Source organism: Flavobacterium sp. 38 (assembly GCF_057799715.1).
In genome coordinates this window covers 287,966-384,372 of the sequence record NZ_JBYNWZ010000005.1, presented here as the reverse complement: position 1 = coordinate 384,372, position 96,407 = coordinate 287,966, and the positions used below count along the sequence as shown (strand labels likewise).

At 34.6% G+C, this 96,407-nt stretch carries 96 protein-coding genes (1 of these 96 cut by a window edge); 59 read left to right on the top strand and 37 right to left on the bottom strand.

Annotation, left to right across the window (positions count from 1 at the left end; genetic code table 11):
* Positions 1-288: 288 nt before the first annotated feature.
* Positions 289-666: a heavy-metal-associated domain-containing protein gene (locus tag AC3E9W_RS15405; protein ID WP_488769032.1), complete on the bottom strand. Its 378-nt coding sequence runs from the start codon at positions 664-666 to the stop codon at positions 289-291.
* A gap of 102 nt (positions 667-768) precedes the next feature.
* On the opposite strand from AC3E9W_RS15405, the gene AC3E9W_RS15400 reads away from it, so the two are divergent.
* Positions 769-1,635: a DMT family transporter gene (locus AC3E9W_RS15400; RefSeq protein ID WP_488769031.1), complete on the top strand. Its 867-nt coding sequence runs from the start codon at positions 769-771 to the stop codon at positions 1,633-1,635.
* Positions 1,636-1,759: 124 nt separating this feature from the next.
* Here AC3E9W_RS15400 and AC3E9W_RS15395 read toward each other — a convergent pair whose 3' ends face one another.
* Positions 1,760-3,808 (bottom strand): M16 family metallopeptidase, encoded by a 2,049-nt coding sequence (locus AC3E9W_RS15395; RefSeq protein ID WP_488769030.1) that lies wholly within the window; start codon positions 3,806-3,808, stop codon positions 1,760-1,762.
* 12 nt (positions 3,809-3,820) lie between these two features.
* Positions 3,821-5,143, bottom strand: coding sequence for a M16 family metallopeptidase (locus AC3E9W_RS15390; RefSeq protein WP_488769029.1), 1,323 nt, complete (start codon positions 5,141-5,143; stop codon positions 3,821-3,823).
* Between the two features lie 272 nt (positions 5,144-5,415).
* Between AC3E9W_RS15390 and rplU the strand changes: the two genes are divergently transcribed.
* Positions 5,416-5,853: a 50S ribosomal protein L21 gene (rplU, locus tag AC3E9W_RS15385; RefSeq protein WP_488769028.1), complete on the top strand. Its 438-nt coding sequence runs from the start codon at positions 5,416-5,418 to the stop codon at positions 5,851-5,853.
* Positions 5,854-5,877: 24 nt separating this feature from the next.
* On the top strand, positions 5,878-6,138 hold the full coding sequence (rpmA, locus tag AC3E9W_RS15380) for a 50S ribosomal protein L27 (RefSeq protein WP_012023622.1): 261 nt from the start codon (positions 5,878-5,880) through the stop codon (positions 6,136-6,138).
* Positions 6,139-6,402: 264 nt separating this feature from the next.
* Here rpmA and AC3E9W_RS15375 read toward each other — a convergent pair whose 3' ends face one another.
* The gene (locus AC3E9W_RS15375; RefSeq protein WP_488769027.1) at positions 6,403-9,159 is read right to left on the bottom strand and encodes an AsmA family protein; all 2,757 of its coding nucleotides are present in this window, start codon (positions 9,157-9,159) and stop codon (positions 6,403-6,405) included.
* A 50-nt stretch (positions 9,160-9,209) separates the two neighbouring features.
* On the bottom strand, positions 9,210-9,791 hold the full coding sequence (locus AC3E9W_RS15370; RefSeq protein ID WP_132990767.1) for a MiaE family protein: 582 nt from the start codon (positions 9,789-9,791) through the stop codon (positions 9,210-9,212).
* Between the two features lie 113 nt (positions 9,792-9,904).
* Between AC3E9W_RS15370 and AC3E9W_RS15365 the strand changes: the two genes are divergently transcribed.
* Complete coding sequence (locus tag AC3E9W_RS15365; RefSeq protein WP_488769034.1) at positions 9,905-11,149, top strand: glycosyltransferase; 1,245 nt, start codon at positions 9,905-9,907, stop codon at positions 11,147-11,149.
* Here AC3E9W_RS15365 and AC3E9W_RS15360 read toward each other — a convergent pair.
* The 8 genes from AC3E9W_RS15360 to porU all read right to left on the bottom strand — a co-directional run bounded on the left by AC3E9W_RS15360 (position 11,146) and on the right by porU (position 23,568).
* Positions 11,146-12,024, bottom strand: a complete 879-nt coding sequence (locus tag AC3E9W_RS15360) for a helix-turn-helix domain-containing protein (protein WP_488769026.1) — start codon at positions 12,022-12,024, stop codon at positions 11,146-11,148. The genes AC3E9W_RS15365 and AC3E9W_RS15360 overlap by 4 nt on opposite strands.
* Positions 12,025-12,113: 89 nt before the next feature.
* Positions 12,114-12,644, bottom strand: coding sequence for a carboxymuconolactone decarboxylase family protein (locus AC3E9W_RS15355; RefSeq protein WP_125722183.1), 531 nt, complete (start codon positions 12,642-12,644; stop codon positions 12,114-12,116).
* Between the two features lie 513 nt (positions 12,645-13,157).
* Positions 13,158-15,005, bottom strand: a complete 1,848-nt coding sequence (locus AC3E9W_RS15350) for a hydrolase/aminopeptidase (RefSeq protein ID WP_488769025.1) — start codon at positions 15,003-15,005, stop codon at positions 13,158-13,160.
* A 111-nt stretch (positions 15,006-15,116) separates the two neighbouring features.
* Positions 15,117-16,760 carry a dihydrolipoamide acetyltransferase family protein gene (locus tag AC3E9W_RS15345; protein ID WP_488769024.1) on the bottom strand — a complete coding sequence of 548 codons (1,644 nt, stop codon included), beginning with the start codon at positions 16,758-16,760 and terminating at the stop codon, positions 15,117-15,119.
* A gap of 5 nt (positions 16,761-16,765) precedes the next feature.
* Positions 16,766-17,764 carry a pyruvate dehydrogenase (acetyl-transferring) E1 component subunit alpha gene (pdhA, locus tag AC3E9W_RS15340; RefSeq protein ID WP_306155854.1) on the bottom strand — a complete coding sequence of 333 codons (999 nt, stop codon included), beginning with the start codon at positions 17,762-17,764 and terminating at the stop codon, positions 16,766-16,768.
* A gap of 159 nt (positions 17,765-17,923) precedes the next feature.
* The gene (cdd, locus tag AC3E9W_RS15335; protein ID WP_488769023.1) at positions 17,924-18,406 is read right to left on the bottom strand and encodes a cytidine deaminase; all 483 of its coding nucleotides are present in this window, start codon (positions 18,404-18,406) and stop codon (positions 17,924-17,926) included.
* Positions 18,407-18,485: 79 nt separating this feature from the next.
* Positions 18,486-19,691 (bottom strand): type IX secretion system outer membrane channel protein PorV, encoded by a 1,206-nt coding sequence (gene porV, locus AC3E9W_RS15330; RefSeq protein ID WP_488769022.1) that lies wholly within the window; start codon positions 19,689-19,691, stop codon positions 18,486-18,488.
* A 40-nt stretch (positions 19,692-19,731) separates the two neighbouring features.
* Positions 19,732-23,568, bottom strand: coding sequence for a type IX secretion system sortase PorU (porU, locus tag AC3E9W_RS15325; protein WP_488769021.1), 3,837 nt, complete (start codon positions 23,566-23,568; stop codon positions 19,732-19,734).
* Between the two features lie 212 nt (positions 23,569-23,780).
* On the opposite strand from porU, the gene gldJ reads away from it, so the two are divergent.
* Together gldJ and AC3E9W_RS15315 are read left to right on the top strand one after the other, a co-directional pair.
* Entirely contained in the window at positions 23,781-25,466 is a 1,686-nt protein-coding gene (gldJ, locus tag AC3E9W_RS15320) for a gliding motility lipoprotein GldJ (RefSeq protein WP_306155935.1), read from the top strand.
* A 106-nt stretch (positions 25,467-25,572) separates the two neighbouring features.
* Positions 25,573-26,859 carry a UDP-N-acetylmuramoyl-tripeptide--D-alanyl-D-alanine ligase gene (locus tag AC3E9W_RS15315; RefSeq protein ID WP_488769020.1) on the top strand — a complete coding sequence of 429 codons (1,287 nt, stop codon included), beginning with the start codon at positions 25,573-25,575 and terminating at the stop codon, positions 26,857-26,859.
* A 40-nt stretch (positions 26,860-26,899) separates the two neighbouring features.
* On the opposite strand, the gene AC3E9W_RS15310 is transcribed toward AC3E9W_RS15315, so the two are convergent.
* Positions 26,900-29,779, bottom strand: a complete 2,880-nt coding sequence (locus AC3E9W_RS15310; protein WP_488769019.1) for a triple tyrosine motif-containing protein — start codon at positions 29,777-29,779, stop codon at positions 26,900-26,902.
* A gap of 344 nt (positions 29,780-30,123) precedes the next feature.
* Between AC3E9W_RS15310 and AC3E9W_RS15305 the strand changes: the two genes are divergently transcribed.
* The 13 genes from AC3E9W_RS15305 to AC3E9W_RS15245 all read left to right on the top strand — a co-directional run bounded on the left by AC3E9W_RS15305 (position 30,124) and on the right by AC3E9W_RS15245 (position 52,931).
* Positions 30,124-33,351 carry a SusC/RagA family TonB-linked outer membrane protein gene (locus AC3E9W_RS15305; RefSeq protein WP_488769017.1) on the top strand — a complete coding sequence of 1,076 codons (3,228 nt, stop codon included), beginning with the start codon at positions 30,124-30,126 and terminating at the stop codon, positions 33,349-33,351.
* A 16-nt stretch (positions 33,352-33,367) separates the two neighbouring features.
* The gene (locus AC3E9W_RS15300; protein WP_488769015.1) at positions 33,368-35,080 is read left to right on the top strand and encodes a RagB/SusD family nutrient uptake outer membrane protein; all 1,713 of its coding nucleotides are present in this window, start codon (positions 33,368-33,370) and stop codon (positions 35,078-35,080) included.
* A 28-nt stretch (positions 35,081-35,108) separates the two neighbouring features.
* The gene (locus AC3E9W_RS15295; protein ID WP_488769014.1) at positions 35,109-35,903 is read left to right on the top strand and encodes a hypothetical protein; all 795 of its coding nucleotides are present in this window, start codon (positions 35,109-35,111) and stop codon (positions 35,901-35,903) included.
* Between the two features lie 1,013 nt (positions 35,904-36,916).
* A complete protein-coding gene (locus tag AC3E9W_RS15290; RefSeq protein WP_488769013.1) occupies positions 36,917-40,027 on the top strand; it encodes a SusC/RagA family TonB-linked outer membrane protein in 3,111 nt (1,036 codons plus the stop codon).
* 15 nt (positions 40,028-40,042) lie between these two features.
* Positions 40,043-41,551 carry a RagB/SusD family nutrient uptake outer membrane protein gene (locus AC3E9W_RS15285; protein WP_306155864.1) on the top strand — a complete coding sequence of 503 codons (1,509 nt, stop codon included), beginning with the start codon at positions 40,043-40,045 and terminating at the stop codon, positions 41,549-41,551.
* A gap of 30 nt (positions 41,552-41,581) precedes the next feature.
* On the top strand, positions 41,582-42,457 hold the full coding sequence (locus AC3E9W_RS15280; RefSeq protein ID WP_306155865.1) for a hypothetical protein: 876 nt from the start codon (positions 41,582-41,584) through the stop codon (positions 42,455-42,457).
* A gap of 149 nt (positions 42,458-42,606) precedes the next feature.
* Positions 42,607-44,061 carry a glycoside hydrolase family 30 protein gene (locus AC3E9W_RS15275; protein ID WP_488769012.1) on the top strand — a complete coding sequence of 485 codons (1,455 nt, stop codon included), beginning with the start codon at positions 42,607-42,609 and terminating at the stop codon, positions 44,059-44,061.
* A 92-nt stretch (positions 44,062-44,153) separates the two neighbouring features.
* Complete coding sequence (locus tag AC3E9W_RS15270) at positions 44,154-45,584, top strand: glycoside hydrolase family 30 protein (protein WP_488769010.1); 1,431 nt, start codon at positions 44,154-44,156, stop codon at positions 45,582-45,584.
* 28 nt (positions 45,585-45,612) lie between these two features.
* A complete protein-coding gene (locus AC3E9W_RS15265; RefSeq protein WP_488769009.1) occupies positions 45,613-47,085 on the top strand; it encodes a glycoside hydrolase family 30 protein in 1,473 nt (490 codons plus the stop codon).
* Positions 47,086-47,210: 125 nt separating this feature from the next.
* Entirely contained in the window at positions 47,211-48,284 is a 1,074-nt protein-coding gene (locus AC3E9W_RS15260) for a glycoside hydrolase family 16 protein (RefSeq protein ID WP_488769008.1), read from the top strand.
* Between the two features lie 141 nt (positions 48,285-48,425).
* Positions 48,426-49,265 carry an endonuclease/exonuclease/phosphatase family protein gene (locus AC3E9W_RS15255; RefSeq protein WP_488769007.1) on the top strand — a complete coding sequence of 280 codons (840 nt, stop codon included), beginning with the start codon at positions 48,426-48,428 and terminating at the stop codon, positions 49,263-49,265.
* A gap of 1 nt (position 49,266) precedes the next feature.
* Positions 49,267-50,691 carry a glycoside hydrolase family 30 protein gene (locus tag AC3E9W_RS15250; RefSeq protein ID WP_488769006.1) on the top strand — a complete coding sequence of 475 codons (1,425 nt, stop codon included), beginning with the start codon at positions 49,267-49,269 and terminating at the stop codon, positions 50,689-50,691.
* A gap of 11 nt (positions 50,692-50,702) precedes the next feature.
* Complete coding sequence (locus AC3E9W_RS15245; protein WP_488769005.1) at positions 50,703-52,931, top strand: glycoside hydrolase family 3 N-terminal domain-containing protein; 2,229 nt, start codon at positions 50,703-50,705, stop codon at positions 52,929-52,931.
* Positions 52,932-53,025: 94 nt separating this feature from the next.
* On the opposite strand, the gene AC3E9W_RS15240 is transcribed toward AC3E9W_RS15245, so the two are convergent.
* Complete coding sequence (locus tag AC3E9W_RS15240; RefSeq protein WP_488769004.1) at positions 53,026-53,283, bottom strand: hypothetical protein; 258 nt, start codon at positions 53,281-53,283, stop codon at positions 53,026-53,028.
* 272 nt (positions 53,284-53,555) lie between these two features.
* On the opposite strand from AC3E9W_RS15240, the gene AC3E9W_RS15235 reads away from it, so the two are divergent.
* Both AC3E9W_RS15235 and AC3E9W_RS15230 read left to right on the top strand, forming a co-directional pair.
* Positions 53,556-54,311, top strand: a complete 756-nt coding sequence (locus tag AC3E9W_RS15235) for an NUDIX hydrolase (protein ID WP_306155874.1) — start codon at positions 53,556-53,558, stop codon at positions 54,309-54,311.
* A 30-nt stretch (positions 54,312-54,341) separates the two neighbouring features.
* A complete protein-coding gene (locus AC3E9W_RS15230; protein ID WP_488769003.1) occupies positions 54,342-54,662 on the top strand; it encodes an MmcQ/YjbR family DNA-binding protein in 321 nt (106 codons plus the stop codon).
* A 100-nt stretch (positions 54,663-54,762) separates the two neighbouring features.
* On the opposite strand, the gene AC3E9W_RS15225 is transcribed toward AC3E9W_RS15230, so the two are convergent.
* The 13 genes from AC3E9W_RS15225 to AC3E9W_RS15165 all read right to left on the bottom strand — a co-directional run bounded on the left by AC3E9W_RS15225 (position 54,763) and on the right by AC3E9W_RS15165 (position 64,194).
* Positions 54,763-55,371 carry an alpha-ketoglutarate-dependent dioxygenase AlkB family protein gene (locus AC3E9W_RS15225; protein WP_488769002.1) on the bottom strand — a complete coding sequence of 203 codons (609 nt, stop codon included), beginning with the start codon at positions 55,369-55,371 and terminating at the stop codon, positions 54,763-54,765.
* The gene (locus AC3E9W_RS15220; RefSeq protein ID WP_488769001.1) at positions 55,358-55,603 is read right to left on the bottom strand and encodes an Ada metal-binding domain-containing protein; all 246 of its coding nucleotides are present in this window, start codon (positions 55,601-55,603) and stop codon (positions 55,358-55,360) included. The genes AC3E9W_RS15225 and AC3E9W_RS15220 overlap by 14 nt, the downstream gene beginning before the upstream one ends.
* Before the next feature lie 152 nt (positions 55,604-55,755).
* A complete protein-coding gene (locus AC3E9W_RS15215) occupies positions 55,756-56,460 on the bottom strand; it encodes a 2OG-Fe(II) oxygenase (RefSeq protein WP_488769000.1) in 705 nt (234 codons plus the stop codon).
* A complete protein-coding gene (locus tag AC3E9W_RS15210; protein ID WP_488768999.1) occupies positions 56,457-57,212 on the bottom strand; it encodes an SDR family oxidoreductase in 756 nt (251 codons plus the stop codon). The genes AC3E9W_RS15215 and AC3E9W_RS15210 overlap by 4 nt, the downstream gene beginning before the upstream one ends.
* A gap of 214 nt (positions 57,213-57,426) precedes the next feature.
* Positions 57,427-58,269 (bottom strand): bifunctional helix-turn-helix domain-containing protein/methylated-DNA--[protein]-cysteine S-methyltransferase, encoded by an 843-nt coding sequence (locus AC3E9W_RS15205; RefSeq protein WP_488768998.1) that lies wholly within the window; start codon positions 58,267-58,269, stop codon positions 57,427-57,429.
* A gap of 163 nt (positions 58,270-58,432) precedes the next feature.
* Entirely contained in the window at positions 58,433-58,897 is a 465-nt protein-coding gene (locus AC3E9W_RS15200) for a GNAT family N-acetyltransferase (RefSeq protein ID WP_488768997.1), read from the bottom strand.
* A gap of 24 nt (positions 58,898-58,921) precedes the next feature.
* Positions 58,922-59,881, bottom strand: a complete 960-nt coding sequence (locus AC3E9W_RS15195; RefSeq protein WP_456890726.1) for a Fic family protein — start codon at positions 59,879-59,881, stop codon at positions 58,922-58,924.
* Positions 59,882-59,979: 98 nt separating this feature from the next.
* Positions 59,980-60,312 (bottom strand): DMT family transporter, encoded by a 333-nt coding sequence (locus AC3E9W_RS15190; RefSeq protein ID WP_488768996.1) that lies wholly within the window; start codon positions 60,310-60,312, stop codon positions 59,980-59,982.
* 39 nt (positions 60,313-60,351) lie between these two features.
* On the bottom strand, positions 60,352-61,431 hold the full coding sequence (locus AC3E9W_RS15185; RefSeq protein ID WP_488768995.1) for a WG repeat-containing protein: 1,080 nt from the start codon (positions 61,429-61,431) through the stop codon (positions 60,352-60,354).
* Positions 61,432-61,441: 10 nt separating this feature from the next.
* Complete coding sequence (locus AC3E9W_RS15180) at positions 61,442-61,726, bottom strand: hypothetical protein (RefSeq protein WP_488768994.1); 285 nt, start codon at positions 61,724-61,726, stop codon at positions 61,442-61,444.
* A 31-nt stretch (positions 61,727-61,757) separates the two neighbouring features.
* A complete protein-coding gene (locus AC3E9W_RS15175) occupies positions 61,758-62,096 on the bottom strand; it encodes a hypothetical protein (protein ID WP_488768993.1) in 339 nt (112 codons plus the stop codon).
* Positions 62,097-62,114: 18 nt separating this feature from the next.
* Entirely contained in the window at positions 62,115-62,705 is a 591-nt protein-coding gene (locus tag AC3E9W_RS15170) for a hypothetical protein (RefSeq protein ID WP_488768992.1), read from the bottom strand.
* A 670-nt stretch (positions 62,706-63,375) separates the two neighbouring features.
* Positions 63,376-64,194 (bottom strand): XRE family transcriptional regulator, encoded by an 819-nt coding sequence (locus AC3E9W_RS15165; RefSeq protein WP_488768991.1) that lies wholly within the window; start codon positions 64,192-64,194, stop codon positions 63,376-63,378.
* Positions 64,195-64,250: 56 nt separating this feature from the next.
* Here AC3E9W_RS15165 and AC3E9W_RS15160 point away from each other — a divergent pair, with 56 nt between their 5' ends.
* From AC3E9W_RS15160 to AC3E9W_RS15085, 16 genes are all read left to right on the top strand, one after another.
* The gene (locus tag AC3E9W_RS15160) at positions 64,251-64,484 is read left to right on the top strand and encodes a hypothetical protein (protein ID WP_488768990.1); all 234 of its coding nucleotides are present in this window, start codon (positions 64,251-64,253) and stop codon (positions 64,482-64,484) included.
* A gap of 12 nt (positions 64,485-64,496) precedes the next feature.
* Positions 64,497-66,443 (top strand): hypothetical protein, encoded by a 1,947-nt coding sequence (locus AC3E9W_RS15155; RefSeq protein ID WP_488768989.1) that lies wholly within the window; start codon positions 64,497-64,499, stop codon positions 66,441-66,443.
* A gap of 43 nt (positions 66,444-66,486) precedes the next feature.
* Complete coding sequence (locus AC3E9W_RS15150) at positions 66,487-67,332, top strand: AAA family ATPase (protein ID WP_488768988.1); 846 nt, start codon at positions 66,487-66,489, stop codon at positions 67,330-67,332.
* Positions 67,332-67,775: a helix-turn-helix domain-containing protein gene (locus AC3E9W_RS15145; protein WP_488768987.1), complete on the top strand. Its 444-nt coding sequence runs from the start codon at positions 67,332-67,334 to the stop codon at positions 67,773-67,775. The genes AC3E9W_RS15150 and AC3E9W_RS15145 overlap by 1 nt, the downstream gene beginning before the upstream one ends.
* Complete coding sequence (locus AC3E9W_RS15140; protein ID WP_488768986.1) at positions 67,756-68,394, top strand: hypothetical protein; 639 nt, start codon at positions 67,756-67,758, stop codon at positions 68,392-68,394. Before AC3E9W_RS15145 ends, AC3E9W_RS15140 begins: the two co-directional genes overlap by 20 nt.
* Positions 68,395-68,415: 21 nt before the next feature.
* Entirely contained in the window at positions 68,416-68,817 is a 402-nt protein-coding gene (locus tag AC3E9W_RS15135) for a hypothetical protein (protein WP_488768984.1), read from the top strand.
* 2 nt (positions 68,818-68,819) lie between these two features.
* A complete protein-coding gene (locus AC3E9W_RS15130) occupies positions 68,820-68,960 on the top strand; it encodes a hypothetical protein (protein WP_488768982.1) in 141 nt (46 codons plus the stop codon).
* Positions 68,957-69,286: a hypothetical protein gene (locus AC3E9W_RS15125; protein ID WP_488768981.1), complete on the top strand. Its 330-nt coding sequence runs from the start codon at positions 68,957-68,959 to the stop codon at positions 69,284-69,286. The genes AC3E9W_RS15130 and AC3E9W_RS15125 overlap by 4 nt, the downstream gene beginning before the upstream one ends.
* A 15-nt stretch (positions 69,287-69,301) precedes the next feature.
* Positions 69,302-69,997 (top strand): DUF3164 family protein, encoded by a 696-nt coding sequence (locus AC3E9W_RS15120; protein ID WP_488768980.1) that lies wholly within the window; start codon positions 69,302-69,304, stop codon positions 69,995-69,997.
* Positions 69,998-70,123: 126 nt separating this feature from the next.
* Positions 70,124-70,474 carry a hypothetical protein gene (locus AC3E9W_RS15115; protein ID WP_488768979.1) on the top strand — a complete coding sequence of 117 codons (351 nt, stop codon included), beginning with the start codon at positions 70,124-70,126 and terminating at the stop codon, positions 70,472-70,474.
* A gap of 1 nt (position 70,475) precedes the next feature.
* Positions 70,476-70,850, top strand: coding sequence for a hypothetical protein (locus AC3E9W_RS15110; protein ID WP_488768978.1), 375 nt, complete (start codon positions 70,476-70,478; stop codon positions 70,848-70,850).
* On the top strand, positions 70,847-71,179 hold the full coding sequence (locus AC3E9W_RS15105) for a hypothetical protein (protein WP_488768977.1): 333 nt from the start codon (positions 70,847-70,849) through the stop codon (positions 71,177-71,179). The genes AC3E9W_RS15110 and AC3E9W_RS15105 overlap by 4 nt, the downstream gene beginning before the upstream one ends.
* Positions 71,180-71,315: 136 nt before the next feature.
* Positions 71,316-71,750, top strand: a complete 435-nt coding sequence (locus AC3E9W_RS15100; protein WP_488768976.1) for a hypothetical protein — start codon at positions 71,316-71,318, stop codon at positions 71,748-71,750.
* 209 nt (positions 71,751-71,959) lie between these two features.
* The gene (locus AC3E9W_RS15095; RefSeq protein ID WP_488768975.1) at positions 71,960-72,733 is read left to right on the top strand and encodes a hypothetical protein; all 774 of its coding nucleotides are present in this window, start codon (positions 71,960-71,962) and stop codon (positions 72,731-72,733) included.
* A 118-nt stretch (positions 72,734-72,851) separates the two neighbouring features.
* On the top strand, positions 72,852-73,337 hold the full coding sequence (locus AC3E9W_RS15090) for a hypothetical protein (protein ID WP_488768974.1): 486 nt from the start codon (positions 72,852-72,854) through the stop codon (positions 73,335-73,337).
* Between the two features lie 82 nt (positions 73,338-73,419).
* Entirely contained in the window at positions 73,420-73,653 is a 234-nt protein-coding gene (locus tag AC3E9W_RS15085) for a hypothetical protein (protein ID WP_294958726.1), read from the top strand.
* Here the strand turns inward: AC3E9W_RS15085 and AC3E9W_RS15080 are convergent.
* Genes AC3E9W_RS15080 through AC3E9W_RS15045 form a run of 8 tightly spaced genes read right to left on the bottom strand, consistent with a single transcriptional unit; the run spans position 73,650 to position 79,463 of the window.
* The gene (locus AC3E9W_RS15080) at positions 73,650-74,396 is read right to left on the bottom strand and encodes a phage head morphogenesis protein (protein ID WP_488768973.1); all 747 of its coding nucleotides are present in this window, start codon (positions 74,394-74,396) and stop codon (positions 73,650-73,652) included. The two genes, AC3E9W_RS15085 and AC3E9W_RS15080, sit on opposite strands and share 4 nt — an antisense overlap.
* A gap of 59 nt (positions 74,397-74,455) precedes the next feature.
* Positions 74,456-75,724 carry a phage portal protein family protein gene (locus tag AC3E9W_RS15075; RefSeq protein WP_488768972.1) on the bottom strand — a complete coding sequence of 423 codons (1,269 nt, stop codon included), beginning with the start codon at positions 75,722-75,724 and terminating at the stop codon, positions 74,456-74,458.
* Between the two features lies 1 nt (position 75,725).
* Complete coding sequence (locus AC3E9W_RS15070) at positions 75,726-76,226, bottom strand: phage morphogenesis protein (protein ID WP_294958718.1); 501 nt, start codon at positions 76,224-76,226, stop codon at positions 75,726-75,728.
* Positions 76,216-76,647, bottom strand: coding sequence for a phage protein Gp36 family protein (locus tag AC3E9W_RS15065; protein ID WP_488768971.1), 432 nt, complete (start codon positions 76,645-76,647; stop codon positions 76,216-76,218). Before AC3E9W_RS15065 ends, AC3E9W_RS15070 begins: the two co-directional genes overlap by 11 nt.
* 1 nt (position 76,648) lies before the next feature.
* The gene (locus AC3E9W_RS15060; RefSeq protein WP_488768970.1) at positions 76,649-77,125 is read right to left on the bottom strand and encodes a hypothetical protein; all 477 of its coding nucleotides are present in this window, start codon (positions 77,123-77,125) and stop codon (positions 76,649-76,651) included.
* The gene (locus AC3E9W_RS15055) at positions 77,122-78,711 is read right to left on the bottom strand and encodes a hypothetical protein (RefSeq protein WP_488768969.1); all 1,590 of its coding nucleotides are present in this window, start codon (positions 78,709-78,711) and stop codon (positions 77,122-77,124) included. Before AC3E9W_RS15055 ends, AC3E9W_RS15060 begins: the two co-directional genes overlap by 4 nt.
* Positions 78,704-79,192, bottom strand: a complete 489-nt coding sequence (locus AC3E9W_RS15050; RefSeq protein WP_488768968.1) for a terminase gpP N-terminus-related DNA-binding protein — start codon at positions 79,190-79,192, stop codon at positions 78,704-78,706. The genes AC3E9W_RS15055 and AC3E9W_RS15050 overlap by 8 nt, the downstream gene beginning before the upstream one ends.
* Complete coding sequence (locus tag AC3E9W_RS15045; protein WP_294958703.1) at positions 79,176-79,463, bottom strand: oxidase; 288 nt, start codon at positions 79,461-79,463, stop codon at positions 79,176-79,178. Before AC3E9W_RS15045 ends, AC3E9W_RS15050 begins: the two co-directional genes overlap by 17 nt.
* Positions 79,464-79,638: 175 nt before the next feature.
* Between AC3E9W_RS15045 and AC3E9W_RS15040 the strand changes: the two genes are divergently transcribed.
* From AC3E9W_RS15040 to AC3E9W_RS14935, 22 genes are all read left to right on the top strand, one after another.
* Positions 79,639-80,634 carry an HK97 family phage prohead protease gene (locus AC3E9W_RS15040; RefSeq protein WP_488768967.1) on the top strand — a complete coding sequence of 332 codons (996 nt, stop codon included), beginning with the start codon at positions 79,639-79,641 and terminating at the stop codon, positions 80,632-80,634.
* A gap of 29 nt (positions 80,635-80,663) precedes the next feature.
* Complete coding sequence (locus AC3E9W_RS15035) at positions 80,664-81,503, top strand: hypothetical protein (RefSeq protein WP_488768966.1); 840 nt, start codon at positions 80,664-80,666, stop codon at positions 81,501-81,503.
* Between the two features lie 3 nt (positions 81,504-81,506).
* Positions 81,507-81,824, top strand: coding sequence for a hypothetical protein (locus AC3E9W_RS15030; protein WP_488768965.1), 318 nt, complete (start codon positions 81,507-81,509; stop codon positions 81,822-81,824).
* A 1-nt stretch (position 81,825) separates the two neighbouring features.
* A complete protein-coding gene (locus AC3E9W_RS15025; RefSeq protein ID WP_488768964.1) occupies positions 81,826-82,239 on the top strand; it encodes an N-acetylmuramoyl-L-alanine amidase in 414 nt (137 codons plus the stop codon).
* On the top strand, positions 82,232-82,732 hold the full coding sequence (locus AC3E9W_RS15020; protein WP_488768963.1) for a hypothetical protein: 501 nt from the start codon (positions 82,232-82,234) through the stop codon (positions 82,730-82,732). The genes AC3E9W_RS15025 and AC3E9W_RS15020 overlap by 8 nt, the downstream gene beginning before the upstream one ends.
* A 3-nt stretch (positions 82,733-82,735) precedes the next feature.
* Complete coding sequence (locus tag AC3E9W_RS15015) at positions 82,736-83,911, top strand: DUF2586 family protein (protein ID WP_488768962.1); 1,176 nt, start codon at positions 82,736-82,738, stop codon at positions 83,909-83,911.
* Entirely contained in the window at positions 83,911-84,330 is a 420-nt protein-coding gene (locus AC3E9W_RS15010; RefSeq protein WP_488768961.1) for a hypothetical protein, read from the top strand. Before AC3E9W_RS15015 ends, AC3E9W_RS15010 begins: the two co-directional genes overlap by 1 nt.
* Positions 84,331-84,407: 77 nt before the next feature.
* Positions 84,408-84,986, top strand: a complete 579-nt coding sequence (locus AC3E9W_RS15005) for a hypothetical protein (RefSeq protein ID WP_488768960.1) — start codon at positions 84,408-84,410, stop codon at positions 84,984-84,986.
* A gap of 222 nt (positions 84,987-85,208) precedes the next feature.
* Complete coding sequence (locus AC3E9W_RS15000) at positions 85,209-87,041, top strand: tape measure protein (RefSeq protein ID WP_488768958.1); 1,833 nt, start codon at positions 85,209-85,211, stop codon at positions 87,039-87,041.
* Positions 87,041-87,640: a DUF6046 domain-containing protein gene (locus tag AC3E9W_RS14995; protein WP_488768956.1), complete on the top strand. Its 600-nt coding sequence runs from the start codon at positions 87,041-87,043 to the stop codon at positions 87,638-87,640. The genes AC3E9W_RS15000 and AC3E9W_RS14995 overlap by 1 nt, the downstream gene beginning before the upstream one ends.
* The gene (locus tag AC3E9W_RS14990; RefSeq protein WP_488768954.1) at positions 87,640-88,605 is read left to right on the top strand and encodes a late control protein; all 966 of its coding nucleotides are present in this window, start codon (positions 87,640-87,642) and stop codon (positions 88,603-88,605) included. Before AC3E9W_RS14995 ends, AC3E9W_RS14990 begins: the two co-directional genes overlap by 1 nt.
* A complete protein-coding gene (locus AC3E9W_RS14985) occupies positions 88,605-89,108 on the top strand; it encodes a hypothetical protein (RefSeq protein ID WP_488768952.1) in 504 nt (167 codons plus the stop codon). Before AC3E9W_RS14990 ends, AC3E9W_RS14985 begins: the two co-directional genes overlap by 1 nt.
* Positions 89,109-89,495, top strand: coding sequence for a hypothetical protein (locus tag AC3E9W_RS14980; RefSeq protein ID WP_488768950.1), 387 nt, complete (start codon positions 89,109-89,111; stop codon positions 89,493-89,495). It begins immediately after the preceding gene.
* Positions 89,473-89,763 (top strand): hypothetical protein, encoded by a 291-nt coding sequence (locus AC3E9W_RS14975; RefSeq protein WP_488768949.1) that lies wholly within the window; start codon positions 89,473-89,475, stop codon positions 89,761-89,763. Before AC3E9W_RS14980 ends, AC3E9W_RS14975 begins: the two co-directional genes overlap by 23 nt.
* Before the next feature lies 1 nt (position 89,764).
* Entirely contained in the window at positions 89,765-90,604 is an 840-nt protein-coding gene (locus AC3E9W_RS14970; protein ID WP_488768948.1) for a nucleotidyltransferase, read from the top strand.
* Complete coding sequence (locus AC3E9W_RS14965) at positions 90,579-91,058, top strand: hypothetical protein (RefSeq protein WP_488768947.1); 480 nt, start codon at positions 90,579-90,581, stop codon at positions 91,056-91,058. Before AC3E9W_RS14970 ends, AC3E9W_RS14965 begins: the two co-directional genes overlap by 26 nt.
* On the top strand, positions 91,055-91,873 hold the full coding sequence (locus AC3E9W_RS14960; RefSeq protein ID WP_488768946.1) for a phage baseplate protein: 819 nt from the start codon (positions 91,055-91,057) through the stop codon (positions 91,871-91,873). Before AC3E9W_RS14965 ends, AC3E9W_RS14960 begins: the two co-directional genes overlap by 4 nt.
* The gene (locus tag AC3E9W_RS14955) at positions 91,873-92,229 is read left to right on the top strand and encodes a hypothetical protein (RefSeq protein ID WP_488768945.1); all 357 of its coding nucleotides are present in this window, start codon (positions 91,873-91,875) and stop codon (positions 92,227-92,229) included. Before AC3E9W_RS14960 ends, AC3E9W_RS14955 begins: the two co-directional genes overlap by 1 nt.
* 12 nt (positions 92,230-92,241) lie before the next feature.
* A complete protein-coding gene (locus tag AC3E9W_RS14950) occupies positions 92,242-92,451 on the top strand; it encodes a hypothetical protein (RefSeq protein WP_488768944.1) in 210 nt (69 codons plus the stop codon).
* 3 nt (positions 92,452-92,454) lie between these two features.
* A complete protein-coding gene (locus AC3E9W_RS14945) occupies positions 92,455-94,200 on the top strand; it encodes a hypothetical protein (RefSeq protein ID WP_488768943.1) in 1,746 nt (581 codons plus the stop codon).
* A 209-nt stretch (positions 94,201-94,409) separates the two neighbouring features.
* Positions 94,410-95,237, top strand: coding sequence for a DNA adenine methylase (locus AC3E9W_RS14940; RefSeq protein WP_488768942.1), 828 nt, complete (start codon positions 94,410-94,412; stop codon positions 95,235-95,237).
* Positions 95,238-95,308: 71 nt separating this feature from the next.
* Entirely contained in the window at positions 95,309-95,704 is a 396-nt protein-coding gene (locus AC3E9W_RS14935) for a hypothetical protein (protein WP_488768941.1), read from the top strand.
* Between the two features lie 262 nt (positions 95,705-95,966).
* Here AC3E9W_RS14935 and AC3E9W_RS14930 read toward each other — a convergent pair whose 3' ends face one another.
* Positions 95,967-96,407 carry the 3' portion of a patatin-like phospholipase family protein gene (locus AC3E9W_RS14930; protein ID WP_488768940.1) on the bottom strand. The gene runs 1,878 nt beyond the window's last position, so the window shows 441 of its 2,319 coding nt (coding positions 1,879-2,319); its start codon lies off the right edge, out of view — the gene reads right to left on this strand; the stop codon is at positions 95,967-95,969.

Sequence of the window (96,407 nt, the reverse complement as noted above, 5' to 3'; positions counted from 1 at the left end):
GCATCGGCAATCTTACACCAAATCAAGTGCATAAATATAATTTAAAGACAGAAAAATTATGGAAGAATTATTACGTAAAAAATCCTATCATTGTAAACCTATAATAGGACTAAAACTCAACTGTAAATCTATTTTAGGATTAAGTATAAATATGTAAACTTTTTTCAGGACGAGACACCCACGCTGGCGCGAGCGTCCCGCTCGTGCACCCAAGCAGTTTCTCAACAAATATATACTAAAAAAGGTGTTCAAATTTGAACACCTTTTTTAGTAATTGAATTTTTGAATTTAAGACTTAAAATTCGAAACCTTATAAGTCTTTCCATCTCCAGTTTCTTGAACCACTTTTGTTAAAGATTCTGGATTTTGAATTGTTTTATCAAAACTTACAGTTGCTGTTTTTTTATCAAAATCAACAGTTGCTTTGTCAACTCCGTCCAAATTTGCTAATTCTTCTTCGATTGTTTTAGCGCATCCTACCGCACAAGTCATTCCATCAATTGTGAAACTTGCAGTTTGTAAATTTTCTGCTGCAATTGGTTTATGTTCTTTTGGAGCAGTTTTTTCTGCATTTACAACTTGAAGACTTTTATCTTCTTCTTTTTTACAGCCAACAAATACTAAACCAGCGATTGTTGCAGCGATTAAGATTTTTGAAATTTTCATTATATATAAATTTTAAATTGCGAATTAGGTTGTTTGCAAAATTAATAAAAAGAGAATGCTCAGTTCGTAAAATAATTACAAATTTGCAGTAAATAACAATTTATGGACACAAAACAGTTAAAGTGGATTTACTTAGCGATTCTTTCTCTTATCTGGGGAAGTTCTTTTATTTTAATAAAAAAGGGGTTAATCGGACTGACTGCTATTCAAGTTGGTTCGTTCCGAATTATTTTTGCCGCGCTGTTTTTGTTGATTTTTGGTTTTAATAGTTTGAAAAAAATCTCTCGCCGCCAGTGGAAGTATGTTGCTATAACTTCTCTCTTCGGAACTTTTATGCCAGCTTACCTTTTTGCGATTGCAGAAACTCAGGTAAGTAGTTCAATTGTGGCGATTTTAAACTCGTTAACGCCTTTAAATACTTTAGTTTTGGGAATTATAGCTTTTGGAATTCAGTTTCAAAGGCGACAAGTTTTAGGCGTTTTTGTTGGGCTTGTAGGCTGTCTGCTTTTGGTTTTAAGCGGAGATTCTTCAAGCGGAACGCAAAATTATCTTTATGTTGTATTGGTTGTAATTGCGACGCTTAGTTATGCAATCAACGTAAATCTGATTAAGAAATATCTTCACGACTTAAATTCGGTTAGCATTACAACAGGAAATTTTGCCGTTTTATTTTTGCCAGCTTTAATTATTCTGAGCACAACCGATATCGGCCAGAAAATACATTTTGCAGAAACACAGCATTCTATACTTTTTGTAATGATCTTAGGGGTTTTAGGAACAGGAATAGCTAATATTCTTTTCTTTAAACTGATTCAGATATCGTCGCCAGTTTTCGCAACATCAGTAACTTATCTGATTCCAATTGTAGCATTCTTCTGGGGATTGTTAGATAATGAATTTTTGACTCCGATTCAGTCAGTTGGTGCTTTTGTTATTTTAATCGGAGTTTATTTATCGGCGAAGAAGTAAGACTTGGGCTTCGACTCCGCTCAGCCTGACAAAACTTAGCGAAAAAAAAAGCTTTGTCAAAGTTTTAAAATTTGACAAAGCTGATAAAAATCTTAGAGGCTTAGCGACTTAGTGGTTTTGTATCTTATAGGAAATCTTTCTCAGAAACTCCTTCGTTTATTTTGATGTCAGACATTTTGATGTCCAATTCGAAACCAACATTCTGAACTAAATTAAAAGGAACTTTTACGCCTTTTACTTCTTTATAGTCGTTGAAATTTGTGATTTGTTCTACCGATTTTCCGCCTTGTTCGCGAACTTTAGATTCAGCCGTTTTTAAGCCCGATTTCACATCATAATAATATTTTGTTTTACCGTCTTTAATTACATAAGCGTCATTTCCGTTGATTGGTTCAATTCCTTCAACTTTTAGGTCGGTTCTTTTTACAAGCTGTAATTCTTCAAAAGGCGCGGCATTTGCTTTCATTTCGGCCAAATCTTCACCTTCAAGATTTTTACGCTGTCCTTGCTGTTCAACGTAGGCGCCTTTTTCATTAACCACTTGTTTCATTAAATTCATAGTTCCCATTGAAAGCGAAACCATCATTTTTCCTTTTGAATCTAATTTAGAAGTAAAAGTCAGTGGAGTAGGAGCTTGCGGAACAGTTGTCGAACCATTCATGTACAATGTTTTTACTGCAGTAACTGCTTTTTCACCACCGATAGCATTAATGTAGTTTTCAAAAACTGTTTTTGCTGAAATATCTTTTGGAGCCTCTTTTTTAGCTGCCGGTTTTTCAACTGGATTTCCGTATTTGTCAAAATAATTGATCGGAATTTGTAATTTTTCTAAACCAGAAATCACATCAGACCCTTTACCAATAATTACAATACGCATGTTGTCTAATAAGAAATATTTGTTGGCAACGCGGTAAATGTCGTCTGCTGTAACATTATTAATAGTCTGAATGTATTTTTCGTAGAAATCAGCAGGAAGTTTTTCTGTTTCGATGTTTAAGGCGTAACGCGCAACAGCTTGCGGTTTTTCAACCTGCATTACAAATCTTCCGATATAGCCCGCTTTTACGTTTCTTAAAACTTCTGGATCAACTCTTTCTGTTCTAATTCTTTTGATTTCTTTTACAAATTGAACAACGGCACTGTCTGTTACGGTATTTCTAACTGCCGATGAAGCTTTGAATTTAGTAACATATTTTCCGCTTCCGATGCTTGAATTCGCGCCATACGTCCAAGCGTGCTGTTCGCGTAAATTCATGTTTAAATAACTGTTGAAATCGCCTCCCAAAATTTGATTTGCAATAACTGCAGGGAAAAAATCTGGATCGCTCATTCTTAAATTTACAGTATTTACCAATGAAATTTCAGATTGAACTGCGTTTGGAACATCAACAAAATCGATCTGTAAATTAGAAACATTTACTGGACTTGGATAAGTGTTTTTTGGAGCGGCCTGTTTTTTCCATCCGCCGAATAATTTCTCAACAGCCGTTTTTATTTCTTTAAATTTAATATCGCCAATAACAACCAGATAAGCATTTTCTGGAACGAAATAAGTATTGTAATTGTTTTGAACGTCTGCTAGAGTAACATTTTTTACAGTTTCTTCAGAAAGATATTCGCCATTCGGATGGTTTTTTCCAAAAGCTAAAACATCTACCACTCGGTTAGAAATTGCTGGAACGCTTTTTTCGTCCGCTTTAAGACCTTCTAAAAGTTTTGCTTTTTCTTTATCAAATTCTGTTTGAGTAAAATTTGGCTGTAAAGCACCTTCTGCCAAAAGTTCTAAAACGCGTCCTGAATATTTAGATAATGAACTCGCGTAAGCACCTTGAGAAGTAAAATTGATATTAGCTCCATAGAAATCAATTTCTTCATTAAAAGCTTCTTTTGTTGTTTTTTTAGTTCCGTTTCCGATTAAGCTGCTAGTCAATTCGTCAACTCCTTTTTTATTGCCTTCAGTAAATGGCGCATTGTCTAGTGTAAGCGTAAAGCTAACTCTAGGCAATTTATGGTTTTCAACAACTAAAACCTTCATTCCGTTTGCTAAAACAAAAGTCTGCGGTTTTTTGATATTGACTACTGGGGCATTTCCTGGTTTGGGTTGTGGACGATCTTGTGCTTGCATAATTCCAGTTAGGAAAAAAAGGATTAAAAAAGGATATATTTTTTTCATGATTCGATATTCTTAGTTTTGAGATTTAGGAGTAGGAATATAATCTAAAATCAATCGCTGATTTGGATTTAAATATTTCTTGGCAACTTCTCTAATTTCTTCTCTTGTTATAGAATGGTAGATGTCGATTTCGGTATTAATCAAATTAATATCGCCGTACAATAAATAATACGATGCAAGATTTTCTGCAATTCCTTCTACGCTCGAGTTGGCATTTACATAATTGTTATCGAATTTGTTTTGTAATTTCTGGTAATCTTTTTCAGAAATAAGATCGGTTTGTATTTTTACAATTTCCTCATCCATTTCTTTTAAAATATCAGCAGTAGTGTTTGGAGCCATTGGAAGTCCGTAAAGAATGTACATTCCGTAATCTTCTTGACTAAATCCTACCGCGCCAATTTGTAACGCCATTTTTTTGTCGTCAACTATTTTTTTGTAAAGTTTAGAGCTTTTTCCGTCACTTAAATAAGACGAAATCAAATCTAAAACCCTTGCGTCTCTAGTTTTCATCGAAGGTGTTCTGTACGAAGCTACAATCATCGGAATCTGAATGTTCGGATCTTCGTAAGTCGCTTTAATCGTCTGAGTGATCGGATCTTCTGTATAAGTCTGTTTTTTAACTTCTTCACCTCTTGGAATTGGTCCAAAATATTTCTGAATCCATTCTTTTGTTTTTGTTTTTTCAAAATCTCCCGCAACTACCAAAACAGCGTTGTTTGGAGTATAGAATTTTTTATTGAAAGCTTGAAATTCTTCTAACGTTGCAGCATCCAAATCTTTCATAGAACCAATCGTAGTCCATCTGTAAGGATGATTTTTGAACATGTTCTTTTTAACCTCTGGAAGAATATTTCCGTAAGGCTGATTGTCGTAACGCATTCTTTTTTCTTCTTTTACGACTTCGTTCTGAGTGTCAACTCCAATTTTATTAATAATAGGATGCATCAATCTTTCAGATTCCATCCATAAACCAAGTTCTAAACTGTTAGAAGGAAAAACTTCATAATAATAAGTACGGTCGTCAGATGTGTTGGCGTTGTTTACTCCGCCATTTGCGGTAACGATTTTCATCCATTCACCGCGTTTTATATTTTGAGTTCCTTCAAATAATAAATGTTCAAAGAAGTGTGCAAATCCAGTTCGGTCTGGACGTTCATCTTTTGACCCAACATGATACATTACCGAAGTAATCACAACTGGAGCAGAAGGATCATTGTGTAAAATGACATGCAATCCATTGTCTAAATCGTATTCTTCAAAAGCTACTTTTTGGGCATGAGCCACTCCGCCAAGCATTAATGCAGCACTTAACATCATTATTGATTTTTTCATAAAGATTAATAATTTTAAAATATCAACAAGAGTAGGTCGACAAGAGTTGATTTTGGTTACATCAAAAATAGTTTTTTTAATTATGAATTGCAGATTTGTTTTCAAATAAATGAAATTTTAACAATCTTTTACTTTAAAATAGTTTTGTTTATCGTGCGAAACTGCTTGAAAAACAAGGTTTTTTTGACTGAAAATATTTTTGCTTTTATAGATTGCACAGTAAATTATTAATTGTATATTTGCAACCTTAAAAATCAATAAATCAATTTGGTATGTATGCAATCGTAGAGATAGCAGGGCAACAATTTAAAGTAAGCAAAGACTTAAAGGTTTATGTTCACCGTTTAGCTAACGAAGAAGGTTCAAAAATTTCTTTTGACAAAGTTCTTTTATTAGACGATAACGGAAATGTAACTTTAGGCGCCCCAGCTATAGAAGGTGCTTCAGTAGAAGCTAAAGTGTTACAACACTTAAAAGGTGATAAAGTTATCGTTTTCAAAAAGAAAAGAAGAAAAGGATACAAAAAAAGAAATGGTCACAGACAATATCTTACACAGATTGTAATTGAAGGTATTACTGCAGCAGGAGGAACTAAAAAAGCAGCAGCTAAAAAAGCGGTTGTAGCAGAAGAAGCAGCTACTGAAGAAGTAGAAGCTCCAAAAGCAAAAAAAGCAGCTCCAAAAGCTAAAAAAGAAGCTACTAAAGAATAATAACAATATTTAAACTCATACGTCATGGCTCACAAGAAAGGTGTCGGTAGTTCGAAGAATGGTAGAGAATCAGAATCAAAACGTCTAGGCGTTAAGATTTATGGTGGACAAGCTGCTATTGCTGGGAACATCATCGTTAGACAAAGAGGTTCAAAACACAATCCAGGTGAAAATGTTTACATCAGTAAAGATCACACACTACACGCAAGAGTAGCTGGAGTTGTTAAGTTCCAAAAGAAAAGAGATAACAAATCTTATGTATCTATTATCCCATTCGAGGCATAATAATCCATAGATTACTTTTTATAAAAAACCCGTTCAGAAATGATCGGGTTTTTTGTTTTTTGGTCATTGCGAGGAACGAAGCAATCTCACGTGTTAAATTTAATTAGTGATTATTGTTAGTGTGGTTGCTTCGTTCCTCGCAATGACAAAGAGTGTGAATATAATGGTCTAAAAAAAACCTTTGTCAAAGTTTTAAACTTTAACAAAGGTTGATGTGGTATTATTATTTGGATTTTGGAATTTGGAATTTGGAATTTTTCAATTCTATTCCTCAGTATCTTTTGTTTCTTCCAAATCTTCCGTTTTTCTTCCCACTTTAACTTTAGGATTATCCTGCGTTCCTGTAACAGTTAACGGAATTCCGAAAATACCGAAAGGAGGCAATCCTAAGCGCATTTTTAGGTTCAGTCTGCCGTCTAGACTTGATGTTCCTTCAATTCTTGGCCTGAAGCCCGCAAACTTAAATTTAAAGCGCTCTACCGTTACGATATTATTTTTAACGGTGGTTTTAATGTCTACTTTCGAAAGATCCGGATTTTTCATCGACTCCGAATTGGTCTGTTTGCTTACTGCATTAAACATTTTTAAACCGCGAACTTTTACATCTTTTACAGAAAGTGTTCCACCGCCTGAAAGTGAAGGATAAACAGGATCCATGTTTTTGTTTAAACGGCCTTTTAACTGATAGTCTAAAGAAACAATTCCTTGTGCTTTTTCTGCAGCGCTTGCCATTTTTCTGAAAACTTCAATCTCGTTATATGCTTTTTTGATATCAAAATCGGTGGCTTTTATCGCATAATCAAAGTTGGCTTTTTGCGGCGTTACGGCTTGATAGTTGGCGTTCATAGAAACTTGGCATCCAATTAAATTGAAACCAGTATTCTGCATCGTCAATTTACCATTTTTCATTGTTAAATGCCCAGTTGCATTTTGAAGGTTTAATTTATCAAAATTTACTTTTTGAGCATTTGCAATTAATTGTAAATTTAGATTGCTTGGAATAATAATTACTCCAGTTTGTGCATTTTCAGATTGTTTTGTTTCTGTAGCAGAAGTCTGTTTTACAGATGCATTTGGATCGACTTGTGACATGAATTCATCAACATTGATATATCGCGAAGTCACTTTAAAAGAACCTTTTAAAATACCTGTATTGGTGCTTACATAATTAAAAACATTTTGTAAATAACCATTCATTTTAAAATCGGACTGGCCGTAAGCTGCTAAGAAGTTATTGAACGACATCTTATCCTGATTGATTTTAAAAATCCCTTCTTTGATAATAAATTTCTTCGGAAGATATTCAGACGCAATTCCGATGTTTCTTAGTTCAAGCGTTCCTTTGTTGTTTAATTTGCTGTAATTTCCTTTTTCAGCATCGCTTTGTTTGCCTTTCAAAGATAAATCGGCTTTTACAAATCCATCCAAATCAAGACCTTTTTGAGAGAAGACTTTGTAAATTCTGCTCACATCCAATTCGCCTTTGGCTTTTATATCATAATTCAAATCGTCAAAATTGCTTAAATCGGCTTGAACAAATACCGGTTTTCCTTCAAAAGTAAATTGCGTCGGATGTAAGTTTACTTTCAAATCTTCGAAAGTTCCTTTTTGGTTTTCGATTTTCGATTTAATCGTAATGTTTGTAATTGGATTTGGGTAATAAGGTGTTTTTAAATAGCCATTATCCAAATTAATGGTTCCGTTTGTAACAGGGAAACGTTTGCTCTTTTGATCAAATACTCCGTTTGCTTTTACATCACCAACTAGATTTCCTTTCAATTCAATATCAGGAATTCCGAGCGCTTTAGTTAGTTTTTCAAGATCGATTTTGGCTTTAAAATCGGCATTAATATCGGGCGTATTTATTCCTTTAACCAAGAACTTAGATTTTAAATAATCCTGATTAATGTTTAAAGATAGATTTTTAGCATCAACAATAACTAAATCTGGATTTAAAGACGGAACCGTTGTTTTGATGTCTAAATTTAAGTTTGAAACAGGAAATGCGCTTTTGCTATAATTGACAAACCCATCATTTATTTTAACATCCAAATCCAAATCTGGAGCAATATTTTCTGAGGTAATATATTTTCCTTTTAAAGTCAGCAGAAGGCTGGTATTTCCCTGCAATTCTGTTTTAGAAAGCCAAGTAATATACTTTGGAGGAAAAGCGGTGAATACATCGTAGAGTTTGCTATTATCAGATTTAATAACAAAATCCATGTTATAGCCGTCCTTTAAAATGTCAAATTTTCCTTTGAAATCTACTAAAAGCTGATTGATTTTTAGGTTGTTTTGCTGGAAAAAGAAAGAAAGCGAGTTGATGTTGACTTTTGTAATCAAATCGGCGTCAATCTTTTTATTCATTAAATACGGTTCATCTTCGTAAACAATATTTAATTTTTCGATTTTTGCTTTCGAATACAAATCAAAAACAGCTTTGTTTAAATCTCCTTTTCCTAAATAATTAAATCCGTACGCGTCAAAATGAACTTTTGTAGATTTGTCATCGTAAATAATTTTACTGTTCAAAATCTCAATTCGTTCCAGTTTTAGAGCAGTGTCAGAACTATCTTTAGCTTTAGAAGCTTGTTCCTGAGATTTATAGATATTATAATTGGCTTCGCCATTCGGATTCACTTTTACGTTTATAAAAGAATCCGATAAATAAATCTGATCAATTTTTACCGATTTGCTAAAAATAAGACTTGCAACATTTATCCCAAAAGAAACCTCTTTTGCAGTAATGAATTTTTCGTTTGTGTACGGAGCCGATCCATTGAGACTTAAGTCGTCTAAAGTTAAAGTCAGAGAAGGAAAATGGCGGAAGAATGAAACCGAAACATCAGAATAGTTCAATTCTGCGCTCAACCTTTCATTGGCTGTTTTCTTTATTTGGTCTTTAATCTGATCCTCAAAAACGATAGGCGTTAAAAATAATAATCCTAAAATAACCGCGAAAGTTATTCCGAAATACTTCGTAATTTTAAAAACGATTGATCTGGATTTACTCTTCTGCATAGCGAATTGTGGTATTTAAATGTAAAATAAAGTCAAAAAAAGAGCTCAAATTATCCATGAACAGTTTCATTTTTACCATAATTGGTAATAATAGAACCTTCATATTCGATCCATTCCTTCCAGCGTTTGTCGATGTCAATGTTGTCTTGGTATTTTCTGGCAAATCCTAAAAAAGTGGTATAATGACCAGCTTCAGAAATCATTAAATCACGATAGAATTTGGCTAATTCTTCATCTTTAATATTTTCAGAAAGCACTTTAAAACGCTCACAGCTTCGAGCTTCGATCATGGCAGAAAACAATAATCTATCGCAAAGCGCGTCTCTGCGGCTTCCGTCTTTTTTCATGAATTTAAAAAGTTCATTTACATAATGATCTTTTCTTTCGCGTCCTAGAGTAAGTCCGCGCTGTTTGATTATGTTGTGAACCATCTGAAAATGCTCCAGTTCTTCTCTGGCAATTTCCAGCATTTCAGTTACTAATTCTTCTATTTCAGAATTATACGTCACGATGCTAATGGCGTTTGAAGCTGCTTTTTGTTCGCACCATGCGTGATCAGTTAAAATTTCCTCGATATTTGACTCGACGATATTTACCCAGCGAGGGTCTGTAGCTAATTTTAATCCCAACATAATTTCTAAGAATTTAGTTTTGCAAAATTAGTGTTTTTTTACAACCGAAAGTCAGGAAAAATGGTGCAAAAACGTTCAAAAATGTATTATTTTGTAAAATGAAACCAATTAAAATGGAACAGTCCAAAAAACTTTTAATTATTGGCTTTGTCTGGCCAGAGCCAAAGTCTTCTGCAGCAGGCGGTAGAATGATGCAATTGATTTCGATTTTCGCAGCAAACGGATTCGAAATTACTTTTGCCAGCGCCGCGCAGGACAGTGATTTTATGGTGGATTTGTCTGAATTTGGAGTTTCGAAAAAAAATATCGAACTCAATTCTTCTTCTTTTGATGATTTTGTTTCAGAATTGAATCCAGATGTTGTCTTGTTTGATCGTTTCATGATTGAAGAACAATTTGGATGGCGTGTGATTGAAAAATGCCCAAGAGCAATCCGAATTTTAGATACCGAAGATTTGCATTGTTTAAGAACCGCAAGGCAAAAAGCTTTCAAAGAAAATAGAACTTTTGAATTGGTTGATTTGCTTTCTGAAGAAGTGGCAAAACGAGAAATCGCTAGTATTTTAAGATGTGATTTGTCTCTGATTATTTCTGATTTTGAAATGAATATTTTAAAAGATGTTTTCAAAATTAACGAAGACTTACTTTTCTATCTTCCGTTTTTGACTGATGAAATGAAGGAAGAAAACCTTCTGCAGCTACCTTCTTTTGAAAATCGTAAGAATTTTGTTTTCATTGGAAATTTTCTTCATGAACCGAATTGGAATACGGTTCAATATTTAAAAGAAGCGATTTGGCCTTTCATAAAAAAAGATTTTCCTGAAGCCATTTTGGAAGTTTACGGAGCTTATCCTTCGCAAAAAGTACTGCAATTGCATCAGCCTAAAAATGGTTTTTATATCATGGGAAGGGCAGAAAATGCCAATGAAATTGTGAAAAAATCTAGAATTGTTTTGGCGCCAATTCGTTTTGGAGCAGGTTTAAAAGGCAAATTGTTAGAAGCCATGCAATGCGGAACGCCAAGTGTCACAACTTCTATTGGTTCTGAAGCCATGCATGCCGATTTGCCTTGGAATGGTTTTATTGAAGACAATCCAGCGGAATTTGCTAAAAAAGCAATTCAGCTTTATCAAGATGAAAATCTTTGGAAACAATCTCAAAAAAACGGAATCGAAATCATTAATAAATGTTATCAAAAAAGCGCTTATTCAGAGCAATTGGTTTCATTAGTAAGTTCACTTTCGATAGATTCAGAAAACCATCGTCTTCATAACTTTATGGGCAATTTGTTGCAGCATCATGCCTACAAAAGCACCATGTACATGTCGAAATGGATAGAAGCTAAGAATAAAAATTAAGTGTCCATTTTTCCAAAGCCTACTGTTTCACGATAGATTTGCGGAGAAACATCGGCATTGGTTTTAAAGAAACGGCTAAAATAATGTTCATCGTCGTAACCCAATTCGTAGGCAATCTCTTTTACAGTTTTATTGGTCAGATACAATTCTCTTTTGGCTTCAATAATAATTCTTTCCGAAATCAAATCGGTAAGCGTTTTGTTGAAATAATTCTTGGCCAATTTCGCCAACGCTTTTGGAGAAATATTCAATAGATCGGCATAATTTCCAGCAGAATGTTTGGTTTTGAAATTCAGTTCGATCGCGTCCTTTAGATTTTGAAGTATAAAAGGCTCTTTCGTATCCGGAATCGATTCCATTTCTTCCAATTGCTCTGTTTTTAATCTTGAAGCTGTAATTAAAAAAATCTTTAAATACGAAATAAGCAATTCATATTGCGCCAATTCTGCGTTTTGAATCTCTGCTTTCATTTGGTCGATAACCATATTAAAAGTCAGTGCAGTTTGTTCTGTAACTTTTACGTATGGAGGCTGATAAATATTGTTGAATAAAACGCCGTTGCACGAAACTTCTTTTTGATGCATATGAATACAGTAAAAATCAGGATGAAAATGAATTGCAATTCCCTCAATTGGTTCATTCACGCAAAGCATAAACGGCTGATAAGGAGAAAAGGCGAGAAGTGAGTTTTCTTCAAAATGATGTTCTGCAAAATCGGCTTTTACTTTGCCTTTTCCTTTCGTAACCCAAATTAGAGAGTAATAATTATTTCGCTGTAAATAATCAAAATGGCTGTTGTCGTCAAAAGAAAGAATCTTGAAAGCCAAATTCCCATTTTGCGGATTTATTAAAGTAGAAACATTCTGTGAACTCATAATCTATTCATTTTTGGAAATATAAAGATAGCTATGAAATAAACTCATAGCTATCTTTATACATTGTTTTTTGTTATTGAAAGATTGGTTTATACTGTTGGAAAATCAATTTCAGTATTTGCAAGATTGTTGAAGTAGTTGGTCAAAACATTCAAAGCTGTATGTGCTACAGTTTCGGCAATTTCAGCATCAGATACGCCTGCATTTTTCGCTTTGTTTACATCTTCGTCATTTACCAAACCGTTTTTGCTGATTAAGGTTTTAGCCAATTGCAAAATCGCCTCTGTTTTAGCATCTGTAGAATTTCCTGTTCTTGCAGCGTGTAAAACTGCTGGATCAGCTTTTACCAATTTTTCACCGATAAAAGTGTGAGCTGCTAAACAGTAATCGCAAGAGTTGCTTTCTGAAACTGCCAAAGCAATTAATTCACCTGTTTTAGCGCTTAATTTTCCGTGGCTCAAAGCGCCGCTTAAACCTAAATAGCCTTCCAAAACTGCTGGAGAATTCCCCATTGTTCTCATCATGTTCGGAACAACGCCTAATTTTGCTTGTACAGCGTTGAATAAATCTTTAGTTTTTCCTGTTACTTCTTCTGGGTTTAATGCTGTTAATCGTGTCATTTTATTTAAATTTTAATTGTTATAATTTGTTGTTGTCTTTTGACATTACAAAGGTGCGACGATTACAGATTTTAGAACATGGAGGATTTACGCTATGTGATGGACAATTTTCCCTCGCTTTATTTTCAGGAGCTAATCCAGCTTTCCGTTTCATCCCGATAGCTATCGGGACACTCAAAAGCCTGATTTTTCTAAACCATAAAACGAGCTTCCGTTGGTCGCTGTTTTCTGGCAAGAAAAATCAGGCTTTCGAGCTCCGGGCTTTCCACTTCAATCTGGGCTAGGGGATTGGTTTTCATAAGAACTTATTTCGTTTGTTTTGTCATCTTTAGTCAAGTTTTTTTCGTCTAGTTTGTCATCCCGAGGAACGAGGGATCTTCGCAAGTAGCTCTACAAAGATTGTCGATTCTGGTTGTGGAGTTTCTCGCGGAGATCCCTCGTTCCTCGGGATGACAAATATTAGGCATAAAAAAAGAGGCGAAAAGCCTCTTTTAAAATTATATTTAAGAAAAATTATTTCAAAATACCTTCAACAGCCTGAATAGTCGTAGCATGATAACCCGATTTTGCTTTTTCAAAAACCTGTTTCGCCCAAACTTTTCCTTCAGGGGTTTTTACCATTTCTTTGTAAAGCATCATCACAGAACCCGTTCTGCTGATTCCGATTAAGAATTGTTCGATTGCAGGATAAGCAGGTTTGTATTGGTGAATTAATGCCTGAACGAACCATTGGCGTTTGATAATGAAATTGCCGCCTTGTGTAAAGTTGAATTCTTTGTCAATCGCTTCCATTTCTGTTGCTGTAATATCAGCTGGCAAATGGTCTATAAAGTGTTGTTTTTCTGCAGTAGTTGTGATTTTTTTGCTTAATCCAGCAACGCCAGTTTCTCTCCAGCTTTTTTGAATAGCATCAATAGCATCAAAATCGGCAGAACTAACAGGAAGTATGTTTGACGGAATTCCCGGTTTGTAAATCCAGTCTTCCAATTTGATTTTATCTGCTAAAGTTTTGTCGCCTTTGATCAAATTTTCATTCAAATATTTTACAAAATCTTCAGTTGTGATCGACTTGAATGCATGAGAATCAAAATAATTCTTAATAAACGGATCAAATTTCTCGCGTCCAACGGCATTTTCAATAACTCTTAAAAAAGCATAACCTTTCACATAAGGAATCTGGCTGATTCCATCATCAGGATTTCTATTCGTAAGGCTTACTTTTAATCTTGTATCTGGATTGGTTTCGCCATATTCTGCAACATTATCTGTTAATTCTTTATTTGTGATAACGTTTTGCATTTCAAATTCTTTCTTGCCGAAAATTGCTTCTCCAATTCGATGTTCAACGTAAGTGGTAAAACCTTCGTTTAGCCAAATATCATCCCAAGTAGCATTGGTAACTAAGTTTCCGCTCCAGCTATGACCTAATTCGTGTGCTAATAAGCTTGTTAGCGAACGATCTCCAGCAATTACGCCTGGAGTTAAGAAAGTCAAGTTTGGATTTTCCATTCCGCCATAAGGGAAACTTGGCGGTAAAACCAAAACATCATAACGTCCCCATCTGTATGGGCCGTATAATTTTTCAGCAGCATCAACCATTTTTCCAAGTTCAGCAAATTCGTAAGCTGATTTTTTTAGCATTGAAGGTTCTGCATAAACTCCAGTTCTTTTGTCAATTGCTTGAAATTCGATATCTCCAACCGCAATTGCCATTAAATAAGATGGGATTGCTTTGTCTTGTTTGAAAGTATAAACTCCAGTATCGTTTTTCTTCTGCGGATTTACAGCGCTCATCACAGCCAATAAATCTTTAGGAACTGTAACTTTTGCATTATAAGTAAAACGAATTCCTGGTGAATCCTGACACGGAATCCAAGTTCTTGACCAAACGCTTTCTCCTTGAGAGAATAAAAAAGGTTTCTTTTTGTCTGCAGTTTGTTCAGGTTTTAGCCATTGTAAAGCTACAGCATCTTTAGTCGTATTGTAGTAAATGTTTACTTTGGTTGTATTGGGTTCAATCGTGATATGAAGGGGTTTTCCGTGAAATTCGGTGGCTGCACCAAGTTCAAATTTCGTTTCTTTTTCTTCGTCTCCTAAAGTTACTTTAGTGATTTCTAAAGTGTTTTCGTCAAAGATAATTTCGTTTCCTTTGCTTTTGTTGTCAATCGTCCAAGATGCTTTTCCTGAAATCGTCTGTGTGTCAAAATCCACTTTTATGTCCAAATCAAGATGTTTTACAACAGCTAAATCAGGTTTTGAATAGCTGTGTTCATCTACAACGGCTGTGGTTTTTTCTGTGTTTTCTTTTTTCTGGCAGGCAATTGCTGTCAGAAATAAAGTGACAAGAATTAGTTTCTTCATTTTATGAGGTTTTGAATTTGAGGATGAAAATTAAACAAAAAATCCCGTCCCGAAAAACTTCGGGACGGGATTTAATTATAACCTTCGACTTCGCTCAGGTTGACAAATAAATTATGCCAACATTGTAACTGGGCTTTCGATGTATTGTTTTAATGTTTGTAAGAACTGAGCTCCAGTTGCACCGTCGATAGTTCTGTGGTCGCAAGCTAATGATAACATCATGGTGTTTCCAACTACAATCTGACCGTTTTTAACAACAGGTTTCTCAACAATTGCACCAACAGAAAGGATTGCAGAGTTTGGCTGATTAATGATTGAATTAAATTCAGTAATACCAAACATACCAAGGTTAGAAACTGTAAATGTGCTTCCTTCCATTTCTTGTGGTCCCAATTTCTTGTTTTTAGCTCTTCCAGCAAGATCTCTTACGCTTCCGCCAATTTGAGATAAACTCATAGCATCTGTAAATTTCAATACAGGAACTACTAATCCGTCTTCAACAGCAACAGCAACACCAATATTTACGTGGTGGTTGATGATAATAGCATCTTCTTTCCAAGTAGAGTTAATTTTTGGGTGTTTTTTCAATGCTAAAGCACAAGCTTTAATTACCATATCGTTGAAAGATACTTTTGTATCTGGAACGCTATTGATAGCAGCTCTAGCTTGCATTGCTTCGTCCATGCTTACCTCGATTACTAAGTTGTAGTGAGGAGCAGTGAATAATGACTCAGAAAGACGTTTTGCAATAATTTTACGCATTTGAGAGTTTTTGATCTCTTCTGTGTAAACTTCTCCAGCAGGAACAAATACTTTTGGAGCAGCAGCTTTTTCTTCCGCTTTTGCAGCAGGTGCAGAAGCGTTAGATGCAGGTGCAGCTTGAGCAGATGGAGTAAAGTTCTCGATATCGCTTTTTACGATACGTCCGTTTTCTCCAGAACCTTTAACTTGAGATAATTGAATTCCTTTGTCAGAAGCAATTTTTTTAGCTAATGGAGAAGCTAAAATTCTTCCGTTTGAAGTTTCAGCAGCAGCTTCTGGCGCTTTTTCAGCAGCAGGAGCAGCTTTTGTTTCTTCAGCAGCAGGAGCACTTGCAGGTGCAGCACCTCCGGCAGAGAAATTGTCAGCAATTCCAGAAATGTCAGTTCCTGCAGGTCCGATGATCGCTAATAAGCTGTCAACAGGAGCAGTATTTCCTTCTTGAATTCCGATGTATAATAATGTACCAGCATTGAAAGACTCAAACTCCATAGTAGCTTTGTCTGTTTCAATTTCTGCCAAGATATCACCTTCAGCAACAGTATCACCAACTTTTTTCAACCAGCTAGCTACCGTTCCTTCTGTCATTGTATCACTCAAACGAGGCATAGTTACTACTATAACTCCTTTTGGTAATTCAGTTGCTGCTTTTGCAGGAGCAACAGTTTCTGTTTTTGCTTCAGCAGCAGGAGCATCCGCTTTTGGAGCTTCGGCAGCAGGAGCATCACCACCAGCTAAAAGAGCAGAAATATCTTCTCCTTCGTTACCAATGATAGCTAATAATGAATCAACTGGAGCAGTTTCTCCAGCCTGAATTCCGATATGTAAAAGAGTTCCTTCGTTAAAAGATTCGAACTCCATTGTTGCTTTGTCTGTTTCAATTTCTGCTAAGATATCGCCTTCGCTTACTTTATCGCCTACTTTTTTAAGCCAAGTCGCTACCGTTCCTTCCGTCATTGTATCGCTCAAACGAGGCATTGTTACTTTAATTGCCATAATTCTTATAATTTATGAGGTGTAAATGGATAGTCTTCTTGTGCGTATACTACGTCGTATAATTGTTGTAAGTCTGGGTATGGAGATTCTTCAGCGAATTTTTGACATTCTTCTACTAAATCTTTAACTCTTTGGTCAATTACTTCAATTTCTGCTTCAGTAGCATATTTTTGATCTAAGATTACGTCTAAAACTTGAGTAATCGGGTCGATTTTTTTGTACTCTTCAACCTCTTCTTTAGAACGGTATAATTGTGCATCAGACATAGAGTGTCCTCTGTAACGGTACGTTTTCATTTCAAGGAAAGTTGGCCCGTCTCCGCGACGTGCTCTTTCGATAGCTTCGTGCATTGCTTCAGCAACTTTTACAGGATTCATTCCGTCTACAGGTCCGCAAGGCATTTCGTAACCTAAACCTAATTTCCAGATGTCAGTGTGGTTTGCAGTTCTTTCTACAGAAGTTCCCATTGCATAACCGTTGTTCTCAACGATAAATACAACTGGAAGTTTCCATAACATAGCCATGTTGAAAGCTTCGTGTAAAGAACCTTGTCTTGCAGCTCCATCACCAAAGTAGGTCATGGTAACACCGCCAGTGTTGAAATATTTATCTGCGAAAGCAATACCAGCTCCCACAGGAATTTGAGCACCTACGATACCGTGTCCTCCGTAAAAACCATGCTCTTTAGAGAAAATGTGCATAGAACCTCCCATACCTTTAGAAGTTCCTGTTGCTTTTCCTAAAAGCTCTGCCATTACGTTTCTAGGATCAACTCCCATACCAATTGGCTGAACGTGGTTTCTGTAAGCAGTAATCATTTTATCTTTGGTCAAATCCATAGCGTGCAGAGCACCTGCTAATACAGCTTCCTGACCATTATATAAGTGTAGAAAACCTCTAACTTTTTGTTGGATGTATAACGCTGCAAGTTTGTCTTCAAACTTTCTCCAAAGTAGCATGTCTTCATACCACTTTAAATATACCTCTTTTGTAACTTCTTTCATCTGAATTCTTTCTTTTGCTAAAGTTGTTTGTGTTATCGATTATTGTGCCTGTAACGCAAAATAGTTTCCTCCCACAAATTTGCGCCCGAAAGGTCGGGATGCAAAAATAAGACATTACATTTAAGAACTAAAATTTAAACGCTACTTTTTGGCTTTTTTTTACAAGAACTTTTTATCAAACATTAAAGGGAGTAAATTTTTTAGGGATGCTGATTTATAAACTTCACCTATTTCGCCCATAAAATAGATTTCTATAGGGGTATCTTGTTTTATCTCGTATTCTGCTATTGATTGTCGGCAAGATCCACACGGTGGAATAGGAGCGGTAGTTTGGTTGGTGTCTGAAGCTGCTGTAATAGCCATTTTTAAGATTTTTGCTTCAGGATAGCTGCTTCCGGCATAAAAAATGGCTGTTCTTTCGGCGCAAAGTCCTGACGGATAAGCGGCATTTTCTTGATTAGAACCTAAGATAACTTTTCCGTTGTCTAAAAGTAAAGCGGCGCCCACTTTAAACTTAGAATAGGGTGCGTAAGCTTTTTTTCTAATTTTGACAGCCTGATTCATTAAATCTTGAATATCGGCTGGAAGTTCATTTAAATTATCAAATATTGTAAATGAAGAGGTTATATTGATTTCTTTCATCTGTTTTTAAGGGAAAAAAAATCCAAATTCCTAAAATGCAGGAATTTGGATTGAATTATTTTATTTTGATTTTTTCTCTTTAATAAGTTTCGTATTTGTCTCCAAAGTTAAACGTTAAAGAGAAACGAAGTGTATTTTCTAAAGGATTTTTTATTTTAGATGCTGAGAATAAGTACGAAACATCAATTTTCATAATGTTGTATTTAAATCCTGCTCCTAAAGAGAAAAATTGTTTAGCACCTTTTTCTGGACTTTCATGGTAATAGCCTAATCGCATTGCAAAAGCATCTTGATACATATATTCTGCCGCAACGCTATAGGTAACCTCTTTAATTTCTTCGCTGAAACCTCCTGGAGCATCTCCAAAAGATTTGAAAACGCCTTCGAACCATCCAATGTCATTGTAGTTTCTGTAGCCAATCTCAGTAGCTTCTTGCTGAGAAATATCTTCCGGATCATCAAAATCTCCATCGCCATTTGCATCAACAGCTGTTCCGATTCCTGGAGGGGTTGGAACTAAAAGTTTAGTAAGCTCTGCGCTTAAAGTAAGTTTGTTATAATCGTCAAAGATAAAATCAAATCCTCCTCCTAATCTTAAATTAGCAGGCAAGAAGTTTGAACTTACATCGTCATTATCATAACTGATTTTTGGTCCAAGATTCTGAAGGTTGACTCCAGCTCTCCATCTACCGTTGAAATCTTGGTAAGCAATTTCTTCTGATTGATAAAAAGCGGCTACATCAACTGCAAAAGAACTCGCAGAAGTAGCATCAACTTCTTCTGAAGCAACTTTTAGATTTGAATTGATAAAACGTCCAGCAACGGCCATCGAGAATTTCTCGCTTAATTTTAGAGAATAAGATCCGTCTAAGGCAAACTCATTCGGATTTACTTCTCTTACAGCTTCATTCGGATCTCCTGTGTATCTTAATTCAATTCCTCCAAAACCAAAATAACGAAAACTTCCTGCAAAAGCACTTTTTTCGTTGATTTTGTTGTAATACGTAATCTGGCCTAATGAAATATCATTGGCAAGATCTGTTAAATAAGGAGTGTAACTGATAGAAAGACCTTGCGCATCTTCAGAAAATGCATATTTCGCAGGGTTCCATTGTTGTGAGAAAACGTCTGCAGAAGTGGCGACACCTTGGTCTGCCAAACCTGCTGCTCTAGCATCAGCAGCGACTAATAAAAAAGGTACTCCAGTAACAATAGGTCTTGATTCCTGTGCCTTTGAATTGTAAATGCTAAAAATACAAATTAATAAAAGTGATAGTTTTTTCATTTATGGGACTTGTGTTTTGGTGGTGCAAATATATATAATATTATAGGATGACAAGCTTTTCGTATTTTTCTGCTTTTTTATTTGTTAAATTCGATTTTACAGTCAGTTTGTAAATATACACTCCTTTTCCGATTCTATCACCAAAATCGTCTCTTCCGTCCCATGTTATTTCTCGTGATAAAAATCCTTCTGTTGTAACGGTTTGGTTTTTTGTCCAGACAACTTTACCTGTAATGGTCATTACCTGTACCTGAACATCTAATGGCTCGTATGGTCTGTTGTGCGAAAACCAAAATTGTGTATAAGTAGAAAAAGGATTTGGATAATTAAGAACGTGCGATAATGTCAAGGAATCGTCTCCTACAACTGTAAATTGAATTTCGCTCGTAACGGGATTGTTGTAAACATCCCAAGCGGTAAAACTTATGGTATGCAGTCCAGGAGCTAAATTTCTGAATGGAAAACGTAAATTTCCGTTGGTGTAATCGTCCAATTTTGTCTGATAATAATCATTCAAAATATAAGGATTGCTCACGTCTCCGTCCAAAATAGCGACAATATCATGTCCGATTCCGCTTGCTGTATTAATTCCGTTTTCATCTTCTAAAAAGGCCAAAAGAAAAGGCGATTCATTTGTGATTCCTCCCGATACAAAAGTTTCATCGTTCATATATAACTTCACTTTTGGACTTATATTGTCCTGAGGTGCATTTTCGTTAATTCCTCCAATTTTAATGACGTTATTGTAGCCTGTTTGATTTTCTAAAGATTCATTTTTCTTCGAATAAAAACTAATTCGACCATTGTCAACAGGAATTCTAATATCTCTTGGTACGACAAAACTAAATTCAAATTGACCGTTAGTAACAGAGGCGTTTCCTCTAAAAATGGTTTCTCCAAGAGTTTTAAATTGCATTGGAGGGCTAAAACCATCGTTATTTAAAGTCGTGTTTGTAATTAATTTATCGAAAATAGCTGTGGCTAATTCTCCATTATAATTGCTTAAAAGCGTATTGTTTTCGTCTGTGATTTCTCCAGAAATTTTAATTTTAGATAACGATTTTAAGTCAGGAATTGCTTGCGAAATCACAATATCGTTTACTTTCGTTAAATTAATTCGAGGTTTTGCAATGGCAAGCATTAAAGCAGGATCGCCTATATAAAAGACCACATTGCTGGCAGAACTCGGATTTTCGTTTTTGGATATTCTTAAAGATTCTGCAATCGTATTGTATTGATTCGAGCCGTAAGAAAGAAGGTTTTTGCTGAGCGTTTTATTAAAGTCTTCGGCATTGGTCTGGCCTATTTCGCGAACGGTCGTCAGCATCGAAATAGCGCCTCCTTTCGGATTCCAGAAAACATATTCGCCCGCAGTTGGTCTTGTAGGATCATCAAAACGGGAGAACTCGCAGGTAATCGTAATAAATAAAGGATATTTGTATTGATTGGTAAGATTTTGTCCGTCTGATTTCTCCCAAATTCTTTCGCTGGCTAATCCGTCTTCACCGCCATGTCCTAAATAATTGAATATTAGGGCGCCTTTTTCAAAAGCATTAAAAAAGTCTGTTCTTGCTTTCGGGTAACGTGATCCGCCCGCTGAAGCTTCTTGTGTGTAAGCGTCTAAAAATATTTTATCGATATTAAAAAAAGGTTTTTCAGTTGCAATTTGATCTGCAAGCGCATTTTGGTTGGCTTGTAAAGTCTGATCACCGGCTTTATCTGAATCATCACTAATTAAAACCATATTATTTCTCCAGTTCCCGTATGATTTGGCGTCGTAATACTCGAGAACTTTATTGACCATTTCTTGCGCTTGCGCGTTGTCTGAAACGAGCATTCTTCCTATCGCGATATCAATTCCAGCAAGAGACGGAATAATTACGCCTTCGTTAGCGTCCATTAATCCATAAAAGTCATCAGAAGGAAATGAAGCTTCGCCAACCGTATTACTAATTAGGGATTGATATATAGGTACAATGTTCGTGTTGTTTGAAATTCGGTCTTTATAATCAAACGAAGCGTCTCCAAATAAGTTGACATAACGGACTCTTCTTTCTGAAGAAGAAGCGTTATCGTAAATATATTTAATGCAATTTCTAATAGCTGCAATATCTTGTTTGCCAGAAGAAAATTCCTGATAGATATTTTCTAAAGCAATAACTTTTGTGTTTAAATTGGAGTTTGTTCTATGGAAACTCGCTAATCTTTCAGCTTGTGATACTAAAGATTTTGGAGTTACGATGATATAATCTATATCTTGAAAAGCATTTTGATTGTTTCTAAAAAGCGTTCCTTTTAAATTTTGATTGGCAATTTTTGACTGATTTTCTTTTTGCGGAGCATAATAGTCAGAAGGATCAATGGCTATATATTTTCTGATTTCTCCTAAATTGGCTTTAAAGCTAAAAGAAGCCTGATTTGCATTTTCTATTTTAGATACATTATATAGGTCTGTAACGTCCCAGATTTGAGATATTGCCGAAGCATTTCCGAATGTATAATTGACGATTCCTGCTGTAGAACCAGCAGCGTTGTATTGAAAATGAAATTGTTTGCCTGTTCCTAAAAGCCTTCGTTTGGCAGTCAGATTAATGTAATCTAAAAAGCCTTTTGATCCAGGAACACCATTATTATTATAAGTAAGTTTTATTTTGATATTGTCTGTTCCGGTAAATTGTGCATTTGATGGTAATTTACCTGTAGTATATTTAGTGTCGGAATTGGCTATTAAAGGCGAAAAATTTATAGACCCCGTATTTTGCCCGTTTGCTGCTATTGCAAAAGAGGTAGTGGTTAAAGATGCCGATGCGGCGCTTACTTCTATTTTTACTGGAACCGTGGCGTCAAGATTTGGGAAACTAAATGAGAATTCCTGTTCCTGATTAATATCAAATGCTTCGCCGACCCATTGGCGACCAAGGTGCGCAATGTTGGTTTGGTCAATTTCATGATATTGATAGTCATCAAACGTGTTTAGCTCCAAAGTGCTAATTCCTGTAGGCTGGTTTAAGTTTTGAATTCTCTTTCCGTCACCGCCAGAAGCAGTTATATAATAATAGGACTTGGTGTCGTATAAGTTTATGTTGGTCTGGCTTTCTGAATTCCAAGTATCGGTTCCTTCAGCATAAAAAAGAATGTAATCTTCATTATTGAAAACACCATCATTTTCGCCTGAGATTTGTATCGCATTTTCTGTTAAATCATCAGGATAATAAGTGTTATTGGCCAGAGGAATCATTCTTCCGCCATTTCCATAAATCTTTATTCTCCTCGGATCAGTTTTAGAAGGATCGAATCCTAAACTTTGTAAAAAAGATCGATCAATTCTGTAAACACCTGATTTCTGGATGTAAAATCGGTACCATTCTCCTGAAGCTAAAACAGAATTTGAAATGGCTGTCGATTTTTGAAAGGAAGAAGCGCTGGCAGATCGCGCAGTTGCATTACTGATAAAGTAAGAAAAAGATTTTATGCGTTTGTAGCTGTTTCCTTCTTTAATTATTGGAGACAACGAAAGAAAAGTATACTTTATATCTCTTGCGTTGGTGATAATTACAGTCTCATTTGGTTTTTCTGAGATGTTTTCAAGTGTTAAATCTCCTAAATCTGCTCTAGTGATTGACTCGTAAATGATATTGCTGATTTGCACAGAGCTGCCGCTTGAGACGTTCTGTTGGTTCAAATTTTGGAGGAATGTTATGCTTTTTTTTGTAGTGTCGAAGCGAAAACTGCTTCCTGAGAAGTATGGAATTATGATTTTATTTTCGCCAAAATTTACCTCTTTTTTATTCTGCCAATCTATCGTTATAGCCCCATTTATCTGGGAAAACGAAAGAATTGGAATTAGAAAAAGAGAGATAAGTATTACTTGTTTCATAGGTTTAAAAAGCGAAATTTACTTAAAAAATAATTAGTAAGTAAAAATATAGTATTTCATGTTACAGTAAATAATAAAAAGTATATTTTTGCGTTCGTAACTAAAGGTTATTTTCTGGAAAAAACAGCTAAATAAAATTATTAGAACAGATGTTGCCAATTAAATGTTAATTATTATATTGCAGCACCTAAATTTATCACCTAAGAATGAGTATGAAAGTAAACAAAATTGTAGTCTTGCAGTTAATGATGTCAATGGTATTGATGTTGGGCACGGCTAGTTGTAGCAAAAAATCGAGTTCCTCTCACGCTTCTAGAGCTACTGGCTGGGATGTAGATAGTCAGAATGGAACTGCTGCCAGAAATGCAGGAAAAAAACAACAGGCTGGTCCTGGTTTGGTTTTTGTTGAAGGAGGTACGTTTACTATGGGTAAAGTACAGGATGATGTTATGCACGATTGGAATAACACACCAACTCAACAACACGTTCAATCATTCTATATGGATGAAACCGAAGTTACGAACGGTATGTACTTAGAATACCTAGAGTGGTTAAAGAAAGTTTTTCCACCGACAGAAGAAAATTACAAGAATATTTACGAAGGAGCATCTCCTGATACCTTAGTATGGAGAAATCGTTTAGGTTATAACGAAACGATGACTAATAACTATTTAAGACACCCATCTTATGCTAACTATCCTGTAGTTGGTGTTAACTGGATTCAAGCAGTTGAATTTAGCAAATGGAGAACAGACCGTGTAAACGAGGCTGTTTTAGAAAAAAATGGATATCTTAAAAAAGGTGCTAAAACTAATGATGTAAGTGCTGAAAGTTTATTTAATACTGAAGCTTATGTTGCTTCTCCATCTACTACTTATGGTGGAAACGAAGAATTGGTATTAAAGAAAAACCCTAACGGAAGAAAACCTAGAGCTGGTAAAGACGGTGTAGTTCCTGAAGAGAAAAACGTTTATGCTCAACGTTCTTCTGGTGTTATTTTACCAGAATACAGACTTCCTACTGAAGCTGAATGGGAATATGCAGCAGCTGCTGATGTTGGACAAAGAGAATACAATATCTACAAAGGACAAAAGAAATACCCTTGGTCTGGAGATTATACACGTTCTAACAAACGTAAAAATAAAGGTGACCAATTGGCTAACTTTAAACAAGGAAACGGTGATTACGGTGGAATTGCAGGTTGGTCAGATGATGGAGCTGATATTACGAATGAAGTAAAAAGTTATGCACCAAACGATTTCGGTCTTTATGATATGGCAGGAAACGTTGCAGAATGGGTAGCTGACGTTTACAGACCTATTATTGATAACGAAGCAAATGATTTCAACTACTACAGAGGTAACCAATATGCTAAAAACAAAATTGGTAAAGATGGTAAGTTAGAAATTGTAACGGCTGCTAATATTAAATATGATACTTTAAGTAACGGTAAAGTTATTGCAAGAAACCTTCCAGGAGAAATTGCTCAAGTGCCAGTTGACGAACAAGAAACATATTTAAGAACAAATTTCAGTACAAGCGACAATATCAACTACAGAGATGGTGATAAACAATCTTCAAGATATTTTGACTTCGGAGATTCTGAATCAGGATCAAAAGCAGATCAAGCTATGTACAATTCTCCTAAGCACAACATCACTACTGATAGTTTAGGAAAAATGATCAGAAAGTATGATAACTCTAGTAAACGTACAACTTTAATCGACGATAAAGTAAGAGTTTACAAAGGAGGTTCTTGGAGAGATAGAGCTTATTGGTTAGATCCAGCTCAAAGAAGATACTTCCCTCAAGATATGGCAACTGATTACATTGGTTTCAGATGTGCAATGTCTAGAGTAGGTTCTAAAGCAGAAAAAAGAAAATCTCCTAGAAACTAAATTCTAGAAATTCAATAAAAAAAATTCCAAATTCCAACTGAATTACTCAGCTTTTGGAATTTGGAATTTTTTTATTGCTTATTTTTAATGTAAATAATTTTTATAAATGAATATTCAAGACATTCATAGCTTGTTTTTACAGTGTAGTTCTCTTTCTATAGATACAAGAAAAATCGAAAAGAATTCGATGTTTTTTGCCATTAAAGGAGAGAATTTTGATGCTAATACATTTGCTAAAGAAGCGCTGGATTTAGGGGCTTTATTTGTTGTTATTGACAATGAATCTTTTTTTATTGATGAAAGGACTATTCTAGTAGAAAACAGTCTGCAGACGCTTCAGGAATTGGCAAAGTTTCATCGCAGTTATTTGGCTCTTCCAATCGTTGCTTTGACGGGCAGTAACGGAAAAACGACAACAAAAGAATTAATCAATGTTGTGCTTTCAAAAAAGTTTAAAACAAAAGCTACAATCGGCAACTTAAATAACCATATTGGCGTGCCTTTGACACTGCTTTCTTTTACAAAAGAAACAGAAATCGGAATTGTTGAAATGGGAGCGAATCACCAGAAAGAAATCGAATTTTTGTGCGAAATAGCGCAGCCAGATTTTGGATATATAACCAATTTTGGGAAAGCACATTTGGAAGGTTTTGGTGGAGTTGAAGGTGTAATTGCAGGAAAGAGTGAGATGTACAAATATCTTGCTGCAAACCAGAAAACTGTTTTCGTAAATTTGGAAGATCCTATCCAGATTGAGAAATCAAAAGGGATTAAATCATTTACTTTCGGAGTCAAAAAAGAAAGTGCAGATTTAAATATCCAGAATATTACAGCAAATCCGTTTGTTGCTATTAATTATAATGATTTTGCCATTGAATCACATTTAATTGGACTTTACAACGCTAATAACATAAATGCGGCTGTGTCAATTGGAAAATACTTTGAAGTCAAAGAAAGTGATATAAAGAGCGCTATTGAGAATTATATTCCGGCAAACAATAGATCTCAAATGATGCAAAAAGGTTCTAATGAAATCATTTTAGACGCTTATAATGCCAATCCGAGCAGTATGGCGGTAGCGATTACCAATTTTCTGCAATTGGAAAAGAAAAATAAAATTATGATTCTTGGAGATATGTTCGAATTAGGAGACGAAAGCCTTTACGAGCACAAAGTTATTGTCAATTCTTTGGTAGCTCAAGATCAGGCATTGTGTTTCTTAATTGGAAAATCATTTTATGCAAATCTTGTGTCAAATGAAAATGTAAAGTTTTTCGAAACCTTTGATGAATTTGCATCATTCTTAAAAACGTTCCAATTTGATTCTAATATGATATTGATAAAAGGTTCGCGAGGCATGGCCTTAGAGCGAACTTTAGATTATATTTTATAAAAAGAACAAAGCCATTCGACGCGTCGAATGGCTTTTGTTTTTAAATGCTCATTAGAAAACCTATTAGGTTTTCTTTTTTGTTTAACCCTAGTTTCTTTCTCAAACGGTAACGGGCCAATTCCACTCCGCCTGTTGAAATATTCATGATTTCGGCGATTTCCTTTGTCGACATATTCATTAATAAATAAGTCGATAAATCTAATTCTCGAGGAGATATTGTCGGATATTGCCCTTTTAAGCGCTTTAAAAACTCAAAATGCACATTTTTAATGTGTTTTTCTAAGTCTTTCCAACTTTTGTCGGTATTTACTTCTTTTACAATACTTTTATGCAATTTGCTAAACTCAGATTTAGTGGTTTCATCCAATATTGCAGTATCAATATCTTTCAATTTATGAATGATTCCGTTTAAAACTTTATTCTTTTTAACAACCTGCAATGAGTTGTTTACTAGCTCTTTATCTTTTGCTAAGATTTTAATCTGAAGTTTGTCGTTTTTCAGTTTTTCAATTTCTTTTTCCAAATCATGCTGTTCATGCCTGATTTTAGATTCTTTCTCCAGATATAATCTTCTTTGTTCGATGGTTTCATAATATCTGTTTTTTCTAATTTTCAGCTTAATTCTAACTGAAATTAAATAAGCGCCAAGTAATATGAGCATCAAATAAAACAAATAGGCCAAAAAGTGTCTGTACCATGGCGGCGATACGGTGAATTCAACTTCGGTAATATTCGATTCGATGCCATAGCTGTTTCGGGCTTTTAATTTCATTACATAATTGCCTTCTCTCAAATTGGTGTATTCTTTTATGGCTGTAGACGACCATCCGCGCCAATTTTCTTCAAAAGGCTCCAATTTATAGGAATACATTACATTATCCTGATTTTCGTAAGTTGGCGATGCAAAGGTAAATTTTACACGATTGTATTTGTATGGTATGCTGTACGAGTCCAGTTTGTTGGCTAGATTGCCTGTTAAAATAGTATCTCCAGGATTCGAAAAGCTTTCAATAAAAGCTTTTGGCTTTGTCATAAAAGTATTTGGAATGGTTGAGTTATAATGCGCCAAACGATCTGTTAATCCTATAAAAATGTTTTGAGGATCTATCGCGTTTACAGAGATATAATTGTTTACCAAATTTCCGGTCAAGTTCGAGAATATTGCCTGTTTTTTGGTAAAAGTCCCATTTTTGTTTTTTACTAATACGCCAAGAGATTCATTAAATGCATACCATAAGTTTCCTGTCGGATCTTCGATTAAGGTGTTTATAGTTGGAATTCCGTTAAATAGATTTGTTATTTTCTTATCCTCAAAAAAGGCTTCCTGTTCTACAGAATATCTGTAAAAATGATTTTTTACTTGAAAATAAACTTTCCCATTGATGTTTTGAAGACTATTTATTCCTTTGTATTTTTCGGATATGTTGACGTGTTTTTTGATAAAATCAAATCTTTGCAAATCTTCAGATAATTTTACCTGATATAAGAAAGGATTTTTCTTTAGCCATAAGTAATTAGCGTCTATTTCTACAGAAAAATTATTAGTCGTTTCATCAAATCCTTTTACCTGATGCAGATAATCATATCCTGAAGATGATCGTTTAAAAACTGAAAATCCGTTATAGCTTTCACCAATTATGTAATTTTCGTGGTCGGGTATTTTTTTAAATCCGAAATATCCTTTGTTGTCTAGTATTTTTGATACTCTGTTGTTTTCAATAATTAATGCCCCACTGTTACTGGCGCATATTAGCACATTGTTTAAGACTTGAATATTCCAAACTTGAGAAATCGTTCCTTCAACTCTTGTAAACGGACTGTCTTTAAAAGAACCTCCCCAAGGGTGATAAAATAGCCCTTGATTTGTTGCAACATAAAGATTTCCGTTGTGAGTGGTAGAGGCGTATACTGTTCCTATATTGTAACTGTAATCAAAATATGAAAAAGGCGAATTTTCATTTATAAAAGTGATTCCGTTATCAAGTCCTAGCCAGATATTGCTTTTATTGTCAACAAAGGAAGCTAAAATGGTGTTGTTTTGAATACCTTTTTGACGGTTTAAATGCTGGATTATTTTTCCGTTTAAATCACAGATAATGGCTCCGTCTAATACCGAATTGAGTATTATAAACTTATTTTTGATAATTGATCCCCCCAGCGAAGTGTTTTTCTTAATGAATTCATTAGCCTCTGTTGCCCAAGGTTTGATAACTCCGTTTTCTGAAACAAAAAGCCCTTTTTCTAAAGTTGCATATAATAATTTGTTGTTGGACAATGGGAAAAGAGACCATATTTCCTTATCGTTAAAAACAGTAGTGCCTTTTATTGCTGTAAGTTTTCTGTTTTTATATTCAAGAACTCCTAAGGTTTTATCTTGAAAATAAAGGCGGTTGTTAACCAAAAATGAAAATTGAAATTTGTGAGGAGCGGTTAGCGTTGTAACTTTTTCATTTTTTAGAAAAAAGACCTTGCTGAATGATTGAAAGATAACCTCTCCATTGAAAATGTGAATTCTCCAGATTAAATTAATGTTTTCTTTGTCTATTGGGCTTAAAAGATTGTAAAGGGAATAGTATTTTAAAATTCCCTTTTCGTCATATTTGAAATACCCAAATTCATTATTTCCTCCAACAAATATTCTTCCTAAAGCATCAATTTTTAAGCTTCTAATCTCCGATTTGTTGGGTAAGGAGTATTTATGCCAGTTTGAACCGTCAAATTGAATCAAACCGCTGTTGTTAGCAAAGTAGATATTGCCATTTTTATCCTGATCAATACTCCAGTTTTGAGTTCCACCTTTGTATTCAGATCTCTTATAATTTTTTATATCTGGAATTCCAATATTTTTTACTTGTGAAAAACCTTCTATTTGTAAGAATAACAATAAAATTAATGGTATAGATCTAACTATGGATTTCATAAAATTTTAAATATATTTTTATTATAAATGCGTTATTTTGACTTTATATTGTTGATTTTTTAATCGTTATAAAACTTATTTTTTGAATTTTTTTAAAATTATAACGTAATAGTTCTTATTATGCGAATGTAATATACGTTTTTTTTAATTAACATTTTTATAACAAAATTTTCTAAAAGTTAAATATCATTAAATCAATTAATTAAAAAATAAATGTTGTGGTTTTGTAGTGTGTTAAGATTTAGTTTGAAGTGTTTTTGTAAAGAATTTTAATCTCAGATTATTGAAATTTAACATTATCATTGCATTAAATTACTAATTAATTAACCAAAATTTTTAGAAAAATGAAATTGACAAAATTATTTATTTTTTGTGTTTCGTCTTTACTGTTTTCTGTAGTCGCATTTGCTCAGGATGTGACCATAAACGGAATCATTAATGACGACAGTGGATTACCCGTCCCAGGCGCGACGGTTTTAGTAAAGGGGACCAATAAAGCAACTGCATCTGACTTTGATGGGAAATTTCAGATTAGTGCACCTTCTAATGGAACTTTAGTAATCAGTTTCGTTGGTTTTGAAACTGTAAATGAGGTAATAGGAGGAAGAACCAAGCTTACTATTGCTCTTAAAGCAGTATCTCAAAGTTTAAATGAAGTTGTAGTTATCGGTTACGGTACACAAAAGAAAGCTTTGATAACAGGTGCTTCTTCAAATTTCAAGGGAGAAACTTTACAGGAGTTAAACACTGGATCTGCAATGGAAGCTCTTCAAGGTATTGCACCGGGTATTAGTATTACAAGAAACAGTGGTGCACCAGGTGCAGGTACTAAAGTTACTATTCGTGGACTTGGTACAGTTGGGAACTCTAATCCCTTGTATATTGTTGACGGTGTTACAGTTGGAAATATTGACTATTTAAGTCCATCAGACATTGAGTCTCTTGATGTTTTGAAAGATGCGGCTTCTGCGGCTATCTACGGTTCTAGAGCTGCAAATGGTGTAGTTTTGGTTACTACAGTAAAAGGTCGTAAAGGAAAACCGGCTAGAATTAGTTATGATTCATTTTTTGGTATTCAAAATATTTACAAAAATCTTGATCCTTTAAATGCGCAAGAGTACATGTATATCATGGATGAGGCACGTGTTAATGACGGACTTGCTCCAAATGATTGGAAAGCTATGTTGACAAACAATAGTTGGTTGGAAACAAATTACCCAGGTGCTGGACTTCAGTATGGTAATGAAATTTGGAACAACCTTCAAAATGGCTGGAAAGGTACAAACTGGATTGATGAAATGTCTAAAAAGAATGCTCCTGTTGTAAACCATGCGCTTAATATTACAGGAGGAAGTGAAGATATTACATATTCGTTAGGTCTTTCTTACTATGATCAAGATGGTATTATTGGAGGTAATCTTGTAGATGCTGGATTTAAAAGATTGACTGCAAGAATAAACACTCAAATGGTGCTGAAAAAGAATGAAAGTCACAGCATTATTACTGTTGGGGAGAATGTAACTTTTACAAGCTCTCAAAATAGAGGAGTTTCAAATGGAAATATCTATGGAAATGATTTGCATAATGCTTTAACTCAAAATCCATTACAGCCTGCATATTGGGAGCCAGGTATTGCAAGAAATATAAGCGAATTTGGTTTTTCACCAACGTTAGATGGCTTGTCTACTAATCAAACAAATCCTTTAGCGGTATTATATTACAGAAGTAATTACAGCTATCCTAAAGATTATAAAATTGCAGGAAACGTTTTTGTAGAGATTGAGCCTCTTTCTAATTTGAGATTTAAATCGGTTTTTGGTATAGATTCTTGGTTTGGACAAGGCAGATCTATGAACCCTGTTTATCATTTAGGAGTGTTATATAATGATGCAGTTGATGGCGCTTCACAGAATTCTTATTTTGGAGCTAATTCTACTTGGACCAATACACTTTCTTATCAGAAACAATTTGGAAATCACAATGTGAATGCTGTTATCGGAGTTGAACAGATCAAAAATGTGGTTAACAATGAGTTGAGCGGTTCTAGAAATGGACTTTTATATCCTGGAGACCCAAGATATGCTTATTTAAATAATACTAAAAGCCCTACTTCAATATCAGATATTACTGCGGCTGGATATGATTCTGCTGCTGGTGGAGGAGGTATTATGTCATATTTTGCTAGAGCACAGTATGATTATAAAGAAAAATACCTACTTTCTGCAGTTATACGTCGAGATGGTTCTTCTAATTTTGGCAACGGTTATAAATATGGTAATTTCCCTTCAGTATCTGCAGGTTGGGTTATTACAAAAGAAGATTTTATGGCCAACACTTCAAAAGTTCTTAATTTCTTAAAGCTAAGAGCAAGCTGGGGACAAAATGGAAATCAAGCTATTGATCCTTTTTACTACTCTTCTACTATTGCTTATGCTTTTCCTGGATACTTTTTTGGAGATACAAAACCTGTTTCGGGACCTACATCATATCCTGCGAGAGTACCGAATCCAGTTGTTAGCTGGGAAACATCAGAACAGTTAGACTTAGGATTGGATGCAAGTTTATTTGATTCAAGATTGGGTATTACATTCGATTGGTATAACAAAACTACAAGAGACTGGTTGGTAGAAGCTAAACCTCCAGGAACTTCTGGTGCAGCACCTCCTTACATCAATGGTGGAGATATTGAAAACAAAGGTTTTGAAATTTCTGTAAGCTGGAAAGATAAAATCGGTGACTTTAAATATGGACTGACTCTAAGTGGAGCAGCAAACAAAAACAAAGTTACAAAAGTAGCAAATGCTGACGGTATAATTCATGGGCCAAGCCATGTATTATCTCAAGGAACTTCTGAAATATCAAGAGCACAAATTGGTTACCCAATTGGTTATTTCTATGGATTTAAAACTGCGGGAATTTTACAAAATCAGCAGGAAGTAGATGCTTATGTAGGACCTGAAGGATTGCCATATTTTGCAGATCAGCGCCCTGGAGACGTTCGTTTTGTAGATTTAAATAATGATGGTAAGATTGATGAGAAAGACAAAACAATGCTAGGGGATCCAAATCCAGACTTTCAGTTAGGTATTCAATTAAATCTTGAGTATAAAAATATTTATTTGAACACTACAATGGCTGGAAAATACGGAATGCAGATCATGCAGTCTTACAGATCGTTTTCTGATATGCCAAAACAAAACTATACATCAGACGTCTTTAATCGTTGGCACGGTGAAGGTACTTCAAACAAAATGCCACGTCTAAGCTCAGTTTCTAATAGAAATACAAACGAAATATCTGATATCTACATGCAAAATGCTGATTATTTAAGAATCAATAATTTAACTGTAGGTTATAATTTTAATGAAATATTGAAAGATGTTAAGTTTATAAGTAATCTGAAATTTTATGTTGCAGTAAATAACTTATACACATTTACTAAATATGATGGTATGGATCCTGATGTTCGTTGGGGAGGAGACAGTGAAAACTTTCAGTGGGCTTCAGGAATTGACTTAGGTTTATATCCGCAATCGAGAACAGTAATGTTTGGATTTAGTGCAGATTTTTAATATTAATACAATCAAAATGAAAAAACTTAAATATATCATAGCAGTTTCAGTAATTTTTATCGCAACTAGTTGTGATGACTATCTGGATCAGGATAATCTTGGAGAGAAAGATGTTAATTCGTATTACAAGTCTCCTACAGATATTGAAGAAGCGATGTCAGGTGTTTATAATGCTATTTACACAGTCGGAATTCATAGTGAAGAGCAAGTTGCTGCTAACTTGATGGATAATATGATGCTTGGCGGTGGAGGTCCAGACGATAAAACAGCAAAATGGGTTGATAATTTTGAAGACCCAGTTGAAGATACCTATCATGATATGTGGAAACAATCGTACAATGGTATTTCGAGAGCTAACGCTATTATAGAAGCAGTTCCAAATGCAGATTTTTCCCAGTATTTTAAAACTGTTGCTGAGGCAGAGGATTTTAAAAAGCAAGCATTAGGGGAAGCTTTATTTATGAGAGCATTCTTTTATTTCAGACTAGCTAAATTTTTTGGTGGAGTACCGCTTATTATGACTTACGACGCTGATAGATATGTAGCAAGATCAACGTATACGGAAACTTTTGCCGTTATAGCTTCTGACTTAAAAGCGGCAATTGAAACCATGCCGGCTACACCTTTTACCAGTATTCCAACAGCAAGATACGGACATGCTAACAAATGGGTTGCTGAAGCGTACTTGGGACGTGTATTCTTATTTTACACGGGCTATATGACCAATATTGAAAAACAGGCAACTTCAGACCTGCCTCTTGTTGGCGGCGGTACTATAACAGCTACACAAGTAGCAACTTATTTGGATGACTGTATTAATAATAGTGGACATAAATTAGCATCTGACTTTAGAAATCTTTGGCCTTATTCTTATGTAAATAAAAGTGCAGGAACAAATGTATTGCCTTGGGCGGCTACAGAAGGACTTGCATGGGTTGGACAAGATGGTGCTACGCCAACTTTTGGAACAGGAAATTTAGAAACAATGTTTGTACAAAGATTTTCTTTTGGAGATTGGAATTGGAGTAATGGTACTGGTAATATCTATACTAATAGACTTGCTTTGTTTAACTCTTTACGTGGTAATTCTTTAGTGCCGTTTGGAGAAGGATGGGGCTGGTGTACAGTAAATCCAAAATTATATGCTGGATGGTCTGATTTAGATCCTAGAAAAAAAGGATCCATATTAGAAGTTGGAAAAGCAGAACAGGGAACAGCTGGCTATGCAAAAGACAAAGGAGACCATGAAACGGGGTATTTTAATAAAAAATATACTTCATTACAGCATAACGATGGTACAGGTACTAATAAAGGTATGTTTGTTCAAATGTACGCTTGGAATAATGCAGACATGCAGTTAATGCATGCTCAAGATTTTATTTTGATGCGTTTTGCCGATGTATTGTTAATGCATTCTGAAATTACAAAAACAGCAACAGGAATGAACTTAGTAAGAGCAAGAGCAAAATTAGATCCTGTTGGATATTCACTTGAGGCAATTAAGGAGGAGCGTTTACATGAACTTGCTTTTGAAGCATTGCACTGGTTCGATCTAATTCGTTGGGGTGATGTTGAGACTGCTTTTGGTGATGTAATCCAAGTTAGAAATTCTGGTGTTGATGCTAATTATAGTGTAAAATACAGAACTGAAACTAAAGGTTTAGTTCCAATTCCGGAAACAGAAATGAGAATCTTAAATGGAGTTTATACTCAAAATCCGGGTTGGTAATATTTAATAACCATTAATAATTAGAAAGATGAAAATTAATAATATAAAATATTTACTAATTGCTGCCCTAATGCTGGTCATTTCAGCATGCGACCCAATTGTAGATGAAAAGCATTTAGAAAATTCTACAGATGTAGCTGGAGTTGAATTAGTAGCTACACAAACTCCTCCAGGAGGGAATAAAATAACTTTAAGTATGAATACACCTGGAGTTACAGGTTATTGGAACTATAATTTAGGAAAAGCACTTACAAATGAAGTAACCGTTGTTTATCCGATTCCTGGTAAATCGACTTTTACATTTGTCGGAACTTTAGGAGGTGAGTTTTTTAGTAAAACAATAGATGTGCAGGTTGATAGATTGGACACTCCATTAGAACAAGACTGGTATGATTTAGTTAGCACTAATACTTCAGCAGGTAAAACTTGGGTTTTTGATGGTGTTGGCGGAGATGAAAAATTCTGGTGGTTTATGTCTCCTCCAGATAATCCAGACAGTGCAATGTCGGCTTGGTGGAATGCTGGAGGTACTTGTTGTCCGCCGTTAGATGTTGCTGGTAGAATGCACTTTGATTTAAATGGGGGAGCAAATTATACCCATTATCAGACAGCTACTGCGGCAGCAGAAAAAGGAAGTTTTGTTTTGGATATTGCTAATAAAAAACTATTTATTTCTAATTCAAAAATTCTAGGATACGAGGCAGGAAATGCAGCTAATGAGTATAACATTGTGACACTTACAGAGGATAAATTAGTGCTTTACGTACCAAGAAGTTTAAAAGATCCTGGAACAGGTTGGACATTTGTGTACAAACCTCAATAATATTTTGTGTTAGTTATTTCGAAAAAGGAAGACTAAAAAATTCCTTTTTCGAATTCAAACATTTTTATGCTTCCATTCTTAGAGAAGTGTATTTTAAGATTTAAACTATGGTTAGTTTAAGTTAAGTTTATTGCCTGGGTAGCCCATAATTTCGATTATGGGCTATTTTTTTTGCTTTATCTTATTTCCTAGAATCTTATTTCATTTGCATTGTCTTAAACTAATATTAAGAGGATTCTTAACCAATAATTGCTTCGGTTACTCCATTTGCGGGTCATAATCAATAAATAGTGTGTTGTGTTTCCATTTGTGGCCGTATGAGAGCTTGAGAAGAGACAAAAGAGGGTTATTTAGCTTCTTTTTCAGTCCTTTAACGCCTTCTTTTACTAGCTAAAGAACTCTTTCTGCAGATAAATTCAAAAAAGCCTGTAATCAACGCAAAATTCAAGACTTAAATTTGATCAAAAAAGGACTGTTTTGCAAAAATGCTCTTAAAATGGCGTTTTTTGATTTTTTAGAACGTTATTTTTTCAAAATACTACTCTTTTAAGCGATTAAAAAGAAAGTAAATTCTTGCTATATTTTCAAAAATAAGTTTTTTCTTTCAATAAAAATTATTGTCAATAATGTAAAAAAAGTAGGGTAAAAATATGATATTCTTTATTTTTTTGACTTTATAAAAAAAGATGGTTTTTCATTTGTAATTCTTTATATAGTAGCTATTTACGATTGCCGATAGGTACTATCACGTTGTAGTTTTAACAACTTTTAGCAATTATTTCTTCAAAAAATAATGTGTAGTGTTATTTTTTAAAATTAACTTTTCTTTAGTACTATTTTTTTATTTCATAAATATCTAAATATCAAATCATTATATTTTTTTTGATGTGTTTTTATAATATTATTTTTTTGTTTTTGATGTGTTTTTGTAATGAATTTTAGATATGAAAAGTAAAATTTTAGTTTTAGTATTGCATCAAATTACTAATTAATTAACCAAAATTTTTAGAAAAATGAAATTAACAAAATTACTTGTTTTTTGTATTTCATCTTTGTTATTCTCGGTTATAGCTGTGGCTCAGGATGTCACAGTAAATGGAATGATTAAAGATGAAACTGGTATGCCTGTTCCAGGTGCGACAATTTTATTAAAAGGTACTACAAAATCTACTGCCTCAGACTTTGACGGTAAATTCCAGATGCAGGTACCTTCAAACGGATCATTAATGATTACTTTTATTGGTTACTCGACAGTAACAGAAGCGGTAAACGGAAGAACAAAGATTAATATTCAATTAAAGCCAGAATCACAATCTTTAAATGAGGTTGTAGTGGTTGGATACGGTACTCAAAAGAAATCTGTTGTAACAGGTGCAATTTCTAGTGTAAAAGCAGCCGATCTTGAAAAAGTGCCAAACGGACGTGTTGAACAGACTTTACAAGGTAGAGTAGCAGGGGTTTCTGTTGCAGCTACTTCTGGACAGCCTGGTGCAGCTTCAAAAGTTCGTGTTAGAGGTATCACTACTTTTAGAGAAGGTGGAAATGATCCTTTATGGGTTGTTGATGGTATTGCTGTAGATGCAAATGCTATTGGTTTTATTAATCAATCTGATATCGAATCTATCGAGGTGCTTAAAGATGCTGCTTCTGCTGCAATCTACGGTACTCGTGCGGCTACAGGGGTAATTTTAGTAACTACTAAAAAAGGAAAATCTGGTAAAATTTCTGTAAACTATAACGGTTTTGCAGGTATTTCGGCTCCAGCTAAAAGATTAGATATGTTGAATGCTACTCAGTATGCAACTTTAATGAATGAAAAATCTTTAAACGATGGTGGTGCTATTAAATATGCAAATCCTTCATCATTTGGAAAAGGTACAGATTGGCAGGATGCAATCTTCAATGATTCTGCTTTCAGATACACACATGAATTAAGTATTAGCGGTGGTGGTGAAAAATCTACTTTCTATGCTTCTTTCGGAATTCAAGATCAGGAAGGTATCGTTGTTACAGATATTTCTAACTATACAAAGAAAAACTTCCGATTAAACTCTACGCACAAAATCTCTGATTACTTTACTTTCGGACAAACTTTTGGATATACACACCAAAAATCAAAAGGAATTGGAAATGTGAACAGTGAGTTTGGTGGACCTTTAAGTTCTGCAATCAACTTAGATCCGCTTACTCCGCTTGTGGTAACTGATCCAGCTGTAGCTAATACGGGTTTTTATACAAACCCAAACGTTGTTAGAGATGCAAACGGTAATCCTTATGGAATTTCTTCTTTAGTACAACAAGAGATGACAAACCCACTAGGATATATCCAAACAAGATTAGGAGGTTACAACTGGTCAGATGATTTTGTTGGAAACGCTTATTTAGAGGCTAACATTACAAGCCATTTAAAATTAAGAACTACACTTGGTGGTAAATTAGCATATTGGGGAGATGAAATGTTTACTCCAACTTTCTACTTAAACCCAAACATGAAAGCTGATAGAAATAATTACAGCCAGAACAATAACAAATCATTAGCTTGGACATTGGAGAATACTTTAAGCTATGCTAATAAATTTGGAGATCATAACGTAAGTGTTTTAGCAGGACAAGGTGCTTATGTTGAAAACATTGGTGGTACTATCGGAGTAACAATGTACGGATTGCCAATTACAAGTTACAAAGACGCTTCTTTCAACTTTGACATTCCACAATCAGACAGAGTTAACAGAGCAAGTGATTTTACAGAGCACAAATTATCTTCATTGTTCTTACGTGCTAACTACGATTACATGGAGAAATACCTTTTCACAGGAATTGTTCGTCGTGATGGATCAACTCGTTTTGGTGAAAACAAAAAATGGGGAGTTTTCCCGTCATTCTCTTTAGGATGGGTACTTTCAAAAGAAGGTTTTTGGAAAGATAACAATGTAGTGAATACTTTAAAACTACGTGGAGGTTACGGAGTTGTAGGTAACGATAACATCGATGATTTTAAATATAGAGCTTTAGTAGTTGGGGGTTACAATTATGCAGTTGGAACTTCAGGAGATATTACAACAGGATACGGAAACTCTACGCTTCCGAATGCTAACTTAGGATGGGAAGAGACATCTCAAACTACTGTTGGTCTTGATGCAAAATTATTTAATGATTTTTCTCTTACTCTTGATTACTACAAAAAAACAACAAAAGGAATCTTAAGAAACATTGTAATTCCTGGATATGTTGGAGTAGTTGATGCGCCTTCTGCAAACATTGCAGATATGGATAACAGCGGTTTTGAGGTTGAATTAGGTTATAAGAAAAGACTTGGAGAATTTAACTTAGGTGTTAATGCAAACATGGCTTACTTGAAAAACGAAATTACTTATGTAGGATCATCTACAAACTTCATCGTTGGAGATGCTACTTTCCAATCTATGGGACCTGTAACAAGAACACAAGTTGGACATTCATTTAATGAATTCTACGGATTTAAAACAGCTGGAATTTTCCAAAACGAAGCTGAAGTTGCAGCATACAAAAACACAAACGGAGGTTTAATTCAGCCAAATGCTAGACCTGGAGATTTCCGTTGGGTAGATTCAAATGGTGACGGATCTATTACTGATGACGATAAGCAATTCTTAGGAACAAACGTGCCTAAATATACTTTTGGTTTTACAGTAAACTTAGATTACAAAAACTTTGACTTTATGGCCTTTACTCAAGGAGCTGCGGGAAGCAAAATTTTCCAAGGTTTAAGAAGACTAGATGTATTGAATGCAAACTACCAGACTAAAGCTTTAGAGCGTTGGGTTGGAGAAGGAACTTCAAACGATTACCCAAGATTGACAAATAACGATCCAAATAAAAACTACACTAACATGTCTGATTTTTATCTTGAAGATGGAAATTACCTACGTTTAAAAGTAGTAACTCTTGGATACACAATGCCAACTAATTTATCTTCTAAAATTGGTGCAGATAAAGTTCGTTTTTACCTAACAGGAGAAAACTTAATCACTTTTACAAAATATACTGGATTTGATCCAGAAATTGGAGGCCAAGTTTATGGTGTAGACAAAGGAGTTTATCCACAAGCAAGATCTATTTTGTTTGGAGCTAACGTTCAATTTTAATAAAATTAAAGAATCATGAAAACGATAAAATTTAAATATATATATGTAGCTGTAGCAATGGCACTTTTAGGATCTTGTTCTGAAGATTTTGTGACCATTGATCCAGAAGGAAAATTTGATACAAGTACCTACTTTTCTAATGAACAGCAATGTTATGCGGCTTTAGTTGGAGTTTACGATCCGATGAGAAAAAACACCGGAGGTTTTGAAAACTGGGTAGCCATGATGAATGCTGGTTCAGACGATTTTTATGCTGGTGGAGGTAGTTCTACAGACGGAACTGGAATTCAAAATTTCTCTACGCACTCACTTTCTTCAATTACAATTCCGGGAAGTTATTGGAACGATCACTATCAAGGTATTTCTAGAGCAAATATTTTGTTGTCTAAATTGCCTGCTGCTTCAATGAATGATGCAGTTAGAAACAGATTTGCAGCAGAAGCTAAAACATTACGTGCGCTTTACTATTTTAACTTAGTAAGAATGTTCAAAAACATTGCATTAGTTTTAGAACCGTTAACAACAGAAACAATCTATACTCCTGAGCAAGTTGCGCCAGAAGTGATTTATGCTCAAATAGAAAAAGATTTAACTGAAGCTATTGCAGTTTTACCAAATACGGTTGTTGCAAAAACTGAAGCTGGAAGATTTAACAAAGGGGCTGCTCAAGCACTTTTAGGAAAAGTATATTTGTTTGAAGGTAAAAAACCTGAGGCAGCAGCTGTTTTAGCAGAAGTAAACGGAACTCCAGGAGCGACAAACCAATACGGTAATAAATTACTGGATAACTTTAGCGATTTATGGGTTACATCAAACAAATTCAACGCAGAGTCATTAATTGAAGTATCTCACAGTAGCGCTGGTAACTCAGATTGGACATTCTGGGGTAATGGTAGAGACGAAGGAAACTCATTAAACATTATGGTTGGACCTAGAGGATATTCTAGACCAGAGGGTTCTGATGCACCAAATCTTCCTGCAGGATGGGCTTTCAACGTTGCTACTCAAAAATTATACGATGCAATGCAAGGTGATCCACGTAAAGATGCTACAATTCTTGATTTAAAAGCATTAAAAGCAGCGGGTAAAGCAGATTATATTCCAGCTTACCAAGATACTGGGTATTTCTTAAACAAATATCTTCCAAGACAGTCAGATGTTAGTACAGGAGGAGGTAACTCAGAGTTGAACTACAAACAAAATTCTTATGTAATCAGACTTGCAGATACTTACTTAATGGAAGCAGAAGCTTTAGGATCTGGCGCAAGAGCACAAGCATTACTTGATGCAGTTAGAAAAAGAGCTGGATTGGGTTCAGTTCCTGTAACATTAGCTGCTATCAAGCATGAAAGAAGAATGGAATTAGCGGGTGAAGGACACAGATTCTTCGATTTAGTAAGATGGGGAGATGCATCAGCTGCATTATCTGATAGAGGTTTTGATGCTGGAACAGATGAGATTTTACCAATTCCGTACACAGAACTTAACGGTACTAAATTGAAACAAAATCCTAATTACCAATAGTATTTTACTAATTAACCAAAACAAAAAGAAATGAACCTAAATATATATTTTAGAAAAAGTGTATACCTAATGCTAGCTTTAGCATTAGGAACACTAAATAGCTGTAGCGAAGAAGTTAATGAAAACCCGCTTGTAGCTGAAAATGTTGATGCTTCGTTTACAATAACTCCTGTTGCGGGAGCTATGAATACGTATCTTCTAACAGCACAGCCTGTTGGAGTTATCTCTTCAAAATGGGATACAGGAGACGGTGCTAGTCCGGGAAAAATGAATCAAGTGATTTCTTTACCAGATGCAGGAACGTATACTGTTACGCATACCGCTATTGGAGCTGGTGCAGCAATGGGAACTTCTTCTCAGCAGATTATTGTGGCACAAACAGATCCTGCAAAAGGAAACTTAGTTCAAGGAGGAAAATTTGAAACACCTGCCGATATAGCAAAATGGACAAATTTAAAATTAAGTCCATCAGGCGCTGCGTTTTGGTCTTTTGCTAATAATAGCGCTACGATTCATTTACCAGGAGGAGGTGCTCAAGAAGGTATTTACCAAGCTATTGAAGTTGTAAAAGATAGAGAATATACTATCGATATGACAATTTCTTGTCCTAGCGGTTTAAATGAAACTTGGTTTGAAGTCTTCGCAGGGAAAACTGTACCAACATCAGGTGTTGAATATAATGATAATGTAGTTATGGGTATAAGCACTTGGGATGGTTGCGGAACATCTAAATTTTCAGGAAGATTATCTGGAATTGGATGCAAGAAAAATAAAGTTACTGGTGACATTTCTAACGTAGTTAAATTCTCTGAAAGCGGAACAATTTACCTTGTAATTAGATCTGGAAGTAATAAAACAGGAAATGAGCCAATTACTATTACAAAAGTTGAATTCAGAGGAAAATAAAAAGTTAAGTTAAGTTTAAGTTTAAGTTTGGTTGTAAATAGCCCATAATCATTATGAGTATGGGCTATTTTTTAAATCCTCAAAAGGGTAGAACTCGATTTTTTGATTTCTTCTAAACTTCAATTTGAAACCATAATAATTGAAAGCGAATGAAAAAAAATAGCCTAAAAATTATATGCCTTTTGTTTTCTGCTGCTGCTTTTGCACAACAGCCAAAAACAAAAAAAGAGTTTACAACCAACGGAAAAAAAATAACCGTTTATACTACAGCAGAGAACTCTAAGTTACGATTAACCACTACAGATAACCTGACATTTTCTGTAGCAAAACAGCCTCTAGAAATTGAAAGTTCTATTTTTGTAGAACCAGCCAAAAGGTTTCAGACTTTTATGGGAATCGGAGGCGCGATTACAGATGCGAGTGCCGAAATATTTGCTACGCTTTCAAAAGAAAAACAAGCAGAATTTTTAAATGCTTACTACGATCAGCAAAAAGGTATAGGCTATTCTTTGCTAAGAACAACGATTCAAAGTTCTGATTTTAGCAGTGGAACCTATTCTTATATCGAAGAAGGAGATAAAGATTTGAAGACTTTTTCTATTGATCACGACAGAAAATATCGTATTCCTTTAATTAAACAAGCCATTCAGAAAGCAGGAGGAAAGCTTACAACTTATGTAGCACCTTGGTCGCCAAACGCTTTTATGAAAAGCAATAAAAATGTATTAAAAGGAGGAACTCTTCTTCCTGAATACTACCAGACTTGGGCAAACTTTTACGTAAAATTTATTAAAGCTTATGAAAAAGAAGGCATTCCAATTTGGGGAACTTCGACTCAAAACGAACCGATGGCGGTACAGACTTGGGAATCTTGTATTTATACCGCTGAAGCAGAAAGAGATTTTATCAAAAATTATCTTGGGCCAACCTTAAAAAAAGAAAATCTAGGCGATAAAAAAATTGTCGTTTGGGATCATAACCGTGATTTAATGAATTATCGTGCCAACGTAATTTACTCAGATCCTGAAGCATCAAAATATGTTTGGGGAATGGGATTTCACTGGTACGAAACTTGGTCTGGCGGTGCGCCGATGTTTGATAATGTTGGAAAAGTAAATGAAGCTTATCCAGACAAAAAACTGATGTTTACTGAAGGCTGTATCGAAAAATTTGATGCTTCTAAATACCAATTTTGGGGAAATGCAGAACGTTACGGAATGAATATGATTCATGATTTTAATAATGGAACGGTTGCTTGGACAGACTGGAATATTCTTTTAGACCAGAACGGAGGCCCAAATCATGTTGGAAATTTCTGTTTTGCGCCAATCCATGCAGATACTACGACAGGAGAGTTAATTTACACTCCATCGTATTATTATATTGGGCACTTCTCAAAATTCATCCGTTTAAATGCTGTTCGAGTTAGTACAGCTGCAAGCAAAAGCGCTTTATTAAGCACTTCTTTTTTAAATGCTGACGGAACTATGGCAACAATTGTCATGAACCAATCGGCAAATGATCTTACATACAATTTAATTATTGGTGATAAAAAGGCAGAAGTAAAAATTCCGCCACATGCTATACAAACGCTTGTTTATTAATATTTTGTAGTAAAGAAATGAAGAGGACTAATTTGAATCGTTCCTATTAGTCTTCTCTTTTTCTTTTAAATTCAAAAACTATTTTTTAAGAGATGAATGTTCAAACTAAAATATTTATATCAGCCTTTATAATCTGCATACAGTTCAATTGCTTCTCTCAGCAAAAAACTAAAATAAAGGTATTTACTACTGCCGAAAACACAAATAAGAAATTGTCATTATCGAATGATTTAATTTCAAACAACACACAAAAAACACCAACGGTTTCTATTATTGTAGATGCTGAAAAAACAGACCAGACCTTTCTTGGAATTGGAGGTGCCATTACAGATGCAAGTGCAGAAGTTTTTGCAAAATTATCTCCAAAAAAGCAGAAGGAATTTCTAAATGCTTATTACGACAAAAAAAATGGCATTGGTTATTCTTTAGCTAGAACAAACATTCACAGTTGCGATTTCAGCAGTGACAGTTATACTTATATTGCTGAAGGAGACAAGGAGCTGAAAACTTTTAATATAGATCACGATCGAAAATATAGAATTCCTTTAATCAAAAAAGCAATTGAAACAGCCGGCGGGAAACTAACTTTATTTGTCAGCCCATGGAGTCCCCCAGCTTTTATGAAAGACAATAATGACATTTTGCACGGCGGCGTTTTATTGCCTGAATTTGCTCCGGCTTGGGCATTGTATTATGCTAAATTTATTAAAGAATACGAAAAAGAAGGAATCCCAATCTGGGGATTAACGGTTCAAAACGAGCCAATGGCCAGACAAAGTTGGGAATCTTGTATTTATACTCCAGAAGCAGAAAGAGATTTTCTTAAAAATCATCTGGGGCCAACTTTAGAAAAAGAAGGATTGGGTTCTAAAAACGTTATTATTTGGGATCACAATCGAGGAGATATGCTAACCAAAAGAGCCAATCTCGTTTTCTCAGATCCTGAAGTTTCTAAATATGCATGGGGAATTGGATTTCACTGGTATGAAACTTGGAACGGAGGCCCGCCGCAGTTTGAATCTGTAGCAGAAGTTCACAAAGCTTTTCCAAATAAAAACCTCATTTTTACAGAAGGCTGCATTGAAAAATTTGATGCTTCAAAATATCAGTTTTGGGGAAATGCAGAACGTTACGGAATCAATATGATTAATGATTTTAATAACGGAACTGTAGCCTGGACAGACTGGAATATTCTTCTAGATCAAAAAGGAGGTCCTAATCATGTTGGAAATTTCTGTTTTGCACCCATTCATGCCGATACCACAAAAGATGAATTAATCTATACGCCAATGTACTATTACATTGGACATTTCTCAAAATTCATTAGACCAAATGCAAAAAGAGTGCTTGAAACGACAAGTGACAAATCATTAGTAAGTACTTCTTTTAAAAACTCTGACGGACAATTGATTACAATCGTAATGAATCAATCTGAAAAAGAAATTGTGTATTCTTTAGAAAATAAAAAAGAAAAATCGACAATCACAATTCCTGCGCATGCTATACAGACAATTGTGTACTAATTGTCAACTAACTAAATAACCACAAAAGATGAAATTTAATTTTAAAAATACCATAAAAGCATTTTTCTTCATGGCCGCCGTTTTGGCTCAAGTAAAATGTTCTTCTTCAAGTGATCCAGTAGAAAACCCGCCTGTCGATCCGCCAGTGGTAAATCCGCCAGTTGTTGTGACCAACGATGTAGATTTCTGGCTGACAAAAGGCAATCAAAGCGTTTTATTGGCAAAACAAGCAGGAGTATTAGGATTTGGCACCACAGCAAATGCGTATGCCAATATCGAAGTTAATGCAGCTCAAAAATATCAGACTATTGACGGTTTTGGATATACTTTGACAGGAGGAAGTGTAGACGTTATAAATCAGTTAAACCCAGCAAAAAGAACCGCACTTTTACAGGAATTGTTTGGTTCTGGTGAAAATGCAATTGGAGTAAGTTATATCAGAATCAGTATTGGAGCATCAGATTTAAATGCCGCACCTTTTACTTATAATGATCTTGCGGCAGGAGAAACAGATTTAAATCTTGATAAATTTAGTTTAGAAAAAGACAAAAATCTTATTGCTATGCTAAAAGAAATTCTAGCAATTAATCCGAAAATTTTAATCTTGGGAACACCTTGGTCTGCACCGATTTGGATGAAAGATGGTGCTAGTTTTAAAGGAGGCAAACTGAAAACAGAATATTATGATGTTTACGCTAAATATTTTGTAAAATACATTCAGCAGATGAAAGCTGAGGGAATTACAATAGACGCAGTAACTCCTCAAAACGAACCTTTGCATGACGGAAATAATCCAAGTATGTATATGTCTGCAGCAGATCAGGCAAACTTTATTAAAAAGAGTTTAGGGCCTGCATTTAAAGCAGCAAACCTAAACGTGAAAATTATCGCATACGATCACAATTGTGATAACCCAAATTATCCAAAAGCAATTTTGGCAGATGCAGAAGCTTTTCCATTTGTAGACGGATCGGCTTTTCATTTATACGCAGGAGATATCAGTGCATTGACAAACGTTTATAATTCGTATCCAACTAAAAACGTATATTTTACAGAACAGTGGACTTCTTCTGACGGTAGTTTTGATGGCGATTTGAAATGGCATCTTCGAAATATAATTATCGGATCGATGAGAAACTACAGTAAAAATGCATTAGAATGGAACGTAGCCAATAATCAAAATTTTGGACCGCATACAGATGGTGGCTGTAACATGTGTAAAGGTGCCATAACCATAACTTCAAGTGATAGTTTTCAGCGTAATGTTGCGTATTATATTATAGCTCACGCTTCAAAATTTGTTCCGATGGGATCAACTCGTATTGAAAGTAATTCGGGCGGAAGCTTGCAAAATGTTGCTTTTATTACGCCTTCAGGCTCGAAAGTATTGATTGTTGAAAATGATGGTGCTGCAACAGAAACTTTCAATATTAAATTTAACGGAAAATGGGTAACAACTTCGCTGGAAGCGGGATCAGTTGGAACTTATACTTGGAAATAAAATAGATTCTAAAAATAGTAGTTTCCTTCAATTTTAGACTTTGTTATTAACAAAACAAAAAAGTAGAAGAAATAATATTTATATTGAAAGTCAATTTATTAACTAAACCATTAAATAATAAAAAGATGAAAATAATCAATCTCATAAATAGAGCGGGAGTATTTACTTTAATCCTGCTGTTTGTGTTTCAATCGTGCAGCAGCAATAATGATTCGACTGAAGATCCTGTGGTGGTAGCACCCGATAAAATTTCTGTTCAAGTTGATGTAGTGGGCAAAACGGCCGAAATGCCAAATGGTGATGGAAGCGGAAAAATTAGTTTAAAAATAGAAGCTGCCAATGCAAAGTCTTATAAAATTGTGGTGAACAATGAAACAAAAGAGATTACAGCCAACACTTTTGCTTATGAATTTACTGAGCCAGGAACAAAATCTTATACGATTGATGTTACAGCATTTAACGGCATAAAATATATACATACTACAGCAACAGTAAACATTTTTGTCGCTAGAAAATTAATCTGGTCAGACGAGTTTAATACAGATGGAGCACCAGACTCTTCAAAATGGGGTTACGATTTAGGAACTGGAAACGGCTTTGGAAATAACGAATTGCAATACTATACTAACAGAACAGAAAACGTTAGAATTGATAACGGGACTTTAAAAATCACAGCAATTAGAGAAGATTATCAAGGAAGCAAATACACTTCAACAAGAATGCTGACAAAAGGTAAATTTTCGTTCAAATACGGAAGAGCTGAAGTTCGTGCAAAATTGCCTGTAGGCGGCGGAACTTGGCCTGCTTTCTGGCTTTTAGGAGATAATATCGATACGGTGCCTTGGCCTGCTTGCGGAGAAATTGATATTTTAGAATCGGTTGGGAATAATCCAGATGTAATTCATTCTTCTCTTCATTCTCCGGGACGTTCTGGAAATACACCTGATACTAAAACTATAAAAATTGCAAACACAGCAACAGAATTTCATATTTATGCGGCAGAATGGAGCGCAGAAAGTATCAAATTTTTTGTAGACGATACTTTATTCTATACGTTCAAAAATTCAAGCACAACTCCTTTCAACGAAAAATTCTTCGTCATTCTGAATTTTGCGATGGGAGGAAATTTTGGAGGTGCAGTAGATCCAAACTTTAAAAGTGCAACTTATGAAGTTGACTACGTAAGAGTTTATAATTAAAACCTGTTTTATCAGCGTTCTAATTTTATACACTTTCTTGATATTATTATACAAATAAGACATAATTAACATATTTTTTAAGTTAATATTTTTCTCCAAAGCCTCGGAAAACCTAGCTTTACGGGATTAAAATTTTTTAACATGAAAAAGATAAAAAACCTTGTTTTTGCAGTAATGCTGCTTTTAACCGTGAACTCATTTTATGGTCAAAATTTAAAAATTATGACTTACAATGTTCGTCTCGATGTTGCATCAGACGGAGAAAATGCTTGGCCAAACCGAAAAGACTATTTTAATGCTCAAATCGGTTTTTACAGTCCAGACATATTTGGAGTTCAGGAAGCGACACCAAATCAAGTAATAGATATTGCAAACGCACAGACCAATTATAACAAATTTGGAGTAGGAAGAGAAGAAGGAGGCTTAGGAGAAGCTTGTACGATTTATTACAAAAAAGATCGTTTCAAGGTAGAACAATCCAATACTTTCTGGCTGTCAGAAACTCCAAATGTAGTTTCAAGAGGTTGGGATGCGGCATGCAACAGAGTTTGTACTTATGGACTTTTTAAAGATTTAAAAACTAAAAAAACATTCTGGGTTTTCAATTTGCATTTGGATCACATGGGTGAAGAAGCAAGAGTGAAAGGCGTACAGCTTGTTCTTTCTAAAATGAAAGAACTGAACACTAAAAATTATCCTGCTTTTTTAATGGGAGATTTTAATTCAGAACCAAGTACATCGCAAATTGGCGAAATCAAAAAAGTGATGAACGATACTAGAGACGTTTCAAAAGAAAAGCCTTTCGGACCTTCAGGAACTTTCAACGATTTCAAACATAATGAACCCGTAACCTTATTATTAGACTACATTTTTATTTCAAAAAATAGTGGTTTAACCGTTAAAAAACACGCAGTGCTAAGTGATTCTAAAGATTTAAAATATCCGTCAGATCATTTGCCTGTCTTAATAGAAATAGATTAAAATGGAAAACATCAACAAAAAACTTCAAATTCTAGTTTTGCTGCCCTTAATTGCAATGCAGTTCAACTGTGGATCTTCAACAAATGCTGTAAAAAATACTGGAAAAGTTTCTTCTTGGATTACGACCACAGATGAAACGTCAAAACTTAAAAAACAAACCGATTTGACTTTCGCTTCAGAAACAAATTCAAATCCAACAATTGAAGTAAATCCAGCAGAGAAATTTCAAACCATAGAAGGTTTCGGATTTTCGTTAACAGGAGGAAGCGCTCAGGCTATTAAAAAATTGGATAAACCAAAAAGAGAAGCTTTACTTCAGGAATTATTCTCAAGAAAAGACGACGCAATTGGTTTAAGTTATTTAAGATTAAGTATTGGAGCATCAGATTTGAATGAAAAAGTTTTTTCGTATGATGATATGCCAGAAGGGCAAACCGATTTAGAACTAAAACATTTTAATTTAGGACCAGATTTAGAAGATGTAATTCCGGTTTTAAAAGAGATTTTAGCTATAAATCCTAAAATAAAAATAATGGGTTCTCCGTGGTCGCCTCCAGTTTGGATGAAAGACAACGGAAGTTCAAAAGGTGGAAGTTTACAGCCAAAATATTATGAAGTATACGCGCAGTATTTTGTGAAATACATTCAAGCAATGAAATCGCACGGAATTGTTATTGATGCGATTACGCCTCAAAATGAGCCACTGCATCCAGGAAACAATCCGAGTTTATTGATGTTGGCAGAGCAGCAGGCAGATTTTATTGGCAACAATTTAGGTCCCGCTTTCGCGAAAGCAGGAATCAAAACCAAAATTATTGTTTACGATCACAACTGCAACAAACCAGAATATCCTTTAACGATTTTAAAAGATCCGAAAGCAAATCCGTTTGTAACAGGATCGGCTTTTCACTTGTACGAAGGAGATATTAGCGCTTTAACAACGGTTCATAATGCATTTCCGAATAAAGATTTGTATTTTACCGAACAATATACAGGATCTGGAGCTAATTTTGAAAACGATCTAAAATGGAGCGTAAAAAATGTAGTAATCGGTTCGATGAGAAACTGGAGTAAAAATGCACTTTCTTGGGGATTAGCAAATGATGAATTCTACAAACCTTTTACACCAGGTGGATGCTCAACTTGTAAAGGAGCTTTGATGATTGATCAAAATCAAAATATCAAAAGAGAAGTAGGATATTATATTATAGGACACGCTTCTAAATTTGTTCCAGAGGGTTCAGTAAGGATAGGAAGTAATATTGCAGGAAACTTATATAATGTGGCTTTCAAAACTCCATCAGGACAAACTGTTTTAATTGTAGAAAATGACGGAGCTTCGGCAGAAACATTTAATATTAAATACAACCAAAAACAAACCTCAACCACTCTAAACGCTGGCGCAGTAGCGACTTACGTTTGGTAAAAACTTAAACTATGAAAAAAGTAACAACAATTACGCTGTTTATGCTTTCGCTTATGGCGTCGGCACAGCAGCAGTCAATAGATCAGAAAGTCAATGATCTGTTGAAAAAAATGACAATTGAAGAAAAAGTCGGCCAGCTGAATCAGTACACTGGCGATAATCAGGCAACTGGGCCAATTACAATCAACCCGAACAAACAAGCCGAAATCAAACAAGGTTTAATTGGTTCGATGCTGAATGTTATCGGATCAAAATATACCAGACAATATCAGGAATTGGCGATGCAGTCAAGACTTAAAATTCCATTGTTGTTTGGACAAGATGTTATTCATGGCTATAAAACCACTTTCCCGCTTCCGTTAGCCGAAGCAGCGAGTTGGGATTTAGAAGCAATCGAATTAGGCGCAAGAGTTGCAGCGACAGAAGCAGCAGCAAGCGGAATCCACTGGACATTTGCTCCAATGGTTGATATCGGACGTGACCCGCGTTGGGGACGTGTAATGGAAGGCGCAGGAGAAGATACTTATTTAGGTTCTAAAATTGCTTACGCGAGAGTAAAAGGTTTTCAAGGAAATAAACTAGGGGAATTAAACTCTGTAATGGCCTGCGTAAAACACTTCGCAGCTTATGGCGCTGGAGTTGGAGGTAGAGATTACAACTCGGTTGATATGAGCGAAAGAATGCTTTTGGAAACGTATTTGCCTCCATTTAAAGCTGCTTTAGACGCTGGAGCAGCAACATTCATGAATTCATTTAATGATATTAACGGAATTCCGGCAACTGGAAATGCGCATTTGCAGAGAGATATCTTAAAAGGAAAATGGAACTTTCAAGGTTTCGTAGTTTCAGATTGGGGATCAATCGGAGAAATGGTGGCACACGGCTATTCTAAAGATCTTAAAGAAGCCGCTTATTCTGCCATCACTGCAGGAAGCGATATGGATATGGAAAGTAACGCATACCGTAAAAATTTAGCAGAGTTAGTAAAAGAAGGAAGAGTTTCTATTGATTTGGTTGACGATGCGGTACGACGCATTCTTCGCAAGAAATTTGAAATGGGATTATTTGATGATCCTTACAGATATTCTGATGCAAAACGCGAAGAGAAAGCGTTAAACAATCCAGAGCACAGAAAGGCTGCACGCGAAATGGCAGAGAAAAGTATCGTTTTATTAAAAAATGAAAACCAAACTTTACCAATTTCGAAAAATACAAAAACTATTGCCTTTATCGGGCCGATGGTAAAAGAGTACAAAGAAAATATGGGATTCTGGGCGGTTGAACTTCCAGAAGTTGACTATAATAAATGGATCGTTTCGCAATGGGATGGTTTGCAGAATAAAGTAGGCAAAAACACCAAATTGCTTTATGCAAAAGGATGCGAAATAGAAGGAAACAATAAAGACGGCTTTGCAGAAGCGGTAGCAACAGCAAAACAAGCAGATGTTGTAATTCTAAGTATTGGTGAAAGACGCGATATGAGCGGTGAGGCAAAAAGCCGAAGCGATATTCATTTACCAGGCGTTCAGGAAGATTTAGTAAAAGCAGTTATAGCAACAGGAAAACCAGTTGTTGTTTTAATAAATGCTGGAAGACCTTTAGTTTTCAATTATACAGCAGATAACGCTCCAGCTATACTATACACTTGGTGGTTAGGAACAGAAGCAGGAAATGCAATCGCAAATGTATTGTTTGGAGATTACAATCCGTCTGGGAAACTGCCTATGACTTTCCCGAGAGAAGTAGGACAGGTGCCAATTTATTACAATCATTTTAGCACAGGAAGACCTGCTAAAGATGAAAATTCAACCAACTATGTTTCGGCATATATTGACTTGAAAAACTCTCCAAAATTCCCTTTTGGATACGGTTTAAGCTACACAACATTTGATTATTCTGGCTTAAAACTTTCTTCGACGAAAATCAAAAGCAACGAAACAATCAAAGTTTCTTTCCAATTGAAAAACACTGGAAAAGTGGCCGGAGAAGAAGTGGTTCAATTATACTTAAAAGACAAATTTGGATCTGTAGTTCGTCCAGTTTTAGAATTAAAAGATTTTCAAAAAGTGAAATTAAATGCAGGTGAATCTAAAACAATCGAATTTACAATTGATAAAGAAAAACTTTCGTTCTACAATAATAAATTAGAATGGGGTGCTGAACCTGGAGATTTCGAAGTAATGATCGGAGCTTCATCAGCAGATATTAAACTAAAAGCTGATTTTGAATTGGCAAATTAAAAAAACGGGGTCTTAAAGACCCCATTTTTTTTGGAATAAATAAACTCACCGAAGTGAGGCAATCAATATAAATTATTATAAATGTGTAAAGGACTTACTTTAAAACGGTATTAATAAAATCCATTGCGCCAATTCCTTTATAAGATGCATACAAAGCTTTTTCATAAGCTTCTCTCTTCGCTTTCTTATCTTTTGCATCAGTTTCAACAATCATCTCGTTGAAAATTCTTTCCTGTTCTTCACTATATTTTAGAGATGCTTCCAAAAGATAGGTTTTCGAAACAAAACCAAAAGACGACCATATCGAAGTCCTGATTTTTTTATTGATGTTTTTTAAAGGATTGGCATTCATAGCTTCTGTATTTAAATTTCTACACTCACTTTGAGAAAAATGGAAACAGCTTGTATTATTTTTCTTTATTTTCTAACAATTAAAATCATTAATGTGTTATTATGACGCAATGTACTTATTTTTTTTAAATTTGATTTTAAATTTTCGTTAAAATTGTGATTTCAACACTTCTATTGTTAATGAAAATCATCCCTTTGTTTTACGAAAAGATTTTAGTTCTATAAAAATGAAGTAAATTGCAGGGTTATTAAAAGAAAGTTTATACAAAACAGATGTTAAAAGACATTTTAGATAATAACGAAAACTACCAGCCAGGACTGTCAATAGACTGTGTCATTTTTGGTTTTCATGATAATCAGTTAAAAGTTTTATTGATTAAAGTGGAACGCGCCAATAAATGGTCCCTGCCCGGCGGATTTATTCCTGTAGATCAGGATATTGATACCGCCGCGATTACAATATTAAACGGCAGAACAGGTGTTGATGGCGTATTTTTAAGACAATTTGCAACCTTTGGAAAAGTAAATCGTAACCATCAGCATTTTGATAAAAAAACACTCGAATATCTGCAGATTGAAGAAGAAAAGGGGAAATGGCTCACGCGACGTTTTGTAACAATTGGTTATTATGCTTTGGTAGATTTTTCTCAAATTCTTCCAAATCCAGAAGGCAGATTTGAAGTTGTAGAATGGATTGACCATAAAGAAGTTCCTGAGCTTATCTTAGATCATAGAGAAATTTTGGATAAAGCATTGGACACTTTAAGAACAGAATTGAATTTAATGCCTATTGGTTACAATTTATTGCCAGAGAAATTTACGATTCCGGAACTGCAAAAGTTATATGAAACCATTTTGGATAAAACACTGGACAGACGAAACTTTCTTAGAAAAATTACCAATATCGGAATTCTTAACAAACTCGACGAAAAGAAAAGCAACGTCGCACACAAAGCTCCAAACTTATATTCTTTTGATAAAGAAAAATACGATGAGGTTCTTAAAAACGGACTGAATCAAGGCTGGTAAAGTAAACTTTTAATCTTAAAAATGATGATTATGGTTTCAATAGAAGAATTTAGAAAATTAGCACTATCATTTCCAGATGCAACCGAAGAGCCTCATTTTGAGAAAACTTCTTTTCGAATCAAAAAGAAAATTTTTGCCACTTTTGATGAGAAAAACAATCATGCCGTTGTAAAATTAAACGAAATTGATCAGTCAGTTTTTTGTGCATCAAGCGAAAAGATTTTTTACGAAGTTCCAAACAAATGGGGAAAACAAGGCTGGACAATTGTTGAGCTTGCCAGAGTAAGACTCGAAATGTTTGAAGACGCTTTGATACGTTCGTATGAAAATGTCGCCACAAAAAAGAAATGATTATAGAATTAAGAATTAAAGAATTAAGAATTAAGAATTAAGAATTAAGAATTAAGAATTACACTTAATTTTCTTAATCTCTTAATGGTGAAAATATTTTTTATCGAACAATAGTTCTAAACGTCAAATTAACTCTAGGTTTTTGAGTGCTTTTTGTTGGCGGCAATCGATGCAGCCAATGTGTTTGGGTTTCATCTTTCATTACCAACAAACTCCCATGTTCTAGAATCAATGAAACAACTTCTTTAGATTCTTTGTGTTTGAAAGCAAATTTGCGTTCGGCACCGAAACTTACGGATCCGATCGCTCCATTTTTCTTCAAATCTTTTTCGGCATCGCTATGCCAAGCCATTCCTTCTTCGCCAGTATGATATAAATTGAGCAGACAAGAATTGAACGTTTCGCCCGTTTTTTCTTCAATTTTCTTTTTTAATTCGATTAATTCAGGAGTCCAGGGCAATGCTTTTTTTGTGGTATTCGAATATGTATATTCAAATTCTCGATCGCCGTACCAAGCTACTTTTCGTTTGGTTAGAATTAATTTTCCAAAAATAACAGCTTCATCATTTTTCCATTCAATAGAATTGAGCAAAATATCTCGGTAGAAATCTGCATCTTGTCTCGAGAATAATTTTCCATAATAATTTACCGTTCCGTCTTTTGGAAGCAGATTTGTAGTTTCGTCTATTTGAGGATTAAATAAGTCCATTTTTCCATTTTTGATATTCGGTTTTCATGCAATGTCCGCAAGGTCTAAAGCCGTTTCGTTTGGCTTCATTTTCAGAAGAAAAGAAAACCCGATTCTCGCGTTTCATTCTTTTTCCCGAAGAACATTTCAGCGTTCCGTAAATTTTGAGCTTCTGGTTGCCACCAAAGCAAATTTCGCCATTTTTAATTTTATGAAACAATTTAGAATCGGATATTTTTTGATGATTAATCATAAGGTTATGAGTTTTGTATTGTAGAGACGCACTGCAGTGCGTCTACGTTTTGTAATTTTTCGCCACGAATTGCACTAATTTCCACGAATTAATTTTTAAATATTGAGAATAAAAATTTGTGAAAATTTGTGCAATTTGTGGCAAAAAAAATATTAGGACAAAGCATCGTGAAAAATAATCCCCAGCGTATATCTTTCACCAGAATGAACTTCGCTTACACCATGTTTCATATTTACCCGATAATAACCTTTTGTACCTTTTACAGGTCTGAAATTGGTTGTAAAAACAAGAACATCTCCTTTCTTTGGTTTTAGAACAATGGCTTTAGATTGCGCTCTAGGCGTCTGCTGTGTCAAAACAAATTCACCGCCTGTAAAATCTTTGTCAGGTTCATTTAGAAAAAGCACAATCTGAATCGGAAAATAAACATCGCCGTATAAATCCTGATGCAAAGTATTGAATCCGCTTTTTCCGTATTTTAGAATTAAAACGGTCGCTTTTAATTGATCGTTTTCATGACATTGCTGCAATAATTCAGAATGAGTTTTTGGAAATATGGTGTTGATATTTAAGGCTTTCATCCAAGCATTGGCAATCGGCGCAAGTTTTGGATAAATCGAAGTTCGAATATCGTGAATTAAATTTGGCAGCGGATAATTGAAATATTTGTATTCGCCCAAACCAAATCGATAACGTTCCATCACAACTGTTTTCCGATATAAATTGGGATTGTCGTAATCAAATTTTAAATCTTCACATTGCTCGTTGTCAAGAAGATTTGGAATAATGGCAAAACCATTTTCGTGCATAGATTCGGTGATATTTTCCCAGTTTAGAGATTCTATTTTTGTTTTCATGATTTTGTTTTTGATAAACCTCCGTCAACTCTTAATTCGATTCCATGAATATAAGAAGCATCATCTGAGGCTAAGAATAAAGCCGTTTTGGCAATTTCTCCAGGTTCCCCAAAACGCTTAAATGGGAGAGTGGGTGTAACAGCATCGATCGTGTTTTTAATGTTTTCTTCGCTTAAACCAGTATTGTTGAAAATATTAGTTGCGATATAACCCGGACTGATTCCGTTTACCCTGATTTTCTTTGGAGTACATTCGGCAGCAAAAGTTTTGATAAAGGATTGAACTGCTGCTTTTGAAGCAGTGTAAATTGACATATTAGATTGCCCGATGTCAGTTAAGAAAGTAGTGTTTAAAATAATCGAACCTCCTTCTTGCATTAACGGTAAAATTTGCTGAACAGTAAAAAATGTTCCTTTTACTAGCATATTAAAAACCTCATCAAACTCTTGGATTGTTACATTTTCAATAGGATTAAATTTGCCATATCCTGCGTTTACAAACAAAACATCAATTTTATCGGTATGTTTTTTAATTTGATTTTGCAGTTCGAAAATATCAGATAATTGTCCTGCATTAGAAACAATTCCGATGGCATTTTTGCCTAATTCTTCAACGGCTTTATGTACGGTTTTTTCACTACGTCCGGTTATAATTACTTTTGCGCCGTTGTTAATGAATTCTTGCGCTGTTGCAAATCCCATTCCGTTGGTTCCGCCTGTAATAAAAGCAATTTTGTTTTTTAATTTTTCCATTTTCTATGATTTTAGAATGCAAAGTTTCTAAAATCGGAAAAGCTAAAAAATCCGAAACTTGCGGTTTTCTGCCACGAATTCACGAATTATTTTTAAAATCTTTGAGACTATTTTTTCGAATTAATTCGAATAATATCAGGTAACGTATTTAAAAAGAAAAATTCGTGAATTGCTTCGCCTGTTCGCTATCGCTCGAGTCGTGGCGAAAAAAAAATTATGGATTTATCTGAGCGCTTTCCCAGCCGATAATCGCTGTTTTTCTGGTATTACCCCACATATAACCGCCAAATGTTCCTGAAGATTGAATTACGCGATGACACGGAATCAAAAACGCAACTGGATTACTACCAATTGCTGTTCCAACTGCACGTGATGCATTTGGTTTCTGAATTTGATGTGCAATAGAACCGTAAGTAGAAAGCTGTCCCATTGGGATTTTCAGCAAAGCTTCCCAAACTTTCAATTGAAAATCGGTCCCTTTTAAATGGAGTTTAATTTCGGATAATTTGCTCCAGTCGTTTTGAAAAATAAATAGCGCATTTTGCTGTGCTAAATCCAGTTTTTTAGAAAATTGTGCATTCGGAAATTTATCTTTCAGAACTATAGAGCCTTTTGCTTCATCTTCGGCGAAAGCCATAAAACAAACGCCTTTTTGAGTGGAAGCCACAATAATGTTTCCAAACGGACTTTCGGCAAAACTGTAATTAATGGACAGATTTTTTCCGCCGTTTTTGTATTCCGCCGGTGTCATTCCTTCAATATTTACAAATAAATCGTGCAGACGGCTGGTTCCTGAAAGACCTGTTTCAAATGCAGTTTCAGAAACCGATGCTTGATTTTCTTTGAGTAATTTTTTCGCGTGTTCGATACTGGTATACTGTAAAAACTTCTTCGGACTTGTTCCTGCCCATTCGCTAAAAAGTCTCTGAAAGTGAAACGGACTCAAATGTACTTTTTCTGCCACTTCATCAAGATTGGGCTGGTCTTTAAAATTTGCTTTGATATAATCTATAGCATCGGCGATACGATTATAATTGATGTTTTCCTGTGTGTTCATCTTCATTCAATTTTATAATACAAATATCGATTGGTTTTTAAAGATATAAAATCCGAAACTTGCTGTTCTTTTTGCCACAAAGGCGCAAAGGCGCTATTTTTTAAGTATTACAAAGATTAATAATTAAACTTTGTGCCTTTGCGCCTTTGTGGCATAAAAAAAATCACGATAATTTCTTCTCCATTTTATAATTAATCAATTCAACGTTTTCGCGAATGTTCTTTTGTTCGGCTTTAGCAACGAATCCTTTCTTTTCGAAGAATGGTTTTGCAGTGATACTGATATCAGAAGTTATAATTTTTGAGTTATGTTTTCTGGCTTCTAGTTCTAATTTATTTAAGATTTTATCTGCAATTCCTTGTCGTTGAAAATCTTTATGAATGTAAAAGAAATCTATATAATTACCATCTTTTAAAGTTCCGAAACCTGCAATTTGATTTTCTATTATCGCTAATAAAACAAATTGTGTTTTAATGACTTCAAGCCAGCGTTCTGTATTGTTTACACCTGAACACCAAACTTTTCTTTGCTCTTCATTATAATCATTTTGGCAAACAGATTGAATGGTTTGAACATACAATTGTTGCATTTCTTCAAGGTCTGAAATTGTAGCTTTTTTGAAAATCATAGAAAATATATTATTTAAAAAAAATTACTCTGCATTTAAAGTATATTTACTCGTATTGTGATTTCCTGTTATATTAAAAAGTTTTAGCGCTACTCCTTTCTTTAAATCTCTACTGGCTGTTGCGGCTGAAATATCTTTAAATACATGCATATAATCTTTGCGAGTAAACTCTTTAATACCTAACGAATAAAAATACTCTAATCGATCAATATCTTTGATTATTCTATTGTCATAGTCCAATAGACTCTCTAAAGATTTATGAATTACATCAAGCATATATTCAATAAAGGGAGTAGATTTTCCAATATTATCACTAATGGCTAAAGCTTTATAATAATTGTCTTGTGTTTTACTTATCAAGGTTTCAAAAGGTAAAAATTCAAATACAGGATACTTCTCCATTAAAATAACGGTTTGCCATAATCGTCCCATTCTTCCATTTCCGTCTAGAAATGGATGAATAAATTCCATTTCATAATGAAAGACGCAGCTTTTAATTAAAGTTAATTCCTCTTTATTTTTTAAGTAATCAAATAAATCATTCATCAGAAAAGGTACATTTTCATGTGGAGGAGCTATATGCGCGACCTTTGTACCTTTAACAATACCAACACCTTGTTTTCTATAATTTCCGGCATCTAATACAAGATCTTTCATTAATTGTTGGTGAGCTAATAAAAAACTTTTTGATGAAGAAGCTTTGTATTTTGATAAACCGTCATACACTCTAATAGCATTTAAAACTTCTAAAACATCTTTTTGTGGTCCTATAACCCTTTTGTTTTCTATTAAAGCAGTTATCTGATCTTCGGTTAGAGTATTTCCTTCAATTTTTAGAGAAGAGTGAATGGTTTTAATTCTGTTTTGTTTTCTTAACTGTGGAGAATGTTTGTCAAGATAAGTGGCATTTAAAGCACCAATCTGTTCAGAAATTAAACTAATTAGCTTTAATATAGTAGGAGTAATGTCATAAGGCGGCTTCATGATAGTATCATTTGATACTATCAAAGATAGAGCATAAGTTTTGAATTGAGCGGTAAAACTTAAAAAACTTCGCGCCCTTGTGGCTTCGTGGCATTTTTCTAATGCGCCACAGTCTTAGAAAAAACATTAATTACAATCACGCCAATTACAATTAATGCTAAACCAATAATAGCTGGTAAATCTGGAATTTCTTTAAAGAAAATAGCACCAATAATGGTGATCAAGACAATGCCAACTCCTGACCAAATAGCGTACGCAAAACCAACTGGAATTGTTCTGATAGCAAAACTCAAACAATAAAAAGCACCGCAATACCCAATTATAGTAATGATACTGGGAATCGATTTTGTAAATTCTTCTGATTTTTTTAATGCTGAGGTTGCGATGATTTCGAATACTATCGCCAAGAATAAAAATAGAAAATTCTTCATAGTTCACTTTTTTACAAAGTTAAACTTTAATCTAGAATCTTATTTAAGAACTTCTTTTTTAAGCGAAACACTAACTAATCTATAGCCATTTTCTGTTCTCAAAAATTCAAAGTGATCTTGTCCGAAATCCGTTTTGTTTTTTGAATTAATTACGATATCCATAGTCGGATATTGCCAGTCTTTAGATTCGTTGCAATTGTTGAAATAAATGTCGTATTCCTCAGATTCGTAAATGAATTGATTTAATCCATCAGAAGAGATAAAGTAGTCTGTGTTTTTAGAATTTAACTGCTGTAATTTTAGTTTTAAAAGAGTATAATTCTGTTCGATAAATTTAGTTTTAGATTTGCTGATCCAGCCGTCGGGCTCTTTCCAATGCGTGATTTTATCGAAAGAATGTTTTTCTAAACTGGCTTTGGATAAATTAGGAAGAAAAGTATTTTTCAACCAATGTGTGAATTCTTTTTCATAATTAATAAAAGAATAATATTGGCCGTCGACTCCAAGAAAGCTTTCCTTAGTTTCATCTTTGCTTGGTTCTTTTGTTTTTTCTAATGAATAGTAATTCAAATTATCGTTGTACGGAAAATTTTCTACTAGAATTTTATTATGAATGTCAATTAGAAATTCAGTTCCGCCTTTCCAGAAAAAATGTTCTCCATCTTGTTGTTTTTCTGCATCTTTCAAGACAACGATTAGGCCATTTCTAACTTTGGTTAAAGCGCTGTATTGCGCTGGAATTACAATTTTTCCCTCACTGTTAAAGATTCCCATTTTATCTGTTTTACGATCTGTGAATCTAATAAAACCTTCATTTTCACAATCAGGGCCATTGTCAAAAACATACAAACTGTCACGGCCAACTATTTTTCCTTGTTTGGTTAGATAATAGCTTTTCCATTTTCCGTTTTCTTCTTCAGAAACCGCTATGATATTTTCGAATTTTTGAGCAGTTGTAAAACCGGTAAACTTTGGTTCTATTTTAATGATTCCGTTTTTATCTTTAAAACCAATAAGTGTGGTGTCTTTGTTTGGGAATGAACTCCAAATATCATTGCTTTGCGCGAAAACAGAGCAATTTAGGATAACGAATGCAAAAAACGTAATAATCTTTCTCATGTAATCGTATTTATCTGAGATGGCTCTCTAATTCATTACTTTTTGCTTCATCAAAACAATCGGAGCAAAGCATTTTGAAATCGGCTAAGTTTTGAAACGTATCTGTCCATTCTTCACCATTATCGAGAAGATATTGTTCGCAGGAATTACACCACGCAATTTGTGGCAGATCTCCTTCGGCTTCTGAATAGAAAAATCCAACTGGAGTTTTTGAATCTATTGCTGTTGCGATATGAATACAAGCGAAAGACATTTCTTTTGAGCCGTGCAAATCGCACATAATTTTCTCGATCATTGTATATTATTTTGAATTTTAAAAAGGAATGCTACATTACTTCAATTAACTTAAATCTTAAGCTATTATTGTAGAATTCGGTATGTAAAGTTAATTCAGTTTCTTTATTCTCTTCGGTAAAAAGTTTTGCTTCGATGCCAAGTTTTTCACCAGAATTGTATTTAAAGACAATGAAATCGGTTATAAGAATTTTTAGTTTTGGTAAATCATCAGTTCCAAAGTAATCGAATAATTCTTCTTTGATTTCTTCAAAAACAGCTTGATTGATCTCGAACTTACTATTTAGATTTTCGAAATTCATTGTATTTACATCGGCGACGAATTGAACGTTAAGGTCGAATGCTGTTTGAATTATGTTTTCGTTGGTCATTTAAATGATTTTAATTAATCAGTTTGTTTTTAAATTTTGCAAAAGAGCTTTGTTTATATCTTCTTGACTTTGTTTTCTGGTTTTTTCTTCTTGTTCCTTTTTTTCAAGTTCAGATTTCTTAGTTAATAAGATTGTATTTTCATTTTTTAAATCATCAATTTTCTTAGAGCTTGACTCTAATTCACCTTTTGATTGAGTTAGTTTTTCTTCAGATTTTGCTATTTTTTGTTTGGCTTTTTCTATTTCTTTTTGAGTGTCCTCATTGGAGTTTTTATCTGAATGCTCAAGTGTTTCTAATTGTTTTTTCTGTTGCTCCAATTCAGAATTTAGTTTTGCATTTTTTTCTTCCAGTTTCTTTTTGTTTTTCTCTTCTTTAGCAATCTTTTTTTCTGTTAGCTGAATTTTAGACATTGACTGACGATTCATCATAGTTTGCATGAACCATTGCTGGTCGGCTCTGCTGCGTTCACTTGCCCATTGTTGATTTTGCCTCTGCATTTGCATATTCATGTTTCGCGCTTGCTGTATATGAGAGTTAAAGTTGCTACTTTGGGCAGAAGCAAAAAAAGGAAAGAGAATTAATAAGATTAAAAATAAATGTTTTTTCATAGTTGGATTTCGGTTAGTTATTCCATCCAAATTTAAATTTATATTTCAATAAAATAATAATAATCTGATTAATTCTGTTGCTTGTAGGATACCCGTTCGCGTGAGGGATAGGAGTTGGCTACCGAAGTAGCGCGGATAGCCCGACAGCATCCCGATTATAGGGGGTATAACCAAAAGTATCATTAGACAAATCTAAAAAACCCCTAAAAAACCCACTAAAATAAGGTGATTACGCTAAAAACGCCCTAAAACCAACTTCAAACGAAAAGTAAAATAACTGCCCTCTAATTACCTTTTTATTTCCATTATTAAACACCTTAAACGATGAAAGTGCCATATAATGTGAATAAACGCCTAAAAAAGCCTTTAAATACTGTGAAATAAAGGTTTAACAATCTTTAAAAGCTGTTTAAATTCTGTTTAAACAGCTTTTTTTTATCCCTTTCACTTGCAAGTTTACGGAATAATAAAAGTATCAACAAAAGATTTTGCAGTTAGTGTTGGGGTTAGTGTTGCAGTTAGGACGAAAGATATTTTTTTATCTATCAAAACAATGATAATACTGGCTTTTGATATTTATTGGATAAAAAAATATCCATACCATAGGGGATAATACCCTTTTAGTATGGATGAAAAATATAGTATATAACTGTATTCTAAGGTGTTGTCTTTAGAAAGAGCGTTTTATCACGTGAAAAATTTGAAACACATCATTTAAAGGATAGTCAAACGGTTTGCTATCAGGGTTTCTTGATGATAAAGTTATCTTTCCGTTTTCCTTCAACTGGGTTATATCTTTGTGCCAAATACCTTTCTTTCCGATGATTACGAAGCCATATTTTGTAGTATGAAAGCCATTTGCCCATAAATGTTTACCTACTTCTCTTCCTAAAATTTCAGCTCCTGATGGAGTGTCGTAGCCACCACCATTCCACATGCTGTCTCCCACCGACTCGAAGCCGACGTAATGTCCGCGACCTATATGATCAACCTTAAACGTCATTGTAGGAAATTCTTCCTGTAAAACAACCTCGTCGCTATAACATTCTACATATGAGGCGTGTGCATTAAATGGTATTTTCAAAACTTGTATTCTTATTGTGCCGTCTGGGTAGACGTAATATTTATTTCCATTCGAATTTGATAAAATTTCAGGCTCTTGACTATCGTCAAAAAGCTTAGCTTCATTTCGAATTTCCTCAAAATAATTTGGAGTTAGAGAGTTTTTCCATTCAACAGCAGTATAGGAGTCAAAATCGCTTTGTTTTTCCATATCTCCTTCACCGGAAAGAAGCCACTCGATGTTAATTTCAGGAAACATAGATAAAAGATTATCTAAAAAATCAGAACTTACTGACGTAAGTTTTTGCTTTCCCTTGAAATTTCCATAGGTCATGCCTAAATTTTCAATAAATTTTTCTTTGCTAATGCCTTTAAATTCAGCATACTGCAATATTCTCTCCTTAATGAAGGATACATTTTTATCCATAAAATGATATTTAGATACTTTTTTATCTATATTTGTCACGACAACAAGACAAAACTATGGAGAAAAAAAACAATGTCCTAACAAACGGACTAAAAACTAAGCAAGAAATTACTGCTCTAGAGAAAAGGTTGCAGTATGGAGATTTCACAACACTCGGAATAGCAATGAGTTGTAGTCCTGACACAGCAAAAAAAAGATTTATTCGTGGAAATGTTGATGCATACAATGCACTGGATAAAATAATAACCAGTAGAGAGCAAACTATCCAAGACCTTAAAAATAATATCTAATTATCTAAAATTATGTTTGAGTTTCAGCACAACACTCTCTGCGTAGCTAGTACTTGGCTATATAATGAAGGCATAATGTCCGAAGCCAATTATAAATATTTGTGTTCTCAGGGAAAAATTAAAAAAATGACTACCGGAGGTAATGGACGAAAGGCATTAGTGGCTTACGAATCAATTCCTGACCGTTTTAAGAAACTTATTCGTGAAAAAGGCATTGATCCATACGCAAGCGTTAAAAATATTGTGTTTAGCGATTATATGGACTGGGATCATAAAGCTGAGCAATATTTTCGTGACTATCTTCTAGAAAATGGCTCTCATTTACCGGAGGAGAAACAAAAGGAATATACCCACCAAGCAATCATGTTTAATGCAGTGAAGCATATTTCTACAAATGTTGTCGTACAAAAACGATTTGGCGGAAGAAAGCAAATGTGGGAGAAAATGTTAGAAGCTATTAGCAATTTGCCCGAAACTTGGATGCACACTCGTTACAAAAATGTGATCTCATTTAAGCGAGCTATCCAAAAATATGATGCCGAAGGCTACGGTTCAATAGTATCAGGTAAATGGATGAATAGCAATCCTTCAAAAATTGTTGATGATGTAGCAGATTTTATAATGTCTCAATATTGCCTTCCTGTAAAGTACACTATTTCTGAAGTATTGAAAATCTATGATTCTGTTCGTGAATCTAAAGGTTGGAAAACATTAACTGAACGAGCAATCGGGACTTGGCTAGACAAAACTGAGCAAAAAAGAATTTGGATGTTAGCACGTGATGGTCGTGATGAATACATGAAACATTTTGGTCACACAGTTTCAAGAAAGCGCTCAGAATGGTTTCCAAATGCATGGTGGGCAATTGACGGTACAAAACTAGATTTAGTACACTTCGCCAACAATAAGCAGAAAATGGCAGCTGAATTAAAAATTAACGTTGTTTTCGATGTGTACAGCGAAAAAATTATTGGTTGGGACATTGCTTACACTGAAAACCATGCTTCGCACTTTAGAGCGCTTAAAATGGCTGTTAATGAAGCTGGTTGTCGTCCGTTTCTGTTCACTTATGACAAACAATCGGGTCACACATCAGGAAGAATGCAAGACTTGTACGACAAACTACCAGCACAAGGAGGTACTCATTACAGCCATAAGGTAGGTAGAAAATCAAGTCCAGCAGAACAGATTTTTAACCGATTACAACAGCAAGTAATTTCTAAGATGTGGTTTTCTGACAAACAAAGTATCAAGGTGAAAAAGACAACAAATAAGCCAAACACTGACTTTATTGTCGAATACAAAACAGCTTTACCGACTGTCGATGAATTCAACAAAATATTCCAAGCCTTAGTTAATAAATGGAACGATGGAAAACAGGAAGACTGGGAATACAGCAGAATCGAAATGTACAACCAAGAAACCGAACATCGTGAAGAGATCGGAATTATGGATCAATTATCAATGTTTTGGATTGATGAAACTAAAGCTAAAAAGTATTACGCTCACGGAATGCCTTTAACTGTTGAAGGTAAAGACTATATCTATGAAGTTTATGACGAAACAAATAATGTTGATCTGAATTTTAGACAAAAATATGTTGGCGAGAGCCTCATAGTTCGATACGATCCTGAACGACTGGATGAATTTGTTGGATTATATGAATTGACACAGTCAGGAGAAAAGAGATTTATTGCTTATGCCCAGTCTAAACGAATGCATGAATCAATCCCTGTCCTAATGAAAGATAATTCAAAAGCTTTACTACTTCAAGACATTTCTGTACGAGATTTAGAATTGAAGCGAGATCAAGAAGCATATGAAAGATTAATTCAGCGTACCGGAATTAGTCGAGAAAGCTTAATTGAAGAACAAGAATTATTAGTCAAGTTCCAAGGGCATTTACCAAAAGAGCAACAGATGGAAACAGACGCTTCGAGCTTTTATTCACGCTATTAAAAACCTTTTAAATATCATTTAAACCCTTATTAAACCTATAAAAATGACACACCAAGACAAAATACAAACAGTAGAAGCACTAGACAGATTTATTGTTCAAAAAGGTTCTCAGAATAAAGTTGCAAATGGAATGGCTGGAGTATCTGCAGCGCTATTATCACAAATGCGAAATCACAATTGGGATTTAATTTCTGACGAAATGTGGAGAAAAGTGGCAAAATACGTGGGAGTAACTGCGAATGGCTGGAATTATGCAGAAACACGAAATTCAAAAGATTTGCTTCAGTTTTTTAGTGATAGCCAACAATTTGCCCTTGTAATGGCTATAACAGGAAAAGCGGGAGCAGGAAAATCGGAAACAGCAAAAAAATACGAGGAAGAAAATAAAAACGCCTTTGTTTTATCATGTAATGAATATTGGGATAAGCGTTGGTTTCTTCGTGAACTTTTGGGAAAAATGGGAAAAGATCACGCAGGATTAACATTGCCTGAAATGATGCATAAAGCCGTAATGTTACTGAAGTCTTTAGATTCTCCTGTTATCATTCTAGATGAAGCTGATAAACTTGCTGACAATGTTCTTTTATTCTTTATAACACTTTACAATGCACTTGAAAACCACTGTGGGATTGTATTAATGGCAACTCACTTCTTAGAGAAACGAATCAAACGTGGTGTCGCAATGGAGAAAAAAGGTTACAGAGAAATTTACAGCCGTGTCGGTCTGCGCTTTATCGAATTAGAAGGAACAAGCTATAACGACGTAGAAAATATTTGCCTTGCCAATGGCATTGACGAAAAGGACATCATAAGAACCATTTCAAGAGAATGTGATGGTGATGTACGCAGAGTAAGGAGATTAATTTTTTCACATAAAAGAGCATCTTAATGGATTTTCGAAACCATCCCCTTATTCCCGAGCTTAGAATTAATGAAAACGGTACTGAAATCTATTATCAAGGCAACCTCTTAAAGCCGTTTTCTAACGACAAAAATCGTAAGAATCCCACTTTAAAGGTAAACTTTATTAATAAAGCTCACTCAGTTACAAAACTTGTTTGTGAAGCGTGGAATGGCTTAAGAGCAAATACAGGTTTAAGAGTAAGTAAAATTAATGATTTAGGTGATAATCACTATTCAAACTTAGAATGGAAAGAAGGTTCTTCAAATGGTATCGGAACTTTTAAACAAAAAATTACAGCAGAAGATATTGAGATAATTGTTGAACTCCTAAAAAACAACAAACCCAAAAATGAAATCGCAAAAATGTATGGAGTGCATGACGCTACAATTCATAGAATAAAAAGAAAATATGTCCAAAAAGATCAATAGAGCCTATTCAGTTTCAAATGTTCTTTCTAAAAAATTTAATCCGCTTTCCTTTTCAGGTGATTGGGAGGCAACGCTAGGAAAACCCGATAAAGCCTTTTCTGCAATTATTTGGGGAAATACAACAAATGGTAAAACGGAAGCAGCAATAAAGCTTGCGAAGTACCTAACAAATTTTGGAAAAGTTGCTTACGATTCTTTAGAGCAAGGACTTTCAGCAACAATCCAGCAAGCACTTTTAAGGAATCACATGGATACTCTCGGAAATTCATTCATTCTACTAGACCGTGAACCATTTGATGACTTAATTGAACGAATGAGTAAACCTAAATCACCTGATTTTCTTTTTATCGATTCTGTACAATACACAAGAATAACTAAAGCACAGTACTACCAATTAAAAGAACTAATGCTTAAAAAAGGAAAAGGAATTATTTGGATTTCACAAGCTAAAGGGAAATTACCAAAAGGTTCACTGGCTGATGACATAATGTTTGATGTCGATTTGAAATTATGGGTTGAAGGATTCAAATTGTTTCCTGACGGAAGATTGAACGGAGGCGGTGAGCCATTCGTCATTTGGGCTCAGAAAGCGGCTAAATATTGGAAAGAAATTATTTAAACAGCATTTAAACACTTAAAAATGAAATTAAAAATTAAAAAAGAATCACCGGAGGATTATCTAATGAGCCATTTAAAAGAGAGTAAAACAAAAGAAGACTTCGTTTTTGCTTTTTGGATTTACTGGGTCGACAGCGTTGTTACAAGTGCTGTAGAATTTCAAAAGGTCTTGTCATGTTCAACAGTAAACAAATGGTTCTTGGTTGAACTTAATAAACAAGAGTTAATTTTTAAAATGACCATGATTGAACATCCCGATATAAAAGGACGTGATAAAGATTGGCTTTACTGTAAATGTATTTCAAAATTGCTCTCACGTTTTCCAAAAACATTACTTGACTCGGTAAAAAAAAGAGAACAACAAGAGCAACCAATAAAAATTAATGGTCGTAAAATTTTAATCCCAATCGAACAACAGAATTAACTATGACACCACAACAATTGAGAAACAAAAAAGCAGAATTAGAGCAATGGTTAATTGATAATCCAACTCACCCAAATCAGCCTGACATTCAAAAAGACTTAAGAAAAATAATTGACCAACTATTAGAACTGAAAACAAAATGATAAATACCTACATGACCGAACAAGAAGTTCACAACCGTTTAAACTTCCTAGATGTAATAAACTCTTTTCTTTTTGAAGATATCCCTGTCGAAATAAAAGGTGTAACACAATATCGTAAACGCGATATCCTGACAGACGGTGAAAAAATTTGCATAAGTCAAGAACGAGCATCGTTAAGAGATTTTATCTCACACAAAAACGGCGAAATCAACGAGAAACAAGTTAGAAAGTACAAAGTGTCTCAAAAAATTGAAGACAAAATAAATGCTTGTGTTATCATAATTAAGCAGACCAACTGGCACAAAACATACAAAAGAAATTATTAAAAAACACTAGTCAATATGAATACAAACACTACAGAATCTAACATAAATTTATCAAGTTTTTCCCCAGCACAATTAAGAGCTGCACTTGCGGAAAAAGAAGCAAAAACAGCTGAAGAAAGAACAGCATATAAAAAACTTGTTGAGCAAACTGTGCCGAAAGTGCTTTTTGAACTGGCAATAGCATCTGAAGCATTGTCAAAAGCAAAAACGGAAGCTTTTAAGTATTTTGAAAATGTACTTCAAATAAAAGCCGATATCTACGGAATAAAAGAAAAGCAAATGTCTCATACGTTTTCAAGCGAAGAAGGCGAAATAACTCTAGGTTTTCGAATAAACGACGGTTGGGACGACACAGTTAATACTGGAATAGCGAAAGTTGAAAATTTTATTTCTTCTCTAGCAAAAGACGAGGCAACAGGCTCTCTAGTAAAAATGGTTTTTAATTTACTTAAGAAAGACTCAAAAGGAAATTTAAAAGGCAGTAGAGTTTTAGAGCTTCAAAAACTAACAAAGGAATTTAATGACGAAGAGTTTGCTGACGGCGTGGATATTATTTCTAAGGCATATAAACCTCAAAAATCGGTTTATTTCTGCGAAGCTTCAACAATAAAAAGTGATGGCTCTAAAGTCTCGATTCCTCTTTCCTTGAGTTCCGTCGATTTTGTTTCCGGCTATAAATTCGATTTCCAAAATGAACCAGTCAAATCTTAGTACGATCGTTTTGTTAGTGATTGTAATAATACTAACAAACTGGACACGAATTGCCACTTTTAAGGAGTGGCTTTTCTTTCGAATTAAAATGCTTTATAAACAACATCAAAACAGCAAAAAATACTAATGAAAAAAGCATACGTCTACAGTGGCTCAGGCTCTGCCATAGACCACTACAATAGTCCAAAATCACAATTACAAATTATTGTCAATGGAGGCTCGACCACTAAACAGGAAAATTGGGGATTTTTTGATAAAGATAACCAGCAACACAGAACAATTCTTTCTCAATTACGAAGCTTAGATTGGATTACACAGACTGATAATAATCGTCAATTTCCTGATATAATACGCTTAAGTGAGTTTTTAAAGTCCGACAAATCACCAGTAAATAAGCCACTAAAGAAAATGAATCAACAGGAACTTTCAAAAATGATCTCCTGTTTTGATTCAATGATCAATAAAAAGAACACATAGGATGGAAAATAGCATTATAGATTTATCGGATTTACTTTTTCTTATTGTTGGTATTGTTGCTGGAGCTTTTGGAGGTTTTGTATTATCAATAACATACTTTGCAATTAAAGAAGAAGTTTCTTCCAACACGAAGAAAGAAACTAAATTCTCCTATTGCTATCAATGTGAAATTGTAATGCCTCTCAAAGAAAAGAATGGACGAACATATTGCGCCAATTGTGGTTTGTTAAACTTCCCAATTGAAGAAACTCCAACGTGTTCCCATAATACTGTAGTAACACGAGTATTGAAAGCTTGTGCAACTTGTGAAACTACTGCAACATTTTGTCACCATTGTGATAAACAATTATCTAAACCTAAAACAGACTGTACATGAAAATAGATTTAAAACTTGCACCTGAAATCTACCTAATAATTAGTGCGACATTGCAACCTATAAACAACACAAAACCTCAAACGAGAAAAGAAAAATCAACACTATCAATTGCAATAGATGTCCTTGATAAAATTGAATCAAAAGCAAGCTCATTTAAAAAACAGTCCACTTTGTTTGATGCAAAAAAAAAGGTGAAGGTCTCTTTTAAACATCATGAAGCTGACATGTTAGAATTGCTATTACTTGATCAAATAAAGTATTGTCACGACGATTTTATGAGACTTCAAATTCAAAACACAATTAATCTTCTAAATCAAAAATTAGCATAATGCATAAGAACGTCAAGAAAAGAAGACCAGTTTCAAAAACCGAAACGATTTTTGAAACTGACGCACGACTAAGAAAAGAAGCTAGAATCATTGCTCAAAATTTTATCCATGTTAAACCAACTAAATACTTATTAAAATGAGCCTTGTTAGAACATATACTGTTAAAATGCAATCAGGCGATATATGGCAGTTTAAATACAATTTAAACGGTATTTTAATCTTCTTTCATGTACTCGAAGGAGATCTAACTGAAAAACAACAAAAGTTTCTTTATTTGGAGGGAAAGTTTCCTTGGAAAGAACTTCAAATAAAAGAGTGGTCAAAACTGTACAAACATACAACCGTTGAAATTGGTGAGCCAGATTTATCAGTAACAGCATTTTTAAAAATTTATCCTCACAATCCTTTATCTAAAAAGAAGCTTGTAACAGAAAGGATAAATAAGTTGACGCACGCTCAAAAAGTTAGACTTTTTTTAAAAACTCCTGAATTTATAAAAGAGAAGCTAAAAGCTGGCGAAAAATTTCCTTATGCAGAAGTTTATATCCATCAACGTTGGTGGGATCAATAAAATTGATTACGGATAACCATAAAGAAACTATTAATAATTAATACATTTTTGAAAAATGAAAGACCCATATCAAGAAATACGAGACAAACGAGATAAAGCGTTGAAGAAAAATAGAAGAGACTTTATTATAAGTGCTTCAATTGTAGTTTTTGTAATAATTTTAGTATTTGTTTATGCTATTTATTATGTTTGCTAACAAAAAATAACTAATGACTATAGCAGATTTATTAAAAGAATTACACGATACGGCGAAGGAGCGAATAAAAAATCCTATTATAGGAGCTTTTATTTGCTCCTTCGTTGTTTGTAATTGGGAAGCATTTTTTATTATGTTTTTTTCGGACATGTCAATTGAGGAAAGAATTGAGTTCATGAATACGAAATGGAAAATACTTCCACCAATTTTTATTTCCTTCGGTTATACATTACTTATGCCCTTAATAATGATCCTTATGGATTTTGCTTTAATGCCAATGAAACGTAAAAGAATTTCGAATATATATAAAAATAGAAGCTTTACAACAGAGGAAAAGATCAAACTAGCTTCTAAAGAACTTGCCTTAAAGAATGCAGAAAATGGCAATAAGAGTTTAGAAGAACTGGAATCCAAAATCAAAGAAATCACTAAAAGTCATGAAGAAATTCGAGAAACAGATAGACTTACTATTGAAAATCTACGGAATTCATTAGCCGAATCAAATACAATGGTTCTTAATCTTCAAAATGAAATTGATAGTCAATCAAATATAAAAGATAATCTATCTTTATCAGAGGTTTTAGGAAATGGTACTATAACAAGAAAATCACCTGCAGGAGTATTAAGAGAACTCAAAGTAGGTTCTAATGGATTGCTTTTAGATGGAAATGATAGACAGCACAATTTTCTAATAGGTCATGGTTTTGCGCATCAAAGAGGTAAAGATGTTATATTAACAACAAATGGGCTAAAATTGTGGAAAGAAGTCACTTCGGAAAAAGCTTAAACTTATAAATAATACAGAATTTAAAAAAACAACAATGAAAAAAATATCGATCGTTTTATTTTTTATCTCTTTCCTGACCCAAGCTCAAGAAGTATCACCTTATTACCCATCTATAAACGTGATTAATGATCCTTACGATTTTACAAGTCAAATCACCTATTTTGACATGAACTACATTTCAAATAACATAAGTGAATTTCTAACATATCGAATGAATATGACAGTCGTGAAAAGTGACGATAGTAAATTGTCGCATAATGGAGGAACTTACACAATTATCTACACTGATAAAGTATCACAATCAGGAAGTCAAAGCCTAACTTTTACATACAATATTGGAATGATCGATAATGTCTATACGATAAAAGACTTAAAAATTACGGGATCAAGTAAAAGGCTAATTTCATTCTTTGTTAATTTTTGGCAAACAAGCAAGAACTTCACAGCCCCTTCAGGTAATTCAGATGTGTCACTTTTAACTGGTCAGGACGTTGCTAAATTCTATTTTAACAAAGGCAAGCCGTACATATCAGTAACAAATAATACGTTCAAATCACTCGAAGAATTTAAAATATACTTTCAGAAACTTAAAGAAAAGTCATAAAAAAAAACCACTGTAAAAAGTGGTTTTTTTTTGTTCAAAAAGTTGGGTTTGAAAATTAACAATAACTATATATCTTTGTCTTATGACACGCAAAGAACGACTTACCAAAAGAAACAACCAAGTAAGAAAACTTTTCTACGATCTTCAAGCAAAAAATCCTAAGTGGCGTATCGATGCAATAATTGAAGAGGTTGGCAATAAAACATTTTTAGCAAACAGAACTGTCGAGGCTATAGTTAATTATGAAGGAATTTACAATGATAATTGTAAACCTTTGGAATCAACGGCGCAAATGACATTATTTCAATTTACTTAAGAATTATCTTCAAGTAATTTTTTCGCCATTGTTTCAGCTACAGAAACCTCACTATCATTTAAAGTATCTTTATACGCTATTTCTCCAAATATCTTTCCAGTTAAAGCAGCGTTATTTTTGAAAACATTTTTTATATCAAAATCCGGTACTGAATCGCTTGGATCTTCGTCCGTTTGTTCAACATCACATCTACAGCCCCAATCAATAGGAGTCATGTGCGTTTTCCAAAAAGGATGATTTATTGGCAGAATGATACCGTCTAAAGCACGGTGTTTCTCACGTGTTCTCGAATCGTGTATAGCAACGTATTTCAAGTTTGGATACAGATCCGCATCAGCTTCAAAACTTTTCCATTTCTCAACATTATTTGCTGTTGCAACTGTATGATGATATTCGGTTTTTAAATAACGTACATTATATTCGTCACTTACTTCCAATGCTTTTTTTCTGTACTTATTCCAAGGCACAACTTCGCCGTTTTCAGTCATTAATGATTCTAACTGTTTTCTGAAGCTAGTTTCTTTAAATGCAGAAAATAAGGCTATATCATTTTTTAAAGCTAGTGCAAGATCTGCATCATAAAATACTGAATCAGGATTATAACTGACATTTAAAGCTTCGCTTAAATGATCAAAGTAATACTGAAGCAATTTATTTGTAGCTCCTTTACTTCCTAAAACGCCGTCAAATACTTCACGAATGTAACTTTCAATGAGCCTGCTAAAAATATTATCGCTTTTCAATTCTATTGCGCTGTGTTCATGGTCACAACAATGAGAACGATAATGCATCTTTAGCAGGCTTAAGCCTTTCCCGTGGCAGTCTTTTCTTTTAATGGTCTGTCTTCAGACGGCATTCTTTCAATTTCTACTCCATAGGTTTTTTCAATATATTGCTTTTTAAGAACGTAACCATTACCCATTAATTCAGTGTCGATTTTTATCTGCTCTTTTGGATCTACAGTTTGTTCAACACCAATCTTTGCATTATCGGGAATTTTGTAACCAATCAGTCGCATTGCGGTAACAAGTCTTTTATTCAAGAATGAAAGCATTTTCTTCTTATCTGATTTTGTAACTTCTTCCAAAGTGTTTTCGTGAACTTCGCCCTGAGATCTGCTAGAGCCATTTTCAGTAGTCATAGTTTGATGCAAAATCAACTTTGATAATTCCTTGTCTAATGCCTGAATTTTCATGTAGAATACGTTAAAAGCATCAGTTTTGGAGTTCTCTTTTATTTCAATCTCTGTTCCAATTGGGAAAACTCCATAAGCGGCACTTCCCATTTCTTCAAGCCAGCTCGCAACTTCATTTTTTACAGCATCACTCTGAGAAGCGACTTTTGCAATTCTGATCGGCACGCCGAACATTTCTTCAAACTCATCCCAGCTTCCCCAGCTATGGCGTTTTAGTATGGCATAAGGAGTGGCTTTTTCAAGTATGCCAATATTGTTGTAGAATTTAGCATAGAGCAAAACATCATTAACTTCTGAAACATCAATTCCGCTGTTACCGTTGATGTCGGATAAGAGAATTTTTTGTCCAGGAATATGCAGTCCTCGATCAATCAATTCTACCTCTTTAATATTGCCTTTTTCAAAGTCTTTAATAAAGATGAAAGTTTCCCCTCTGTAGATTGATTTATGTGCTTCATCAATAATTGTTTCAAACCACTCTTTATCTTCAATTAATTCTGAAAGTTTATCATCTTTAATTCCATTGACTGTAAATATGTATTTTTTGTTTGTGGTTCTTAACGTACGTTGTTCTGTTACGCATGTCAAATGACCATCTAAAAGCACATCATCATAGACTTCCTGCATTTGGTAGTTTTTAGGAATTTCAGATTGATAAAAGGCATATCTTCCCGCCTGCCAATCTGTAATCTCTTTTCTCCATAAACGACGCTGGCGTCTTATAATATCTACCATTAAGTTGGTAATCTTATTAATATTTTGAGAGTCATTGCCTGATAAACTAACCGTTTTACCAAGTACATTACCTGAAAAATTTACTCTATTACTTCTAACAACTTTCTTTGCTGTTTTTACATTGTTAAATTTATGCTTCATATTATCTAAGGAGTTTATCCAATTCTTTTTTAATTTTTTGGCTTATTTGGTTGTCTAAGTATTTGGACTTGCCCATAAATTGACGTTTTGGCATTCCGTCAAGACCTTCGTTGTGACGTCCGGCATATTTCTTTGGAGTTCTAAAATTTACCTGACTGCTGGCTCTAATAATGTTGTATTTAAAGGAGTTTATAAGTTTGTCGCCTCCGGTATTATGACCAACTAAGATAGCTCGATTAACATCTCGAAGTCCAAATTTGGTTAAGCTTCCGGCACTTCTTCCATTTCTGTTTGTTGAGTACCTTGTTAAATCCCTACCGTTTTTATCGGTGGTTTTTCTTTTCTGCCATTTCTCAAGTCCGGTATCGTTAAAACCCTGATCCCTGAAATTCTTCTTTATAAACTTTAGACCTTCAACTCCTATAATTCGAAGTGCTTTATCAGGCATTTCTTTAGCGGCTTGATTAAGCAGATTTTGCAGATCTTCTAAACTACCAGCCATTTTGATAGTTTTTTCGACTTCCCAATTTCAAAAATGTAGCCGGACTGTCAGGATTCCCGTCGCCATCAGTATCTATTTTCTTTGGCGGTAAATCAGGCTTTAATTTACCTGTAGAAACTTTTTCAAGCCATAACATTGCTTCATCATAACGCAATTTTGTAACCTCGTTAATTGCCTTGTTTCTTCGGGTGTATATGTCAAAAATTACAAGTCCTTTTAAGTGTCGTAATAATGTTTTATTCCGATCATCGTCTGTTGCGTTAAATATTGCTTCGACATCGTAATACTGGAATAGGTAACCGCTGGCGAGGTCGATATCTTCTTTAATTATTTCATCAACAATTTCATCATCACTATTGATTATTTTATTAATGATCTCATCAACTCCAACCGTTTTTAATTCTGATTTTTCTAAAAACATATCATTCAGTTATTTTGAGTTTTTTATAAGTATATTTAGGATTTACATATCTGTAAATCATTGTTTCAAAAGAAAGCCTGTAGCTCATTATTTCTTCCCCTTCTTCCACTGGTTCTTCATTCACAAGATTCAATGGTCTAAATTGATCGCCTTGAAAACCTTGAAGCCTTTCAACGATTTTGTCAATAATGTCAATTTCAATTAAGCCGTGTTCAGGATCTGAAGTATTGTTGTATTGTTCCATCCATCCATCTTTGCAATAAAATGTAACATCAAGAGTGCAATTTCCTTCCTGCTTCTGCTCAACCATCATCGCCCAAGTAATTGACCTTATTTCTATTAGAACAGCTGTGAAATAACTGGGATAGTTTTCTTTTCCATTATTGAACTGTTTTCGCTGTAAATCGATAAGTTCTAATTCGGGTAAGGTGGAAAGTTTTTCTTTTACCTTAATGAATAATTCTTTGCGTGGTGTCATACTCTGCGTTTCTTTTTGTGTTTGCCAATAACAGGTCTCTTACTTCCTTCGTTTCTGCTGTAGCCAAAATAGATTTGAGATAGTGCACAGCAACGATCCAGCGTATCGGGAAAGTCATCAACCAATACGCCCTTTTCAAATGACTTTAATTGGCTCATTGCCGAATCATAATCCTTTTTAGAACGTGTTTTTAAGCTTTCATCCCAAGTCAAAATTTTTCTATGAAAAATACTGGTAAGACCTGCCGCTATCCTATTATGTTTATCTCCCTGCTGATGCATTGGAAGCGGAATATAACCGCACTCATTATCTTCGGCAGATTGTGCTATAATCGGAGAATAAACTGCCTGCTGTGCAACAGACGCATCATAAAAAGAAATCGGAGCCATACCATATTTTAAAAGATATTTTTGAATCCAGCTAAAGTGTACTTCCATAGCACTTGGAATTTCACATCTTTGACAAAACACTTCTAAAACAGTTAAAGAAATTCCCTTAATACCTATCAATGCTCCCGCCTTATAATCTCCGGTGGCTGTGTAGCTTAAATCCCAGTGAACGACAAATCCGTCAAAAACTTCAAGATGATGCACAAGGCGATGTACTATATCATCAGCCTTAAAAAGCTTTCCTTCTTCGATAGGATTATTGTAGTCCTCACGCTGGCTTGTGTAGTAATCATCAGATAAAATTATATTTATAATTTCTTCTTTCGTATCTCTTTCAGGCCAGCTTGGTTCCCACTTAATAGTATTGTAATTGTTTTTATCGATGGGAACTGTAGTAAGATTTGTGATGCTGTCATGAAAATTCGGATTATCTTTCCATTGATTTGAAAGAAAATCTAATATCCCATCCTGAACAATGTAGTTGTTGTTAACTATCAATCTACCTCGTTTACGATGAAAAGCTTTTGCTAGATCTCCGGTTATTTTCTCACCGTACTTTCTTATCATGTCAGGATTTTTTGCCCTTTCTCTGTCTTCACAGTCGTCAAGAGAAGCGAAATCAATACGGTTAGATCCAAAACGCAAACCTCGAAAGGGCTGGTTAAGTCCAAGAGCTTTGAAGTTTTTACCGTCTGTTGTTTGAAAATCGCCATCAGTCCAATCACCATAACTAAACTGAGTGCCAAAATCCTTGATGTATCTTTCATTGTGTTTAAGATGTGCCTGTAAGTCACTAAGTAAGATTTTTGCAAGACCTTCATTCATTCCAATTAGAACAGCAAAAAAGAGCTTATCGTTTTCCTTCAGGTGTGTTATATTTCCAACATTGCATTGTATTGATTTCCCAGCACCTCTAAACTTTTTTCTTAATTGTCTTATAAATGGATTGTTATACGCTTTAACGTAGTCGTTAATATGAAAGCGTGGTGTCGGTGCATCTCCTAATGGCAAACCGCTGTTTATTCCAAAATAATAATCAAAGAACTCGCCGTAGTTTTCAGGTTTTAAAAGGTGTCTAATACGTTTTTCCTGTTCGCTTGAAGTCTCTTTTACAAGACTGGCATAAGTTAGATCTTTTATCATTTTACTATTGATTTCGTAACGTTCAATAGCTTCTTTCAATTCCGTTTTAGTCATTTTGAAGTAACGTATTTACATATTTATCAAAGTGCGGTCTAATTGTTTTGATAAGCTCAATTAGCTCATCACGTTTTTTACCAGTATTTTTTCCAGCTTCTACAACCATGTGCTGACAGAAACCGTCAATACTTTCCATTGTATAAACTGCTTTTTTTCGATCATCATCCATACGATCAAATGCGGCTGAAATTTTAGCAAGATCATCAGCTTTGTGCATTGGTCTTTTTCCATCACGTATGTCGATCACATACTGTAAAATCAATTTCTTTATTTCGCTTGGACGAATACTGTGAAGCTCTTTTTCATTTTCCCAAAAATGTAGTTCACGCCAGCTAGAGAGTGTTTTTACACCAACTCCAATTATTTCAGAAATGTTCGTCAGGGAAAAGCCTTTAACATAAAGGTCTTTTCCCTGACTTTTTTTGTAATCACTTTCAGAGGCAGTCATTCTGCCTTTTGTTTTATTGGTAGTAGCCATCAATGTTTAGATTTCCGTTTTCTTCAAACTTTATGTTATTAATTTTCATTCCGTCGTACTGAAGATTCTTTTTGGCTTCGATTAAGAAGGGTAAAAAATCATCTTCATTTAGCATGTTGTTGATTCCGACACCCAGCTCGGGAAACTCTTTGTAATCTCCCTTATTCGCCAGTAAAATATGCTCTTGATGCTGGTTGTCTGAATAGCCTATCACGATATCCCCATTTTGGATATCCAAGTCACCTGTTTTGTTTAAAAATATATCAGTCATAGGGCAAAATTCGACATATAATAAGGCTCTAAAAATTTACTTCCCAAGCCTTGTAAAGTTTTGATACAAAGCTTGTTTGATTTTAGTACAACCATTGATTGACTATTTTTTTTTGCTTCAAAAACGCTTCAATTTTGCCTCATCAAACAATCAGAAATACATAAAATAATTGCCAATGACACACGATTTTGTAGTTAATACAGAAAATGTTAATGAATATAAATTCAGGGTTCTGACTAGTGGTATTGATTATACACAGTATCTGCGTAACCCTGTGGTTCTATACATACACACAAGGGAAAATAAGGACGAAGAAAGAGGAAGTGAGGTTGTCGGAAGATGTATCGCATTAAAGGTTAAAGGCACAGACTTAATTGCTACGATCGAGTTCGACGAAGAAGATCCTTTTGCTAAAAAGATCGCTGGAAAAGTTGAGAGAGGTTTTTTAAAAATGACTTCAATATATGCTGATGTTATTGAAACCTCTATGGATCCTGAATTGATTTTAGAAGGTCAGCTTTATGCGACTGTCACAAAATCTAAACTGGTAGAAATTTCAATCGTTCCAATCGGTGGAAATGATGATGCGCTTAAACTCTCAAAGTTTGGGTTTGATCCAGTGAAACTAAACAAAGTAAATACTAATAAAACTGAAAATATGTCAAATTTTAAAACAATTGCCATTGCATTAGCATTGAGCGCTGATGCCGACGAAAGTGCCATCATCCAAAAATTTCAAACTCTAAAATTAGATAAAGAAAAAGCCGAAGCAAAGGTTACGGAGCTTGAAAACAAATTCACTCAGCTAGCCAAAGAAGAAGGTACTGAGTTAATCAACAAAGTTGTTGAGCTTGGATTACTTCCTGAAGGTCTGAAAGCTGTTCAATTATCAGCTTATGAAGCTGATCCAGCAGGTCAAAAAGTGATTCTGACAAAGTTAATTACAGACAAAGAAGCTGAGAATAAGCAGTCAGGCAATCACACCGTAATCAAAAATGTTGTTTTAAACAGTAAAAAACCTGAAGGTCAGGAAGCTGATACAAAAGAAACTTTTGATTACCTGCAAAGATTTGATAGTGTAAAACTTGGAAAAATTAAACAGGATGATCCTGCCAAATACGCCCAATTAGCTGACGACTACGAAAAAGGTGTTAGATACGCTGGAAAATAATAAATAATTAATACTTAAAAAAAACGCACATGAGTTTAGTAAAATCAGTTTGGGTTGCTGGAATTAAAGAAAACCCAATTCCCGATAATAGCTTTGTTTTTGCATCAGTGGACTTGTCTGAGTATGTTAATAACAATACATTAAATCTTGCTGAAGCTGGAATTGAACCGGATGTTCACGAAGACTATTTTGCCTCAAATGAAGATGATCTTCCTTTAGCGGATGTTGCTGACATTCCTAATGAAGTAGTTCTAAAAACCTACTCAACGGAAAGAACCCGACACAGAGATTTGCAGGATTGTGAATTGTCATACAACAGAAGAATGTCTGTAATCAACAGACATAAAACAGCCTTAGCAAAAAATATTGGTGTAAGAGCTGCATACAATTGGACTCCTACTACTAATAATGCATATAACAAGATCATGAATCTTGACGAAGCTGATTCAATTATCGATGCAATTATTGAGCTAGAAGCGTTCTATAGTGATCTTGACATCACTGAAGGTTTAAATATCTGTTTGAACGCAAAGCACATGGCACGTATTAAAAAGGAGAACATCAAGATGTATAAAGAGATTCTTAAAGATAAAGAAATCTTCAGTTTTAAATTATACAGATACAGCAAAAATCCTCTTTATACTTCTGCCGGTGTAAAAAAACCTTTTGGAGCTGTTGCTGAAGCTGGTGATAAAAGAGCATCATTTACATGGGTGACAGAGGAAGTATTCAGATGCTTCGGAGACGTTAACATGTACGCTGATTTAGGTCGTGCTGGTATTCAGGCTGACGAAATTTCATTTGCTCAAAGAGCACTTGCAGGAAAGATTCGTGGTAACAATCCTAAATACCAAGGAGTAATTCTGTAAGACATGGAAAAGGAAAATAGTTTAAAAACCTCCGTTGCTTCGGAGGTTTTAAAAGAAAAAGCGGCAACTTTTTTTAAAGAAAATCCAAAGTCACAAAAAGCATTTGGAACAACTGATGAGTATCTTTTTACCAACAAAAAAAATGCTGTTAATCATGCTCAGACATTAGATGATAAGGAAGTTTTTCCTTTCAAGAACCCTAATTTAATTAAAGTTGTAGATCCTGAAGAATTGGACGAAGATTCCGATGATTCAGATGATTCAGATGACGATGACGCACCAGCTTCCGGTATAGCATCAACACAAAAAATCACACAATAAAATGGCAAGAAACATAAAGTATTTAGTCGTGCATTGTACGGCAACCTCTCAAACAACGAGCATTAGCGCAATTCAAAGCTATTGGCAAAAGCAATTAGGCTGGAAAATGCCCGGCTATCACTTTATAGTTAAGCCCGATGGCGAATTAGTTCAGCTGTTGCCAGTTGAGCAGGTTTCAAACGGTGTTCAAGGTTTTAATAGTCAAATTATAAATATCTCCTATATCGGAGGCGTAGATCAAAATAATAAACCTGTTGACAACCGCACGCCTGCTCAAAAAGCAACACTGCTTAAAAAGCTAAAAGAGTTAAAAGCAAAATATCCACTCGCAAAAATTCAAGGTCACAGGGATTTCCCAAATGTTCATAAAGCATGTCCGAGTTTTGATGCCATTAAAGAATATAAAGATGTTTAAGACAACACTGTTAATTACGTTAGTTTGTTTTTGCTTTTTGACTTCCTGTCGTTCCAAACGGCAGGAAACTCAAAAAGTTGAGACCACGATCGAAACAAACAAAGAAAAAATTGTGACTTATACAGACACAATTTTATTTACCCCAAAATCAGAAACGAGTTTAAAAATTGCTTCTTCTGAATTAGTGTTTAAACCCCGTTTAAACAAGGTTGAAAAGCCTAAAATATTTACTCAGAAAAACGGCAATGCAACTGCCAAAGTTGAAGTACTGCCTGATCATATTTCTGTTACTGCCACATGCGATAGTTTAGCAATTGTAGCCAAAATAAAAAGCCAGTTTGAAAAAGAGTACCGGAATAAATTATTAAGCGATAATACCCAAAGCACCAAACAAAAAGGATTTTCTTTTTTTAGTGTGCTGTTCATATTTATTATCGGTCTCATTATTGGTTTTGCGGTTTGTTATGTGTTAAAATGGCTTAAAATATTATAAAATATGAGCTTACCAAATATAAAATTTAATATCTCGAGCAGTGGTTTAGGGCTGTTGCAATCGGACATTCAGAAAATACCAGGAATAGTTTTGACTGGTTCAACTGTTACCGGATCAAACAAGGTTACAGTAGGCACTTCTTATCAGATTTTCTCACTTGAAGAAGCTGTAAATCTTGGTATCGAAGAAACCGGAACAAATGCCTTTGCTTACAAACACATCAAGAGCTTTTATGATGAAGCAAAAAAAGGTGCTGAACTTTGGTTTATGCTCGTTGCTTCAACGGTAACCTTGGAAGATCAAGCCGATTTAACTGAAAGCTTTGCAAAAAAATTATTGTCTGATTCAGGCGGTAAAATCAGAATCCTTGGTCTGTTAAAAAAATCAGGAACAACCGAAACCATTACAAACGGTCTTGATAACGATGTTCATTTAGCTGTTCCAAAAGCTCAGGCATTAGCACAAGATTTCAGTGATCGTTATTTCCCTGTACGTGTCATATTATCAGGAAATAAGTTCGATGGAACTGTTGCAAACCTTAAAGATTATTCGACAACGGATTACAATAAGGTTTCAATCTTAATGGCTAATAATGACGGCTCGAAAGAGGCTTCTATCGGTTTAGCTTTGGGAAGATTAGCAAGCATTCCAACACAAAGAAAAATAAGCCGTGTTAAAGATGGTGCTGTAGAACCTTTTGCAGCATATTTTACAAACGGCGAATCGATTTCAACTCTTGACACCGCTTGGGATGCTATCGATACTAAAAATTACACGTTCCTTAGAAGCTTTGCAAATAAGTCCGGCTTTTACTTTACAGGCGATAAAACATTAACCAAATCAACTGACGATTTTAACAGTCTTGCACGTGGTTTGGTAATGGATGAAGCTGTTTTGATTGCCTATACAACTCTTGTTGAAGAATTATCGGATGAAATTCCAGTAACAGAATCCGGAACAATCCATCCTGCAATTATTAAAGGCTGGCAGAACTCAATCGAAAGCCAAATTAAAGGGCTTATGGTTGAAGAAGGCAAGCTTTCAGGAGTTAAAGCATTTATCGACCAAAATCAGGACGTGTTAACATCTAATAACGTTGATGTACAGCTTCAGCTTCTTCCAGTTGGATACAGCGATTTCATAACGGTAAACATTGGATTTACCACAACACTTGAATAATGGCAGGAAAATACAGCAGTCAAAACTATTCTTGGAACGATATTTCACTAGCCTTCGGCGGTAGAATCGTTGAAGGTGTAGACGAGATCGAATACACTGCAAAACAAGAAAAAACGGTTCTGCGTGGTCGTGGGAATGTCGGTCATAAAATTGTCAGAGGAAACAAAGATTACGAAGGTAAGATAGTCCTTTGGCAAAGCGAAGTTGAAGCAATGATCGCCGATGCTCCAAACAATGATATTCTAGCTTTAAGCTTTGATATTATTTGGAGTTTCACACCCAATGACGGCGGAGCAACTGTAACCGATGTACTGGTAAGCTGTGAGGTAAAAGAATATAAGAAAGGCATGAAACAAGGCGATCAGAATATGCTTGTTGAATTACCGATCATTTTCTTAGACATTAAGCACCAGCAGTAATTTTAATTAAACATTCAAACATTCAAAAACCATTCTTTTTCGAAAGAATGGTTTTTTTTAAAAAACAAACAGAAATTATGAGTACAAAAAAAATCATTATAGTTGGAGCTGGAGATATTACACCAGCAATTATCAACGGTTGGAAAGAACAATTTGGCGGTGTTTACGAATTGCCCGTAGACGATAAGACCGCTTATCTGCGTGAGCCAAAAATGCAAGATTTCAAAAGAGCTTTCACGGCTATGACCAACGGCGGAAATTTAGCCTTTGGGGAAGAAATGATCAATGTTTTATTTATCGGCGGTGATGAAGAAATTAAAACAAACGATGAGTACTTTCTTCCGGCACGTAAAGAGATGAAAGATTTCTTCAATTTTGATGAAGCTGAAATCGAATCAGAAGGCAACAATTCAATTATCACAATCGGCGATTACAAATGTAAGGTGCGAATCATTACAAGAAATGATATCAAACTTGCTGAGAAGAAAAACCCAAGCGATAAGCCTTTTGTTACTCAGGAGAAGCTTTTTGAAGCTGTCTGCATTGAGAAAGATGAAGCTTTCAATGATAGAAACAACGCATCGATTAGATTCCCACTATATCAGGCAATTGAGAAGTTGCAGAACAAAAAATTTGCCTCGCTAAAAAAGCTTTAGACGGGGCTGTTATTGATCCTCTAGACGCCTCGTCTTATAAACTTGCTAATACAAGTCCTGAAGGAAAAATTCACATTAATATAAGGCTTTTTGATGCCTATTTAAAATACTATATGCACATACGAAAACCCGAAAAACTTAGCGATTCCGCTTGGTGTGAGGAAATTCAAAACCTGCATTTTATAAGAACAAAAGAAAAAGAATCCTCACAAAGTTAAATTTATGACTGCTTACGAATTCATGGTTAAGTTAAAAGATTACGCCAGCAACGGATTAAGGCAGATTGCATCATCAGTTGGTCAGAGCGTAAATAATGTAAACAATTTAAATAACGGTCTTAATAATACTGTAAAGGTTTCCGACACTTTAAAAAACTCTTGGAACAAACTAAAGAGCCTTGTTACAAGCATTTTTGCAATAACGGCAATTTGGTCATTTACAAACAAAGTCGTCGAGGCGCGGAGTGAGTATGAGAAATTTAATGCCGTCCTAACAAATACGTTTCAATCTGATAAGGTTGGAGCTGCTGCTTTAAATATGCTTAATGATTTCGCCGCTAAAACGCCTTTTGCGCTTAATGAGCTAACAGGATCGTTCGTCAAACTCGTCAACCGTGGCGTACTCCCCACGCAGGACGAAATGACAAAGTTGGGCGATTTAGCATCATCGCAGGGAAAAGGCTTTGACCAGTTAACCGAAGCAATGCTCGATGCACAAACGGGCGAATTTGAAAGATTAAAAGAATTTGGTATTAAAGCCTCTAAAAGCGGTGACATAGTTAAACTATCTTTTAAAGGAGTTACAAAGGAAGTTAAAAATAATTCGGATGCCATCACAGAGGCACTTTTACAGTACGGACAAATGGACGGCGTAGCCGGATCAATGGAAGCCGTGTCGAAAACATTAGGCGGTAAGATCTCAAATCTTGGTGACCAGTGGAATACGTTCTTAGTTCAGGTCGGCGGAGAATCAGGAGAAATATTTACCGGAGTGCTGACAGCTCTGAGTATTGGATTGGCTTTTTTAAGTGACAATTTAAGCTACATATCAGAATGGTTTACGATTCTTTTTGAAATGATACAGCCAGTCATTTTCGCACTCAGCGAATTTCTTAGAGTGGCATTCGGAATTAATAAGGCAAGTGATGCGCTTGGAATTTTCGCAAATGCTATGGTTGGTGTTCTGCTTGTAGTGGACTGGCTAACGACTGGACTGAGAACCGTAATTGATGTTCTTTCGCCTTTTGGCAGAGAGATCTTAATATTAACTGGTGCATGGTGGTTATGGAACAATGCGATAGGAGTTTTTAACGCTTTAATGCTTGTAAATCCGGTTACATGGATTGTGCTTGGAATCATGGCTTTAATTCTTGTTATCGGAATGGTCACCAAATATACCAGCGGTTGGGGCGAAAGCTGGAAACATACGGTTAACGGCGCAAAATATCTTTGGCAGACTTATACCGATTATGTTAAGCTCAACTTTACAGCACTTGTAAATACATTGATGATCGGCATTGATAAAATTAAACTCGGCTGGTACAAATTCAAAGATGCTGTGGGAATGGGCGATTCAGGCGAGAATCAAAAAATGATCGCTCAAATAAGCAACGATGTTGAAGCAAGAAAAAAAGCCATTTCTGATGGTTATAAAAAAATGCTTGACAGCGCATCAAAAGCCAAAAACGAATTTAGTCAAGTCGGAATCAAAGTTGATACCGAAGGTATTAAAAAAGACTTTCAATCTTTAAAAGACCGCTTTAGTAATGCTGGTGCAAAAAAGAACAGCGGTACGGGAGCTTATGATGATTATTTGGCAAAGAATAAAGGTTTAGCTGGTGGAGCTGGCAAAGGTTCTGACACAAAGGACAAGAAAGATACGATTGTATCAGGTGGTTCTAAAATGACTCACATAACAGTTAACATTGGCAAGCTTCAGGACGATACTAAAATATTTGTTGAAAATACAGAGAAAGGAATTGAAAGTTTAGGCGAAAAGATTCAGGAAATGATTTTAAGAGCCGTAAACAGTGTAAACCAAATGCAGACAGACTAATGGCAGAGTTCAATATTAAAGAGATTTTAATAAGAGCGGCATTTGACTATGTCGGACCACATTTTCCCCAATGGTGGAAAAAGAATAAAACAAGATACGGCTTGCCTGATTTGGGTGCAATAAACTCAAAACAGCTCTTGGGAGCAAAGTATTTCATGCAGTTGAAATTGTCCTACAAAGGACAAATTTACATGCTCCCAAATGAGCCTTTAGTTTCTATCGGACTGGCTAAAACAATTGTGAAGACTGTAACTGTTGGTAAATACAAAAAAGGAACTGTAAAAGAATACATCAATACAGATGATTACATAATCTCAATAAAAGGTGTTTGCGTCGACAAATATGATCCTGAAGTTTATCCTTCAGATCAGGTTAAAGCTCTTGATGAAATGGTAAATATCAGCGATGCGCTTCAGGTTGAAGAAAACGCTTTTTTTGAGCTTTTCGGGATCAGAAGCATTGTAATTGAAGATATCCAGTTTGATGAAATGATAGGCGAATCAGGAATGCAGAGGTACACAATTAAAGCAATCAGCGATACGGATTTCTTTGCTGATTTAAACGAAAAGGATCAATCAAAAATTAACTTATTAGCATAATGTTTATACTCGAGGGAAAGGTTGAAATAGGCGATTTTACTTTTAATGCCGTAAATGATATTGAAATAACAAAATCAGTTGAGGAAATGGGAGATACCGCCGTCATTAAGCTTCCTACCCGATTTAAAGTAAAACAGAACGGCGAACAGAAGTACACCGAAAATGCAATTAAGGTTGGAGATCCTGTAACTATCACTTTAGGCTATGAAGGTAAATACTCTGGTGTAGAATTTACCGGATTTGTAAAAAAGATCAGTCCTAAAGTTCCTTTAGAAATTCATTGCGAAGATGCCATTTGGCTGTTAAGGCGAAAAAGCATTACGAAAACTTGGGCTAAGACTACAATGAAAGAAATACTTCAGGAAGTTGTAAAAGATACTCCTGTAAAATTAGCCAAACAGATTCCGGATATTGAATTAGATAAATGGATAATTAGAAATGCAAACGGCGCACAAGTTTTAGAATCTTTAAAGAAAGATTTATTGATGTCTGTTTTTATTACTGACGATGGAAAGCTCTACTGCGGACTACAACAGTTAACAAATATAGGTCAGACCGTTGTATATGATTTGAATTATAATCTTGTCGAGAACAGCCTTGAGTTTAAGAGCAAGGAAGACAGGAAAATTAAAATTAAATACACCTACATCGATGCCAAAAACAAAAGGCAGAGTATTGAGGTTGGAGATCCTGACGGCGAACAGAGAGAATACCATACGTCGGTAATATCAGACATGAAACAGCTTGAAGAAATGGCAAGGGCTGAAATTAAAAAGCTGAAATATGACGGTTTTGACGGTGATGTGACAAGCTTTTTAATTCCTTATGCCACAAGAGGAATGAAAGCCAAATTTATTGACAGCGAGCATCCAAACCGTGAAGGCAACTACTTTATTAAAAAAGTGGTCACCACATTCGGAACAGGAGGCGCAAGAAGAAAAGTAACAATCGGAAATCGTTTATAATGGAAAAAGAATTACAGGATGCTTTTAGAAAGCTCGCAAAAAGAGATGTAGATACTTTTCCGGCAAAAGTGGTTTCGGTTGATAAAATGCAAGGCACTTGCGTTGTTTCTGATGATGAAATTGAATATACAGATGTACAATTATGTTCAATTGTTGATGGCAAGGAAAACAAGTTTTTCTTGTTTCCGGCTGTTGGAAGTTCTGTCTTGGTCAGCCCGATAAACGAAGATCTTAAAAGATTGTATATCGAGGCTTATTCAGACATTGAAAGTTTAGATCTGAATATTAAAACCGTTGAGTTCAAAATATCCGAATCAGGCTTTCTTCTAAAGAAAGAAAATGAAACCTTAAAAGGTTTGATTTCTGACCTGCTGACAGCAGTCGAAAATATGAGTTTTTTAGTAACCACAACTGGTGGAGCTGGAAACACAACAACACTAGTAAACGCACTAGAATTTTCAAGTGTTAAAAATAGGTTTAATCAGTTTTTAAATGATGTTTAAATGAATGAATTATTAATAGCATTAGGAGCAATAGTAACATCCGGTGGAACTGGATTTTTTACTTTTTTGTTTATGAAAAGTAAGTACAAACAGGATGTAGAAAAGCTCAAAGTAGAAGTTTTACAAGCCAAAGAAACTGCTGAAACCACTGCAATTGATAACGATATAAAACTTTCCGGTCATTATAAAGAAATCTTAGATGATTTAAAACAGAGATATGAATCTCGTTACAAAGAGTTTGAAGATATGATGAATCGAAAGGTTTCAATGCTGGAAGAAGAATTGAAGCTAAAAGATAGAAAAATTCGTCTTCAGCAGATTGAAATCAACGAACTAAAACGAGAAAACAGAACCTTAAGAAAAGATGCAATCAACCGTACTTCATAATCAAAACCTATTTGATATTGCTATTCAGGAAAATGGTAATGTACAGACCATTTTTGAGCTGTCTTTATTAAATGGTTTTTCAATAACAGATCCAATTAGTCCGGCATCCAAAATCGAAGTTGTAAAAAGCGATTTAATTGTACAGGAGATTGTCGATTATTTAGATAATAAAGAATTAATCGTAGCAACTGGAAATGCTGACAATTTAGAAAACAAACCTGTTGGAATTGGAGCAATGATAGTTGGATACGATTTTATAATAGGATAAAATGGCTAGAGAAATAGAAATCATACAAAAGGAAATGCTTGACAGCATCGCTTCCAATCAAACCTTATCAGAAATCACTTCTACAAGTAAGGTCGCCGTTTTTAGGCTGTTTGTCTACATCGTTTCATTTTCGATTTGGGCTTTAGAAAAGATTTTCGACATTCATAAAACAGAGATCGATCAGGCAATTTACGAACAAAAATCAGGGACGCCACGCTGGTACAGAAATATGTCTTTAGCTTTTCAATACGGCTTCGATCTGATAACCGACAGCGATAAATTCGATAATGCGGATTATACTGAAGAACAGATCGAAGATTCAAAAATTATTAAATACTGTTCCGTTAAAGAATCGCTTGAAAGCAACCGTTTAATTATAAAAGTTGCCAGTGAAGAAGGAGAATCATTAAGACCTCTTTTAGATCCTGAAATTGCAAGCTTCAGCCAGTACATTAATGAAATCAAATATGCTGGTGTTAAAATAAATGTAGTAAACAATCCAGCCGATAAGCTTCTTCTTAATATGGCAGTTTATTACGACGTTCTTGTTTTGGATGCAAACGGTAGTAGTAAAATAAGCGGAGGAAAACCCGTTGAAACTGCAATTAAAAGTTACATGAAAGCACTTCCTTTCGATGGCGAATTAGTTATCAATGACTTAATTGAAAAATTAAGAACAGTCGAAGGAGTTGAAAACGTTCACATTTTAAACGCTTCTTCGAGTTCGTTTGATACGGCGACTAGCCAATTCACAGAATTTGCCCCAATCAATGTAAAAACAATTCCAGTTGCAGGATATTTCGAAATTGTCAACTTTGATTCAATTACTTATGTGGTATAATGTCGATTTTCCAAGATTGGTTCTGATTTTAACGCCGACTTTTTTAAGAAAACCCAAGCTGACAGAATATTTAAAGGTATTGGTTCTGCCAATTACAAAGCTCCATTACAACTGGAAAATAAAGAGGCTTGACGATTGGTACAAATTAAACCACACAGGTCAGGTCTGTCTGTTGCGAAAGGTTCTAAATGACAAACTAGATCCGGCACAGCGAAGGATCTTCATAGGTGAAGGAAATTCTTTTCCACGTAAATACATTTACACTAGAGCGGAAAAAAGACCCGCCTTTCTTGGAAAGGTTTACATCTATCAGAATAATGAATATTTAAGCACCGGATCTGATTTTATAGTCCACGTGCCTTCTGAAATAATAAGTTCCAGTATTCATGAACTAAACTCATTAATTACATTTTACAAACTAGCATCTAAAAGATACAAAATACAGCCAATATGATTAAGTTCGATTTTAACCAAAGTGTCGGATTGCCACTTGAAACAAACCTTCTTGATGAAATGCAGCAATCTTGGAGCATTTTTAATTCATTAGGCTCACTTGTTGGCGATCTTTCAATTATTTCCGGTTGCATAGTCACCGGAACAACCGTTAGTGATGGAGTTGTATTTATCAATAACGAGCTTTTGCCATTTAAAGGCGGTTCAATCCAGTCAAAAGTAATCATCAGCGAAACCAAAACAGCCTTAGAGTTTGAAGATGGTAATGCTCACGACGTTATCACAAAGCGGATTGCCACTTTTGGAGTTGCTACAGTAAGCTGGAACTGGTCTGATTTCAAGAGAGGTTTTGAAACAAAGCTTATACAGGGAGAATTAGACAAAAAAGAGGATAAGACAACAATTACCGCTTTGCTTGCTAGAATCACAGCATTAGAAGCCCGTCCAGCATCAAATATTCCAATAGGCATGATTGCAATATGGGGTCAGCCTGTCGCTTCTATTCCTGCCGGATGGTCACCATACGAGCCGTTAAAAGGAAGAATCCCAATTGGTTTAGATACATCAACACCGCCTTTTGATACATTGCTCGGATATGGTGGTTCACAAAAACATACCTTGACAATTGCAGAGATGCCTCCGCATACGCATAATATCAAAGGTTCAAATGATGACAATGGTGGACAAGGAGATTTTTGTAATACTTCTCCAAATCAGCAGAACTTGGGGAATAAAACAGAATCTGCCGGATTGGGTCAGGCTTTTGATATAATGAACCCATATAGAGTTGTTCACTTCATAATTTATACAGGATAATGGCAACACAAACATTAAACACGATTAAAAACTGGTTTAAAACTGGTTTAATCCCTACTCAGGAGCAGTTTTGGGATGTTTTCGATTCTTACCGTCATAAATTGGATAAGATTCCTGTTGAAGAAATTACTGGCTTGGATAATTTATTGCAACAAGCTGTAAACATTGTTAAAAATCCAGTCTACAAAGCTGGCGAGTTTGCCATTTTCAAACGAGGCACTACAAAGCCAAATGAACTAGAACCGGAAGATTATGTAATCGGAATGGTTGAAGGGAAATTAATTGAAGCTAAATATTTAGGCGGTGATATTACATTGTTAGAAAGCTTTATGATTTTTAATGAAAAAGAATTTTAATCCAATACAAATATGTCTAAAACTAAACAGATCAAAAAGCTTAAAAAGAAGCTCAAACTGTTCGAGCAGATTGTAAAAAAAGATTGCCTGACAATCACCAATTCAGCGAACGAAAACGAATTTATCACGCTGTCATTTATTGATGGTGTTGTTAAAATCAAAAAACTAATCAAATCTGAACAGACTACCTCAGAGGAAGTTTCAGAAATAACTTTTAATTAAATTATGGCTAAACAAACATTTAAAACACCTTTAAACTTTCAGCAGGTTGATGCTGGTACATTAGAAGATAAAGTTTTAGTAAGATCGGCTGACGGAGATGTAAAAGAAGTTCCTTCCAGTTCGTTTGGTGGTAGTGGTGGTTCACAGGATATAAATGAAGTTCTTCAAAATGGTGATACAGCTACAAACAAAAAAATAAAGCTGACAGATTCGAGTAACGATAAATCAACAATGGGTATTTATCCGAATCAAATCGATATTTTAAAAGATTGGAATGATGAAGACTACGGTACAAAAACGAGTTTTGCCAGTTTTGATGTTGAATCAATAGGTAACGGCTGGCAAATGCTTGATGAGGAACTAGGCAATTATCCGAATGCGGGAGCAACTATCGGTTATAATGGTGGTTTTATTCATACAAAAGCGGATGACACAAATAATATTAAAAACGTAAGTTTAGATATAGATTACGGTTTATGGTTTCGTCAAATGATTGAAGGTTTAGCAAAACAAGTAAAGCTTAAACCTGATTTTGATGGAAGTTATGGAGGTGAAACGGGCGCAGAATTGTTACTGCCACTTAGAAACGGTGTGCTAGCGTTATTAGAAGATATTTCAGGAATTGAAGTAAGTAAGTTAGAGTTTGACGATTTAGTTGCAAACGAATCTTTAAAAGCTGGACTAAACTATCTGATTAAAGGTGTAGATAATGGTTGGTGCGATATTATCGTTAAAGCTATTTCAAACAATAGTATAGCTATTTCGGGAATCGGTATTTTTAAAAACCCTGATTACAATACTTATCAGATTTTTAGCGATACTATTGGCGGTTTTACTTTTAGCGATCTTACAGGCACTTTTGAATATGGTGAAGAAGTTACATCTAATAATGGGGCTAAAGCTATTTTTTACACCCAAAACGTAATGAAGTATATTTCAGGAGATTGGGAAGCATCTACAAGCATGACAGGCGGTAACAGCGGAGCAACTGTTAATATTTCGGACACTTACAACCCCGAAGCATATAATATAGATGATATTGTCATTTGGGGCGGTTCTCATTGGAAAAACGTAACTGGACTTGTAAGCGCTTCTTTAGATGAATTTAACTTAGATGAAAACTGGATTAAAACAGATGAAGGCACTAAAGAAGTAGGCGACAAAATAGAGTACAACTATGAAGGCAATTTTATTTCAATGCGATCAGACATTAATGGAAACGTTATTAGATCTAGATCAAGTGTAAAGGGATTTCAGTGGGGAAGAAATGAGCATATATTTAATGATATTTCTGAGTTTGGTGGTGAAATACTAAACGTACAAGAGTTGTCACTAAGATTTAATAGCATAAAAAATTGCTTTTTAGAATCAAAATATAGTGTTCTAACTGTGAGAGATATTAACATGAGTACTTTTAATATGGAAAGAATTACTGGATCAGTATTTGTTTCTGACTGTAGAATGTCACAAATGAATTTAAGTGATATTCATTCGCAATTAAATCTTCAGTATATAACTGGGCAATACGCCAATTTTAGTAATCATAAATTTCCAGCTGAAGGTGCAAATATTCAAAAAGTAGATTTCAAAATAGGTGGACATGGTCTATCTAACATCGATTTTTCAACATCTACAATTTTATTAAATCCTGATTTGCAAAAAACAATATATGAAAAATCGTCAGGAGTTTATAAAATCTCGTATATGAATTCTAGTGATGTGTTAACTGTTGCAGATATTGACGCTTAAAAATCAAACAAAGTTTACAAAGAAATAATTCCTAGGAGGTAGGATAAAAAAAGAAGTCCTCCAACATAAATAATACTTCCTACGGTAATTATTCATAGCGACAAAGCCACGGCGTTGGAGGACTGTAAAGTCTTCTAACCTGTGGCTTTTCGTCATGTTTAATTATCGTAGGAGGTGCAAATATAATCAATCATCAATCAAAAAAACGAATGGAAAAAAAGAAATTTTTTAAATCAGCTCCTTTGCCATTTATGGGGCAAAAACGCAAATTCTTAAAGCAGTTCATACCTGCATTAGAAAAATATTCACCTACAGCAACTTATGTAGATCTATTTGGCGGTAGTGGCTTATTGAGCCATACCGTAAAATCAATTTATCCCGATGCTACAGTAATTTATAATGATTTTGATAATTACAGTAAACGTTTGGAAAACATTCCTAAAACAAATCTAATAATTAATGAATTAAGGCAAATTTTACACGATTGTCTTCCAGAACGAAAGATAATAGGGAAAGAGAGAGATCTTGTTTTAAAATGCATAAAAAAGGCTCAAAAAAGTGGTGAGATTGATTTCATTACATTATCAAGCAACTTATTATTCAGTATGAAATATGTGACAAGCTATGAACAGCTGGAAAAGGAAACATTATATAACTGCGTTAGAAAATCATTTTATGATGCTACTGGATACTTGGAAGGTATCCAAATTACTAGCAAATGCTATAAAGAATTATTTGCTTTATATAAAGATAAATCAAACGTAATTTTTTTAGTTGATCCTCCATACTTGTCTACTGAAACTGGTATGTATAAAAATTTTTGGAAGCTACACGATTACTTAGATGTTTTAAATGTTTTAGAAAATACAAAGTATTTTTATTTTACATCAAATAAATCGTCAATCATTGAGCTTTGTGAGTGGATTGAAACGAAAACACCTATGAGCAATCCTTTTAATGGAGCATATACCGAAACAATGAATGCCACAGTTAATTTTCAGACAAGTTACACTGATATAATGATTTTTAAACCTTAAAATTTGATACAATTCGGAACAGTCACATGTCTTATTTCAAATTAATTTTGTAAAAACAAATACTTGAAATTATGACACCAGCGGAGGAAACAACTATAGATGCTCACATTTTAAAATCAAAAGAAAACGCTTATATAACTTTGTGGAGTGTTTTAAACAAAGATAAAGCTTATTATAACGCATCAATCAAGGACTTATTAAGAGATGGTTACTTAAATTGCTCATTTACTTCATCAGATGATATCGTTGGTTTTACAAGAATATTGAATCATATTGGTCTGTCATTTGAATACGTTACAAAAGGTATTGAACTAAAGCAAAATGCCAAACAGCAATATAGAGACAGTAAAATGATCTACAAAGTCCCAGTAATTACGTTTGACAATAAAAAGAATTATAATCGAGTTGGAAAGGATGAACCTGAAGAAAATAAGCTCGGGTGGTGTGACAGAAAATTTAACGAGTGATTAAATGGTATTTAAAAGCCAGTACATATTTGTACTGGCTTTCTTTTTATTCTTAAATAATTTTATTCAGTATATTTTTTTGATACTTTTGGCTCTGTAAAGTCTAACTTTTGGTTTTTCCGATTATACGATAAGAGGGCGAATAAGCGTAAAGTATTTTTGCCCTCTTATCGGGGTGGTGGCACGCCCAAATTAATTTTAGATTTTAGATTTTGGAATTTAGAATTTGGGTTTTGAAATTTTGGTTTTTTAAAAATGATCTTTATGGATTAAACGATAATCCGACACTAAAAAACAGTCTTACTTTTTCGATATTATTTATCCATGAGGTATCAAAAATGATTGGTCCTAAAATGGATTGGTAGGAGATTGCGGCTCCTCCTGATAATACAAGACTAGTATCCATGTTGTCATCCCATTTTCCTTTTGGGTTAAAGGCGTGATCTAGATATTCGTTAAAAGTGTCAAAGCCAACAGTTGCAACTTTAAAATGAGGTGTCAGATAAATTTTTCCTGTAATATTGATTTGAGATGCCAATTTAACACCCATGTATTGTGTGACATTGAGTTCATCTTCGTGAAGGCCAGGAAATGAAAAACGATTACTGCCAGAGCTTGGTATAATGCCACCTACGAAATATTTTGTAGCATAGCCAAATCCTGAAAATGGAATATCATCTTCTTTGAGTTTATCTTGAAAAAT

Bases quoted from the DNA above. Each gene is read 5' to 3' on its own strand.
- AC3E9W_RS15405 (WP_488769032.1), bottom strand. From the start codon at position 666: ATGAAAATTTCAAAAATCTTAATCGCTGCAACAATCGCTGGTTTAGTA.
- AC3E9W_RS15400 (WP_488769031.1), top strand. From the start codon at position 769: ATGGACACAAAACAGTTAAAGTGGATTTACTTAGCGATTCTTTCTCTT.
- AC3E9W_RS15395 (WP_488769030.1), bottom strand. From the start codon at position 3,808: ATGAAAAAAATATATCCTTTTTTAATCCTTTTTTTCCTAACTGGAATT.
- AC3E9W_RS15390 (WP_488769029.1), bottom strand. From the start codon at position 5,143: ATGAAAAAATCAATAATGATGTTAAGTGCTGCATTAATGCTTGGCGGA.
- rplU (WP_488769028.1), top strand. From the start codon at position 5,416: ATGTATGCAATCGTAGAGATAGCAGGGCAACAATTTAAAGTAAGCAAA.
- rpmA (WP_012023622.1), top strand. From the start codon at position 5,878: ATGGCTCACAAGAAAGGTGTCGGTAGTTCGAAGAATGGTAGAGAATCA.
- AC3E9W_RS15375 (WP_488769027.1), bottom strand. From the start codon at position 9,159: ATGCAGAAGAGTAAATCCAGATCAATCGTTTTTAAAATTACGAAGTAT.
- AC3E9W_RS15370 (WP_132990767.1), bottom strand. From the start codon at position 9,791: ATGTTGGGATTAAAATTAGCTACAGACCCTCGCTGGGTAAATATCGTC.
- AC3E9W_RS15365 (WP_488769034.1), top strand. From the start codon at position 9,905: ATGGAACAGTCCAAAAAACTTTTAATTATTGGCTTTGTCTGGCCAGAG.
- AC3E9W_RS15360 (WP_488769026.1), bottom strand. From the start codon at position 12,024: ATGAGTTCACAGAATGTTTCTACTTTAATAAATCCGCAAAATGGGAAT.
- AC3E9W_RS15355 (WP_125722183.1), bottom strand. From the start codon at position 12,644: ATGACACGATTAACAGCATTAAACCCAGAAGAAGTAACAGGAAAAACT.
- AC3E9W_RS15350 (WP_488769025.1), bottom strand. From the start codon at position 15,005: ATGAAGAAACTAATTCTTGTCACTTTATTTCTGACAGCAATTGCCTGC.
- AC3E9W_RS15345 (WP_488769024.1), bottom strand. From the start codon at position 16,760: ATGGCAATTAAAGTAACAATGCCTCGTTTGAGCGATACAATGACGGAA.
- pdhA (WP_306155854.1), bottom strand. From the start codon at position 17,764: ATGAAAGAAGTTACAAAAGAGGTATATTTAAAGTGGTATGAAGACATG.
- cdd (WP_488769023.1), bottom strand. From the start codon at position 18,406: ATGAAAGAAATCAATATAACCTCTTCATTTACAATATTTGATAATTTA.
- porV (WP_488769022.1), bottom strand. From the start codon at position 19,691: ATGAAAAAACTATCACTTTTATTAATTTGTATTTTTAGCATTTACAAT.
- porU (WP_488769021.1), bottom strand. From the start codon at position 23,568: ATGAAACAAGTAATACTTATCTCTCTTTTTCTAATTCCAATTCTTTCG.
- gldJ (WP_306155935.1), top strand. From the start codon at position 23,781: ATGAAAGTAAACAAAATTGTAGTCTTGCAGTTAATGATGTCAATGGTA.
- AC3E9W_RS15315 (WP_488769020.1), top strand. From the start codon at position 25,573: ATGAATATTCAAGACATTCATAGCTTGTTTTTACAGTGTAGTTCTCTT.
- AC3E9W_RS15310 (WP_488769019.1), bottom strand. From the start codon at position 29,779: ATGAAATCCATAGTTAGATCTATACCATTAATTTTATTGTTATTCTTA.
- AC3E9W_RS15305 (WP_488769017.1), top strand. From the start codon at position 30,124: ATGAAATTGACAAAATTATTTATTTTTTGTGTTTCGTCTTTACTGTTT.
- AC3E9W_RS15300 (WP_488769015.1), top strand. From the start codon at position 33,368: ATGAAAAAACTTAAATATATCATAGCAGTTTCAGTAATTTTTATCGCA.
- AC3E9W_RS15295 (WP_488769014.1), top strand. From the start codon at position 35,109: ATGAAAATTAATAATATAAAATATTTACTAATTGCTGCCCTAATGCTG.
- AC3E9W_RS15290 (WP_488769013.1), top strand. From the start codon at position 36,917: ATGAAATTAACAAAATTACTTGTTTTTTGTATTTCATCTTTGTTATTC.
- AC3E9W_RS15285 (WP_306155864.1), top strand. From the start codon at position 40,043: ATGAAAACGATAAAATTTAAATATATATATGTAGCTGTAGCAATGGCA.
- AC3E9W_RS15280 (WP_306155865.1), top strand. From the start codon at position 41,582: ATGAACCTAAATATATATTTTAGAAAAAGTGTATACCTAATGCTAGCT.
- AC3E9W_RS15275 (WP_488769012.1), top strand. From the start codon at position 42,607: ATGAAAAAAAATAGCCTAAAAATTATATGCCTTTTGTTTTCTGCTGCT.
- AC3E9W_RS15270 (WP_488769010.1), top strand. From the start codon at position 44,154: ATGAATGTTCAAACTAAAATATTTATATCAGCCTTTATAATCTGCATA.
- AC3E9W_RS15265 (WP_488769009.1), top strand. From the start codon at position 45,613: ATGAAATTTAATTTTAAAAATACCATAAAAGCATTTTTCTTCATGGCC.
- AC3E9W_RS15260 (WP_488769008.1), top strand. From the start codon at position 47,211: ATGAAAATAATCAATCTCATAAATAGAGCGGGAGTATTTACTTTAATC.
- AC3E9W_RS15255 (WP_488769007.1), top strand. From the start codon at position 48,426: ATGAAAAAGATAAAAAACCTTGTTTTTGCAGTAATGCTGCTTTTAACC.
- AC3E9W_RS15250 (WP_488769006.1), top strand. From the start codon at position 49,267: ATGGAAAACATCAACAAAAAACTTCAAATTCTAGTTTTGCTGCCCTTA.
- AC3E9W_RS15245 (WP_488769005.1), top strand. From the start codon at position 50,703: ATGAAAAAAGTAACAACAATTACGCTGTTTATGCTTTCGCTTATGGCG.
- AC3E9W_RS15240 (WP_488769004.1), bottom strand. From the start codon at position 53,283: ATGAATGCCAATCCTTTAAAAAACATCAATAAAAAAATCAGGACTTCG.
- AC3E9W_RS15235 (WP_306155874.1), top strand. From the start codon at position 53,556: ATGTTAAAAGACATTTTAGATAATAACGAAAACTACCAGCCAGGACTG.
- AC3E9W_RS15230 (WP_488769003.1), top strand. From the start codon at position 54,342: ATGGTTTCAATAGAAGAATTTAGAAAATTAGCACTATCATTTCCAGAT.
- AC3E9W_RS15225 (WP_488769002.1), bottom strand. From the start codon at position 55,371: ATGGACTTATTTAATCCTCAAATAGACGAAACTACAAATCTGCTTCCA.
- AC3E9W_RS15220 (WP_488769001.1), bottom strand. From the start codon at position 55,603: ATGATTAATCATCAAAAAATATCCGATTCTAAATTGTTTCATAAAATT.
- AC3E9W_RS15215 (WP_488769000.1), bottom strand. From the start codon at position 56,460: ATGAAAACAAAAATAGAATCTCTAAACTGGGAAAATATCACCGAATCT.
- AC3E9W_RS15210 (WP_488768999.1), bottom strand. From the start codon at position 57,212: ATGGAAAAATTAAAAAACAAAATTGCTTTTATTACAGGCGGAACCAAC.
- AC3E9W_RS15205 (WP_488768998.1), bottom strand. From the start codon at position 58,269: ATGAACACACAGGAAAACATCAATTATAATCGTATCGCCGATGCTATA.
- AC3E9W_RS15200 (WP_488768997.1), bottom strand. From the start codon at position 58,897: ATGATTTTCAAAAAAGCTACAATTTCAGACCTTGAAGAAATGCAACAA.
- AC3E9W_RS15195 (WP_456890726.1), bottom strand. From the start codon at position 59,881: ATGAAGCCGCCTTATGACATTACTCCTACTATATTAAAGCTAATTAGT.
- AC3E9W_RS15190 (WP_488768996.1), bottom strand. From the start codon at position 60,312: ATGAAGAATTTTCTATTTTTATTCTTGGCGATAGTATTCGAAATCATC.
- AC3E9W_RS15185 (WP_488768995.1), bottom strand. From the start codon at position 61,431: ATGAGAAAGATTATTACGTTTTTTGCATTCGTTATCCTAAATTGCTCT.
- AC3E9W_RS15180 (WP_488768994.1), bottom strand. From the start codon at position 61,726: ATGATCGAGAAAATTATGTGCGATTTGCACGGCTCAAAAGAAATGTCT.
- AC3E9W_RS15175 (WP_488768993.1), bottom strand. From the start codon at position 62,096: ATGACCAACGAAAACATAATTCAAACAGCATTCGACCTTAACGTTCAA.
- AC3E9W_RS15170 (WP_488768992.1), bottom strand. From the start codon at position 62,705: ATGAAAAAACATTTATTTTTAATCTTATTAATTCTCTTTCCTTTTTTT.
- AC3E9W_RS15165 (WP_488768991.1), bottom strand. From the start codon at position 64,194: ATGGATAAAAATGTATCCTTCATTAAGGAGAGAATATTGCAGTATGCT.
- AC3E9W_RS15160 (WP_488768990.1), top strand. From the start codon at position 64,251: ATGGAGAAAAAAAACAATGTCCTAACAAACGGACTAAAAACTAAGCAA.
- AC3E9W_RS15155 (WP_488768989.1), top strand. From the start codon at position 64,497: ATGTTTGAGTTTCAGCACAACACTCTCTGCGTAGCTAGTACTTGGCTA.
- AC3E9W_RS15150 (WP_488768988.1), top strand. From the start codon at position 66,487: ATGACACACCAAGACAAAATACAAACAGTAGAAGCACTAGACAGATTT.
- AC3E9W_RS15145 (WP_488768987.1), top strand. From the start codon at position 67,332: ATGGATTTTCGAAACCATCCCCTTATTCCCGAGCTTAGAATTAATGAA.
- AC3E9W_RS15140 (WP_488768986.1), top strand. From the start codon at position 67,756: ATGTCCAAAAAGATCAATAGAGCCTATTCAGTTTCAAATGTTCTTTCT.
- AC3E9W_RS15135 (WP_488768984.1), top strand. From the start codon at position 68,416: ATGAAATTAAAAATTAAAAAAGAATCACCGGAGGATTATCTAATGAGC.
- AC3E9W_RS15130 (WP_488768982.1), top strand. From the start codon at position 68,820: ATGACACCACAACAATTGAGAAACAAAAAAGCAGAATTAGAGCAATGG.
- AC3E9W_RS15125 (WP_488768981.1), top strand. From the start codon at position 68,957: ATGATAAATACCTACATGACCGAACAAGAAGTTCACAACCGTTTAAAC.
- AC3E9W_RS15120 (WP_488768980.1), top strand. From the start codon at position 69,302: ATGAATACAAACACTACAGAATCTAACATAAATTTATCAAGTTTTTCC.
- AC3E9W_RS15115 (WP_488768979.1), top strand. From the start codon at position 70,124: ATGAAAAAAGCATACGTCTACAGTGGCTCAGGCTCTGCCATAGACCAC.
- AC3E9W_RS15110 (WP_488768978.1), top strand. From the start codon at position 70,476: ATGGAAAATAGCATTATAGATTTATCGGATTTACTTTTTCTTATTGTT.
- AC3E9W_RS15105 (WP_488768977.1), top strand. From the start codon at position 70,847: ATGAAAATAGATTTAAAACTTGCACCTGAAATCTACCTAATAATTAGT.
- AC3E9W_RS15100 (WP_488768976.1), top strand. From the start codon at position 71,316: ATGAGCCTTGTTAGAACATATACTGTTAAAATGCAATCAGGCGATATA.
- AC3E9W_RS15095 (WP_488768975.1), top strand. From the start codon at position 71,960: ATGACTATAGCAGATTTATTAAAAGAATTACACGATACGGCGAAGGAG.
- AC3E9W_RS15085 (WP_294958726.1), top strand. From the start codon at position 73,420: ATGACACGCAAAGAACGACTTACCAAAAGAAACAACCAAGTAAGAAAA.
- AC3E9W_RS15075 (WP_488768972.1), bottom strand. From the start codon at position 75,724: ATGAAGCATAAATTTAACAATGTAAAAACAGCAAAGAAAGTTGTTAGA.
- AC3E9W_RS15070 (WP_294958718.1), bottom strand. From the start codon at position 76,226: ATGGCTGGTAGTTTAGAAGATCTGCAAAATCTGCTTAATCAAGCCGCT.
- AC3E9W_RS15065 (WP_488768971.1), bottom strand. From the start codon at position 76,647: ATGTTTTTAGAAAAATCAGAATTAAAAACGGTTGGAGTTGATGAGATC.
- AC3E9W_RS15060 (WP_488768970.1), bottom strand. From the start codon at position 77,125: ATGACACCACGCAAAGAATTATTCATTAAGGTAAAAGAAAAACTTTCC.
- AC3E9W_RS15055 (WP_488768969.1), bottom strand. From the start codon at position 78,711: ATGACTAAAACGGAATTGAAAGAAGCTATTGAACGTTACGAAATCAAT.
- AC3E9W_RS15050 (WP_488768968.1), bottom strand. From the start codon at position 79,192: ATGGCTACTACCAATAAAACAAAAGGCAGAATGACTGCCTCTGAAAGT.
- AC3E9W_RS15045 (WP_294958703.1), bottom strand. From the start codon at position 79,463: ATGACTGATATATTTTTAAACAAAACAGGTGACTTGGATATCCAAAAT.
- AC3E9W_RS15040 (WP_488768967.1), top strand. From the start codon at position 79,639: ATGACACACGATTTTGTAGTTAATACAGAAAATGTTAATGAATATAAA.
- AC3E9W_RS15035 (WP_488768966.1), top strand. From the start codon at position 80,664: ATGAGTTTAGTAAAATCAGTTTGGGTTGCTGGAATTAAAGAAAACCCA.
- AC3E9W_RS15030 (WP_488768965.1), top strand. From the start codon at position 81,507: ATGGAAAAGGAAAATAGTTTAAAAACCTCCGTTGCTTCGGAGGTTTTA.
- AC3E9W_RS15025 (WP_488768964.1), top strand. From the start codon at position 81,826: ATGGCAAGAAACATAAAGTATTTAGTCGTGCATTGTACGGCAACCTCT.
- AC3E9W_RS15020 (WP_488768963.1), top strand. From the start codon at position 82,232: ATGTTTAAGACAACACTGTTAATTACGTTAGTTTGTTTTTGCTTTTTG.
- AC3E9W_RS15015 (WP_488768962.1), top strand. From the start codon at position 82,736: ATGAGCTTACCAAATATAAAATTTAATATCTCGAGCAGTGGTTTAGGG.
- AC3E9W_RS15010 (WP_488768961.1), top strand. From the start codon at position 83,911: ATGGCAGGAAAATACAGCAGTCAAAACTATTCTTGGAACGATATTTCA.
- AC3E9W_RS15005 (WP_488768960.1), top strand. From the start codon at position 84,408: ATGAGTACAAAAAAAATCATTATAGTTGGAGCTGGAGATATTACACCA.
- AC3E9W_RS15000 (WP_488768958.1), top strand. From the start codon at position 85,209: ATGACTGCTTACGAATTCATGGTTAAGTTAAAAGATTACGCCAGCAAC.
- AC3E9W_RS14995 (WP_488768956.1), top strand. From the start codon at position 87,041: ATGGCAGAGTTCAATATTAAAGAGATTTTAATAAGAGCGGCATTTGAC.
- AC3E9W_RS14990 (WP_488768954.1), top strand. From the start codon at position 87,640: ATGTTTATACTCGAGGGAAAGGTTGAAATAGGCGATTTTACTTTTAAT.
- AC3E9W_RS14985 (WP_488768952.1), top strand. From the start codon at position 88,605: ATGGAAAAAGAATTACAGGATGCTTTTAGAAAGCTCGCAAAAAGAGAT.
- AC3E9W_RS14980 (WP_488768950.1), top strand. From the start codon at position 89,109: ATGAATGAATTATTAATAGCATTAGGAGCAATAGTAACATCCGGTGGA.
- AC3E9W_RS14975 (WP_488768949.1), top strand. From the start codon at position 89,473: ATGCAATCAACCGTACTTCATAATCAAAACCTATTTGATATTGCTATT.
- AC3E9W_RS14970 (WP_488768948.1), top strand. From the start codon at position 89,765: ATGGCTAGAGAAATAGAAATCATACAAAAGGAAATGCTTGACAGCATC.
- AC3E9W_RS14960 (WP_488768946.1), top strand. From the start codon at position 91,055: ATGATTAAGTTCGATTTTAACCAAAGTGTCGGATTGCCACTTGAAACA.
- AC3E9W_RS14955 (WP_488768945.1), top strand. From the start codon at position 91,873: ATGGCAACACAAACATTAAACACGATTAAAAACTGGTTTAAAACTGGT.
- AC3E9W_RS14950 (WP_488768944.1), top strand. From the start codon at position 92,242: ATGTCTAAAACTAAACAGATCAAAAAGCTTAAAAAGAAGCTCAAACTG.
- AC3E9W_RS14945 (WP_488768943.1), top strand. From the start codon at position 92,455: ATGGCTAAACAAACATTTAAAACACCTTTAAACTTTCAGCAGGTTGAT.
- AC3E9W_RS14940 (WP_488768942.1), top strand. From the start codon at position 94,410: ATGGAAAAAAAGAAATTTTTTAAATCAGCTCCTTTGCCATTTATGGGG.
- AC3E9W_RS14935 (WP_488768941.1), top strand. From the start codon at position 95,309: ATGACACCAGCGGAGGAAACAACTATAGATGCTCACATTTTAAAATCA.